The 114280-nt window shown below is 68.2% G+C and carries 102 protein-coding genes and 2 pseudogenes (2 of these 104 running past the window's edge); 51 read left to right on the top strand and 53 right to left on the bottom strand.

Annotated features, from left to right (window positions below):
* The 4 genes and pseudogenes from HBE64_RS24965 to HBE64_RS06305 all read right to left on the bottom strand — a co-directional run.
* Nucleotides 1-1105 (bottom strand): annotated as a pseudogene (locus HBE64_RS24965) (beta-ketoacyl synthase N-terminal-like domain-containing protein) (its annotated part extends 713 nt beyond the left edge of the window); the annotation flags it as partial.
* Nucleotides 1102-7662, bottom strand: a complete 6561-nt coding sequence (locus tag HBE64_RS06315; RefSeq protein WP_167099229.1) for a type I polyketide synthase — start codon at nt 7660-7662, stop codon at nt 1102-1104. The pseudogene HBE64_RS24965 and the gene HBE64_RS06315, both read right to left, overlap by 4 nt.
* A gap of 42 nt (nt 7663-7704) precedes the next feature.
* On the bottom strand, nt 7705-9315 hold the full coding sequence (locus HBE64_RS06310) for a PfaD family polyunsaturated fatty acid/polyketide biosynthesis protein (protein ID WP_167099226.1): 1611 nt from the start codon (nt 9313-9315) through the stop codon (nt 7705-7707).
* Nucleotides 9316-9501: 186 nt separating this feature from the next.
* Nucleotides 9502-9864 (bottom strand): hemophore-related protein, encoded by a 363-nt coding sequence (locus HBE64_RS06305; protein WP_167099222.1) that lies wholly within the window; start codon nt 9862-9864, stop codon nt 9502-9504.
* A 201-nt stretch (nt 9865-10065) separates the two neighbouring features.
* Here HBE64_RS06305 and HBE64_RS06300 point away from each other — a divergent pair, with 201 nt between their 5' ends.
* The 4 genes and pseudogenes from HBE64_RS06300 (at nt 10066) to HBE64_RS24615 (ending at nt 12935) form a co-directional block, all read left to right on the top strand.
* Nucleotides 10066-11241, top strand: coding sequence for a cytochrome P450 (locus HBE64_RS06300; RefSeq protein ID WP_167099219.1), 1176 nt, complete (start codon nt 10066-10068; stop codon nt 11239-11241).
* A gap of 43 nt (nt 11242-11284) precedes the next feature.
* Nucleotides 11285-11434, top strand: a complete 150-nt coding sequence (locus HBE64_RS06295) for a hypothetical protein (RefSeq protein ID WP_167099216.1) — start codon at nt 11285-11287, stop codon at nt 11432-11434.
* A 153-nt stretch (nt 11435-11587) separates the two neighbouring features.
* Nucleotides 11588-12046 (top strand): annotated as a pseudogene (locus tag HBE64_RS24620) (MFS transporter); the annotation flags it as partial.
* Nucleotides 12047-12281: 235 nt separating this feature from the next.
* The gene (locus HBE64_RS24615) at nt 12282-12935 is read left to right on the top strand and encodes an MFS transporter (protein ID WP_243841515.1); all 654 of its coding nucleotides are present in this window, start codon (nt 12282-12284) and stop codon (nt 12933-12935) included.
* Here HBE64_RS24615 and HBE64_RS06285 read toward each other — a convergent pair.
* Genes HBE64_RS06285 through HBE64_RS06275 form a run of 3 tightly spaced genes read right to left on the bottom strand, consistent with a single transcriptional unit; the run spans nt 12883 to nt 15628 of the window.
* Entirely contained in the window at nt 12883-13557 is a 675-nt protein-coding gene (locus HBE64_RS06285; protein WP_167099213.1) for a pyridoxamine 5'-phosphate oxidase family protein, read from the bottom strand. The two genes, HBE64_RS24615 and HBE64_RS06285, sit on opposite strands and share 53 nt — an antisense overlap.
* A 4-nt stretch (nt 13558-13561) precedes the next feature.
* Nucleotides 13562-14731, bottom strand: a complete 1170-nt coding sequence (locus tag HBE64_RS06280) for an alpha-hydroxy-acid oxidizing protein (RefSeq protein ID WP_167099210.1) — start codon at nt 14729-14731, stop codon at nt 13562-13564.
* A gap of 15 nt (nt 14732-14746) precedes the next feature.
* Nucleotides 14747-15628 carry an LLM class flavin-dependent oxidoreductase gene (locus HBE64_RS06275; protein WP_167108792.1) on the bottom strand — a complete coding sequence of 294 codons (882 nt, stop codon included), beginning with the start codon at nt 15626-15628 and terminating at the stop codon, nt 14747-14749.
* A 78-nt stretch (nt 15629-15706) separates the two neighbouring features.
* Between HBE64_RS06275 and HBE64_RS06270 the strand changes: the two genes are divergently transcribed.
* The gene (locus HBE64_RS06270) at nt 15707-16120 is read left to right on the top strand and encodes a VOC family protein (protein ID WP_167099207.1); all 414 of its coding nucleotides are present in this window, start codon (nt 15707-15709) and stop codon (nt 16118-16120) included.
* 7 nt (nt 16121-16127) lie between these two features.
* Here HBE64_RS06270 and HBE64_RS06265 read toward each other — a convergent pair whose 3' ends face one another.
* From HBE64_RS06265 to HBE64_RS06215, 11 genes are all read right to left on the bottom strand, one after another.
* Entirely contained in the window at nt 16128-17249 is a 1122-nt protein-coding gene (locus HBE64_RS06265; protein WP_167099205.1) for a TDT family transporter, read from the bottom strand.
* A gap of 5 nt (nt 17250-17254) precedes the next feature.
* Nucleotides 17255-17737 (bottom strand): RrF2 family transcriptional regulator, encoded by a 483-nt coding sequence (locus HBE64_RS06260; RefSeq protein WP_167099202.1) that lies wholly within the window; start codon nt 17735-17737, stop codon nt 17255-17257.
* Nucleotides 17738-17781: 44 nt separating this feature from the next.
* Nucleotides 17782-18798, bottom strand: a complete 1017-nt coding sequence (locus tag HBE64_RS06255; RefSeq protein WP_167099199.1) for a hypothetical protein — start codon at nt 18796-18798, stop codon at nt 17782-17784.
* A gap of 163 nt (nt 18799-18961) precedes the next feature.
* Nucleotides 18962-20131 carry a hypothetical protein gene (locus HBE64_RS06250; protein ID WP_167099196.1) on the bottom strand — a complete coding sequence of 390 codons (1170 nt, stop codon included), beginning with the start codon at nt 20129-20131 and terminating at the stop codon, nt 18962-18964.
* Between the two features lie 226 nt (nt 20132-20357).
* Nucleotides 20358-21398, bottom strand: a complete 1041-nt coding sequence (locus HBE64_RS06245; RefSeq protein ID WP_167099194.1) for a hypothetical protein — start codon at nt 21396-21398, stop codon at nt 20358-20360.
* Between the two features lie 394 nt (nt 21399-21792).
* The gene (locus tag HBE64_RS06240; RefSeq protein WP_167099191.1) at nt 21793-22392 is read right to left on the bottom strand and encodes a cysteine hydrolase family protein; all 600 of its coding nucleotides are present in this window, start codon (nt 22390-22392) and stop codon (nt 21793-21795) included.
* 9 nt (nt 22393-22401) lie between these two features.
* Nucleotides 22402-23130, bottom strand: coding sequence for a 3'(2'),5'-bisphosphate nucleotidase CysQ (locus HBE64_RS06235; protein ID WP_167099188.1), 729 nt, complete (start codon nt 23128-23130; stop codon nt 22402-22404).
* Nucleotides 23127-24977 carry an adenylyl-sulfate kinase gene (cysC, locus tag HBE64_RS06230; RefSeq protein WP_167099185.1) on the bottom strand — a complete coding sequence of 617 codons (1851 nt, stop codon included), beginning with the start codon at nt 24975-24977 and terminating at the stop codon, nt 23127-23129. Before cysC ends, HBE64_RS06235 begins: the two co-directional genes overlap by 4 nt.
* A complete protein-coding gene (cysD, locus tag HBE64_RS06225) occupies nt 24977-25906 on the bottom strand; it encodes a sulfate adenylyltransferase subunit CysD (protein ID WP_167099182.1) in 930 nt (309 codons plus the stop codon). The genes cysC and cysD overlap by 1 nt, the downstream gene beginning before the upstream one ends.
* 166 nt (nt 25907-26072) lie before the next feature.
* Nucleotides 26073-26591 (bottom strand): MarR family winged helix-turn-helix transcriptional regulator, encoded by a 519-nt coding sequence (locus HBE64_RS06220; RefSeq protein WP_167099179.1) that lies wholly within the window; start codon nt 26589-26591, stop codon nt 26073-26075.
* A 77-nt stretch (nt 26592-26668) separates the two neighbouring features.
* On the bottom strand, nt 26669-27160 hold the full coding sequence (locus HBE64_RS06215) for a carbonic anhydrase (RefSeq protein WP_167099176.1): 492 nt from the start codon (nt 27158-27160) through the stop codon (nt 26669-26671).
* Between the two features lie 135 nt (nt 27161-27295).
* On the opposite strand from HBE64_RS06215, the gene HBE64_RS06210 reads away from it, so the two are divergent.
* Genes HBE64_RS06210 through HBE64_RS06190 form a run of 5 tightly spaced genes read left to right on the top strand, consistent with a single transcriptional unit; the run spans nt 27296 to nt 30707 of the window.
* Complete coding sequence (locus tag HBE64_RS06210) at nt 27296-28813, top strand: YHS domain-containing protein (RefSeq protein WP_167099173.1); 1518 nt, start codon at nt 27296-27298, stop codon at nt 28811-28813.
* Nucleotides 28814-28824: 11 nt separating this feature from the next.
* Nucleotides 28825-29070, top strand: a complete 246-nt coding sequence (locus HBE64_RS06205; protein WP_167099170.1) for a toluene-4-monooxygenase system B family protein — start codon at nt 28825-28827, stop codon at nt 29068-29070.
* Nucleotides 29063-29395, top strand: a complete 333-nt coding sequence (locus HBE64_RS06200) for a Rieske 2Fe-2S domain-containing protein (protein ID WP_167099167.1) — start codon at nt 29063-29065, stop codon at nt 29393-29395. The genes HBE64_RS06205 and HBE64_RS06200 overlap by 8 nt, the downstream gene beginning before the upstream one ends.
* A complete protein-coding gene (locus HBE64_RS06195; RefSeq protein ID WP_167099164.1) occupies nt 29392-29697 on the top strand; it encodes an MmoB/DmpM family protein in 306 nt (101 codons plus the stop codon). Before HBE64_RS06200 ends, HBE64_RS06195 begins: the two co-directional genes overlap by 4 nt.
* 2 nt (nt 29698-29699) lie before the next feature.
* Complete coding sequence (locus HBE64_RS06190; protein ID WP_167099161.1) at nt 29700-30707, top strand: aromatic/alkene monooxygenase hydroxylase subunit beta; 1008 nt, start codon at nt 29700-29702, stop codon at nt 30705-30707.
* A gap of 4 nt (nt 30708-30711) precedes the next feature.
* Here HBE64_RS06190 and HBE64_RS06185 read toward each other — a convergent pair whose 3' ends face one another.
* Nucleotides 30712-30954 carry a hypothetical protein gene (locus HBE64_RS06185; protein WP_167099158.1) on the bottom strand — a complete coding sequence of 81 codons (243 nt, stop codon included), beginning with the start codon at nt 30952-30954 and terminating at the stop codon, nt 30712-30714.
* 157 nt (nt 30955-31111) lie between these two features.
* Nucleotides 31112-31987, bottom strand: a complete 876-nt coding sequence (locus HBE64_RS06180; protein WP_167099155.1) for an LLM class F420-dependent oxidoreductase — start codon at nt 31985-31987, stop codon at nt 31112-31114.
* Nucleotides 31988-32230: 243 nt separating this feature from the next.
* Here HBE64_RS06180 and HBE64_RS06175 point away from each other — a divergent pair, with 243 nt between their 5' ends.
* From HBE64_RS06175 to HBE64_RS06155, 5 genes are all read left to right on the top strand, one after another.
* Nucleotides 32231-32674, top strand: coding sequence for a MarR family winged helix-turn-helix transcriptional regulator (locus tag HBE64_RS06175; protein WP_167099152.1), 444 nt, complete (start codon nt 32231-32233; stop codon nt 32672-32674).
* A 177-nt stretch (nt 32675-32851) separates the two neighbouring features.
* A complete protein-coding gene (locus HBE64_RS06170) occupies nt 32852-33829 on the top strand; it encodes an ABC transporter permease (RefSeq protein WP_167099149.1) in 978 nt (325 codons plus the stop codon).
* Nucleotides 33826-34743: an ABC transporter permease gene (locus HBE64_RS06165; RefSeq protein ID WP_167099146.1), complete on the top strand. Its 918-nt coding sequence runs from the start codon at nt 33826-33828 to the stop codon at nt 34741-34743. Before HBE64_RS06170 ends, HBE64_RS06165 begins: the two co-directional genes overlap by 4 nt.
* Entirely contained in the window at nt 34740-36581 is a 1842-nt protein-coding gene (locus HBE64_RS06160; RefSeq protein WP_167099143.1) for an ABC transporter ATP-binding protein, read from the top strand. The genes HBE64_RS06165 and HBE64_RS06160 overlap by 4 nt, the downstream gene beginning before the upstream one ends.
* Nucleotides 36582-36648: 67 nt before the next feature.
* Nucleotides 36649-38307: an ABC transporter family substrate-binding protein gene (locus tag HBE64_RS06155; protein WP_167099140.1), complete on the top strand. Its 1659-nt coding sequence runs from the start codon at nt 36649-36651 to the stop codon at nt 38305-38307.
* Here the strand turns inward: HBE64_RS06155 and HBE64_RS06150 are convergent.
* On the bottom strand, nt 38297-39559 hold the full coding sequence (locus HBE64_RS06150; RefSeq protein WP_167099137.1) for an alpha/beta fold hydrolase: 1263 nt from the start codon (nt 39557-39559) through the stop codon (nt 38297-38299). The two genes, HBE64_RS06155 and HBE64_RS06150, sit on opposite strands and share 11 nt — an antisense overlap.
* Before the next feature lie 119 nt (nt 39560-39678).
* On the opposite strand from HBE64_RS06150, the gene HBE64_RS06145 reads away from it, so the two are divergent.
* From HBE64_RS06145 to HBE64_RS06135, 3 genes are all read left to right on the top strand, one after another.
* Nucleotides 39679-40890: an acyl-CoA dehydrogenase family protein gene (locus tag HBE64_RS06145; RefSeq protein WP_167099134.1), complete on the top strand. Its 1212-nt coding sequence runs from the start codon at nt 39679-39681 to the stop codon at nt 40888-40890.
* A gap of 71 nt (nt 40891-40961) precedes the next feature.
* Nucleotides 40962-42320 carry an LLM class flavin-dependent oxidoreductase gene (locus HBE64_RS06140; RefSeq protein ID WP_167099131.1) on the top strand — a complete coding sequence of 453 codons (1359 nt, stop codon included), beginning with the start codon at nt 40962-40964 and terminating at the stop codon, nt 42318-42320.
* Nucleotides 42321-42430: 110 nt separating this feature from the next.
* Nucleotides 42431-43795, top strand: a complete 1365-nt coding sequence (locus tag HBE64_RS06135) for a wax ester/triacylglycerol synthase domain-containing protein (RefSeq protein ID WP_167099128.1) — start codon at nt 42431-42433, stop codon at nt 43793-43795.
* Nucleotides 43796-43798: 3 nt separating this feature from the next.
* Here the strand turns inward: HBE64_RS06135 and HBE64_RS06130 are convergent, their stop codons facing one another.
* Together HBE64_RS06130 and HBE64_RS06125 are read right to left on the bottom strand one after the other, a co-directional pair.
* A complete protein-coding gene (locus HBE64_RS06130; protein ID WP_167099125.1) occupies nt 43799-46420 on the bottom strand; it encodes an ATP-binding protein in 2622 nt (873 codons plus the stop codon).
* Nucleotides 46417-47568: an exonuclease SbcCD subunit D gene (locus tag HBE64_RS06125; protein WP_167099122.1), complete on the bottom strand. Its 1152-nt coding sequence runs from the start codon at nt 47566-47568 to the stop codon at nt 46417-46419. The genes HBE64_RS06130 and HBE64_RS06125 overlap by 4 nt, the downstream gene beginning before the upstream one ends.
* Nucleotides 47569-47684: 116 nt before the next feature.
* Here HBE64_RS06125 and HBE64_RS06120 point away from each other — a divergent pair, with 116 nt between their 5' ends.
* Nucleotides 47685-48161, top strand: coding sequence for a histidine phosphatase family protein (locus tag HBE64_RS06120; RefSeq protein ID WP_167108789.1), 477 nt, complete (start codon nt 47685-47687; stop codon nt 48159-48161).
* 28 nt (nt 48162-48189) lie between these two features.
* On the opposite strand, the gene HBE64_RS06115 is transcribed toward HBE64_RS06120, so the two are convergent.
* Both HBE64_RS06115 and HBE64_RS06110 read right to left on the bottom strand, forming a co-directional pair.
* The gene (locus tag HBE64_RS06115) at nt 48190-48702 is read right to left on the bottom strand and encodes a DUF3558 domain-containing protein (protein ID WP_208300653.1); all 513 of its coding nucleotides are present in this window, start codon (nt 48700-48702) and stop codon (nt 48190-48192) included.
* Between the two features lie 41 nt (nt 48703-48743).
* Nucleotides 48744-49295 (bottom strand): DUF3558 domain-containing protein, encoded by a 552-nt coding sequence (locus HBE64_RS06110; protein WP_167099116.1) that lies wholly within the window; start codon nt 49293-49295, stop codon nt 48744-48746.
* Nucleotides 49296-49449: 154 nt separating this feature from the next.
* On the opposite strand from HBE64_RS06110, the gene HBE64_RS06105 reads away from it, so the two are divergent.
* Complete coding sequence (locus HBE64_RS06105) at nt 49450-51195, top strand: ABC transporter ATP-binding protein (RefSeq protein WP_167099113.1); 1746 nt, start codon at nt 49450-49452, stop codon at nt 51193-51195.
* Nucleotides 51196-51206: 11 nt separating this feature from the next.
* Nucleotides 51207-53096: an ABC transporter ATP-binding protein gene (locus tag HBE64_RS06100; RefSeq protein ID WP_167108786.1), complete on the top strand. Its 1890-nt coding sequence runs from the start codon at nt 51207-51209 to the stop codon at nt 53094-53096.
* Here HBE64_RS06100 and HBE64_RS06095 read toward each other — a convergent pair.
* Together HBE64_RS06095 and HBE64_RS06090 are read right to left on the bottom strand one after the other, a co-directional pair.
* Nucleotides 53093-54517, bottom strand: coding sequence for an APC family permease (locus HBE64_RS06095; protein ID WP_167099110.1), 1425 nt, complete (start codon nt 54515-54517; stop codon nt 53093-53095). The genes HBE64_RS06100 and HBE64_RS06095 overlap by 4 nt on opposite strands.
* A 35-nt stretch (nt 54518-54552) precedes the next feature.
* On the bottom strand, nt 54553-55650 hold the full coding sequence (locus HBE64_RS06090) for an alcohol dehydrogenase catalytic domain-containing protein (protein WP_167099107.1): 1098 nt from the start codon (nt 55648-55650) through the stop codon (nt 54553-54555).
* A gap of 125 nt (nt 55651-55775) precedes the next feature.
* Between HBE64_RS06090 and HBE64_RS06085 the strand changes: the two genes are divergently transcribed.
* Complete coding sequence (locus HBE64_RS06085; RefSeq protein ID WP_167099103.1) at nt 55776-57227, top strand: CdaR family transcriptional regulator; 1452 nt, start codon at nt 55776-55778, stop codon at nt 57225-57227.
* On the opposite strand, the gene HBE64_RS06080 is transcribed toward HBE64_RS06085, so the two are convergent.
* Nucleotides 57224-57781, bottom strand: a complete 558-nt coding sequence (locus tag HBE64_RS06080) for a hypothetical protein (protein WP_167099100.1) — start codon at nt 57779-57781, stop codon at nt 57224-57226. The two genes, HBE64_RS06085 and HBE64_RS06080, sit on opposite strands and share 4 nt — an antisense overlap.
* A 127-nt stretch (nt 57782-57908) precedes the next feature.
* Nucleotides 57909-59063 carry an adenylate/guanylate cyclase domain-containing protein gene (locus HBE64_RS06075; RefSeq protein ID WP_167099097.1) on the bottom strand — a complete coding sequence of 385 codons (1155 nt, stop codon included), beginning with the start codon at nt 59061-59063 and terminating at the stop codon, nt 57909-57911.
* On the opposite strand from HBE64_RS06075, the gene HBE64_RS06070 reads away from it, so the two are divergent.
* A complete protein-coding gene (locus tag HBE64_RS06070; RefSeq protein ID WP_167099094.1) occupies nt 59054-59551 on the top strand; it encodes a DNA-deoxyinosine glycosylase in 498 nt (165 codons plus the stop codon). The genes HBE64_RS06075 and HBE64_RS06070 overlap by 10 nt on opposite strands.
* On the opposite strand, the gene HBE64_RS06065 is transcribed toward HBE64_RS06070, so the two are convergent.
* Nucleotides 59546-60937, bottom strand: coding sequence for an amidase (locus HBE64_RS06065; RefSeq protein ID WP_167099091.1), 1392 nt, complete (start codon nt 60935-60937; stop codon nt 59546-59548). The two genes, HBE64_RS06070 and HBE64_RS06065, sit on opposite strands and share 6 nt — an antisense overlap.
* A gap of 54 nt (nt 60938-60991) precedes the next feature.
* Between HBE64_RS06065 and HBE64_RS06060 the strand changes: the two genes are divergently transcribed.
* From HBE64_RS06060 to HBE64_RS06050, 3 genes are read left to right on the top strand one after another with little or no spacing between them, the layout of a single operon-like run.
* Nucleotides 60992-61234 (top strand): anti-sigma factor, encoded by a 243-nt coding sequence (locus tag HBE64_RS06060; RefSeq protein WP_167099088.1) that lies wholly within the window; start codon nt 60992-60994, stop codon nt 61232-61234.
* 25 nt (nt 61235-61259) lie between these two features.
* Nucleotides 61260-61682, top strand: coding sequence for an HIT family protein (locus HBE64_RS06055; RefSeq protein WP_167099085.1), 423 nt, complete (start codon nt 61260-61262; stop codon nt 61680-61682).
* Nucleotides 61679-62119, top strand: coding sequence for a nitroreductase family deazaflavin-dependent oxidoreductase (locus tag HBE64_RS06050; protein WP_167099082.1), 441 nt, complete (start codon nt 61679-61681; stop codon nt 62117-62119). The genes HBE64_RS06055 and HBE64_RS06050 overlap by 4 nt, the downstream gene beginning before the upstream one ends.
* A 207-nt stretch (nt 62120-62326) precedes the next feature.
* Here HBE64_RS06050 and HBE64_RS06045 read toward each other — a convergent pair whose 3' ends face one another.
* Together HBE64_RS06045 and HBE64_RS06040 are read right to left on the bottom strand one after the other, a co-directional pair.
* A complete protein-coding gene (locus HBE64_RS06045; RefSeq protein WP_167099079.1) occupies nt 62327-63358 on the bottom strand; it encodes an LLM class flavin-dependent oxidoreductase in 1032 nt (343 codons plus the stop codon).
* Between the two features lie 7 nt (nt 63359-63365).
* On the bottom strand, nt 63366-64220 hold the full coding sequence (locus HBE64_RS06040; protein WP_167099076.1) for a uracil-DNA glycosylase: 855 nt from the start codon (nt 64218-64220) through the stop codon (nt 63366-63368).
* Between the two features lie 30 nt (nt 64221-64250).
* Here HBE64_RS06040 and HBE64_RS06035 point away from each other — a divergent pair, with 30 nt between their 5' ends.
* The 4 genes from HBE64_RS06035 to HBE64_RS06020 all read left to right on the top strand — a co-directional run bounded on the left by HBE64_RS06035 (nt 64251) and on the right by HBE64_RS06020 (nt 68788).
* Nucleotides 64251-65489 carry an MFS transporter gene (locus HBE64_RS06035; RefSeq protein ID WP_167099073.1) on the top strand — a complete coding sequence of 413 codons (1239 nt, stop codon included), beginning with the start codon at nt 64251-64253 and terminating at the stop codon, nt 65487-65489.
* Nucleotides 65489-66853: an FAD-binding oxidoreductase gene (locus HBE64_RS06030; RefSeq protein ID WP_167099070.1), complete on the top strand. Its 1365-nt coding sequence runs from the start codon at nt 65489-65491 to the stop codon at nt 66851-66853. The genes HBE64_RS06035 and HBE64_RS06030 overlap by 1 nt, the downstream gene beginning before the upstream one ends.
* 118 nt (nt 66854-66971) lie before the next feature.
* A complete protein-coding gene (locus tag HBE64_RS06025) occupies nt 66972-68201 on the top strand; it encodes a cytochrome P450 (protein ID WP_167099067.1) in 1230 nt (409 codons plus the stop codon).
* Nucleotides 68201-68788: a TetR/AcrR family transcriptional regulator gene (locus HBE64_RS06020; RefSeq protein WP_167099064.1), complete on the top strand. Its 588-nt coding sequence runs from the start codon at nt 68201-68203 to the stop codon at nt 68786-68788. Before HBE64_RS06025 ends, HBE64_RS06020 begins: the two co-directional genes overlap by 1 nt.
* 13 nt (nt 68789-68801) lie before the next feature.
* Here the strand turns inward: HBE64_RS06020 and HBE64_RS06015 are convergent, their stop codons facing one another.
* Together HBE64_RS06015 and HBE64_RS06010 are read right to left on the bottom strand one after the other, a co-directional pair.
* Nucleotides 68802-69671, bottom strand: a complete 870-nt coding sequence (locus HBE64_RS06015; protein WP_167099061.1) for a lysophospholipid acyltransferase family protein — start codon at nt 69669-69671, stop codon at nt 68802-68804.
* Between the two features lie 134 nt (nt 69672-69805).
* On the bottom strand, nt 69806-70384 hold the full coding sequence (locus HBE64_RS06010) for a TetR/AcrR family transcriptional regulator (RefSeq protein WP_167099058.1): 579 nt from the start codon (nt 70382-70384) through the stop codon (nt 69806-69808).
* A gap of 75 nt (nt 70385-70459) precedes the next feature.
* On the opposite strand from HBE64_RS06010, the gene HBE64_RS06005 reads away from it, so the two are divergent.
* Complete coding sequence (locus tag HBE64_RS06005; RefSeq protein ID WP_167099055.1) at nt 70460-71275, top strand: class I SAM-dependent methyltransferase; 816 nt, start codon at nt 70460-70462, stop codon at nt 71273-71275.
* On the top strand, nt 71272-72138 hold the full coding sequence (locus HBE64_RS06000) for a lysophospholipid acyltransferase family protein (protein ID WP_167099052.1): 867 nt from the start codon (nt 71272-71274) through the stop codon (nt 72136-72138). The genes HBE64_RS06005 and HBE64_RS06000 overlap by 4 nt, the downstream gene beginning before the upstream one ends.
* 16 nt (nt 72139-72154) lie before the next feature.
* Here HBE64_RS06000 and HBE64_RS24610 read toward each other — a convergent pair whose 3' ends face one another.
* Entirely contained in the window at nt 72155-72412 is a 258-nt protein-coding gene (locus tag HBE64_RS24610) for a hypothetical protein (RefSeq protein ID WP_243841513.1), read from the bottom strand.
* 10 nt (nt 72413-72422) lie between these two features.
* Here HBE64_RS24610 and HBE64_RS05995 point away from each other — a divergent pair, with 10 nt between their 5' ends.
* Both HBE64_RS05995 and HBE64_RS05990 read left to right on the top strand, forming a co-directional pair.
* Nucleotides 72423-73646, top strand: coding sequence for a glycoside hydrolase family 27 protein (locus HBE64_RS05995; RefSeq protein ID WP_243841512.1), 1224 nt, complete (start codon nt 72423-72425; stop codon nt 73644-73646).
* Entirely contained in the window at nt 73634-74230 is a 597-nt protein-coding gene (locus tag HBE64_RS05990; RefSeq protein WP_167099046.1) for a DedA family protein, read from the top strand. The genes HBE64_RS05995 and HBE64_RS05990 overlap by 13 nt, the downstream gene beginning before the upstream one ends.
* On the opposite strand, the gene HBE64_RS05985 is transcribed toward HBE64_RS05990, so the two are convergent.
* Both HBE64_RS05985 and HBE64_RS05980 read right to left on the bottom strand, forming a co-directional pair.
* The gene (locus HBE64_RS05985) at nt 74227-75363 is read right to left on the bottom strand and encodes an acyltransferase (protein ID WP_167099043.1); all 1137 of its coding nucleotides are present in this window, start codon (nt 75361-75363) and stop codon (nt 74227-74229) included. The genes HBE64_RS05990 and HBE64_RS05985 overlap by 4 nt on opposite strands.
* Nucleotides 75360-77069, bottom strand: a complete 1710-nt coding sequence (locus HBE64_RS05980; RefSeq protein WP_167099040.1) for a DEAD/DEAH box helicase — start codon at nt 77067-77069, stop codon at nt 75360-75362. The genes HBE64_RS05985 and HBE64_RS05980 overlap by 4 nt, the downstream gene beginning before the upstream one ends.
* 14 nt (nt 77070-77083) lie before the next feature.
* Here HBE64_RS05980 and HBE64_RS05975 point away from each other — a divergent pair, with 14 nt between their 5' ends.
* The 5 genes from HBE64_RS05975 (at nt 77084) to HBE64_RS05955 (ending at nt 85195) form a co-directional block, all read left to right on the top strand.
* Entirely contained in the window at nt 77084-77713 is a 630-nt protein-coding gene (locus HBE64_RS05975; protein WP_167099037.1) for an LppP/LprE family lipoprotein, read from the top strand.
* 137 nt (nt 77714-77850) lie between these two features.
* A complete protein-coding gene (locus HBE64_RS05970) occupies nt 77851-78387 on the top strand; it encodes a heme NO-binding domain-containing protein (protein ID WP_167099034.1) in 537 nt (178 codons plus the stop codon).
* An 11-nt stretch (nt 78388-78398) separates the two neighbouring features.
* Nucleotides 78399-80429, top strand: a complete 2031-nt coding sequence (locus HBE64_RS05965; protein WP_167099031.1) for a bifunctional diguanylate cyclase/phosphodiesterase — start codon at nt 78399-78401, stop codon at nt 80427-80429.
* A 30-nt stretch (nt 80430-80459) separates the two neighbouring features.
* Nucleotides 80460-83846, top strand: a complete 3387-nt coding sequence (locus HBE64_RS05960) for a TM0106 family RecB-like putative nuclease (RefSeq protein ID WP_167099028.1) — start codon at nt 80460-80462, stop codon at nt 83844-83846.
* Nucleotides 83843-85195 carry an FAD-binding oxidoreductase gene (locus HBE64_RS05955; protein WP_167099025.1) on the top strand — a complete coding sequence of 451 codons (1353 nt, stop codon included), beginning with the start codon at nt 83843-83845 and terminating at the stop codon, nt 85193-85195. The genes HBE64_RS05960 and HBE64_RS05955 overlap by 4 nt, the downstream gene beginning before the upstream one ends.
* Before the next feature lie 51 nt (nt 85196-85246).
* Here the strand turns inward: HBE64_RS05955 and HBE64_RS05950 are convergent, their stop codons facing one another.
* Complete coding sequence (locus HBE64_RS05950) at nt 85247-86056, bottom strand: thioesterase family protein (protein WP_167099022.1); 810 nt, start codon at nt 86054-86056, stop codon at nt 85247-85249.
* Nucleotides 86057-86058: 2 nt separating this feature from the next.
* Nucleotides 86059-86913, bottom strand: a complete 855-nt coding sequence (locus tag HBE64_RS05945; RefSeq protein ID WP_167099019.1) for an SMP-30/gluconolactonase/LRE family protein — start codon at nt 86911-86913, stop codon at nt 86059-86061.
* A gap of 43 nt (nt 86914-86956) precedes the next feature.
* Here HBE64_RS05945 and HBE64_RS05940 point away from each other — a divergent pair, with 43 nt between their 5' ends.
* The 5 genes from HBE64_RS05940 to HBE64_RS05920 all read left to right on the top strand — a co-directional run bounded on the left by HBE64_RS05940 (nt 86957) and on the right by HBE64_RS05920 (nt 90960).
* Nucleotides 86957-87940, top strand: coding sequence for a zinc-binding dehydrogenase (locus HBE64_RS05940; protein ID WP_243841511.1), 984 nt, complete (start codon nt 86957-86959; stop codon nt 87938-87940).
* Nucleotides 87937-88692, top strand: coding sequence for an HpcH/HpaI aldolase/citrate lyase family protein (locus HBE64_RS05935; protein ID WP_167099013.1), 756 nt, complete (start codon nt 87937-87939; stop codon nt 88690-88692). The genes HBE64_RS05940 and HBE64_RS05935 overlap by 4 nt, the downstream gene beginning before the upstream one ends.
* Nucleotides 88689-89393: an SDR family NAD(P)-dependent oxidoreductase gene (locus HBE64_RS05930; protein ID WP_167099010.1), complete on the top strand. Its 705-nt coding sequence runs from the start codon at nt 88689-88691 to the stop codon at nt 89391-89393. Before HBE64_RS05935 ends, HBE64_RS05930 begins: the two co-directional genes overlap by 4 nt.
* Nucleotides 89375-90334 (top strand): alpha/beta hydrolase, encoded by a 960-nt coding sequence (locus tag HBE64_RS05925; protein WP_243841510.1) that lies wholly within the window; start codon nt 89375-89377, stop codon nt 90332-90334. The genes HBE64_RS05930 and HBE64_RS05925 overlap by 19 nt, the downstream gene beginning before the upstream one ends.
* A gap of 62 nt (nt 90335-90396) precedes the next feature.
* Nucleotides 90397-90960, top strand: a complete 564-nt coding sequence (locus HBE64_RS05920; RefSeq protein WP_243841509.1) for a hypothetical protein — start codon at nt 90397-90399, stop codon at nt 90958-90960.
* Between the two features lie 2 nt (nt 90961-90962).
* On the opposite strand, the gene HBE64_RS05915 is transcribed toward HBE64_RS05920, so the two are convergent.
* The 3 genes from HBE64_RS05915 to HBE64_RS05905 form a co-directional block, all read right to left on the bottom strand.
* Complete coding sequence (locus HBE64_RS05915) at nt 90963-91793, bottom strand: NAD(P)-dependent oxidoreductase (RefSeq protein WP_167099007.1); 831 nt, start codon at nt 91791-91793, stop codon at nt 90963-90965.
* A gap of 91 nt (nt 91794-91884) precedes the next feature.
* Nucleotides 91885-93120, bottom strand: a complete 1236-nt coding sequence (locus HBE64_RS05910; protein ID WP_243841508.1) for a hypothetical protein — start codon at nt 93118-93120, stop codon at nt 91885-91887.
* 96 nt (nt 93121-93216) lie between these two features.
* Nucleotides 93217-95172: an MFS transporter gene (locus tag HBE64_RS05905; protein WP_243841613.1), complete on the bottom strand. Its 1956-nt coding sequence runs from the start codon at nt 95170-95172 to the stop codon at nt 93217-93219.
* A gap of 244 nt (nt 95173-95416) precedes the next feature.
* Here HBE64_RS05905 and HBE64_RS05900 point away from each other — a divergent pair, with 244 nt between their 5' ends.
* Nucleotides 95417-96520 (top strand): hypothetical protein, encoded by a 1104-nt coding sequence (locus tag HBE64_RS05900; protein WP_167099001.1) that lies wholly within the window; start codon nt 95417-95419, stop codon nt 96518-96520.
* Here HBE64_RS05900 and HBE64_RS05895 read toward each other — a convergent pair.
* Nucleotides 96517-97764: a multidrug effflux MFS transporter gene (locus HBE64_RS05895; RefSeq protein WP_167108774.1), complete on the bottom strand. Its 1248-nt coding sequence runs from the start codon at nt 97762-97764 to the stop codon at nt 96517-96519. The genes HBE64_RS05900 and HBE64_RS05895 overlap by 4 nt on opposite strands.
* A 142-nt stretch (nt 97765-97906) precedes the next feature.
* Between HBE64_RS05895 and HBE64_RS05890 the strand changes: the two genes are divergently transcribed.
* Nucleotides 97907-98662 (top strand): hypothetical protein, encoded by a 756-nt coding sequence (locus HBE64_RS05890; RefSeq protein ID WP_167098998.1) that lies wholly within the window; start codon nt 97907-97909, stop codon nt 98660-98662.
* A gap of 188 nt (nt 98663-98850) precedes the next feature.
* Nucleotides 98851-102552 (top strand): multifunctional oxoglutarate decarboxylase/oxoglutarate dehydrogenase thiamine pyrophosphate-binding subunit/dihydrolipoyllysine-residue succinyltransferase subunit, encoded by a 3702-nt coding sequence (locus HBE64_RS05885; RefSeq protein WP_167098995.1) that lies wholly within the window; start codon nt 98851-98853, stop codon nt 102550-102552.
* Nucleotides 102553-102646: 94 nt separating this feature from the next.
* On the opposite strand, the gene HBE64_RS05880 is transcribed toward HBE64_RS05885, so the two are convergent.
* Nucleotides 102647-103021, bottom strand: a complete 375-nt coding sequence (locus HBE64_RS05880) for a DUF732 domain-containing protein (RefSeq protein ID WP_167098992.1) — start codon at nt 103019-103021, stop codon at nt 102647-102649.
* A gap of 98 nt (nt 103022-103119) precedes the next feature.
* On the opposite strand from HBE64_RS05880, the gene HBE64_RS05875 reads away from it, so the two are divergent.
* On the top strand, nt 103120-103950 hold the full coding sequence (locus tag HBE64_RS05875) for an SDR family oxidoreductase (RefSeq protein ID WP_167098989.1): 831 nt from the start codon (nt 103120-103122) through the stop codon (nt 103948-103950).
* Here HBE64_RS05875 and HBE64_RS05870 read toward each other — a convergent pair whose 3' ends face one another.
* Together HBE64_RS05870 and HBE64_RS05865 are read right to left on the bottom strand one after the other, a co-directional pair.
* Nucleotides 103951-104802: a glycine betaine ABC transporter substrate-binding protein gene (locus tag HBE64_RS05870; protein ID WP_167098986.1), complete on the bottom strand. Its 852-nt coding sequence runs from the start codon at nt 104800-104802 to the stop codon at nt 103951-103953.
* Nucleotides 104799-105971: an NADP-dependent malic enzyme gene (locus HBE64_RS05865; protein ID WP_167098983.1), complete on the bottom strand. Its 1173-nt coding sequence runs from the start codon at nt 105969-105971 to the stop codon at nt 104799-104801. The genes HBE64_RS05870 and HBE64_RS05865 overlap by 4 nt, the downstream gene beginning before the upstream one ends.
* 136 nt (nt 105972-106107) lie before the next feature.
* On the opposite strand from HBE64_RS05865, the gene corA reads away from it, so the two are divergent.
* A complete protein-coding gene (corA, locus tag HBE64_RS05860; RefSeq protein ID WP_167098980.1) occupies nt 106108-107211 on the top strand; it encodes a magnesium/cobalt transporter CorA in 1104 nt (367 codons plus the stop codon).
* On the opposite strand, the gene HBE64_RS05855 is transcribed toward corA, so the two are convergent.
* The 6 genes from HBE64_RS05855 to HBE64_RS05830 all read right to left on the bottom strand — a co-directional run bounded on the left by HBE64_RS05855 (nt 107208) and on the right by HBE64_RS05830 (nt 112767).
* Entirely contained in the window at nt 107208-107801 is a 594-nt protein-coding gene (locus HBE64_RS05855) for a suppressor of fused domain protein (protein WP_167098977.1), read from the bottom strand. The two genes, corA and HBE64_RS05855, sit on opposite strands and share 4 nt — an antisense overlap.
* The gene (locus HBE64_RS05850; RefSeq protein WP_167098974.1) at nt 107802-108974 is read right to left on the bottom strand and encodes an ABC transporter ATP-binding protein; all 1173 of its coding nucleotides are present in this window, start codon (nt 108972-108974) and stop codon (nt 107802-107804) included.
* A 3-nt stretch (nt 108975-108977) separates the two neighbouring features.
* Nucleotides 108978-109802: a carbohydrate ABC transporter permease gene (locus HBE64_RS05845; protein ID WP_208300652.1), complete on the bottom strand. Its 825-nt coding sequence runs from the start codon at nt 109800-109802 to the stop codon at nt 108978-108980.
* Between the two features lie 11 nt (nt 109803-109813).
* Nucleotides 109814-110716, bottom strand: a complete 903-nt coding sequence (locus HBE64_RS05840; protein ID WP_167098968.1) for a carbohydrate ABC transporter permease — start codon at nt 110714-110716, stop codon at nt 109814-109816.
* Nucleotides 110713-112125 (bottom strand): ABC transporter substrate-binding protein, encoded by a 1413-nt coding sequence (locus HBE64_RS05835; protein WP_167098965.1) that lies wholly within the window; start codon nt 112123-112125, stop codon nt 110713-110715. Before HBE64_RS05835 ends, HBE64_RS05840 begins: the two co-directional genes overlap by 4 nt.
* A 111-nt stretch (nt 112126-112236) precedes the next feature.
* A complete protein-coding gene (locus tag HBE64_RS05830; RefSeq protein ID WP_167098963.1) occupies nt 112237-112767 on the bottom strand; it encodes a general stress protein in 531 nt (176 codons plus the stop codon).
* A gap of 167 nt (nt 112768-112934) precedes the next feature.
* Here HBE64_RS05830 and HBE64_RS05825 point away from each other — a divergent pair, with 167 nt between their 5' ends.
* Both HBE64_RS05825 and HBE64_RS05820 read left to right on the top strand, forming a co-directional pair.
* Nucleotides 112935-113189: a hypothetical protein gene (locus tag HBE64_RS05825; protein ID WP_167098959.1), complete on the top strand. Its 255-nt coding sequence runs from the start codon at nt 112935-112937 to the stop codon at nt 113187-113189.
* A 194-nt stretch (nt 113190-113383) separates the two neighbouring features.
* Nucleotides 113384-113815, top strand: a complete 432-nt coding sequence (locus HBE64_RS05820) for a DUF4190 domain-containing protein (protein ID WP_167098956.1) — start codon at nt 113384-113386, stop codon at nt 113813-113815.
* A gap of 5 nt (nt 113816-113820) precedes the next feature.
* Here HBE64_RS05820 and HBE64_RS05815 read toward each other — a convergent pair whose 3' ends face one another.
* Nucleotides 113821-114280, bottom strand: the final stretch of a protein-coding gene (locus HBE64_RS05815) for a CoA ester lyase (protein WP_167098954.1). The gene runs 497 nt beyond the window's last position; the window shows 460 of its 957 coding nt (coding positions 498-957); the start codon falls outside the window, past its right edge; it ends in the stop codon at nt 113821-113823.

The raw sequence follows: 114280 nt of genomic DNA, 5'->3' as shown, positions 1-114280 counted from the left end.
GGGCAGGCGCGATGGTGCCGGCCTGCATCGCCGAGAGCACGTTGATCAGGCTGGCCGCACCGGAGACGGTGATGGTGTGACCGAGGTTGCCCTTGAGCGCCCCGAGCCGCAGCGGCACCTCGCCGTAGGCGGCGAAGATGCTCTGCAACTCGGTGGCATCACCCAGCGGTGTGCCGGTCGCGTGGCAGTCCAGGTAGTCGATATCCGACGGGGTCAGGCCCGCCTGCTCCAGGGCGGCCGTCATCGCCCGGGTCTGCCCCCCGACCGCAGGGGCCAGGAAGCCGCTCTGGCGCCCGTCGTTGGACAGGCCGACGCCCAGGATCACCCCGAGTATCCGGTCCCCGGCCTGCTCGGCGTCCTCGAGGCGTTTAAGGGCGACCAGCGCCGCGCCTGCCGCCGGAACCAGACCGTCGGCATCGGTGTGGAACGGCCGCGACCGGCCCGAGGGGCTAAGTGCCTGCAGCGCAGTGAAACCCAGATGCAGGAACAGATCGTCGGCGCCGTTGACGCCGCCCGCGAGCATCACGTCGGCGTCGCCGTCGTGCAGCGCGTCGCAGGCGAGCTTGATCGCATACAGCGATGACGCGCACGCCGCGTCCAGCGCGAAGGCCGGTCCGGTCAGCCCCATCGCACCGGCCACCAGGTGCACCGGCAGCCCCGAGGAGAAGCGGTTGCGCGGATCGGTGTGGCCGTTCCCGTTCCAGACGCCCTCGACGAACTCGGTGTTGCCCGCCGACGGGTAGGACAGGTTACCGACGATGAGCCCGGTCCGCGGTGCTGCCGACGGAGCACCGAGAGCCTGCTGAGCGCAGTAGGCCAGCCAGTGCGAGATCGGGTCCAGGCGGTCGAAATCGGTGATCCGCGCCGCGATCGCACTGAGGTCCGGCGATACGTCGATGTAGCCACCGGTGGCCGAGGACACCCGGAGGCCGGGCTGTTCGCTGGCCAGCAGGGCCGCCGGGTCCACGCCCCGCCAGTGTTCGGGCCGGGTGGGCGTCAGCAGGCAGCGGCCGTTGAGGGTCGCGTCGTACAGCGCCTCCGGTGTGGCGGCACCGGGCAGGATGCAGCTGCGCCCGACGATGGCGACAGGTTCGAAACCACTCACGCCGTCGTGTCCGCCCCAGTGCCTGCGACGTAGAACTCGACAGCCTCGAGTTCGGCGACCAGCGTGCCGTCGGCGGTCTCCAGCGCGATGTCGAAGTCGACCCGCTTGTCGTTGACCGGCTTGGCGGCGATGCGGCAGCGCAGGCTGCCACCCTCACCGAACGGCTGATGGAAGACCGCACGCCCGATGCGCACCGGCAGGACCAGCGGCCGCCCGTGCGCACTCGCCCACAGGATGCCCAGTTGCAGGCCGCCGTCGACACTGACGGGATCGATCGCCCAGTCCCCTTCGGGCCAGCCGAGCTCGTCGAGGCCCTTCAGCGTCGCACCGGCCCCGGCGGGCCCGACCGCGTCGAGTTGCTCGATCGCGGCGAAACGGGGGCCGTGGAACAGCGGGCCGCCGTAGATCTCGCCGACACCGAACGGCCACTGCTCACCGGAGGCGTGCGGCACCGAAATGCTTGGTGCAGGCTGCGATTCGGTCTCCAGAACAGCCCGGTAGCGCTTGCGACCCTCCGGGTCCTGCACACTGACGGTGTAGGCCGACCCGGTCGGCTCGAAGTCCAGGGTCAGTGCCTGCTGCTCGCATTCGGCGAACGTGACACCGGAGAGCACCTGGAAGTCGCGGATCACCGGGGAGGCATCCGGCACCAGTCCACGCACCGCACGCAACATCGCGTCGAGCACGATCACCACCGGAACCACGACCCGGCCGCGGACCTGATGGTCGGCGAGCACCGGCAGGTTGTCGGTGGACACGTCCCAGTCCAGCCGGGCCGCACGCAGACGTCCCTCTGCTGGGGCGGCCACCACGATCGCCGTCGCCGGCGAGCGCCGCAGGGCGTGCTCGGCGAAGAAGTGCGCACCCTCGTCGATCGGGATCACGCCGACCCCGGATTCCAGGAACCGGCTCTTGAGGGTGGCGTCGACCATGCCGCCGTCCCACGGGCCCCAGCCGAAGGCACGCACCACGCACGCGTCACCGCGACGGGCCGCCTCGCGTGCCGCGATCGACTCCAACACCGCATTGGCCGCGGCGTAGGCGCACTGGCCGGGGTTACCGGCGCGGGCGGCGATGGAGGAGAACAGCGAGATGAATCGCAAATCATCCGACGCGGTCGACGCCAGCAGCGCCTCGGCCCCGAGCACCTTGGTGTTGAACACCCGCACGAACTGCTCGTCGTCGAGGTCCTCCAGGCGCCGATCGGCCAGCACGCCCGCACCGTGGACGATGCCGACGATCGGCCCGACGGTGCTGCGCACCTCGTCGAGGACGGTCCGCAGCGACTCCGTGTCGTTGATGTCAGCGGCGAAGTACCTGGCCGGGGTGCCTTGGCGCTCAGCGGCACTCAGGGTGGCGCGGACTTCGCGTTCGGCGAGTAGACGTTCGGCCTGGGCCCGGGCCTGCGGCAAGCTCAGCGCCTCGCCGCGGGAGCGTGCCGCAGCGGCCAGCGCCGTCGCGATCTCCGTGGCGGTGGTACCCGTCGGCTCGTCGGCGGCGACCTCCCGCAGTGCGGTGCGGCCCAGCAGTGCCAGGCGCAGCCCGTGCCGTGCCGCCAACGCCAGGGCGGACTGTGCGGTCACACCGCGTGCACCGCCGGTGACCACCACGACGCCGTCGGCGGGGACGCTGATGGTCTCGCCGGTGGGCTCGGCGTCGACGTCGTCGACGACGACCAGCCGGGTGCCGTCGTTGCGCAGCGCGACCTCCACACCGCTGCCGCCTGCGAGCAGTTCGGCGACGATGCGTTCGGGGTCCAGGGTTTCGATGTCGATGGCGCGCACCGAGGCGTTGGGCCACTCCCAGGCCGCGGTCTTGGCGATGCTGGCGACACCGACCGGGGTGTCCGCTTCGGCGAAGCGCGCCCCGGTGGACTGGATGGTCACGAAAAGCCTTGAGCGCGAGGAGCTCTTGGCGACACTGCGCGCGGCGTGGAATGCCCGCAGGTGCGTCTCGACGCAGTCTTGCGGCGAGCCGACGGGCCCGAGGGCCGCCAGGCTGATGACCGCGGCCGCTTCGTGCGGCACGACGTCCACAGAGCGGGCCTTGATGCCGTGGCTGATCATCACGCGTTCGAGATCCTCGGCGAAGGCCGCGTTCTCCCGGGTGATGAAGACCTCGCCGTCGCGCAGGCCCGCCATGGCGAACCCGGTCGGCGGGACTTCCCGCATGGCCGCCTCAGTGCAGTCCAGGCCACCCGCGGGCACCGTTGCCGGGGCCGAATGGTGCACGGGCGCATCGGGTTCGGAGCCACCACCGGACGTCGCGCCGGAGACCGAGTCGACGACGTCCTGCAAGGTGCGCAGGTTCGCCAGCTCGGAGGCCGGGATCTCAGGTGTGCCGGGGAACTTGGCCTGCAGTGCGGCCAGGATCTCGACCTGCTTGATCGAATCGATGCCGAGCTCGGACTCCATCTCCATGTCCAGGCCCAGCATGTCCGCGGGATAGCCCGTCTTCTCCGAGACGATCGCGAGCACAACCTCACCGGCGTCCTGGGTGGAGACCGGGGCGGCCGCGGCGGGGGCTGCGACCGGTGCGGCCGGCGCCGTGGGGGCGCTTGCACCACCGGAGGCGAAGCCGGCGATCGAGTCGACGACGTCCTGCAAGGTGCGCAGGTTTGACAACTCCGAGGCCGGAATCTCGGGAGCGCCAGGGAACTTCGCCTGCAGTGCGGCCAGGATCTCGACCTGCTTGATCGAATCGATCCCGAGCTCGGACTCCATCTCCATGTCCAGGCCCAGCATGTCCGCCGGATAGCCCGTCTTCTCCGAGACGATGCCCAGCACCACTTCACCGGCATCCACCGCGGGGGCGGCCGGGGCGGCAACCGCGGCGGGCGCAGCGGCAGCGGGAGCCGCCGAGGCGAAGTCGGCGACCGAATCCACCACATCCTGCAGGGTCCGCAGGTTCGACAACTCCGAAGCCGGAATCTCCGGAGCGCCAGGGAACTTCGCCTGCAACGCCGCCAGGATCTCGACCTGCTTGATCGAATCGATCCCGAGCTCGGACTCCATCTCCATCTCGAGCCCGAGCATGTCGGCCGGATAACCGGTCTTCTCCGAGACGATCGCCAGCACGACCTGACCGGCGTCCACCGACGGTGCCGCCGGGGCTGGCGCCGCAGGTGCCGGCGCCGGTGCCGCGGGGGCGAGTGCGGGTGCGGGCGCGGCTGCAGCGGGCGCGGCCACCGGAGCGGGCGCAACCACCGGCGCCGGCGCGGCGACCGCGGCGGGTGGCTCGGCGATGGTGTGCACCGTGTGCACCACCTGCTCAGATGCGTGGACGACCACGGGTGCGGGCGTCAGTGCCTGCTGGCCGCCGGAGCGCTCGCCGACGATCTCGGCCATCATCTGCGCCGACATCTCCAGGAATGCCTTGTGGGTGTTGGCCACCGCGCCGAGATACCGCTCGTGCTGCTGGGCGGTCTCCTGCTGGATGCGGTCGATGATGCTCCAGGCGTCGCTGGACAACGGGGCCTGGGCGGCGGCTGGGGTCGGCGTCGCGGTGCGCGGCAGAACCGGTGCGGGCGCCGGTGCCGTCTGCACCGCCGGTGCGGGTTCGGGCGCACCGTTGCGCGGCGGCACCGAAGGCGGGGCGGCCATCGTCTGGACCGCCGCTGCCGCAGGAGTCGGTGCCGGTACACCGTTGTGGGCAGCGGCCGGGGCGGGCGCGGGTGTGGCGGCCACCGGCTGCGGCACGCTCGGCTGGGGCGCGCTCACGCGAGTGCGCTTCGGCTTGATCGTGACCTTGCCGTCCAGAGGCGGATAAGGCTTTCCAACGTTGGCTCCTCCTACCAGAACCGCATGCTTGGGCGCCGGCACATGCTTGGCCGGCTCGTCGTAGTCGTCGTAGAGGGCGGCCAGGTTCAGCCGCACGCCGTCGGCGGCCAGCGCCGCCAGACCGCGATGCCAGCCACGCAGGCCACCCGCCTTGGGGTCATCGAGTGCGACCGCGAGATGCGGTGTGCCATCGAGGATCTGATCGACCAGCTTGGTCAGCACCCGGCTCGGCCCGACCTCGATGAAGCGGGTGACACCGTCGCGCGCCATCGCTTCGATCATTTCGCGGAAGCGCACCGGCTGGCGTACCTGGTCGCCGAGCTGCTCGGCGACCCCACCGGCGTAGGTCTGCGCGGTCGCATTGGCGTAGACGGGGAACTGCGCCTGGCCGAACTCCATCGTCTGGAGGTAAGCCGTCAACGGCTGGGAGGCCGCGGCCACGATCGGCGAGTGGAACGCCGACGCCACCGGCAGCCGCACCGACGTCCAGCCCGCCGCCTTCGCGGCGGATTCCGCCCAGGCGATATCGGCGGCCGGGCCGGCCAGCACCACCTGGCCGGGCGCGTTGTCGTTAGCGATCACCAGCGAAGCGGCCGCCTCCGGCTGGCTGTCCAGCAGGGCCCGGACATCGGCGGCGCTGGCGGTCACCGCCAGCATCGCGCCGTCCTGACCCTGGCCCGCCTCGGCCATCAGCACCCCGCGGGTGCGCGCGGTGTCGACGAGGCGCTGCGTGGGCAGGACGCCCGCGGCCGCCAGTGCGGTGACCTCGCCGAAGCTGTGCCCGGCCGCCGCCTCGGCGCGTACCCCGAGCGCGTCGAGCAGGGCGAGCTGGGCCAGGCTGGTGGTGGCGATCGCTGGCTGGGCGTTCTGCATGGCGGTCAGCTCGGCGCGCTGGGCATCCGAGGTGGCCGAATCGAAGGCCGGCTCGGGGAACACCACGCGGTGCAGATCGGCGAGGTCGCCGTCCAGGGAATCCCACACCGCGACGGCGGCCGGGAAGGCCAGCGCGAGGTCGGCCCCCATCCCGACGTACTGGCTGCCCTGACCCGGGAACAGGAAGGCGGTCTTGCCCTCGCGGGCGGGGCCGAATCCGACCGAGATGTTGGCGTCCTTGAGCGTGGCGGCGGTGCCGTCGGCGAGCGCCTTGTTCAGCTTGTCGGCCAGCGCCGCCAGCGCCGTCACGTCGGCGGCGACCAGACCGGCACGGGCGTTGTGCGCGGCGTCGAAGTCGCGGGCAGATTCGTAGGCGATGCGGGCCAGGCTCTCGCCGGTCCGCGCGGCGGCCGCGATGTCGGCGGCCCGCGTGGCCAGCTCGGCCCCGGAGGCGGCGCTGAGCACCACCAGTTCGCTGGGCAGGGCTCGCAGCCGCTTGGCCCGGTGCTCGCCGGTGTACTCCTCGATCGTCACGTGGAAGTTGGAGCCGCCGAAGCCGAACGAGCTGACCGCCGCCCGGCGCGGCTGGTCGCCGGGTCGCACCCACGGGCGGGTCTGCGCGTTGACGTAGAAGGGGGTTTCCTCCAAGCCCATCGCGGGGTTCGGGCGGTCCACCTTCAGCGTGCCGGGCAGCGTCGAATGCTGCAGCGACAGAATAGCTTTGATGAGGCCAGCCGCACCCGCGGCGGCTTTGGTGTGGCCGATCTGGGACTTGACCGAGCCCAGCGCGATCCGGGCCGAGGAGTCGGTGAACACCTGCTTGAGGCCAGCGAACTCGGCGACGTCACCGGCCTTGGTGGCGGTGCCGTGGGCTTCGAGGAGCTCGACGGTCTCCGGGGCGTAACCGGCGCGCTCGTACGCGCGGCGCAGCGCCTTGGCCTGACCTTCCGAGCGCGGGGCGTAGACGCTGGAGGCACGGCCGTCCGAGGACGAGCCGAGACCGCGGATCACCGCGTGGATATGGTCGCCGTCGCGCTCGGCGTCGCTGAGACGCTTGAGCGCCAGCATGCCCACACCCTCGCCGATGATGGTGCCGTCGGCGGCATCGGAGAACGGCCGGCAGTCACCCGTCGGCGAGAACGCCGGCGTCTTGGAGAAGCACATGTACATCATCACGTCGTTGAGCGCGTCGACTCCGCCGGTCAGCACCAGGTCGGACTCGTGCAGATACAGCCGGTGCAGAGCGGCCTGCAGCGCGGACAGCGAGCTGGCGCAGGCGGCGTCGACGACGAAGTTGCTGCCACCGAGGTCCAACCGGTTGGCGACCCGGCCGGCGACGACGTTGCCGAGCAGACCGGGGAAGGTGCTCTCCTGCCAGGACGGGTAGGAGTCGGCGATGTCGCCGCAGATCTCGTCGGCCTCCGCTTCGGACAGCCCGTTCTCGAGCAGCGCCTTGCGCCAGATCGGGCGCTGCATCCGCGAGCCCATCTGGACGACGAGTTCGGTGGTGGAGGCGACGCCGAGAACGATGTCGACGCGGTCGAGGTCGACCTCCACACCGGAGCGCATGGCCTCGTCGAGCACCTTGCGCGCGGCGATGAGGGCCAGCAGCTGGGCGGAGTCGGTGGACGGCAGCGCGTTGGGCGGCAAGCCGAACTTCACCGGATCGAACTGCACCGGCTCGATGAACCCGCCGCGCTTGCAGTAGGTCCGGTCGGTGGCCTTGGGATCCGGGTCGTAGTAGTCGTCGATCAGCCAGTGGGACGGCGGCACGTCCCCGATGGCGTCGCGGCCACCGGTGATGGTGCGCCAGAAACCGTCCAGTCCCGGCTCTCCCGGATAGATGGCTGTCATACCTACGACGGCGACGGGAATCGAGACGGGGTTCTGCTGCTGGTCTGTCATGACACCTTTTATCCGAGGAGATGGACGAAACGGGTGAGTGAGTTATCCGAGTGGGCGGGGACGGTAATCGAAGGCGGACGGGGGCATCTGGATGCCGGCGGTGCGCAACTGGCCGGCACGCGTGACGGTGGCGGCACCCTCGAGCAGGTTCAGCGCGATCTGACGCACAGTGCGCGCCTGCACCGGTTCCAGGAAACTGCCCCGCACCCATTCGTTGAAGCCACCCATCGCCGGGCCGCACCAGATCTGGTAGTCGGCACGCCGTTCGGTGATGCCGTCGCGGGCCCACTGCGAACCCATGAACAGATACCAGCGGAAGACCAGAGCCATCCGGTGTTTGGGGTCGGTGCGACCACGTTCGGCCTGCGCCGGGTCGCTGCGGGAGAAGAAGGCCTCGGTCTCCTGCCAGATGTCGTCGACGGTACGGCCGAGCACGGTGGTCTCGAGGTTGCGCACCTCGTCGGCGGGGGCTTCCTCGAAGGAGCCGTAGCGACGGTAGAAGTCCGACAGCCGCTGGCCGCGCTGGGCGAACATGGTGCCGCGCTTGAGCACCTGCACCGTCACACCCATCTCGAACATGTCCGAGGCCGGGGCCATTGTCACGTCGGTGGCCTCGGCCTGGGCGAGCAGGCTGCGCGCGTCGGCGGCCAGACCGCTTTCCACCGCGGACTGATTCACCGACCCGGTCAGGACGTAGGCCGCGCCTGCGGCGAACGCGGCCGCCACCGACGCCGGGGTTCCCAGCCCTCCGGCCGCGCCCACCCGGGGCAGCACCGAATATCCGTGAGCCGCGGCGATCTCGTCGCGCAGCGCGATCAGTCCGGGCAGCAAGACCGTCAGCGCACGATTGTCGGTGTGCCCGCCGGAGTCCGCCTCGGCGGTGATGTCCTCAGCGATCGGGATGCCGGCGGCGAGCTGTGCCTCCTCGGCGGTGATGCGGCCCTGGGCCACCAGGGCACTGAGCATGGCTTCGGGTGCAGGAGAGAGGAATTGCCGGGCCACCTCGTCGCGCGACACTTTGCCGAAGATGTGGCCGGCGCGCACGATCTGTCCGTCCGGTCCGCGACGAAGACCCTTCACCGCGTAGTACACGATTGCCGGGGTGAGCCTCATGAACGCCGAGGCTGAAACGTAGCGAACTCCGAGCCGATGGAACAGATCGACCGTGGCCATCTCCACGGCATCGTTGTGCAGGTTGTGGATGAGGTTCGCACCCCAGCCGCCCGAATCGGGTCCGAGCGCATCCTGGATCTCACGCACGCCCGCTTCGATGGTCGGCAGGTCCAGCCCGGCACTGCCGTAGAAGGCCATCACCCCGGCCCGCACGCCTTCGATGGTCATCCGCGGGGTGGCGATGCCGCGCGCCATCTCGCCGATCACATACGGGAAGCGGACTCCGTGGGTGGCCGTGAAGCTGCGCTCGCCGAGCCATTCGGGATAGATCGGCGGCAGGACAGCCAGCACGTCCTGGCCCATGATCTCCGGTGTGAGCAAACCCGAGTCGTCGAGCACGACGGCCCGGGGCCCGTGTGCTGACCCGACCACGGCCACTGGCCTGCGGATAGCGGCGAGTGCCTCGGCGACATCGTGCCGATCGAGCAAAGAAGTGGACGCGGCATCCGCCGGACGCGAGTTAGCCAAGGACGCACGCATGGTGACGCACTTTAACCAATTAACGTGAGCGTGAGGCCGTTTTAGAACACGTTCTTATCCCGGCCCCCCTTACCAGCCGGTAACCCTGTGAATCACGGTACCCCGTAACCAGACTTACGTGTTGCTGAAAACGCATGTCGGGGTGATTTCCGTAAGAAATCACCGACCCCGCCGCGGTGGCGCGCGTCAGTAGTTCATACAGGTGTTTGCGACTTTGGTGACCGCTGGACCGACGACCGCCGCGAGCATGGCCTCGGTCTGGGGATCCACCGTCGACTGCTGCTGGGCGATCTGCTGCTGGCGCTGATCCACCGGCAGCGCCAGGAATTGCTGCAGGTTGGCCTGCATATCCGGCCGGTAGGCGAGCTGCAGACTCAGCGACGGCGCCTGCGCCTTGAGCGCGGCGGTGACCTGTGCGTAGCTACATGGCGTAGTAGCAAGCGCGTCGGTAATCGGATCGGCTGCCGCCGTTGCGGCCAGCGCCAGTGGGACGGCGGTGATCAGGCCCGCGGCGACGACGGCACTTCGGAACCAGCGTGCAGGCGTCATCGGCACGTGACCTTCCCTATGAAAAACCTTGCGATGTGTTGGATGCGCGCCAGTTAAGCATCACAGCGAATTCTCAGGGCGGAAAATCACGCGACCGACAGATTTCTCCGCCACCAGCGAAACGAGACTGGCAGTTCCAAAAGTCTTGTCCGTGTTCTACCGTCGAGCACAGGTCCCTGACGTCGTCACCGAAGGACACACATGACCGCATCCGTACAGCTGCCATTCCGCCAGGACCATCCGCTGCGGTCGTCCGAGGAACTGAAGGCTCTGCAGGCCCGCGGTCCGATCCACAAGGTACTGACCGTGGTCGGCGACGAGGCCTGGCTCGTCACCGGGTACGCCGAAGTGCGCCGGTTGATGGACGACGACCGCCTTGGCCGCACCCATCGCGACCCCGCCAATGCGCCGCGCAGCCGGACATCGGCGCTCTTCGGCGGACCGATCGGCGACTTCGACACCGAACCCGCCGACCACGCCCGCATGCGGCAGCTGCTGCAGCCGCACTTCTCCCCCAAGCACATGCGGGAACTGCAACCCAAGCTCGAGCGGCAGTGCGCCGCCCTGCTCGACGACATGGAACGTCACGGTCCGCCCGCCGACCTGCTCACCAGCCTGGCCCAGCCGTTCCCCGTGCTGGTCATCTGCGATCTGCTCGGCGTGCCCTATTCCGACCGGGACCGCTTCCGACTCTGGGTTGAAGAAGCCGCCTTCTCCCCCGACGACGCGGTGTCGGAGAACGGCCTTGTCTCACTGTTGGGTTACGGCATGGAGCTGGTGGCGGCCAAGCGCAACGACCCGGGCGACGACGTCATCTCCCGGTTGTGCGACGAGCCGGACCTGTCCGACCTCGAGGTCGCCACGCTGGGGATGCAGCTGTTGTTCGCCGGGCACGAAACCACGGTGATGCAGATCTGGCTGCAGTCGCTGCTGCTGCTCAGCGATCGCGACCAGTGGCAGCTGCTGCTGGACTCCCCGGGGCTGATCCCCAAGGCCGTCGAGGAGCTGTTGCGAGCCGGGATGCCCGGCGGGATCGGGGTGCCCCGCTACGCGCGCGACGACATCGAAGTCGGCGCGGTGACCATCCGGGCCGGCGATCTGGTCCTGCTCGACCCCGGCTCGGCCAACCACGACCCCGCCGCCTTCCCGGACCCCTACCGGGCCGATCTGTTCCGGACCGGGGCCGCCCACGTCGGCTTCGGCTACGGCGCGCACTACTGCATCGGCGCGGCTCTGGCCCGAATGGAGCTGAAAATTGTTTTCTCCCAATTGATTCCGAGGTTTCCCCGCCTTGCACTGGCTGGTGACCTCTCGGTCATGGGCACCGGTTTCCACTCGCTGTCGCACGGCTTGGTGCCGCTTCTCGTCACCTGGTGATTCCCCGACCCACCGACCACGTCATCGGCTAGCGTGACAAACGATGGCCACCGACGACGACGACGCCCGCCGCAAGAGCTTCGAGGAGCGCGAAAGAGCGCGCCTGGAAGCCGAGCGCGGTGAGGACGTGGTGTTCCCCGAGGGCTTTCGCAAGATGTGGCGGACACTGCTCAGACCGTGGAATCGCCGCTGATCGCATACGATCTCCCCAGCCGCCGGGCTGAGGGTGCCCCTGGCCTGAGGAGAGCAAGCCGTGAGCCACCAACCCGCACCGGCTACCTCTGAGATCGATACGCTGACCCCTCGCCAGATCGCATTCCTCGTCGCGGCACTGGTTTTCGCGGTCATGTCGTTCTCGCTGAACGCCACCATGCTGGCCCCAGCGGTCCGCGACATCAACGAGACGCTGGGCCCCGGCGCGTTCGCGGCCATCTCGACACCGTTCTATCTGGCCGGGGCGATCGCCAACGTGGTATTAATCCGCTGGAGCGACTACATCGGCCGAAAGCGGGTGCTGATCGGCATTCTCGTCGTGGTGTGCATCGGCACCGTGCTGTGCCTGAGCACGTCGCTGCCCATCGTGATCGTCGGGCGATTCCTGCAGGGCACGGCGAACATCACCTACGGGTTGGCATTCCTGATTCTGCGGGCGCGAGTCAGCGGAACGACGTTCGGCCTGTGCTGCGGGGTGATGGCGTCGATCAACGGCGGCGTCGCCGGCGGTGACGCATTCCTCGGCGGAGTGATGACCGACGTGTGGGGCTACCGGTCCATCTTCGGTCTGATCCTGGTCGTCGGCGTCATTGCGCTCGCCCTGGTGTGGCGAGCCGTACCCACCGACCAGTCCGAGGACCGCAGGTCAGGCCGGATGGACTGGATCGGCGGGGCACTGATCGCGATGACAGTCGGCGGCGTCACACTGTTCCTGTCCCAACGGCGGACACGACGGCTGGAACTCCACCCCAGCCCTGGCATGGCTGGCGATCACCGCCGTCGCGTTCGTCGGACTGCTGATCTCCACGCGCCGCACCGACGACCCCGTGGTCGAGATCGCCTACATGCGCACGCGCGAAGCGTGGCCGTTGCTCGTGGTCACCGTGCTGGTGATGGGCTCGTTCATGGTGATCAACGGATTCGTCATACCCAGCTTGGCCGAGGATCCCGACTCCGGATTCGGCCTCAATGCGACGACGACGGCGCTGCTGTTCCTCACCCCGGGTGCGATCGTGCAAGTGCTCACCGCACCGCTGATCGGCCGGCTGGCGGTGCGCGTCGGGTTCGTCACGGTACTGCGGGCCGGGGTGGCAGCCTCGACCGTGCTGGTCGCGCTGATGGCGGTGTTCGCCGGCCACAAGTACGCGGTGGCGGCGCTGATGGTGATCTTCGGGTTCACCTGCTTCGCGGTGACACTGACGCCGCTGAGTTCACTGGGGGTGCTGCAGGCCTCCGAGGAGGAACCCGGTGCGCTTCCCGGTATTGCCAACGCCGCCTACGGAATTGGCTTCTCCCTGGGATTCGCCTGGGCCGGGCCCATGGTTGGCTCGGGCACGGACTCGACGTACCAGGCGGCGTTGTGGACCTGCGTCGGCATCGGCGTGATCGCCCTGGCGTTCAGTGCGGTGCTGCGGCCGACCGCGGCGTCTAGGGGATCTGCCGCCCAGGCCGGTTCGACAGCTCCCCCACCATCGCCTTGACCGAGGGCGGGATCGGGGTGTCGACGGCACAGTCCGGAGCCCGCCGTGGTTCACCGTAAACCGTTGTCAGCGGGACGATTCCGGCCCACGCCCCGGCGGCGACGTCCTCGTCGGGATCCTCGGGCCAGCCGTCGCCGATTTTCAGTGACCAGTTGTCCTGGCCGATCGCCATCCGCAACACCAGGGTCGCGGCGAGCTCCTTGCGGTTGCTGGGCCGCAACTCGGCCACCCGGCCGGGGATGAAGGTATCGGTGAGCGTCTCCAGGTAGGTCACCTTGTCCGCCTCGGGAACCACCTCGAACGTCCCGAACAGCACCGCGCTGCGGAACTGGAAGGACGATTCGAAACCACTGCGCGCCACCAGAACTCCGTCCAGTGCGGTCACCGACACCGCGGCTTGGGCGCCGTCGGCGAGCTGCCGCAACCAGGGCGAGCCGGTTGATCCGTGGATCACCAGTTCGTCGCCGATGCGGGCACATCCGATAGGAAGTATCACCGGGTGGCCCTCGCGGATCAGGGCGATGGTGGCCAGCGGGGTACTGTCGAGCAACTCGTCGAGGCGGGCACGGGAGGTGTTCTGCTTCTCCGCCAGACGGGTGACCTGTGTCGAGGGTTGCGCCATGCCCCTACTGTCGCACGGCGCGCAGCGCTTCGTGCGTCAGGTCGGCCAGCGTCGGGTAGCCGTCGATGGCCATGATCAGGTCGGCCTCGGCCAGCATGGACCGCAGCACATGCACGATCCCGTCGGTGCCCGCCAGCGCCGCGCCGTAGGCGTAGGGCCGGCCGATCCCGACGGCTTTGGCACCCAGCGCCAGCGCCTTGATGACATCGGCACCCGACCGCACGCCGGAGTCGAACAGCACGGGGACCTCACCGGCAGCGGCCACCACGTCGGGCAGGCAGTCGATGGCCGGCACCCCGCCGTTGGCCTGGCGGCCGCCGTGGTTGGAGCAGTAGATGCCGTCGACCCCGGCGTCGATGGCGCGCCGGGCGTCATCGGGATGGCAGATGCCCTTGAGGATCAGCGGCAGCTTCGTCAGCGACCGCAACCACGGTAAGTCGTTCCAGGTCAACGAGTTTCCGAACACGCTGACCCAGTGCATCACGGCGTTGCGCGGGTCGGCGTCGAGGTCGGCGTCGACCTTGGCGCGAAAGTGCGGGTCGCTGATGTAGTTGGCCAGGCACTTGCCGCGCAGTTGCGGGAAGTTGGCGGTCGCCAGGTCGCGTGGGCGCCAGCCGGGAATCCAGGTGTCCAGGGTGACCACGATGCCGGCGTAGCCGGCGGCCTCGGCGCGGTGCACGAAGCTTTCGGCGAGCTCCCGGTCGGTCGGGGTGTACAGCTGGAAAAGCCCTGGGGTGGCGCCGAATTCGGCGGCGACGTCCTCCAGCGGATCCATGGTGAGCGTGGAGACGCACAGCGGAACACCGGTGCGGGCGGCGGCCCGCGCCGCGGCGAGGTCACCGTGCTGGTCCTGGGTGCACAGCCCGATCACCCCGATGGGGGCCATGAACAGCGGGGTGGGCCAGCGTCGCCCCCATAGTTCCACCGACATGTCGCGTTCGGTGGCGCCGACCAGCATTCGCGGGATCAGGCCCCACTGGTTGAACGCGGTGGCATTGATGTTCTGGGTCCGTTCATCACCGGCCCCGCCGGCGACATAGGACCACACTGACGGCGAAAGTGCTTGCTGCGCGCGAGATTCGAGCTCGCCGAATGTCATCGGCAGGCTGGGAAGCACCCCGGTGAGGCCCTGGAAGTAGATCTCGATCTGATAGTTGCCGTAGGGCTGGGTCATCGCGGGTGCCTCGTTTCAGCCGACGTCGGAGACCAGGTCGGCCACCCGACGCAGTTGGTCGATGTCGGAGCTGGTGGGGATCAGGTGCACCTCGGTGGTGCCGATCGAGGCGAACCCCTTCAGTGTCGCGACGAGTTCCTCGTCGGTGCCGGCCCAGCCGGTGGTGGGGGCCATCGCGTCGACGTACTCGGCCGGGATCCAGTTCATGTAGTGCCGAAGGTGCTTGTGCACCTGGGTGCGCGGGGCGTCGCCGTCACCGAGCGCGAACCAGAACGAGGTCGCCAGATGGGGTTCGGGCTTGCCGGCCTGCGCCCACGCGGTGCGAGCCACGTCGAACAGCTGGTCCTGCTTGTCGAGGTCGAGGTCGAGGGTGATTCCGGCCAGTCCGTCGGCCCACGGCACGGCGCTGCGGATCGTCTTGGGTCCGATGGTGCCGACGAGCAGCCGCGGGCCGCCGTGTTGTGCGGGCCGCGGGCCGACCGGCAGCACCGACTCGGTGATCTTCTCCCCCGACCAGATCCGCTGCATCACCGCCACCCGCTCGGCCATCTCACGCATGGTCTGGGTCTTGGGGTCCGCCCCCACCGCGCGGTAGTCCTCCTCGCGGCCGCCGACGCCGATGCCCACGGTCAGCCGTCCACCGCACAGCATGTCGCCGGTGGCCAGCTGCTTGGCCAGCATCACCGGGTCGTGTAGTTGCGGCACCACCACCGTGGTGACCAACGGCACCCGGTCGGTCCACGCGGACAGTGCACCCAGCAGTGTCAGTGAGTCAGGGTTGCCGAACGCGATGCGCTCGCCCCAGCACAGCGAGGAGAACGGCCCCTCGTCGACGGCCTTGGCCCAGCGCTTCAAGATGTCTGCGTCGAGGTCCGGCTCCATCACCGGCAGCGTCATGCCAATCTGCACGTTCGCGATTCTGGCACGCCCGGCGACGGCCGCCACGCCGATCCCGGCTAGTGGCACGATGTCGGCATGGCCATCAGCACCACCGCTATTGCTCATGTGCGCCTCACGGTCACCGACATCGACCGGTCGCGACGCTTCTACGACAGCGTCTTCGGGTGGCCGGTGTACGCCGAGCTGCTGCCCGACGCAGACGCCGCCACCCGGGAACGGCTGTGGTTTCTGTTCGGCGGCATCATCTACGACATGGGCGAGGCACTGCTGGGGTTGCGCCCGGTCGGGACCGGCACCTTCGACACCGACCACGTGGGCCTGGACCACATTGCCTTCGGGGTGTCCAGCAAGGCTGACTTGGACCACGCGGCAGCGCATCTCGACGAGCTGGGGATTGCCCATGAACCGGTCAAGGACATCGGCCCTTCCTACATTCTGGAGTTTCGTGACCCCGACAACATCGCACTGGAGCTGACCGCCCGAAAGTGATCGGGGGTCAGGCGACGGGGTCCTTGCTGGCCCGCACCGGGCCGGGGTTCGGCGGCGGGCTCAGCAGGTTGCCGCGCACGCTGCCGCGGGTGGTGCGCACCGCCACCAGCAGCCACGTACACAGCAGCCCCGCATACGCCAGCGCCGCGGCGATCTTGAACGCCGGCAGCGAGGTGTGCACGGCGAGCTGGGTGGTGCCGGTGACGAAGGTGCCCACCGGGAACGTCAGGCTCCACCAGGTCAGCGCGAACGGCATTCCGCGCATCAGCGTGCGCACCGTCAGCGCGGCGGCCAGGGCGATCCACAGCACGGCGAATCCCCACACCGGCACCCCGAACAGGATCGCGAACGCGTTGAAGTTGCCGGCCAGTTCGGGGCCGACGGCCAAGCTTGCGTTGATGCCCAAAAGTCCTGCCGCCGTGATGGATTGGCCCAGCGGGCCGAGCACGATCCACAACGTGGGGACCCGTGTGGTGCCCGAGGTTCCGTAGAGCGCGAGCCTGCTCCAGATCATCGAGATGATGATGAACGCCGCCACCAGTGACAGCCCGAACAGCGCATAGCAGCCGTAGAACATGGTGGTGCGCCCGGTGCCCGGCGCCATGTGCGGTATCAGCAGCGCACCGGCGGCCGCCGAGACCATGGGCGGCACGATCGGCATCAGCCAGCCGCCGAACGCGGCGTCGGGTTCGACGTTGTGCTGGGTGAACATCAGGAACGGGATACTCACCGCGGTGAACAGACCGCCGATGGTGCCGGCGGTCCACAACACCCAGGCCAGGTCGACGGCCAGCCGTTGTCCGATCACGGCGTGGCCGGACAGCAGCGCACCGGAGCCCACTGTCATCAGCGCCATCGGCGCCGCGCCGTAGAAGTGGGCCATCTGCGGATTGCGGGCGTGGGTGCGCGCCGTGGTCGGATGCCGCAACCAGTGCCCACCCACCACCGCGAGCAGCACGGCCAGCAGCACGGCCGCGATCACCCACACCACCTCGGTGAAGACCTGCAGTCCGCGGACGTGGATAGGAAGCGTGGCCCCGGCGGTCGCCACGATGCCGGTGCCCATCACCGACGCGAACCAGTTCGGCCCGATATTGCCCAGCTTCTCGACACGGGTTTGGGTGGCCATCAGAGCTACGACACCCCGCTGTTGTGTCCGCGCCGGTTCTCCTGCTTGAGGTAGTCGCGGGCCATGGTGGCGACGTGCTCGGGAAGCGTTCCGGCGGCCACGTCGGCCAGACTGGTCTCTTCGAGCACCGAGCGCATGCTGGCCCGCAATGCGCGCCACACGTCGGTCAGCGCTTTCGTCGGCCCGGTGTAGGGCAGGTCGCCGAGACCGATGTCGCGCACGCTGGCCAGTGGGCCGTCGATACATCTCAGGACGTCGGCCACGCTGATCTCGTCGGCCGGGCGGGCCAGTTCGTAGCCGCCGTCGCGGCCGCGGTGGCTGCGGACCAGCCGATCGGTGCGCAGGGCAGACAGAATGTCGACGAGGAACTGGGCGGGAATCCCCTGGGCCCTGGCCAGGTCCTCGGTCTTGACCAGAACTCCGGTCTCGACCGAGGCCAGCTGTGTCATAGCGCGAACGGCGTACTCCGCTTTAGCCGACATGCGCATGCCGCGAATTCTGCCACCGCGGTGGTGACAATCGGCTCAGGTGCTCAGTTGGCGGCTGACGTGGCCGATTCGGCCGTGGCGTGCGGGCTCAGGGCCTTGCCGACGGCAGTCCCGAAACGATCGGCAGAGGCTCGGGCGGATTGGGCCGCCGCGGTGAGCTTGGTCCGCAGCGCCGCGGGCTTCACACCGGTGTGCGGCGGCGCCTTGTTGCCGTCGCTCAGATCGGTGGCACCGTTGGTCGCGCTCGTTGCGGCGGCAGCTTTGATGTCGGCGGCCGTGTGGCGGCGCAACCCAGTGGCGGTGGCCGGGCGGGACACCGGATCCGACGTGGCGGCACTGTCCTGCGACTGGGGCGTCGACATTGGGACGAGCCCGTTGCGCACAACGGTGTTGACTGCGTCGGCGACGATCAGCGGCGCCACGACCGGTGCCGATACCGCGGTGATGGCGGTGATCACCGCGGTCCGCAGATCCCCGTAGCCCAGAGCGGTGATCGTGTCGACGATGAGCTTGGGTTCCGCGGACACCAACGCGCTGGTGGCGACTGCGGCGACGACGACCTGCCCGCCGACGTAGCCGACATCGTCGGCCAGCGAGGTGAGCGCCTGTCGCAGTACCGGATCGATCTCGCCGGCGGACTCGGGGACCGCGGGAAGACCGGCCGGGGCCGGTCCGCTGAGCGCGCGGGCCGGCGCCACCTCGACGGGCGGGTACGGCAGCCAGGCAGCCGTCGGTGTCGGGGGCACTGCACCGGCGGAGATCGTGGTGCGCGCGTCGAAGACCTCCTCGACCGCCCGGCCACCGAGCAGGGTCGCGTGGGTGACCAGTTCGGCGAGCATCCGCTTCAGCGCACTGGCGGGGCCGGTATCGGTGGGGTCGAGGGCGATCGCGTTGATGTAGGCCTGATCCAGCGTGGTTGCCGAGGAGCTGGTGCCTGCGGAGAGTTCGACGGCGGGAACCCGGACGTCGGATTGCGGGACGGAGACGGGGTTGGCGACGACGACGGCGGCGCCGACGAGAGCCACCGCGGTGGTGACGATCGCACCGATACCCCGCCGCACTGAATCCACCACCTTGTTCCGAGACGAAGCCTTAACAATACCTGAGAGGAAACTGAGAAAGCCACTCGCCACCCGCCCTTTACTGTGGAAAGTGCTCCTTCGCGGCCTAACAGCAAGGTGCCCCTCCTTCCGGGGAAGGAGGGGCACCGTTCGGCCGGGCGAACTACGCGGCCGATTTTCCTACCGGGGCATGGTGGGCGGCACGCTTGCTGACGCCGGTGCTCTTGGCGCCGCCCTGCGCCGAGCCGGTATCCGACGAGGTCGAACCGGCGGGGCTGGAGTCGCGAGGCGTCGCGCTGTCGCCCGGCTTGGCCACATCGGTGACCGCGTTGGTGTGAGCCGGTTCGGCGGCGGCCGAAGCGCGCAGCGCCGATGCCGTCGGTGCCGTCGGCGTGGCCGCTGCCGCCGGCTGGAACGGTCCGGCCGCAGGGTTATAGGTCGGGTTGTAGAAGCTGTCGGCCAGCTGACGGGTGCCCTGGGTGACGACGGCCCGCAGGCTCGGGATCACCGGATTGCTGGGATCGGTCGTGACGACACCGGGTCCGATCGTGAGCTTCTCCAGGTAGCCCAGAGTGCCGTTGCGACCCAGGAATCCGTTGACCGCGGTGTCCCAGGCAGCCCCGAACTGACCGCTGGTCAGCTGCCCGAACGCCGTGGTCACCGTGGCGATCGCCTGGTTGACGAGGTAGGACGCCCCGCCGACCGTCACCCCGACCAGATTGCTCACCAACGTCGGGATGGCGCTGGCGACGATGCCGGCGTTCTCGATGAGATTGCTGACGATGTAGTTGGCCGAGTTCAGGGCGGAGTTGATGCCCTTCTGCAACGGCAGGACGATCTGGCTCTGGATCACTGCCAGCGCCGCGTTCGGATCGCCCGCGATCAACAGCTGGGCTGCGTCCACCAGCGCGAACGGGGTGTTCCACACCGCCTGCAGGCTCTTGTTGGCGAGGTCACCGACGCCGCGGATACCGGCCCATGCGTATCCCGACAGGTTTGTCACGACGGTCTGCGCCAGGGGCAGCGGCCAGAAAGCGAAATCGGGCAGGATGCCCTGATAGCCGGCGTAGGCGTAGTCGCCGAGGGAGGGCAATGTGTTCCACGGCGCGTCCCATGCCCCGTTATAGAAGACGTTGGTGTTGACGTCCTCGACGACCTCGGCGACGGCGTTGAACGGGTTGGTCAGCGCGGCGAGTGCGACCGAGGTGGCCTGCGCTGCGCCGTGATCCACCGAGGACAGCAGGCTGGGCTGGGTGATCGGTGTGATGGCGATCGCGGTGGCTGCGACCATTGTGACGCCGGCGGTCAGTTGCGAACGCAATGAGATGTCCATGGACAATCTTCCCCCTCGTTTTGACGATCCCGTCAGTGCCTGAACCTACCTGAGACGAGCCTGAGAAGAGGCTCGGTATTGACGTCTTGGAGTCAAATTCTTTACCGCAAATGGCACCGGATTTGCGGGACCAAGGGCCCGTACCCCAGGCAGACCCCAGAAAGAGAGGTGCCCCTCCTTCCGAAGAAGGAGGGGCACCTGTCAGCCCAGAGATTTACTCAGAGGACTAGCCGGCCGCGGCCTTGTGGGCAGCGCGCGCCGAGCCACCGGTGCTCTTGCCACCACCCGAGCCCGAGCCTTCGTTCGACCCGGCGGACGAACCACCGTTGTGGTCACCGGCGGTGGCGCTGCCACCACTGGTGCTGTCGTTGGACTTGGTGTTCACGACAGCCGGTGTCGAGGTCTCAGCAGCCGCGGCACGCAGCGAGGAGGCCGACGGAGCAGCAGAGCTGACCGCGGTCGCCGGCGGCGGTGCCGGGTTGGGCGTGGCGAGACCTGTCTTCACGGCCTGCACCACGCTCGAGACCACCGTGCGGACGCTCGGCACGAATGCCGAGATCGGAGCCGGTGCCAAAACGCCGGGCCCAATGGTCAGAGCGTTGAGAACACCCGGGATACCCGTGGGACCGAGCAGTCCGTCGACCACCGCGTTCCAGACGCCCTCGACTGGGTTCGGCGCGCTCAGCGCGGCGACGGCGTCGTTGACGATCTTCACCACGCTACCCGCCACGACCAGGCCCTGGTTGATGATGACCTGCGGCAGTGCGCTCAGGATCGGCACCAGGTTGTTGACCACCGCGGTCGCCCGGGTGATGACACCCTGCAACACGTAGTTGCCGGCCGCCAGGGCGTTCTGGCCCGCGAACTGAACCGCGGTCACCAACGTGTTGATCGCGCCCTGGATGTTGAGCGAGGCCAACTGACCTGCCGCGTTCCACACACCTTCACTCAGCGCGACGGCGCTGGTACCGAGGCCCTTGACCGACTGGTAGAGGTAGTCGGATCCGTTGAAGCCCAGCTGCCGGACGACCGGAAGCGCGTCGGTGATGATCTGCGGAATCAGACCGGAGGCCGACAGCGAGCCGCTCCACGGCGCGGGCAGCGCTACGGGTCCCGTATTCCCGAAGACGAACTGGTTGGTCAGGCCCACGCTCAAGAGCAGCTCGGTGATCGGGCTGTCAAAGCCGGCCAGCTGAACCGCGGCCGAAGCGGCCGGAGACTGGATGGCCGGCAGCGCGAGATCGTGCTGCGCAACGACGGGGGTCATCGCGATGGCGCTCGCCCCTACGACCGCGGCAGTACCCGCGATCAAGTGTGATCGAAGTGAGATTTGCATGATTTCCTCCCGTAGGTGACTGCACTGTCAATTGACAAGCTACCTGAGAAAAACCTAAGTGGAAGCCAATATTGACGTTTTTTAGGGAAATTCTTTTTGTTTCGCCAGAGCCCCAATTGTTGGTTAACTCCTTGTAAAGCGAAACAGCACATTTCACCAGGCCATCGCGCCCGTGATGCGCATCACAGCTAACAATAATGCCGGTGTCCCCAAAATTAAGGACCAAGGTCCCGGCGTCGCACGATCCGACTGGAGGTCGGTTTTCTCAGGTTTCTCGGCCGATCCGGCCGCTTCTCACAGCTGATTCACACACGCCTGAGGGCGTTCAGTCAGGGATGGCGGCGGCGTCCGGAACGACGACGGCGAACAGGTCGGCCAGCGCCGCCAAGCTCGCCGTCTGCAGCGCCTGGGCCGTCACCGGCGCACCAGTGGGGCCCGGCAGGGCGCGGGTCGCGGTGGCCGACGCGACCACGGTCGGGGCGTAGCCGAGGTTGAAGGCTCCCCTGGCGGTTGAGTTCACGCACATATGCGTCATGAAGCCGGCGATCACCACGTTCTCGGCGCCGATGGCCTTGAGCCGGTCGTCGAGGTCGGTCTCGACGAAGGAGTTGGGGTAGTTCTTCACCACCACCGGCTCGCCGTCACGCGGGGCGACCCGGTCAACGATGGCACCGCTGTGTCCGGTGATGTCGTACAGCGAGCCGGGTCCGTCGTCGTGCTGGATGTGGATGACCGGGATCCCCGCCGCCCGCGCCCGCGCCAACAGCGCCGCCGTCTCGTCGAGTGCGGCCTGCACCCCCTCGAGTTCCATCACACCTTCTGTGTAGGTGTTCTGGCAGTCGATGAGAACCAGCGTCGAGTCGGCGAGGCTCACCGGCTCCACGGGCAGGCCGGACATCGCGCGCAAGGTGGTGGGTTCAGTCATGCCGCCACGCTACTTCGTGACGGCCAGTACCGCCTCGGCGAACTCCGGCCGGCACACCACCAGGTCAGGCAACAGCGGATCCGGCCGGTTGTACAGCAGCGGTGAGCCGTCGATACGCGAAGTGTGCAACCCCGCCGCCCGGGCCACCGCGACCGGGGCCGCCGAGTCCCACTCGTACTGTCCGCCGGCGTGCACGTAGACATCGGCGCGGCCCTGCACCACGGCGGCGACCTTCGCTCCGGCCGAACCCATCTCGACCAGCGTGCCGCCGAGAGCGTCGCGCACCTGCAGCGCAACGGCGGGCGGGCGGGTCCGCGAGACCACCACCCGCGGCGACTGCGGTCCGGCGGGCGGGGCCGCGACCGTGGGGGTGGACAGGGTGACGCCCTGCGCGGGAAGCGCCACCGCACCGGCGATCAACTCACCGGCTTGCCACAGCGCGACATGGACCGCCCAGTCGTCCCGGTCGAGTTCGGAGAACTCCCGGGTGCCGTCCAGCGGGTCGACGATCCACACCCGCTCACTGCGCAGCCGCACCGGATCGTCGGCGCCTTCCTCGGACAGCACCGCGTCGGCGGGCCGCGCCTTGGCCAGCGCCTCCATCAGATAGTCGTGAGAGCGCTTGTCCCCCGCGGCTTTTCGTTCAGCACCGCTGGCCTCGGCCAACTCCGCCCGGACCGCGAGCAGCAGCTCACCGGCTTCGGTGGCCAGCTGCGCAGCCAGCTGATGATCGCTCACCGCCGAGCCTCGAGCGCCTCGATCACCTGATCGGCCAGCTCCTCGGGCCCGTAATCCGGGGTCAGCCGCAGGTCCGGGTTCTTCGGCCGCTGATACGGGCTGTCGATACCGGTGAAGTGAGTGATCTCCCCCGCACGAGCCTTGGCGTACAAGCCTTTCGGGTCGCGCTTCTCGCAGTCCTCCAGCGGGGTGTCGACGAAGATCTCCAGGAACTCCACCCCCTGGTCCGCGTGCACCTTGCGGGCCAGTTCGCGATGTTCCTCGAGCGGGCTGATCACCGGTACCAGCACCGTCAGGCCGGCATCGGCCATCAGCGTGGCGATGTGGGCGAGCCGGCGCAGGTTCTCGGCGCGGTCGGCCATCGAGAACCCGAGGTCGGCGTTGAGGCCGTGGCGCAGGTTGTCACCGTCGAGAATGTATGCGGGCCAACCATGTTCGAGCAGTTTCTGCTCCACCAGGACCGCCACCGATGACTTGCCCGAGCCGGACAGGCCGGTGAACCACAGGGTGCGGCCCTTGGTAAGCCGGTCGCCGGCGCTCACCAGCGACTGGTGGCGCACCGTGTTCGGCGACGCGGTGCGGGTCGCGACGGGTGCGGTGTCGCGGACCATGCCCGCGGCCACCGTCACGTTGTTGTCCGGGTCGATCAGGATGAACGAGCCGGTGGCCGAGTTGCGCGAGTACTCGTCGAGCAGCAGCGGCACCTGGGTACGCAAGGTGACACGGCCGAGTTCGTTGAGCTTCAACGCCGTTGCACTCTTGTCGCGGTGCAGGGTGTTGACATCAAGGCGGTAGTCCAGCGCAACCACCCGCGCCCGGGTGGTGCGGGTGGTCTGCTTGATGATGTAGTCGCGGCCCGGCTCGAGTGCGGCGTCATCAGCCATCCAGCACACCGTCGCGTCGAACTCACTGGTGACGACCGGCTGGTTCTGCGGACGTGCCAGCAGGTCACCGCGGGAGATGTCGATGTCGTCGGCCAGGCTGATCGAGACCGCCATCGGGGGGAACGCCTCGTCCACCGGACCGGTCGGACCGTCAATCGCGGTGATGGTGCTGGTTTTTCCGCTGGGCAGCACCACGATCTCGTCGCCAGGGCGGAGCACACCGCCGGCTACCGTGCCGGCATAGCTGCGATGGTCGGCGTGCTCGACGGTCTGCGGACGGATCACGTACTGCACCGGGAATCGCACGTCGACCAGGTTGCGATCGCCTGCGACGTAGACGTCCTCGAGGTGGCTCAGCAGTGGCGGGCCGTCGTACCACGGCGCCTTGTCCGACTTGGTCACCACGTTGTCGCCGTTGAGCGCCGACATCGGGATGGTGGTCACGTCCTGGATGTCCAAGCGGGCGGCGAAGGCGTGGAACTCGTCGCGGATCCACTCGAATCGTTCGCGGTCCCAGTCGATCAGGTCCATCTTGTTGACGGCGAGCACCACGTGCTGCACACCGAGCAGCGAGGCCAGGAACGCGTGCCTGCGGGACTGCTCGAGCAGGCCGTGGCGGGCGTCGACGAGCACGATCACCAGCTGGGCGGTCGAGGTTCCGGTCACCATGTTGCGGGTGTACTGGATGTGGCCCGGGGTGTCGGCGATGATGAATTTCCGCTTGGGCGTGGCGAAGTAGCGGTAAGCCACGTCGATGGTGATGCCCTGTTCGCGCTCGGAGCGCAGGCCGTCAGTCACCAAGGCGAGATCGGTGTAGTCGTTACCGCGCTCCCGCGAGGTCCGCTCGACGGCCGCGAGCTGGTCCTCCATCACAGCCTTCGAGTCGTACAGCAGACGGCCAATCAGGGTGGACTTGCCGTCGTCGACAGATCCGGCAGTGGCGATTCTCAGTAGCGTTGCCATCAGAAGTAGCCCTCCCGCTTGCGGTCTTCCATACCGGCTTCGGAAATTCGGTCGTCGGCGCGGGTGGCGCCACGTTCGGTCAGCCGCGACACCGCGGTCTCGGCGATCACGTCCTCGACGGTCGAGGCCGTCGACTCCACGCAACCGGTGCACGTCACGTCGCCCACGGTGCGGAACCGCACCGAGGTTTCGAAGACCTCTTCGCCGGCGGCCGGCTGCATGAATTCGTGGACGGCCAAAAGCATTCCGTCGCGCTGGAACACCGGTCGGGTGTGCGCGTAGTAGATCGCCGGCAGCGGGATGTCCTCGGCGCCGATGTAGGCCCAGATGTCGTACTCGGTCCAGTTCGACAGCGGGAACACCCGGATGTGCTCACCCTTGCGGTGCCGGCCGTTGTAGAGGTTCCACAGTTCGGGCCGCTGCGCCTTCGGGTCCCACTGACCCCACTCGTCGCGGAAGCTGAACACCCGCTCCTTGGCGCGGGCCTTCTCCTCGTCGCGCCGCGCCCCGCCGAAGGCGGCGTCGAACTTGTTCTCGCGGATGGCACGCAGCAGCGTGACGGTCTGCAGCGGGTTGCGTGACGGGCCGTTGTCCACGACCCGGCCGGCCTCGATGTCCTCTTCCACGCTGGCCACCACCAGTCGCACGCCGTAGTGCTCGACCAGCTGGTCGCGGGTGGAGATCACCTCGTCGAAGTTGTGGCCGGTGTCGACGTGCATCACCGGGAACGGCAGCCGGCCCGGCGCGAACGCCTTGCTGGCCAGGTGCAGCATGACGATCGAGTCCTTGCCGCCGGAGAACAGCAGCACCGGCCGTTCGAACTCGGCTGCGACCTCGCGGATGATGTGGATCGCCTCAGCTTCCAGCGACCTCAGATGGCTCAGCTCGTACTGCCCCGGCTTGGGGCGTTCGACCACCGGACTTGCCATTAGTTTCCTCGTAAAGTTGGTAGGTTTGACCAGAATTACAAAGCTAGTCGGGAATCTAGTGAGCGGAAAGTCTGAAGTCAAGGGTTCTGCGCGACTCAGCTACGCCGAGTCTGCGCACAGATCGCCCTAATCAGCTGCGAGCGCGATCTGGGCGCAGAATCGATGCCTAGCCCGCGGCGACGTGGTCGGCGCAGTCCACTCGCAGATCCGAAACAGCCATCGGGGTGTCGTAGAACAGACAGCGATAGTCGCGCGGTCCCTCCCCCACCCCGAGATGCGCGCACGTACTGCACGCCCGGCTCACCGGCAGCAGGCCCGCCTCGTGCAACTGCCCCAGCACCGTGATCAGGCTGTCCAGCAGCTGCTCGCTGTCGACCCGGTCCAGCTTCGAGGTGGCGATCTCGGCTGGTGCGGTCCAGCGATGCACCGAGGCGGCCACCTTGCGACCGGCGGCGGTCAGGATCAGCTCGTGGCTGCGCCGGTCGGACGGATCGCGCTGACGGGTGATCAAACCCTTACGGGCCAGCGTCCCGATGGCGTCACTGACCGTGGGATCGGACACGTTGAGCTCGCGGGCCAGCGTGGTGCTGCGGGCAGCCGGCGGCGGCCCGACGTACAACCAGGTGAGCACCCGCAACTGGGTGCTCGAGAGGTCGTTGGCTTCGGCCGCGCGCCGGGCCAGCACATGCAGCGCATCGCCGATGCGGTCCAGCGCCCCGACGATCTTGGAGTCGAGGCTGCGGTGGCGTTCCTCGCCGTGCCTCAGAGAACGACCTCGTTGAGCTTGCCGGTCGCGACATCGAAGACGAACCCGCGCAGCGACTCGTGCTTGGTGACGAACGGGCTGAGCTCGATACGGCGCAACGACTGGCGCACATCCTCTTCCACGTCCGGGAACGCCTCGGCCGCCCACTCCGGCTTGATGCCGGTCTCGTCCTGCAGGTCGCGCTTGAACGCGTCGTCGGTGAACGTCAGCATGCCGCAGTCGGTGTGGTGGATGAGGATGATCTCCTTGGTGCCCAGCAGCCGCTGGCTGATCGCCAGCGAGCGGATCTCGTCATCGGTGACCACCCCGCCGGCATTGCGGATCACATGCGCCTCACCGTCGTTCAGACCCAGAATCCGGTAGACGTCCAGGCGCGCATCCATGCACGCGACCACCGCGACATGCTTGCTCGGCGGCAGTGGCAGCGGACCGGTGAAGGTCTTGGCGTACTCGACGTTGTTGGCCAGGTATTCGTCGGTGACGGTCACCGGGTCCCTCCTCATTCGGGTTGCACACAACATTCCGGGTGGATCGTAGAACCGGATTCGGCTCGGCATCACCAGTGAGAATCACCGCGATTTCAATAGTTAGGATTCCTCGGCATCTGACGGAGCCTACGTCTCATGCCCAAACTTTCCCGCAGCGACTGGTACGACCTGGCTCGCGACACCAACTGGACGTTCCGCTACGTCACCGAGGAGGAGGCGTTCCCCGAGGCGCTCTCCGGCTCGCACCGCGTATCGGCCGAGGGCTGGCTCAAATGGGACGAGCCCTACAAGATCGGCTACCGCGAGTACGTCCACAACCAGGTCACCAAAGACACCACCACCTACTCACTGAAGAACGCCATCGGGCGCTCCAAGCTCTTCGATTCCCTGGACCCCGGCTGGAAGTCGGTGATCGTCGCGCACTACGGGGCGATCACCATGCCCGAGTACCTCGCCTCCATCGGTGAGGCCCGGATGGGCCGGTTCGGCCGGGCCGCCGCCTGGCGCAACACCGCGACCTTCGGCACGCTCGACGAGGTTCGGCACGGACAGATCCAGGCGTTCTTCCCCTACGGTCTGCTCGACAAGGAACCCCGGGGTGACTGGGCGCTCAAGGCATTTCACACCAACGACTGGATCGTGCTCGCGGTGCGCTATCTGTTCGACGACATGTTCGTCGCCAACGACGCCACCTCGATCGCACTGCAGCTGACGTTCACCCTCGAGACCGGGTTCACCAATCTGCAGTTCCTTGGCATGGCCGCCGATGCCATCGACGTCGGCGACCTGGAGTTCGGCGCGCTGATCTCCTCGATCCAGACCGATGAGGCCCGCCACGCCCAGCAGGGCGAGCCCACCATCAAGGTGCTCATCGAGAACGGCGAGAAGGAGTGGGGCCAGTTCCTGATCGACCACATGTTCTGGCGGTCCTGGCGGATCTTCGCGCTGCTGACCGGACTGTCGATGGACTACTACACCCCGCTGGAGAGCCGGCGGATGAGCTTCAAGGAGTTCATCGAGGACTGGGTGGTCAAGCAGTTCGCCGACCAGTTCCGCGACTTCGGCCTCGACTACCCCTGGTATTGGCAGGAATTCATCGACGAGCTGACGTGGTATCACCACGCGATCCACCTCGGGGTGTGGAACTACCGCCCGACGGTGTGGTGGAACCCCGACGCCGGGGTGTCAGCCGAGGAGCGGCTGTGGCTCGAGGAGAAGTACCCCGGCTGGAACCGCGACTTCGGCAAGCACTGGGACGTCATCACCGAGAACGTCCGCAACGGGGACATCGCCGCGACGCTGCCCGAGACACTGCCGATCACCTGCAACCTGTGCCAGCTGCCGATCGTGCGGGCTGCCGGCGTCATTCGGGGAGCACATACCGACCCCGCGCCGCTGACCCACGTCCACGACGGCCGCAAGTATCTGTTCTGCTCCGAGCCGTGCCGGTGGATCTTCACCCAGCGCCCCGAGCGCTTCGCCGGCCACCAGTCGCTGATCGACCGGGTGCTCGCCGGAGCCGTTGGACCGGCGACATCAGACACCGGTGAGATCAGCCCGCCTGACCTCGGCACGGTGCTGGAGTACTTCGGCCTGTCGCCGGAGGAACAGGGCCGCGACGCCGACGACTACGCGTGGGCCAAGAAGAGCTAGGAGGAATCGACATGGCACTTCTGCCCCTGACCGCCCTGTTCGAGGGCGACATCCTGGAACTGCTCATCCCGGTGGACGACGGCGACTCCGTGGAATCGGTGAGCCAGCAGATCGCCCACCACGTCGTCGGCCGCCGAGTAGCCCGCAGGGACGCCCCGATCCGGTTGCGGCACAACGGTTCCGTGCTGGACCCCGCACTGGCGATCGGCGCTGCCGGAGTAGCGCCGCTCGACCACGTCGAGGCCTTCTATGGGTGAGACGCTGGCCTGGACGCCGGTGGCCACCGTCGACGACCTGTGGGAAGGCGAGGTCGGCGAGTTCTACGCCGGCGATCAACCGATCCTGTTGGCGCACTTACGCACCGGCGAGATCCGCGCCTACGAGGGCACCTGCCCACACGCCGGCTTCCCACTCGGTGACGGCGAGGTCGTCGACGACGTCCTGACCTGCTCGGCGCACAGCTGGGAGTTCGACCTAACCACCGGCGACGGCGTGAACCCGCCCGGCTGCCGGCTACGCAGCTATCCGGTGCGCCGCGACGGCGACCAGATCGCGGTACTTCTGAATGGAGACAACACATGACAAGCACCGAGGTCAAGCTCGTCGGCCCGATCGTGCGCGGCTTCGACCCCGACATCGTCGACGCCCTGACCGAGGCGATCGCCGTCGACAACCCGGACGCCGAGATCACCGTCGACGACCACGCCGGCTACGTCCGGATCCACGCCCCGTGGTTCCTGCGCGTCACCCGGGCCAGCCTGGAACAGGCTGCCGGACAAGCTCTTCCGCTGGCCTCCCTGGAGCCGGCCATCGCCGGGTTCGCCGGCCGGATGCGCTACGTCGGCGACGACGAACTGCACTGGTTTCTGGAACGAGAGGACTAGCAATGACTTCCGCCGCACCCCGCCGGCTCAAGACCTGGAGCGTCGTCGGGGACACCCGCCGCAAGCCCACCGAGTACGAGGCCGTCACCGGCAACTTCCACTACCACTTCAACCGCACCCCGGCGCCGTTCGATCTCGACCCGGGCAGCGAGATCAACCAGTGGTACCTCAAACACCGCGAGGGTTCCCCGCTGCAGGCACCTGACTGGGAGGGTTTCCGCGACCCTGCCGCGCTGAACTACCGCCGCTACATCGCCCTGCAGCACGACCGGGAGGTGTACGCCGAGGGTGTGGTCGACCACTACGAGGCCCTCGACCACGACGCCAAGCTCGACCCGGCGTGGGTGGCGGTGCTTGAACGGGTTTACCTGCCGGCCCGTTTCGCCCTGCACGTCCTGCAGATCACCTCGCTATACGTGGGCCAGCTCGGACCGAGCGCCTACATCACCAACGCGGCGTTCTTCGGCGCCGCCGACGAGTTGCGGGCGCTGCAGTGGATTGCCTACCGGGCCAAGTCCCTGTCTCTGAGCCACGGCACCCAGCTGGCCAACACCGAAGCCACCCGGCGCATCTGGGAGCTCGACGAGGCCTGGCAGCCGGCCCGCGAGGTGCTGGAGCGGCTGCTGCTGGCTTACGACTGGGGTGAGGCGTTCACCGCGCTGAACCTGGTGGTCAAGCCGACGCTGGACGCCCTGCTCAAGGAGGCGTTCGTCGACCTGGCCAGCGCCAACGGGGACGGGTTGACGGCGGCACTGCTGCAGGAGTCCCGGGTGGACACCACCCGCAATCAGGCCTGGAGTGCCGCGCTGGCCCGCTATGCGCTGGCGCAGAACCCCGCCAACCGTGACGTGATCGAGGGCTGGGCGCAGGCGTGGCGCCCGCTGGCCCAGCGGGCGGTCGACGGGCTGGCAGCGACATTCGCCGATGCCCCGTCGCCGCTGGACGCCGATTCGGTGCGCAACCGGGTGAGCACGTCGATTGCTGCGTTCACCGAATCCTGGAGCGGCTGAGGCGTTACGGCGCTGCCGGGGTCGTCGCGGTGACCGGAGGCGACGCCGACGGTGCGGTCACCGTCGGCTCGACCGCCGTGGACTTGGTGGTTTCCCCGGTGGTCATCTCGGAGGTGACCGGCGAGGTGAACGTTCCGGGGTCGGACACGATGGTGCCGCCGGGCTCGGTTACCGCCATGGCCAGCGCCCCCATGGCCACGATCGCACCGCCGCCGACCACGGCGGACAGCGTTTTGATGTTGGGCATATCGACACTTCCAATCGGTCTTGGTCGGTAGTTCCACAGACCGGCTTCCCGGCCAGTCGGCTGGCAATTGGTTAACCGGGAGCTGTGCAGCCGAAACCTCGCGATACCCAGTCATGGGCTGAGCGGCAGGCCAGGGACCTGTCAACTCGACGCCCTGTCAGCCGATCGACGCCAACTTGGGGACAATCTCCTCGCCGAGTCGGGCGATGAATCCCACCGGGTCCGGATTGCCCGGCAGCGGGCCCATATTGGCCAGCCCCGCCCCCGCGGCGGCGAACTTCGCCAACTCACGCAGGAATGCCCCGGTGTCGGCGAATGGGTCGAACTGCGCACCGATACTCACGGTGGTGCTGATCTCAGCGGGGTCCCGGCCGACGGTCTCGCAATGCTTCTGCAGCACAGCGTATTTCTGCGCGAAATCCGCCGGGGTCGGCGTCAAGCTGTTCCAGATGTCACCGTGCTCGGCGACCAGCCTCAGGGTTTTCCTCTCGCCGTCGCCGCCGATCAGAATCGGGGGGCGCCGGATAGGTGGCGGTTGGCAGATAGTCTCGGCGAGCCGGTAGTGCCGGCCCTCATAAGGGCCCTCGTCGTCGCTCCACATCTGTTCACAGATCTGCAGTGTTTCTTCGAGCATCTCGAAACGCTGGGCCACCGGCGGGTACGGGACGCCCATGGCCAGATGCTCGCGCTCATACCAGGCTGCGCCGAGGCCGAGCATCGCCCTTCCCTGCGACAGGACGTCCAGTGTGGTGACGGTCTTGGCGAGGATTCCGGGGTGGCGATAGGTCACGCCGGTCACCAGAAGGCCCAGGTCGATCTGTTCGGTCTGCCCGGCCAGGAAGCCGAGCGACGTGTAGCCCTCCAGGAATGGATCTCGTGCCTGCCCGATGCCCTCCATCTGGAAGAAGTGGTCGGCCATGGTGAACATCGCCGCACCCATCTGGTCGGCGGTCCTTGCCGCGGCGGCCAACGTCGGCCCGAGCTTCTCGGGTGCTCCGGGCAGGAAGTCGATGAAGTGGATTCCTAATTGCATGATGTTCCTTTCGTGTTCGAAATGCCGTGCGATGGGATTGACTCGGCAACAACGGCTTTCGCTGGCCAGGCAAAGCGCACTGACCAATGCCGCGGACCAGCCGACCGGGATGTGCAGATCATCGGCAATCGGCATGAGTGCCCCGCTCTACCGCGGGTCGGCGGACATCGGCCATGTCCGCCCACCTCCGCACCAGTTCTTTTAGGTACCCTAAAGATATAGTCTTAAGGTACCCTAAACAATATGAGTGCGCAACCGCCGGACGATGCAGATGAGCCGACTCTCGGCGCTCAGGTGCGATCGACGGTGGCGCGGCTGTACCGACGCTTCCGCACCGAACGGCCGGAAGGAGGTCTCGGGGACGCCGCCCTGGAAGTGCTTGTCCGTCTGTACAAGTACGGACCTCAGACACTGACCCAACTCAGCACTCACGACCGGGTGGCGCCCGCATCCATGAGTCAGATCGTGAACAGGCTGACCTCGGCCGGTTACGCGATCCGCACCCCCGACCCCGATGACGGCCGAAAGATCCTGCTCCGCGTCACCGCCGAGGGCACCGAGCTTGCGGTCGCAACCCGAAACCAGCGCAATGCGTGGCTGGAGAGCCACCTCGATGAGCTGGCCCCGGCAGACCGCGCCACGATCGCCCGGGCCTGCGCCCTGCTCAACTCCATCACAGAGTCCTAGGCAATCAACGAGATTCAGCGCAGTGGAACGGTACGGAACCGGCGCAATATGTCCGCGGCGGAATCGGGCGAAGCGCTCCGAGACCGATCGCAGTCCGTGGCTAGACCACCCTTCCGGCATTTCCGACCCACCATCTCCTACCCTGTGCTGCATGCACCCTGCGGCGGACGGCGTCCGATGACGCGATTCCTGGCGCGCCGCCTGCTCAACTATCTGGTGTTGCTGGCACTGGCCTCGTTCCTGACGTTCACCCTGACCTCGCTGACGTTCGCGCCGCTCAACAGCCTGTTGCAGCGCAATCCGCGCCCGCCGCAGGCGGTCATCGACGCCAAGGCCGCCGAGCTGGACCTCGACAAGCCGATTCCGCTGCGCTACGCCCACTGGGTCGCCGGGGCGGTGCAGGGCGACTTCGGCACCACGGTCAACGGTCAGCCGGTGTCCGACGAGTTGTGGCGGCGCATCGGGGTGAGCCTGCGGTTGCTGGTGATCGGCTCGGTACTGGGCACGGTGATCGGAGTGGTGGTCGGGGCGTGGGGTGCGATCCGCCAGTACCGATTATCGGACCGCGTCATCACCTTCCTGTCGCTGCTGGTGATCAGCACGCCGACGTTCGTGATCGCCAACCTGCTTATCCTGGCGGCGCTGAACGTGAATTCCGTTCTGGGCGTTCAGCTTTTCTCCTACACCGGGGAGACCTCACCGGATGCCGTCGGCGGTCCCTGGAATCAGTTGGTCGACCGGCTGCAGCACCTGATCCTGCCCACCACCACGCTGGCGCTGGCCGCGATCGCCGGATACAGCCGCTACCAACGCAATGCGATGCTTGACGTGCTGGGTCAGGACTTCATCCGCACGGCGCGGGCCAAGGGCCTCACCCGTCGGCAGGCGTTGTTCAAGCACGGTCTGCGCACCGCCTTGATCCCGATGGCGACGCTGTTCGCCTACGGTGTCGCGGGGTTGGTCACCGGTGCGGTGTTCGTGGAGAAGATCTTCGGCTGGCACGGCATGGGTGAGTGGGTGGTGCAGGGCATCGCCACCCAGGACACCAACATCGTCGCGGCGATCACCGTATTCTCCGGCGCGGTGGTGCTGTTGGCGGGACTGCTCTCCGACGTCTTCTATGCGATCCTCGACCCGAGGGTGCGGGTGACATGACCGACACCACCGCGCAAACCGGCGTCAAGCCCGAGGAGTTCGCCTCGCGGCGCACTCTGGTCTTGCGCCGCTTCGCGCGCAACCGGCTGGCCATGGGATCCCTGGTGGTGCTGGCGCTGCTGTTCGTCGGCTGCTACGCGCTGCCGCCGCTGCTGGCGTGGTCCTACACCGATCTGGACTTCTACGCCCTGCAGTCACCGCCGAGCCCCGAGCACTGGTTCGGCACCAACGCCCTCGGCCAGGACCTGTTCGCCCAGATCCTGCGCGGTATGCAGAAGTCGATGCTGATCGGCCTGTGCGTGGCGGTGATCTCCACGGCGATCGCTGCGACGGTGGGCTCGGTCGCCGGCTACTTCGGCGGCTGGCGCGACCGGGCCCTGATGTGGTTCGTCGACCTGCTGCTGGTGGTGCCCAGTTTCATCCTCATCGCGATCATCACCCCGCGCACCAAGAACTCCGCCAATGTCGCGCTGTTGATCGTGCTGCTCGCCGGATTCAGCTGGATGGTGAGCTCACGGATGGTGCGCGGTCTGACGATGAGCCTGCGGGAGCGCGAATTCGTCCAGGCCGCGCGGTATATGGGCGTTCCGAGCTGGCGGATCATCACCCGCCACATCGTGCCCAACGTGGCCTCGATCCTGATCATCGACACCGCCCTGAACGTCGGGGTGGCCATCCTGGCCGAAACCGGTTTGAGCTTCCTGGGTTTCGGTGTCCAGCCACCGGATGTCTCGCTGGGCACCCTGATCGCCGACGGCACCAAGTCTGCCACGACGTTCCCGTGGGTGTTCCTGTTCCCCGCCGGCGTGCTGGTGCTGATCCTGGTGTGCGCCAACCTGACCGGCGACGGCCTGCGCGACGCGCTGGACCCGGGCAGTGCGAACCTGCGGCACCGGAAGAAGAAGCGGACATGACCGGGCCGCTGCTGGACGTCAGCGACCTGAGCGTGCGCTTCCCCACCGACGGCGAGGACCTCAAGGCGGTGCGCGGGCTGAGCTACCAGGTGGCCGCCGGCGAGGTGGTGGCGATGGTCGGCGAATCCGGTTCGGGCAAGTCGGCGGCGGCCATGGCCGTCATCGGGCTGCTGCCCGAGTACGCCGAGGTGTCCGGTTCGGTGCGCCTGGGCGGCCAGGAACTGCTCGGCCTGCCCGACGCCGACATGTCGCAGGTCCGTGGCAAGCGGATCGGCACCGTGTTCCAGGACCCGATGTCGGCACTGACCCCGGTCTACACCGTCGGCGACCAGATCGCCGAGGCGATCCGGGTGCACAACCCGCAGGTGTCCAAGCAGGCGGCCCGGGCGCGGGCCGTGGAGCTTCTGGAACTGGTGGGCATCGCCCAGCCTGGCCAGCGGGCCCGGGCTTTCCCGCACGAACTGTCCGGCGGGGAACGCCAGCGCGTCGTCATCGCGATCGCCATCGCCAACGACCCCGACCTGCTGATCTGCGACGAGCCCACCACCGCACTCGACGTCACCGTGCAGGCCCAGATTCTCGAGGTGCTCAAGACCGCGCGTGACGTCACCGGCGCCGGGGTGCTGATCATCACCCACGACCTGGGTGTGGTGGCCGAGTTCGCCGACCGCGCACTGGTGATGTACGCCGGGCGCGCCGTCGAGGTGGCCGACGTCGACGATCTCTACCGCGATCGTCGAATGCCCTACACCGCAGGGCTTTTGGGCTCGGTTCCGCGACTGGACGCCCCGCAGGGTTCACGGCTGGTGCCGATCCCGGGCGCTCCCCCGTCGCTGGTGCACCTGCCACCTGGGTGCCCCTTCGCCCCGCGCTGCCCGCTGGCCGTCGACGACTGCCGGGCCGCCGAGCCCGCGCTGGCCACTGTCGCCGACGGGCATTCGGCGGCCTGCATCCGCACCGAACTCGTCGAAGGCCGCAGCGCCGCCGATATCTACGGCGTGTCGACCCAGCCCGTTGCCGTCGACGACGACGCCGAACCCGAGATCGTGATCAGCGTGCGCGATCTGAGCAAGACCTATCGGCTGACCAAAGGTGTGGTGTTCCGCCGCACCATCGGCGAGGTCCGCGCGGTCGACGGGATCAGCTTCGACCTGCAGCGCGGGCGCACCGTCGGGATCGTCGGCGAATCCGGGTCGGGGAAATCGACCACGCTGCACGAGATCCTGGAACTGCACGCACCGCAGGCCGGCACCATCGAGGTGCTCGGCAACAACGTCGCCGACCTGACCACCGCCCGTCGTCGTGAGCTGCGCCGAGACCTTCAGGTGGTGTTCCAGGATCCCGTCGCCTCCCTGGACCCGCGGCTACCGGTGTTCGATCTGTTGGCGGAACCGTTGCAGGCCAACGGTTTCAATAAGAGCAGCATCGACACCCGGGTGGGCGAACTGCTGGAGATCGTCGGCCTGGGCCGCGCCGACGCCAGCCGCTACGCCCAGGAGTTCTCCGGCGGGCAGAAGCAGCGCATCGGTATCGCCCGCGCGCTGGCCTTGCAGCCCAAGATTCTGGCCCTGGATGAACCGGTGTCGGCGCTCGACGTGTCGATCCAGGCCGGCATCATCAACCTGCTGCTGGATCTGCAACGGCAGTTCCACCTGTCGTATCTGTTCGTCTCCCACGACCTGTCGGTGGTCAAGCACCTGGCCCACCGGGTGGCGGTGATGTACCGCGGCGCGATCGTCGAATACGGCGACGCCGACGACATCTTCGGCAACCCTCAGCACGAGTACACCAGGAAGTTGCTGGCCGCTATCCCGCAACCGGATCCGACTCGCCGCTAGCATCGTTTGCGTGACTCACGCGCGAACAGACTCAAAATCGCACTCGACAGGCCGGCGGAACGCGATTATGCGCCTGCTCGCGGTGGGGACGGCCCTGACATTGGTGGTCTCCGGCTGCTCGGGCGGTAAGCAAGACGTCCCGTCGGCAGGCGGCAACGCCGAGCTGGGCACCACCAGCGACATCAACCCGCAGGACCCGGCCACCCTGCGCAACGGCGGCAATCTTCGCCTGGCGCTGTCGTCGTTCCCGTCGAACTTCAACACCCTCAACATCGACGGCAACGAAGCCGACACCGGCAGCCTGCTCAAGCCCACCCTGCCCAGGGCGTTCGTCATCGCCGCCGACGGGTCGATGAAGGTCAACACCGACTACTTCACCAGCGTCGAACTCACCTCGACCAACCCGCAGGTGGTCACCTACACGATCAACCCGAAGGCGACGTGGTCGGACGGCACAGCGATCACCTGGGAGGACATCGCCTCCCAGATCAACGCCACCAGCGGCAAGGACAAGGCGTTCGCGATCGCCGCCCCCAACGGCAGTGACCGGGTCGGCTCGGTCACCCGCGGCGTCGACGACCGGCAGGCGGTCATCACCTTCGCCAAGCCGTACGCCGACTGGCGCGGCATGTTCGCCGGCAACACGATGCTCCTGCCGAAGTCGATGACCGCCAGCCCGGAGGTGTTCAACAAGGGTCAGCTCAACGGTCCCGGGCCATCGGCGGGCCCCTTCATGGTCTCCACCCTGGACCGCACCGCGCAGCGAATCGTGTTGACCCGCAACCCCAAATGGTGGGGCACCCCGCCGCTGCTCGATTCGATCACCTACCTGGTGCTCGACGATGCGGCGCGCATCCCGGCTCTGCAGAACAACACCATCGACGCCACCGGGCTCGGCTCGCTGGACGAGCTGACGATCGCGCGGCGTACTGCGGGGATCTCGGTTCGCCGCACCCCCGGATTGAGCTGGTATCACTTCACCTTCAACGGCGCGCCGGGTTCGATCTTGTCGGACAAGGCGTTACGGCTGGCCGTCGCCAAGGGCATCGACCGCCAGGCCATCGCCGACGTGACCCAGCGCGGCCTGGTCGACAAGCCGGTGCCGCTGAACAACCACATCTTCGTCGCCGGGCAGAAGGGCTACCAGGACAACAGCGCCGTGGTGGCCTACGACCCGGCGAAGGCCAAGGCCGAACTCGACGCCCTCGGCTGGAAACTCAACGGCCAATTCCGCGAGAAGGACGGCAAGCAACTGGTGATCCGCGACGTGCTCTACGACGCCCAGACCACCCGCCAGGTCGCGCTTGTCGCGCAGAACAGCCTGGCCCAGATCGGGGTGAAGCTGGAGATCGACGCCAAACCCGGCAACGGCTTCTTCACCAACTACGTCAACGTCGGCGACTTCGACATCACCCAGTTCTCCTGGGTCGGTGACGCATTCGCACTGTGCTGCCTCAACCAGATCTACACCACGGGCGCCGAGAGTAACTTCGGCAAGATCAGCAGCCCCGAGATCGACGCCAAGGTCGAGGAAGTGCTCGACGAACTCGACCCGGACAAGGCCCGTGCGCTGGCCAATGATGTCGACAAGCTGATCTTCGGCGAGGTGTTCAGCCTGCCGCTGTTCCAGTCCGCAGGCAACGTCGCGGTGCGCAGCAACCTGGCCAACTTCGGACCGGCCGGCCTCGGCGACCTGAACTACAGCGCCATCGGCTTCACGAAGTAGCGCGCGGGTCCTTACCCACCAGCTTCGGTACCACCTCGGGTAACGCCGCCTCGATCCGCGCCGCGGTCCCGATGGCCGACACCATCAGGCGCAGCGCGGGCGGTGCGGGCATCGCGTCCAGCGCTGCGGCCTCACCGAGCAGGCTGGCGGTTCGGCCGGCCGAGACCACCGATGCGATGCGCAACGCCGCGCGTTCCTTGCTGTCCAGCACGCTGTGCCCCGTGGTGGGCAGCCGGACCAGCACCGACCCCGGAATCAGGCCGGCGACCCGGTCGGCGACCTCCGGCGGTGTGGTCAGGTCCCGGCCGCCGGAGACGACGACAGTGGGCCAGCAGAATTTCGGCATCTCGGCAACGAGGTCGAATGGTTCGGCCTCGAATTCGACATCACCGGAGGCGAAGTCCCGCATCGCCAGCGCAGGGTCCAGCGGCCCGCCGTCGGGGGTGCCCGCATAGTTCAGCTCACGGTAGGCGATGCGTCCCACAAGATCGGATTCGTTGCGGTACGGCGCTTTTCGGCCGACCATCAGCTCCGCGACCCGGCCCATCCCGGACCACAGCAGCCGCCGCCCCTGCAGGAGCAGGTCGAGCTGCCGGTCCAACAGCGGCGCACCACCGAAGCCGTACACCGCCGCAGCCAGCTGGGCGGCGGTCGGGGTCATGACACCGTCGTCGACCAGCCGGCGCACCTTGCTCGCGAGGTCCCTGGTCTCGGGTTCCTCACCGTGCCACAGCACGTTGCGCAGGGCCCGGCGCACCACCTCGATATCGTCCCCGGCCAGCAGTGGTGAGTCCAGAATCATGGCGTGCACCCGGTTCGGGTGACGGACTCCGACCCCGGCGGCGATGTAGGTGCCGTAGGAGGTCCCGTAGATGATGGCGCTGTCGACCTGGGCGTCGTCGAGGGCCGCGGCGACGTCGTCGACAACCTGATCGACGGTCAGCGCCTCGGGCGGCAGGTCGGCACCGGAGTCGTCGTGGCGGGACATGCCGACACCGCGGTGCTCGATCATGATCACGTCGAGTCCCTCGGCGGCGGCACGCCTGCGCAGCCCGCGGTAGAGCGCGATCGAGGCCGCACCCGGCCCACCAGGGATGATGACGACCGGATGCTTGGTCTTGCGGCCGGTGCGCACGTAGTAGAGGTCGAACTCCTCGGTTCCGGCCGGTGTCACCGGGCGGCGAACCGGTCGCACCCCCGGCAGTGCGGCGAGTTTCTCGTGGGCACGGCGGCGCTTCTCGTTGAGCGTCATCCGTGGCGGCCTCGCATGCCTCGATTCTGCCTTGCCGCGCTGGGTAATGGAATGCGCGGTTCGGTTCGGGGTGATCCAAAGCAGTGCCCCACCGCCTGCCCCGTCGGTACAACGGGGACATGACCACAGTCGAACCCCTCAACCGCCTGCTACCCGGAACCCCGGAGTTCACCGCATTGCTCGCCAACATCCGGTCCGGCGCCAAAGACCGAGATCTCAATGACGAGAATCCTTTTGACCAAGTCGATGCACTGAAGAGCGCCGGATTCGGCACACTGCGCCTGCCCGCTGAGCTCGGCGGCGCGGATTTTACTGTGCGTCAATTATTTTCCACGATCATCGACGTCGCCGCAGCCGATCCCATTGTGGCGCATATCTTCCGGACACACTTCTGGTTCGTCGAGGAGCGGCTGCGGACTCTCCCTGATCCAAGGTCGCGGCAATGGCTGGCCAAGGTCGCCGAGGGCAAGATCTTCGGCAACGCGTTCAGCGAGAAGGGGACCAACGCCGTCGGAAGCCTGGTGTTCAACACCCGGCTGTTGCCGATCCCCGGCGGCTTCCGGCTGACCGGCGAGAAGTACTACAGCACCGGCACGCTGTTTGCCGACTACCTGACCGTGGCTGCCACTACCGATCACGACTCGGTGGCCACCGTCGTCATTCCTGCCGATCGCGAGGGCGTGCGACTGGTCGACGATTGGGACGGATTCGGGCAGCGCCGCACCGGGACCGGCACGACGATCCTGAACAGCGTCGACGTGTCACCCGACGAAGTGCTGTCGGACTCCCCGTACGACGCCGAACCGCAGCCCACCGTGCAGTACGCCTCGTTGCAGCTCTACATCCACGCAGTGGTGGCCGGCGTGCTGCAGACCGTGGTGGACGACGGCGTGGAGCTGTTGCGGTCGCGGACCCGCAGCTTCAGCCACGCCCTGGCCGAGGCGCCGGTGGATGATCCGCTCTATCAGCGGCTGCTCGGCGAGCTGGCCAGCACGGCCTACGTCGCGCGAGCGGCGGTGCTCGACGCGGCCGCGGCCATCGAGGCGGCCACCGACTCCGAGCGCGACGGGGTGCCCGACGCCGACCTGGCGACCGAGGCACAGCTGAAGGTGGCCAAGGTCAAGGTGCACCTCGACGACGTCGCCCCGGTGGCGGCCACCCGGCTGCTGGAACTCGGCGGAGCCAGCGCGGCGAGCCGTCAGCGCAACCTCGACCGGCATTGGCGCAACGTTCGCACCATCACGCTGCACAACCCGGTGGCCTACAAGGCGAGGGTGATCGGCCAGAACCTGTTGCACGGCACGCCTGTGCCCGCCAACGCCTACTTCTGACAGGGATTTCGGCGCGGTTGTCGTCGCCTGACGGCGACAACCGCGCCGAAATCGCACGAGAGGACACGACCATGACCCGGCAACTGCACCTGGGCGGATTTCAGATCGCCTCCCAGGTCACCCACTCCCACGCCGCCTGGCGGCATCCCGCCAGCGACCCGGCATTCCTGACCCCGGAGTACTACCACCGGATCGGGCGGATCCTCGAGCGCGGCAAGTTCGACTTCCTGTTCTTCGCCGACCTGCTCGCGGCGCCGGTGCGCTACGGCGACGGTATCGCCGAGCCGCTGCGCCGCGGCACCCAGGCGACCGCCACGCTCGACCCGTCCATCGTGGCCGCCAGCATCGCCGCCGTCACCACCAAGCTGGGACTGGCAATCACCAAGTCCGCCACCTACTTTCACCCCTACGAGCTGGCCCGCATCTTCGCCAGCCTCGACCACATCACCCGCGGCCGGGTGGCGTGGAACATCGTGACGTCGCTGACGCAGAGCGAGGCGCAGAACTTCGGCCACGACAACCACCTCGACCACGAGTTCCGCTATGAGCGGGCCGACGAGTTTGTCCGCACGACCCTGGAGCTGTGGTCGAGCTGGGAGCCCGACGCGCTGGTGCTCGACAAGCAGTCCGGGGTGTTCGCCGACCCGGAGCGGATCCGGCACGTCGACCATGACGGCACCTACTTCCGCACCCGCGGACCGCTCAACGTCCCGCATTCGCCGCAGGGCCGCCCGGTGCTGATCCAGGCCGGCTCGTCGAATACCGGCAGGGACTTCGCGGCGCGGTGGGCCGAGGCGATCTTCGAGATCGACCCGACACCGGAGGGCAGACGCGCCTACTACGACGACATCAAGTCTCGTGCGGTGAACTTCGGCCGCAACCCCGACACGGTGCTGATCTTCCCGGCGTTCATCCCGTTCATCGGCGAGACCGAGTCGATCGCGCGGGAGAAGCAGGCCTTCCACAACGAGCTGGCCGATCCGATCTCCGGACTGATCACCCTGTCGGTGCACACCGACCACGACTTCTCCGGCTACGACCTCGACGCCCCGGTCGAGGACGTCCAAGTCAGTGGAACCCAAGGGCTTTTCGACGCGGTGCGCCGGGTGGCCAACCGGGACAGCCTGACATTGCGCGACGTCGGCGCCTGGTACGCCCAGGGGGTGCTGCTGCCGCAGTTCGTCGGCACCGCCGAGCAGGTGGCAGACCAGATCGAGGAGTCATTCCTGGCCGGGGAGGCCGACGGGTTCATGGTGTCCTCGGCTTCGACGCCGGGCACCTTCAACGACTTCGTCGACGCGGTGGTGCCGGTGCTGCAGCGCAGGGGCCTGTTCCGCACTGAGTACACCGGGACGACGCTGCGCGACCACCTCGGGCTGGGCACGGCCGACGAGTCGAACGTCGGCCGACGGTTGCAGGCCGCCGGCTGACGTCGGTGCCCGCGCCATCGGGCACCTTCGTTAGGGGACAAAGTCCCGAGTTGCCTGCGTGATCTTCTGCGCGGTGTGACCGCCGTCGTACGTTTGTGGCGGAGCACACAATGACTGAATTCATGCGCAGTACCGACGCGTTCACGTGGTCGATGGAGTCCGACCCGCGGCTGAGATCCACCGTGGTGACGGTGATCCTCCTCGACCGGTCACCGGATTGGGATCTGGTCAGGGAGCGGTTCGACATCGTCAGCCGCAACCTGCCGATGTTCCGCCAGCGGGTGGTCGAAACCTTGCCGCCGGCGCCCCCGCGATGGGAATGGGCACCGGACTTCGATCTGGATTTCCACATGCGCAGGGTGTCGGCGCCGCAACCCGGCAACCTCGACGGCGTGCTGGAGATGGCGCGGCTGGCCGCGATGGACGACTTCGACCGGGCCAGGCCGATGTGGAAGGCCACCCTGATCGACGGGCTCGACGACGGCGGGGCGGCGGTGTTGTGCAAGTTCCACCACGCCCTGACCGACGGCGTCGGTGGCGTGCAGATCGCGATGACGCTGTTCGACCTCACCGAGGAGCCGCGCGCCATCGACTCGGTGCCCGACGAGCCGGTGTGGACCTCGCCGCAGCTGCTGGAGGGATACCGCGACGCCGTGCGCTACGACGCCGGCCTCCTCGGCAAGGCGGTCACCGAGACCGTGAAAACCGTTCCCCGCTTGGTGTTCAACACGATTCGGCGTCCGCTGCAGACCGCCGCCGCGGCGAGCGAACTGGCTGCCTCGGTGTACCGCACCGTGCGCCCGGTGACCGAGACCGGCTCCGCACTGATGAAGGACCGCACCCTGGTGCGCAAACTCGGTGTCCACGAGGTGTCGCTGCCGGCACTGCGTGAAGCCGCCCACCGCAGCGGCGGCTCGCTGAACGACGCCTTCGTGGCCGGGGTGGCCGGTGGGCTGCGCCGCTACCACGAAAAGCACGGTGTGCCGGTGGGTGAGCTGCACCTGACGATGCCGATCAGCCTGCGCACCGAGGACGACGGCATGGGCGGCAACCGAATCGGGTTGATGCGCTTCGACATTCCGGCCGGGGTGGCCGACCCGGCGCAGCGGATCAGCGAGATCCGCGAGCGCACGGTGAAGGTACGCACCGAGAAGTCGTTGCCCTACACCCAGCTGATCGCCGGTGCACTGAACCTGATGCCGCGCTGGTACATCGGTTCGGTGCTGCGCCACGTGGACTTCCTGTGCAGCGACGTTCCGGGCGTTCCGGTGCAGGTGTACCTCGGCGGAGCGAAGGTGCGCATGCAGTACGCGTTCGGCCCGACCGTCGGCTCGGCGGTCAACGTGACGCTGCTGACCTACGTCGACACCTGCTCGCTGGGAATCGACGTCGACACCGGCGCGATCCCGGACTTCGAGGAGTTCGCCGACTGCCTGGTCGCAGGCTTCGACGAGGTGCTGGCGCTGAGCGACTGACGCTCAAGCACTCAGTTCGATGAGGTGTGCCTCTTGCACGCCGAGATAGCGCGCCGGCGTGCATGTCAGCACGATGACCTGCCCGTGGTTGCCGACGGTGTCGAACACCGCGCCCATCTTCGTCAGCCGCTGCGGATCGGTGAACCCGAGTGCGTCGTCGATGATCACCGGCACGGTGTCCTCCTTGGCCACCAGCGCGGCGCCGGCCAGCCGGGCCAGTATGCCTAGCTGCTCCTTGGCGCCGCCGGACAGCGAGTCGTAGGGCACCGTGCAGCCGTCGAGCGTGCGGTTGCAGATCCGCAGGGCGCTGTCGACCTCGACTTCGAACGTCGGGCCGAAGACGGGCTTACCGAGCCGCTCGATCTCCTTACGGAACGGTTCGACGTACCGCTGGCGGGTGTCGTCGCGGTGCCGCGTCATCACCGACCGCAATAGATGTGCCGACCGGGCCCGCTGCGAGACCCGGTCATGCTCGGCGCGGGCGTGCTGCAGCGCGGCCTGCGCGGCGTCGAGGCTGCCTTGGCGGCCTTCGCTGCCGATGACGCCGAGTTCGACGGTGAGATCGTTCAGCGCGCGCGCGATCTCGTCGGTGTCGCGCTGCAGTGTCGCTGCCGCACTGCCCGCCGCGGCCTGCTCGGCCGCAACGGCCGCCGGGTCGGCTGCCGCATAGCGTTCGGTCAGCTGCGCGGCCGCGGCCTCCGCCAACCGCTTGGCCTCGGCATCGGCGGCGGCCTGCGCGGCCACCTCGTCGTCGCCGGTCGCTGCCCGCAGTCCGGCCAGCCGCTCGCCCAACGTGCCCAGCTCCGCGGCGGCGTCGGCGGCCTTTGCCGTGAGAACAGTTGCGGCAGTGGACTTCGCGACCCGCTGAGCCTGGGCTTCGGCAGCGACCCGCGCATCGGTACCGGCTTGCACCCTCGCCGTAGCCAGGGCTTGCTCGGCAGCGGTGAGCGCAGCATGTGCGGTGTCGCGGTCGACGGCAACCGTCGGATCAAACCCGGCCCGCAAGCTAGCCAGCCGGCACCGCAGCTGCTCGACGTCCTCCCCGCCAAGCAGAGCGCTCACCGTGGCCGACGCCTGATCGCGGCTGCTGATCAACTCGCGGCGGCACCGGTCGATATTGCGGGCGCCGTCCAGATCAGTGGCACCGCCCTGCTGCAGAGCTTCAGCGAGGAGCCCTTGCGCGGCAACGACTTTCTCCTGGATTCCGGCGGTGGTCGCACCCGGGTCGACGCGGATGCTGAGCAGGCCGGGCAGCTCGACGGTGGTCGCGGCGGACACCGGCGGCGTCCAGCGCTGCCCCGCGGCGAGCCGCACCACCTCGCCGTCGACGGTCAGTTCCAGCTCGGCAGCCGCGGTGAACTCGACGGTGGTGGCAGTCGAGGCAAGCTGGGCCTCGCAGCGCTGCACCAGAGCCGCCGCCGACTCGATATCGGCCATTACCTCGACGGTCAGCGTGATGCGGGCGAGCTGTGCGTCGATCTGGCCGAGTTCGGCTTGCGCACTGTCGATCCGGGCGATCTGGGCGGCGAGCCGATCGGCCTGCTCGCGGCCGGCCAGCGTGGCCACCACCCGCTGCGCCGTCTCCAGCAAGGCCTGTGCCGCGTCCACCTCGGCTGCTGACGCCGCCGCTGCGGCAGCAGCGATCTCGGCGGCCTCGCGTGCCGTCGCCGCGGCGTCGAGCGCAGCGGCCACCTCGGCGTCCAGCTCAGCGATCCGCGCGGCGCGGGCCTCGACCTCGCTGCACAACCGGGATCGCTCGGCCTGCGCCGCCGCCGACGCCGCACTGGTGGCGGCTGCCGCCCTGGCGACCAGGGTGGCGTTGTCGAGTTGGGTCCGCAGTTCAGTCAGTGCCGCGGCCGCGGCGTCGGCGACCGCGCAGCGCTGCGTGACGGCGTCCCGCTGGCCCGAGAGGGCTGCCAGCTGTTCGGCCAACTCGGCGTGACGGGCCACCCGCTCGTCGACCTCGGCCATCGCCGCCGCACAGCGGGCCACCTCATCGTTGGCGGCCTTCAATTGGCCGATGGCAGAACCCCATTCACCGGTCGGCTTGCCGGTCGCGGTGAAGTACCGGGCGTATTCGGCATCGATGCGTTCGATGAGCAGCGAGTCGGCCCCTGACGCGTCCGGGGTGTCGGTCGCATCGCCGGCGGCCACATCCAGTGCCCGCGACAGCGCGTCACACCCGGACAAATCCACCGCCGCCGTCGACCCGGCCTGCAACACCCGCTGGGCGTGCCACAGCTCGGTATCCACTGTCTCGGCCAGCATCGCCAGCACCCGGTCGTGTGCCTCGTCACCGGTGAGCTGTTCGCGGCGCGGCTCGAGGATGGTCAACTCGGTCTTGGGCCGCTTGTGGAAGCACTTGGTGTAGACGAATCGGTATGGGCCCGTGCTGATCTCGGCTGACACCTCGGAGCCGACATCGGCGTGGGTGGGCTTGACCTGCTTGACGTCCTTCTTGGTCGAACGGTCCTTGGACTCCAACAGCAGATCGAGCGCCTCGATCATTGAAGTCTTGCCGATCTCGTTGGCGCCGCAGACCACGACGACACCGTGGTCGGGAAAGTCGATCTCGCGGTGGGTGATTCCGCGATAGTTGGTCAGGACGAGCCGATGCAGTTTCATGCCGCCGTCCCCCCGGCCAGCCGCAGCAGCAGCCCCAGCGCGCCCTGGGCGTCCTGGGCCGCCTCCCCGCTGTCGCCGCGGGCGGTGTCGAGCAGCTCGCCGAGCGCCGCCGCGGCGAACCCGCCGATGCCGAGGTCGTCGAACTCGCCGTCGGCCGGCATCACCGCGAGGTCGGTGTGGCGGTCCCAGGTGCCCAGATAGGCGAACAGCCGGGAGTACTTGTCGAGGCAGGCGTCCAGCGCCGCCCGGTCGGTGACCGTGAGCGTGCCGGTCAGCCCGAGCTGGACCACCGTGCGGTCCTTGTCGGCCATCAGGTCCAGATTGAGGTCCAGGTCCGCGATGTCGCGGCTGTCATTGACCGGCCGGTGCAGCGTCAGAAACCGCCAGCGCCCGACGTCGCGGGTCTGCACCGAGACGGGATGGGCCGGATCGCTCTCGTCGACGTCGACCACCAGCACGTGACCGGGGTCGGCTTCGACGTGGTCGTAGTTGGTGACCTCCGGTGACCCGGAGTACCAGACCCGTCCGCTGTCCCCGACACAGGTGCGAGAGTGCTTGTCCCCCAACGCCACATAGTGGACGGCACCGCGCTCGATGGCGTCGGCCAGACCGGCCATCCGAATCAGCGACACCCGGGTGGGGTCCGGGTCGAGAATGTCTACGCCGCCGTGGGCGACGACCACCCGGGTGGTTCCGTCGGCGGGCACGTCGGCCAGCACCGCGCCGACGAGGTCGGTGGTCGGCGACTTCGAGCGCCACGGCGCGACGACGAGTTGCACACCGGGACGCACGTCCCACAGCCCGGCCCGGTCGAGAACCACGACGTTGTCCGGACGTTCGGCGGTGAACAGCGCACTGGTGTAGACCGAGGACGCGTCGAGCGGGTCGTGGTTGCCGGGCAGCAGATACACCGGCACACCGATGGCGCGCATGGCTTCCAGTGACTGGCTGATCACCTTCGGGGCAAGTTGGTTGTGCTCGAACACGTCACCGGCGACGACAACGAACTCCGCGCCCGTCTCCCGCGCCAGTGCGCCGAGGCCGGCCACCGCGTCCCGCCGGGCAGCCGAATAACGCGGCTGGGCCTCCCCCTCCAGGAAGTGCCGCGTCATGCCGAGCTGCCAGTCGGCGGTGTGCAGGAATCGCATGGGCCGCAGTGTATGGCGGCCCGCCGACAAGTCCCGGGACCTCGACCGGCATGTGCGACGTGGGTTGTCCGACACCCAGCTAGCCTGTCTGCGTGAACACCCGAACGCTGGTCGTCATGCGCCACGCCAAGTCGGATTACCCCACCGGCGTCGTCGACCATCAGCGGCCGCTGGCCCCGCGCGGCATCCGGGAGGCCGGGCTGGCAGGCGACTGGCTGCGCGCCAACGTTCCGCCGATCGAGCTGGTGCTGTGCTCATCGGCGACCAGGACCCGCCAGACCCTCGACCGCACCGGCATCACTGCACCCGTGGAGTATTCCGACCGGCTCTACGGCGCCACCCCGGGCACCATGATCGAGGAGATCAACGGCGTGCCCGATGAGGTGAGCACACTGCTGGTCGTCGGCCACGAACCGACCGTCTCGCAGGTGGCGCTCGGCCTGGCCGACCCGCAGGACTCCGATCACGACGCCGCCGCGCAGATCTCGATGAAGTTCCCCACCTCGGGCATCGCCGTTATGCGCGTGCCGGTCAGCTGGTCAGCGCTGGAGCTCAGCAGCGCCGGGCTGGTGACCTTCCACATTCCCCGTTAGATGGTCTTCGCGCAAGCGCTCATCCCCGTTAGGAGTTGGTGGCGAGCGTCAGCTCCATCAGCTTGATCGCCTGGCCGCACGCGTCGATACCCGGCGCCTGCGGGTTGACCCACCAGCCGACCACACCGGCGGCGTCACTGGCCACACCGCAACCCCCATTGGGGTCGCTGGTGCGCATCACGATCGACTGCACGCCGGCAATCGCGCGGCTTTCCACCTGGTACTTGAGGAATCCGGCGACCTGGCGCTCGTTGTCCAGGCTGCCCTGCTCGTACCAGAACCGGGTGATGTCGACCAGACCAGCCGGGTTTGCGGCCTGCCAGCGGCACACCGCACCGACGAAGGTGCTCTGGATGTCCAGCGGGTCGGCACCGACGGTCTTGGCCAGGATGTCGGTGGTCAGGACGTCGCATTCCTTGAGAAGGTTGGGGTACTGCTGCGCGGAGTTGTCGTTGCGGTCGACCGGGCCGGACCCGGACTTGGCCGCCGTGCCGTCGACGGTGCGGGCGCACCCGGTCACCACGCCCAGGGCCGAGACCATCACCACGGCGGCGGCGACCGGACGGCGCCAGCGTGCCCCGCTCATTTGCCGTTCACAATCGTCTGCCGGGTGAGTTCCTTGGCGACGTCGCAGGCCGGCGGGAACGGCTTCTCGGCGAAGCTGACCGACCACTCGATGAAGTCGTCGTTGAACTGAATACCGATCTCGCACAGGTTGTCCCCCAGAGTCGGGTCAGTGCCAACCGCGATGAACCCGCCGTGGCCCTCGATGTTGATGTCCTCGACGCTGGTGCGCGACAGTTCCTCGGTCTTGCGTTCGCGCCCGATGGGGCTGCCGCGATACCAGGTGAAGGAGAAGTGCGGGCCGAGGATGCCGCCGCCGGCCAGCCACTGGCAGCCGACCGAGTTCTTCGCGGTGTTGACCAAGCCGGTGACCCGGGTCTGCTCGGCGATCGTCTGATCGGTGATGCCGCCACACTCGGGGAACATCGGGCCGTGCTTGGCGTTGGCCGGCGACGGCGCGGACGGCGCCGACGACTGCGGCCCTGGTCCGCTGGAGTCCGACGAGCATCCGCTCACCGCGGTCGCCGCGACGGCCAGCGCCGCTACGGCCAGTTTGCGCGCCGCTGTCATGCGCACCTGCTGCGTGTCACAGCATGCACTGTAGCGGGCACCCCCGCACGCAACCACCGACAGGCCGCTTGACCTGCCGGTTTATCGCCGAGTCGGGCGTTGCCCGCTGACACGGTTCCGACACCGCGCCGAGCCGGTATGCGACAGTAACGAGATGCTTCTGGCGCTGCTGAGACAGTATGTCCGGCCGTACCGGTGGCTGGTGGCGGCCGTCATGGCGTTGCAGATCATCAGCACGCTGGCGTCGCTGTATCTGCCGACGATCAATGCCGCGATCATCGACGACGGCGTCACCAAAGGCGACACCGCCCTGATCACCCGGCTCGGCTTGCTGATGCTGGCGGTGACCGGACTACAGGGTGTGTGCGCGGTCGGCGCGGTGTACTTCGGGTCGCGCACCGGGATGGGCTTCGGGCGCGACCTGCGTTCGGCGATGTTCCATCACGTAACCACGTTCTCTGAGCGCGAGACGTCCCGCTTCGGCGCGGCGACACTGCTGACCCGGACCACCAACGACGTCCAGCAGATCCAGGTGCTCGTCCAGATGACCGCCACGGTGCTGGTGACCGCGCCGATCATGTGTGTCGGCGGCATCGTCATGGCGATCCACCAGGATGCCGGGCTGTCCTGGCTGCTGCTGGTCAGCGTGCCAGTGCTGGCCGTGTCGAACTACTGGGTGGTCTCGCACATGCTGCCGATCTTCCGCAGCATGCAGCGCCTGATCGATGGCATCAACCGGGTGATGCGCGAACAGCTCTCCGGTATCCGGGTGATCCGGGCGTTCGCCCGCGAGCCGTTTGAGCGGGAGCGCTTCGCGGTGGCCAACGCAGCGGTGTCCGACACCGCACTGGCCGCCGGGCGCTGGCAGGCGCTGATGCTGCCGCTGACCACGCTCACGATCAACATCTCCAGCGTCGCGCTGATCTGGTTCGGCGGTCTGCGCATCGACGCCGGGCAGATGCAGGTGGGCTCGCTGATCGCGTTTCTGTCCTATTTCATGCAGATCCTGATGGCCGTGCTGATGGCCACCCTGCTGCTGCTGATCCTGCCCCGCGCCTCGGTGTGCGCCGAGCGGATCGCCGAGGTGCTGGGCACCGAGGCGGCGATCACCAACCCGCTGCTGGCGATTCATCCCACCGGCGGGGTCCGCGGCGAGGTGGTCCTCGACGGTGCTATGTTCAGCTATCCGGGTGCCGAACGCCCTGTGCTCGAAGATGTTTCGCTGACCGCACACGCCGGGACGACGACGGCCATCGTGGGCTGCACCGGGTCGGGCAAGTCGACGCTCATCGCCCTGATCTGCCGGCTCTACGACGTGACCGGCGGCGCGGTCGCCGTCGACGGCATCGACGTCCGCGACTACGACACCGAGGAACTCTGGTCTGCGGTGGGGCTGGTGCCCCAGCGCGGCTACCTGTTCTCCGGCACGGTCGCCGAGAACCTGCGTTACGGCAAAGCCGACGCGACAGAGGATGACATGTGGGCGGCGCTGCGGGTGGCGGCCGCCGACGACTTCGTGGCCGCCCACCCCGACGGGCTGGGCATGCGGGTGGCCCAGGGCGGTATCAACTTCTCCGGCGGTCAGCGCCAGCGGCTGGCGATCGCGCGGGCGGTGATCCGCAGGCCGGCCATCTACCTGTTCGACGACGCCTTCTCCGCCCTGGACGTGCACACCGATGCCCGGGTGCGCGCCGCGCTACAGGAGGTGTCGGCAGGCTCGACGGTGATCATTGTCTCGCAACGGATTTCGACCGTGATGCATGCCGATCACATCGTCGTCCTCGACGGAGGCCGGGTGGTCGGCGCAGGCACCCACGACACCCTGCTCACCGACTGCCCCACCTACGCCGAGTTCGCCGACTCCCAGTCACTCGGCGCGGGCGTCGGAGGCGGTTCGTGACCGGGCCGGGGATGCGCGGCGGCGGAATGCGCATGCTCAGCCAGGACCCCCGCCAGGCCCGCTCCCGCGACTTCAAGGGCTCGGCACTGCGTCTGCTCGCCCGGCTGACACCACAGCGCTGGCCGGCGGTGGCCGTCATCGTGCTTACGATCGGTGGCATCGCGTTGGGCGTGGCAGGCCCGCGCATCCTCGGGCACGCCACCGACCTGTTGTTCAACGGGGTGATCGGCCGCCAGTTGCCGGCCGGCATCACCAAGGAGCAGGCCATCGCCGCGGCCAGGGCCCGCGGTGACACCACGTTCGCCGACCTGCTGTCGGGCACCAACGTGGTGCCGGGTCAAGGTGTGGACTTCGACGCGGTCGGTCGGACGCTGCTGTTGGCGTTGGCCCTGTATGTCGTTGCCGCGCTGTTTGTCTGGGTGCAGGCCCGGCTGCTCAACGTGATCGTGCAGCGCACGGTGCGGGCACTGCGCGCCGACGTGGAAGCCAAGATCCACCGGTTGCCGTTGTCCTACTTCGACTCCCGCCAACGCGGTGAACTGCTGAGCCGGGTCACCAACGACGTCGACAACATCCAGCAGTCGGTGTCGATGACCATCAGCCAGCTGCTCACCTCGGTGCTCACGGTGTTCGCGGTGCTGGCCATGATGCTGACCATCTCGCCGCTACTGACGCTGATCACCGTGACGACGGTTCCGTTGTCGCTGTGGGTGACTCGCGCGATCGCCCGCCGCTCGCAGCGGATGTTCATCGCCCAGTGGACCAACACCGGCCGGCTCAACGCCCACATCGAGGAGACCTACAGCGGCTTCACCGTGGTGAAGACGTTCGGGCATCGCGCCGCGGCGCAGGAGAAGTTCCGCGAGTGCAACGACGACGTCTACGACGCCAGCTTCGGCGCCCAGTTCTTCTCCGGGCTGGTGTCACCGGCGACGACGTTCGTCGGCAACCTGAGTTACGTCGCCGTCGCCGTCGTCGGCGGTTACCAGGTGGCCACCGGCCAGATCACGCTGGGCAGCATCCAGGCGTTCATCCAGTACGTCCGCCAGTTCAACCAGCCGCTGACCCAGGTCGCCGGGATGTACAACACCCTGCAGTCCGGGGTGGCCAGCGCCGAGCGGGTCTTCGACTTTCTCGACGAACCGGAGGAAACCCCCGATGCGGCAAGGACATTGCCGCCCAGCGTCGGACGCGTCGAGTTCGAGCACGTCTGGTTCGGCTACCGCGACGACACCCCGGTGATCGAGGACCTGTCGCTGGTCGCCGAGCCGGGCAGCACCGTGGCCATCGTCGGGCCGACCGGGGCGGGAAAGACCACGCTGGTGAACCTGCTGATGCGGTTCTACGACGTCGACTCCGGACGGATCCTGGTCGACGGCGTCGACATCACCGGCGTGAGCCGGGATTCGCTGCGGTCCCGGATCGGGATGGTGTTGCAGGACACCTGGTTGTTCGGGGGCACGATCGCCGAGAACATCGCCTACGGCCGCCCGGATGCCGGCGAGGACGAGGTCATCGAGGCGGCCCGCGCGGCCTACGTCGACCGCTTCGTGCGGACACTCCCGGACGGCTACGCCACCCGGGTCAGCGACGACGGCGGCAATATCAGCGCCGGCGAGAAACAGCTGATCACGATCGCCCGGGCGTTCCTGGCCCGCCCGCAGCTGCTGATCCTGGACGAGGCGACCAGTTCGGTGGACACCCGCACCGAGCTGCTGGTACAGCGGGCGATGATCGAACTGCGCAGGGAGCGAACGAGTTTCATCATCGCGCACCGGCTCTCGACGATCCGCGACGCCGACCTGATCCTGGTGATGCAGGCCGGCCGGATCGTCGAGCGCGGCACCCACGCCGAGCTGCTGGCCCGGCGGGGTGCCTACTACGCGATGACGCAGGCCTAGCCGACGCCTTCGAGGATGTCGGTCTCGGTTCGGCCGATGCGGTCGACGATCTCGGGGCGAGTGCGTTTGATGTGACCAAACCACACCAGCGCGATCGCCACCGTGGCCAGGAACAGGTACGGAATCACGTTGAGCGGGAAGGCAGGAACCGGGTAGACGTTGGCGAAGAAGGTGTAGGCCATCGCCACCACGGCTACCACCGCCGCGGTCCACACCATGCGGTTGGGGATGCCCGCGCGCTTGGTGTAGGCCACACAGGCTATGGCGACCAGGGCATAGGCCACCATGTAGCCGTAGGTTCCGTAGGTGTCCACCCAGACCACGATGTTCATCGGCGCGACGCCGACGACCAGCAAGATGATGTCCAGCAGGATGGCCGACGGTCCGGCCACAAGCAGCACTCGGTGCGGGGTCAGATGCATTTCATGGGTGCGGCCGAACCGCTCGGCGACCACGCCCTCCTTGCCCATCACGTAGACGATCCGGCCCACCACGTTCAGCGGCGCGACCACGACCGCGAAGAACGACGCACCGACGCCGAAGGTCAGAATCGGCGTGAACCACCCCGGCATGCCGATCTTGACGGCGATGTCCTGCAACGGACTTGCGCTGCTGGCCAGCCCGTCATGCAGCAGCGCGATCTGGGTGTAGGCGGCGAAGACGTAGAGCACGCCGACGACGATCGCGCTCCAGATGATGGCGCGGGGAATGGCGGTGTAGGGATTGCGGGCCTCGCGGCCCAGCGCGTCGGCCGAGGAGAACCCGACGAAGCCGAGGATGCCCAGCACCATACCGACCGCGACGCCCTGCACCGGAACCCCGGTCAGTGAGAACTGCGCGGGATCCCACGCTGCCGGGCCCGCCCACACCAGGGCCAACACGAGAAGGATGGTGATGATCGTGACCGAGATCAGCTCCAGCACCAGCGAGACGCGCGCGGACAGCCTGATTCCCCGGATGGTGAACAGAGTGGCCAAGCCGCCCAACACGATTGCGAGCGCGATGTGCCAGCCCAGCCCCTGGGCGGGCACCCCGATCAACGTCAGGAAGTCACTGGCGTAGGACACCGCTCCACCGAGTGAGCCGGCGGCGATCCCCCAGCAGCCGATCAGCAGCGACACTCCGGCCAGGTAGGCCCCGAACGGGCCCAGCCCTTTGGCGACATAGGTGTACAAGGATCCGGCCGACGCATTGCGTCGGGCGAAGACCACCACGCAGTAGCCGACGGCCAGGATCACCACTGTGGCCAGCGCGAAGGACAGCACGGTGCCGTTACCGGCGCTGAGGTAGATCGCTGCGGCGGTGAAGGCGATGACCGCACTCGGCGCGATGTTGGCGATCGCCTGTGCGGCAAGCTCAGGACCTGACATCACCCCCCGGCGCAGTCCGGCATCGGTCGGTGTCACAGTGGTGTTTGACATGGTGAGGCTCCAAATATGTTCGGGTTCAGACTGATTCAGGGGATGAGCAAGGTGCGGAGCGCCTCACCGGAGGCCAGGTCGTCGAAGGCTTCGGCCGCCTCGGCCAGCGGACGCCGGGCCCAGACCAGCGGATCGAGTTTGAGCTGCCCGTCCATGTAGCGGTCGACCAGTGCCGGGATGTCGATCGACGGGCGCACGGACCCGTAGTTCGACCCGAGGATGCGCTGGTCGGCCTCGGCCAGCACCAGGGGCTCGAACGACGCCCTCGCGCCGGTCGGCGGCAGGCCGACGATCACCGCGGCGCCACCCAGCCCGAGCATCCGGATGGCCTGCTCGGTGGTGGAGGTGTTGCCGAAGGCATCGAAGGCGTAGTCGACTCCGTCAGGCACCAGGGCCAGGAGTTGCTCCACGGCGTCACCACGGGAGGCGTCGATGCGATCGGTGGCGCCGAACTGCATGGCCAGCGCGGTCTTGTCGGGCATCACGTCGATCGCGACGATCCGTTCGGCCCCCGCGAGTTTGGCGCCCTGAACCACGTTGAGGCCCACGCCGCCACAGCCGATCACCGCCACGGTGGCCCCCGGCTCGACCGCGGCGGTGTTCAGCACCGCACCGACTCCGGTTGCGACCGCGCACCCCACGACCGCGATCACGTCCAGTGGCGCGTCATCGCGAACTTTGACCGCACCGGAGGCCGGAACGACGACTTCTTCGGCGAACGACGAGACGCCCAGGTAGTGGTGCAGGTGCTCGCCGTCGCGGGACAGCCGCGACGTGCCGTCGAAGAGAACCCCCTTGGGCGCGACGACGGTCGCGACTTTCTGGCACCGCGCCTCGTGCCCGGAGCGGCAGTAGCGGCACTCACCGCACGGCGGCACCCAGGAGAGCACCACATGGTCGCCGACTGCCAGCGAGGTGACGCCCTCCCCCAGCTCGACGACGATCCCCGAGCCCTCATGGCCCATCACCAACGGAGCCGGGGCATCCCACTCCCCGCGCTTGACATGCAGGTCGGAGTGGCAGACACCCGCCGCAGCGATCTTGACGCGAACCTCACCGGCTTTGGGCCCGGCGAGTTCGACGTCGACGTGCTCGATGGGCGTGTTCTGGTCCCGAAAGACAATGGCTTTCACTTCAGATTCCTCGCGGCAGACGGCGTAGCTCGAACGCACCGAATGCTAGGGAGCCGATCATCGATTCGTCACTGTGAAAATGTGTGGATTCGAGATCTTGATTCACCACTTCGTACACTCAGGCCATGGCGTATGACGTGCGGACCGTCGCGGCCTCCCTCGGATCCGAACTGGCTCTCGGTGACGTCGACGCCGGCGTCACGGTCAACGATGTGGTGCCGCTGGACAAGCTGGTGGTGGCCAGCCAGCCCGGCTTCGCCAACACCGTCGTCGGCAGCCCCGACGCCTTTGCCGAAGCACTGGCCGACGGTGCCCGCGCATCGCACCTGACAACCTGCGTTGCGGTAGTCGCCGGAGCCCCGGCCGGGCCCGATCTCAAAGCGCATCTGGCCGACAACGGCATCACCACGATCTACGCACCGGACCACGGTGTCGAGCTCGCCCTCCTCACCGTCGCGGCCCGGATCGCCGCCGACCAGGCAGCCGAAGACCGCCGTGTCACGACCGGGACCAAAGTGCTGACCCAGGTCGCTCGCCGCGGCGGCGTGGTGGCAGTGGTCGCCGAGATGGCGCACCGAATCGACGGCTGGGCTGTGCTACTCGATGCGCGCGGCGAGGTCATCACCACTGCGGGCGCGGGCAGCCTGCACGTGCGCGACGCTGTCGCTGTTGCGCTGCGCCGTCCGGTCCGAGTACGCCACACCGGCCTTCAGGTCCATCCGGTCGGGCAGGGCGAGGACATCAGCGCCTACCTTGTGATCGGTGCGCGCGGACCGACCAGCCGCAGTCGGGACCTGGCCTCCCAAGCGGCGGCACTGCTGGATCTGCTGTTGCGCACCGCCGACAATCCAGCTACCGAGCGCCTCGGCAGGGAGGTGATGCTGACGACGTTGCTACGCGGCGGACAGGAAGCATCCGCACTGCTGCGACGCTGGGGCGTTCACGAGACATCGCTGACAGCGTTTGCCGTGGCATCACGATCACGAACCATCGATCCCGAAGCGCTCGCGATCCGCTGGCTAGACGATCTGGGCGCCGCCCACGTGCTCGCGAAGCTGGACTCCCACGTGCTGGGGTTCATTCGCGACGATCGCGCGCAGGACCTGGCCGGGATCGTGCAACAGCTGAGCACCGACAGCCGGATGCCCCTTCGCCTCGGTCTGGGCTCTCCGGCCAAAACTCAGCTACTGGCGCGGTCCGCCGCTGAAGCCACGAAGGCGCTGGACGTCGCGGTGGTCGATGCGCGCCCCGTGGTCTGGTACCAGTCGCTGGCGACGGTGAGCTACGTGCTCGACCATCTCGACGACGGCTCGACGGCTCGCATCGCCGCCGTCCTCGACCCACTTCGAGACGAGCATGGCCGCCACGGCGAGCTGCTGCGCACGCTCGAGATCTATCTGGCCGAGCACGGCGTCTGGGGAGCGACCGCCACCCGGCTGGGCGTGCACCGCCAAACCCTGGCCAGTCGAATCCGTCGCGTCGAGGAACTCACGGACCTGTCCATGGCCAATCCCGACGACCGCACCACAGCGTGGCTGGCGATTCGCGCGCTGCAGACCACCGACGCGCAGGCTTAGAGCCCGGGGCCCTCGGCTCGCAGCTCGTCGACCTCGGCCATCGCCGAGCGCAGCTTGGACAGCCACTCCTCGGCGTGCTCACCGACCAGCCGCACACTCCACGCCAGGGCATCCGAGCGTGAGCGTGCCACGCCGGCGTCGACGAGGGTATCGAGCACCTGCCGCTCGGGTTGCTTGAGCCGGGTCATCACCGGAACGGCTATGTGGGTGAACAGGATTCGCTCGCCGCCGGCCTCGACACCCCAAGACACCTTGCGGCCGTACTTGTCCTGAGCCTGGTCAGCGATCCGCATGCGTTCGGCGCGGGTGTCCTCCCGGAAACGTGATGCCCGGCCGGAGGCGCGGGCCTCGGATTCGGGTGCCTCGGCGGGCTCGGGCAGCCGGCCGACGACGGTGATCTCTTCGCGGTCGACGACCACGGTCGGGTCGCCGGCGAACCAGGTGTCGGGCAGCCGCCCGGCGAACCATTCGGCGGCGTCGGTGGCGTCGGGTTGATCGGCCTGCTGCCAGCCGCCGGGACGGCCGGGGCGGCGATGTGTGTGCTGATGCTTCATAAATTACATGATTACAGTGTTGCACTAGCTGCGCCACTGTTTCACTGCAAGCGAACTCGGCGTCCACTGTGGGCCCTATGTACGGAAAACGACCCGGGGGCGTACATAGCCCCCACAGTCGGCGCAGCTACCCGCCAGCGCGCCGTGCGCGGAACAGCTTGACCTCGTCCTTGATGCCCTTGAGCCGACGCGCCTTGGCGAACGACCAGGTGAACGCGGCGTCGTCGCCGATCTGCTCGCGGGCCGCCTCGGCCAGCAGCACCGAACCGGGCCGGGCCGCCGAGGTCACCCGGCTGGCCAGGTTCACCGGGCTGCCGAACCAGTCACCGGCCCGGCTCACCGCCGGTCCGTAGGCGATCCCCACCCGAAGTTGCGGCAGATCCTCGTCGGCCTCGATGACGTCGCTGAGGCTGAGCATGGCGTGCAGCAGTGCCGTCGCATCCTTGGACACCAGCATCACCGCGTCACCGATGGTCTTGATGAACCGCACCGGCGGGATCGCCACCTCACGGGCCGCGTCGGCGAGTTTGTTGGCCAGTTGTTCGAGCTCCTCGGGTGGCACGGTCTCGCCGAGGCGGGTGAAGCCGACCAGATCGCCGAAGGCCACCGCCACCAGCCGGGCACCCGGCAGCGGCGCACCGGCCGCCCGTTCGTTGGCGTTGACCGCCTCGGTCTCCAGCGCGTGCCGCAGCTGCAGCATCAGCATGTCCTGGATCATCGGGCCCAGCAGCGGTGCCATCTCCCCCACCAGCGCCTGCGCCGAGCGGGCGATCTCCAGCTCACTGGCGCCGGGATGCATGACGGCGGCCAGCGCGGTCGTGCGCATGACCTCGGCGGCGTGCGAAAGCCCGTCGGCCAGAACACGAACCACCGTCAGCATCAGATCCGGGTCGATACCGCGGTCGATGAACCGTTTGATGTGCACGGCAGTGGCGCCGTCGAGCCGCATGAACACCGCGGCGTCGGGGTCTTCGACATACGGCAGTCCACTGGCCCGTTGGAAGCGGGTCAGCACGTCTACGTCCAGACCGGTCTGCTCGGCGATCTCGCGCGCCGACACGTAGGTGCCGTCGTCGCCGAGTGCGCGCCGCGCCGGCAGCAGCATCGGTGCGAACGACGCCCGAATCTCCTCAGCGGTGATGCCCTGCTCGAGCAGCCACGGGATCAGTTCGGCCCGTTCGGTGCGGACGTCGCCGGCCAAGCCGTCGAGCAGACCGGACGCTTCGATGTCGCCGTCATCGCTCACCGGTCCAACGTATACGGTCGGATGCGATGTCTTCATCGCCGCTACTGGTGGGACTGGCACCCATCGCCGACGCCCAAGCCCGTGTGCTGGTGCTCGGCAACATGCCCAGTGCGATGTCGCTGGCCGCCGGGCAGTATTACGGCAACCCGCGAAATGCGTTCTGGCCCATCACCGCCGAGCTGTTCGGCTTCACCGCCGGGGATCCCTACGACCAGCGCACAGCAGCCCTGCGCCGCAACGCAATCGCGGTGTGGGATGTACTCAAGCACTGCCGCCGCGTCGGCAGCCTGGACTCGGCCGTGGAGCCGGACAGCATGGTGGCCAACGACTTCGCCGCCTTCTTCGCCACCCACCCGGGTATCGGGCGGGTGTACTTCAACGGTGCTGCCGCCGAAGCCAACTTCGCCAGGCTGGTCAGCGTCGCACCCGACGTCGACTACGTACGGCTGCCGTCGACGAGTCCCGCCCACACCATGCGCTACGCCGACAAGCTCACCGCGTGGCGGGTGATCGCCGGGTCATGACACCGGCGGCCGCCGGTTGGCCCAGGGCCGGGCCTTCTCGATCTGGCGGCTCAGCGACAGCAGCGTGGCCTCGTCGGACGGGCGGCCGACCAACTGCACCGACACCGGAATGCCTTCGCCGTCAAGGCCCCACGGGACCACGGCAGCGGGCTGGCCGGTCGCGTTGAAGATCGCATGGAAGGGCACCCGGGAGGCCACCAGTGCGAGCGTTGCGACCCCGCCGCGGTGCTGGTACTGCCCGATGCGCGACGGGCCGGTCGCCGTGCCCGGGGTGATCAGCACGTCGACGTCGTCGAAGATCGAGCCCACCCGGGCCGCCAGCGTCGCTTCGGCAGCGCGGATTTTCGCGATCTGCTGATCGGAGACCAGACTGCCGAGGCGGGCCAGTGCCCTGGTTCGCGGCTCGAGGCGTTCCGGATGCGGCAACTGCTGCACGTCGTCGTAGATGCCGCGCCACATCCGGGGCAGCACGTGGCCGTACACCGCCCAGGCCGGGTAGTCCGGGTCGCGCCAGATGACCTCGTGGCCAAGATCGCGCAGCAGCGCCTCGACACCGTCGAGCGCCTTCTGCTGAGCCCGTCCCACCCGGCCCACCATCGTCGGAGGGATCCTGGCGCTCAACGCAATTCGCAGCCTCCTCGGTTTGCGCGCCGCCGCGGCCACGAACCCGCCGCGCGGGGCGCGCTGGGTGTTCGTCACATCGAGGAACAGCGCGGCGTCCTCGACGGTGCGGGTGATCGGCCCGTTGACGCTCAGGCCCTGCCAGGCGTCGGTGTGCGGGTCGATGGGGACCCGGTCGCGCTGCGGTTTGAGCCCGAACAGCCCGCACCACGTCGACGGGATGCGGATCGACCCGGCGCCGTCGGAGCCCAGCGCCATCGGTGCCAGCCCGGCGGCCACCGCCGCACCGCTGCCGCCGCTGCTGCCACCCGGCGCGCGGGCCAGATCCCACGGGTTGTGGGTGGAGCCGAACGCGACCGTCTCGGTGAACGGCCACAGCATCATCTCCGGAACCGAAGTCTTGCCCAGGATCACCGCGCCCGCGGCGCGCAGCCGCCGCACGACCTCGGCGTCCTCGGTCGGCGGCAGGCCGTGGGCGCTGCTGCCGTAACAGGTGAACTCGTCGGCGACGTCGACGTCGTCCTTGATCGCGATCGGCACACCGAGCAGGGGCAGCCGCTCGCCGGCGTCGAGGCGCTGCTGGGCGGCCGCGGCTTCCCTGCGGGCGCGCTCGGCGAGCACCACCCGGTAGGCGCGGACCTCGCGGTCGACCCTGGCGATCCGGTCGAGGTAGAGGTCCAGCAGCGCGGGAGCCGTGATCGTGCCGGCGACCAGCATGCGGGCCTGCTCCGCGGCGCCGGCGAACGCGATGTCGGTGAGGTCCACGCCCGGCAGCGTATCGCCGTAACGGAACGGGCCCCGACCGACACTGCCCTTGTGATGCCGAAACCGTCGCTGATGACCTGCTCAGCACTCGTGGAGCTGCTGAGCGACTACTACTCGGGCTCGCTGGACGCTGCGACCGCCGCCCGGGTACGTCTGCATCTGCTGACCTGCCGGGGCTGTCGCGGCTACCTCGCCCAGCTGCGGGCGACGGTGGCGACGGTGGGCCGGATCCGCGCCGACGACCTCGACCCGGAGTTCCGCGCCCTGCTGGTGGAGGCCTTCCGCGACTGGCGGTGAGCCGGCCACCCGCTACGGTGGCGGAATGTCATGTGTGTTCTGCGAGATCGTCGCCGGCACCGCGCCGGCCATCCGCGTCTACGAGGACAACGACCATCTGGGCTTCCTGGACATCCGCCCGTTCACCCGCGGCCACACCCTGGTGGTGCCCAAACGGCACACCGTCGACCTGACCGACACCCCGGCCGAGACACTGGCCGGTCTGTTGGCGGTGGGCCAGCGCATCGCGCAGGCGACGCGGGTGTCGGGGCTGGGCGCCACCGGCAACAACATCGCCATCAACGACGGCAAGTCGGCGATGCAGACGGTGTTCCACATTCACCTGCACGTGATTCCGCGGCGCGACGGCGACAAGCTGTCCTTCGCCAAGGGCATGCTGCTGCGCCGCGACCCCGATCGCGAGACCACCGGCCGAATCCTGCGCGAAGCTCTGGAGTTGATCCCATGACCTCAGCGGTCGACAAGTTCATGCTGAAGTTCCTCAAGGTGCACGACGGCCTGTACAAGCGCAGCGGCGGGTGGATCGGCCACCGGTTGCCGTTCGCCCCGCTGATGCTGCTGCTGCACACCGTGGGCGCGAAAACCGGCCAGCCGCGGTCGAATTCGCTGGCCTACTACCGTGACGGCGGCGACTACCTGATCGTGGCCTCCAACGGCGGCGCACCGAAGAACCCGGCCTGGTATCACAACCTGCGGGCCCAGCCGAACGTGGAGATCAACCTCGGGCCGCGCCGGGTGCCCGTCACCGCGCACGTGGTGCTGCCGGAGGATCCGGACTATGCCCGGCTGTGGAAGATCTGCGACGACGACAACGGCGGGCGCTACAGCGCCTACCAAAAGCTGACGACGCGACCGATCCCGGTCGTGCGGCTCACAACGAGCTGATCGCCGCCGGAGGCGGCATGGTTGGTGCCCGCCTATGAGCGACTCGCGTGCCGCCCCCCGCGGTGTTTCGAGTGCGGTTGGCCTCGGCGAGATTGAACCTGCGCAGGAAAAGTTCGAGTGGACGTCTGCGTGACGTCAATCTCGGCGCATGAAGGTGCGGACAGTCGCTTGTAGGCGGGCATGTGGGCACAGCTGAGGCCAAAGCCCTTAGAACAGCTCCTTGGCGAGCAGCTCCAGCGTCGCCTCGCGGTCCGGCGCGGTGCCCGGATCGGTGCCGCGATGCGCCGAGGCGACCGGGTTGACCATCACCTCGTCGACATCGAACTCCGCGGCCACCGCACGTATTTGATCGGCCGCCTCGGCCGGTGAGCCGACGACGGCCTTGGCGCGACCGGCCGCGATGACGGCCTCGGCCTGCGGGTGCATCGACACCGCCGCAGCATCCTCGACCAGATCGAGTGGACCCAGCGGCTGCCCGGTGCGCAACCGCGCCATCATCTGCAGGTTCGGCAACAGCAGCGCCTCGGCTTCCGCGCTCGTCGGCGCGACCACCGCGTTGACCGTCATGAACGTCACCGGCTCGGCTGCGACCGCCGACGGCCGGAACTCGCTGCGGTAGATCCCCAGCGCCTCCGCGGTGCCGGCACCCGAAAAGTGGTGGGCGAACACATACGGCAGCCCCTTGGCCGCCGCCAGCCGAGCCGAATACATCGACGAGCCGAGCAGCCACAGCCTCGGCTCGCTGACCGCACCCGGGGTGGCCTTGAGGATGTAGTCCTGGCCGCGGATCGGGATCCGGACCCCCGTCGCCGACATCAGGGCGGCGACCTCGTCGACATACTGCGGGAAGTTCTCGACATCGGAATCGTCGCGGGTGCCGCGCAGCAGGATCGAGGTCACCGGGTCACTGCCCGGCGCCCGCCCAAGGCCCAAGTCGATACGGCCCGGCGCGGCGGCCTCCAGCAGCGCGAACTGCTCGGCGACTGCCAGCGGCGCGTGGTTGGGCAGCATCACCCCGCCCGAGCCCAGCCGCAACTGCGTGGTCTGCGCGGCCAGGTAGGCGATCAGCACCGGCGGGCTCGTCGCCGCGACCGCCGGCATGTTGTGATGCTCGGCCAGCCAGAACCGGGTGAAGCCGAGCCGGTCGGCGGTCTGCGCCAGCCGCACCGTGGCCGCCAGCGCATCGGTGGTGCTCTGATCGGTGCGCACGGGAACAAGGTCGAGAACAGAAAGCCGCATAGTTACCTCAACACCTCGGTTGGCGAGGTGCTTCCCCGCCGGCCAGACCCGCTCTGTGGCGGGCGTCGGTGAGCACGTCGTCGAGCATCGCCGGTGTGAGCCGACCGGTGAACATGTTCTGCTGGCTGGGGTGATAGCACCCGATCAGCTGCAGGCCCGACGACAGCTCCGCAACTGCGCCGTGGCCGAACTTCGGCTTGGCCGCGCCGGGCAGGTCGTCGGCCAGCAGTCGCAGCGCCGCCTGCCACGCGAACCCACCGAGAGCCACCACGACACGGACCGACGGCGCGACCAGTCGCCACTCGGCGTCCAGCCACGGCTGGCACGTGGTGCGTTCCTGCGGGCTGGGCGCATTCCCCGGCGGCGCGCAGCGCACCGCGGCCAGCACACGAATGTCCTTGGTGCCCAAGCCGTCTGCGGCGTCGACACTGATCGGCGAGTTCACCAGCTCCGCCCGGTGCAACGCGGCGAACAGCTGATCGCCCGAGCGGTCGCCGGTGAACACCCGGCCGGTGCGGTTGCCGCCATGGGCCGCCGGCGCCAGGCCCAGCACCACGATCCGCGGCGTCGTCGACCCCCAGCCGGTGATCGGCCGACCCCAGTACGGCTCGAGGGCGAAGGAGCGGCGCTTCGTCACCGCCACCTCCTCGCGCCAGGCCACCAGGCGCGGGCAGGCCCGGCACACGCTGACCAGCGCGTCGAGCTCGCCGACGTCACCCACCTTCGCGGCCAGGGCGGCCACCCGACGAGGAGTCGTCGCGACCGGCGTCTCGGGGACCGCCGGGTCCCCGGGCCAGCCCGACCCGGGCGGAACGGGGGACTCGAACGGCACTCCGGTTCGGGGATGAGCGTGCGCGGTCACCCGTCTACTGTGCCCGCTTAAGCTTCGCCGGTGAGCACCAAGCGCATCCCCGCGCTTCTGATCCTGTCCTCGGCCTTTCTGGCCGCAGGCGCCAACGGCATCTCGATGGTGGCGTTCCCGTGGCTGGTGCTGCAGCGAACCGGCAGCGCGGTCGACGCCTCGATCGTCGCCGGGGCCGCGACCCTGCCGCTGCTGGTCGCCACCCTGATCGCCGGGACCGCCGTCGACTTCCTGGGCCGGCGCCGGGTCGCGATGCTCTCCGATGCCCTTTCGGCGGCGTCGGTCGCCGCCATCCCGGTGCTGGCGATGACGCTGGGGATCGGGTCGCTGACCACGGTCGTGCTCGCCGGGCTGGCCGCGCTGGGCTCACTTTTCGACCCGGCCGGAATGACGGCGCGGCAGTCGATGCTGCCCGAGGCCGCCGAGCGCGCCGGGTGGACGCTGGACCACACCAACAGCGTCTACGAGGCGGTGTTCAACCTGGCCTATATCACCGGACCGGGTGTCGGCGGTCTGCTGATCGCCACCCTGGGCGGGGTCGACACGATGTGGGTCACCGCCGCGGCGTTCGGGTTGTCGATCCTGGCGATGGCCGTGCTTCGCCTCGAGGGAGCGGGCCGGCCCGCCCGCGAGAAGCGGCCCGACGGGGTGGTGTCCGGCATGGTCGAAGGGCTGAAGTTCGTGTGGCACAACCGGGTGCTGCGCACCCTGGGCCTCATCGACCTGGCCGTCACCGGGATGTACCTGCCGATGGAAAGCGTGCTGTTCCCCAAGTACTTCACCGACCGCAACGAGCCGGCGCAGCTGGGCTGGGTGCTGATGGCGCTGTCCATCGGCGGTCTGATCGGCGCGCTGAGTTGGACGGTGCTGTCCCGGGTGGCCAGCAAGCGCACCACAGTCCTGATCGCGGTGCTGACGTTCGGGGTGGCGGTCCTGGTGATCGCGTTCCTGCCGCCGCTGCCGGTGATCCTGTCCTTCGCGGCGCTGACCGGTCTGGTGTACGGGCCGATCGGGCCGATCTACAACTCGGTGATGCAGACGCGGACACCGCCGAACATGCGCGGGCGGGTGGTCGGGGTGATGACGTCGATGGCCTATGCGGCCGGGCCGCTGGGCTTCATGCTCGCGGGCCCACTGGTCGACGCATTCGGCCTCAAGGTCACGTTCCTGGTGCTGGCGGTGCCGATCCTCCTGATCGGACTGACCTGCCCGTGGGTGCCTGCGCTGCGCGAACTCGACGCCAAGCCGGACGAACCTAGGATGGCCTGATGGCTAGCCCACTGGCGGATCTGGCCGCCGAACTCCCCGACGGCGTGGTCGTCACCGACCCCGACATCCTGGCCTCCTACCGCCACGACCGCGCCGCGGACCCGTCCGCCGGGACGCCGCTGGCCGTGGTGCGCCCTACTCGCACCGAGGAAGTGCAGACGGTGCTGCGCTGGGCCAGCGCCCACCGGATCGCCGTGGTGCCGCGTGGGGCAGGCACCGGACTCTCCGGTGGCGCCACCGCGCTCGACGGCGGCATCGTGCTGTCGACGGAGAAGATGCGCGACATCACCGTCGACCCGATCACCCGTACGGCGGTGGTGCAGCCCGGCCTGCTCAACGGCGAGGTGAAGAAGGCCGTCGCCGAGCACGGGCTGTGGTACCCGCCGGACCCGTCGTCGTATGAGATCTGCAGCATCGGCGGCAACATCGCCACCAACGCTGGCGGCCTGTGCTGCGTAAAGTACGGCGTCACAACCGATTACGTGCTGGGCATGCAGGTGGTGCTGGCCGACGGCACCGCCGTGCGCCTGGGCGGCCCGAGACTCAAGGACGTCGCGGGGCTGTCGCTGACCAAGTTGTTCGTCGGCAGCGAGGGCACTTTGGGTGTGGTCACCGAGGTCACCTTGCGGCTGCTGCCCCCGCAGCACCCGGCGTGCACCGTGGTGGCGACGTTCGACTCGGTGGAGGCCGCCGCCGACGCCGTCGTGACGATCACCGGCAAAATCAGGCCCTCGATGCTGGAGTTCATGGACTCGGTGGCCATCAACGCTGTCGAGGACAAACTGCGCATGGGCTTGGACCGCACGGCCGCGGCGATGATGGTGGCCGCCTCCGACGACCGCGGCCCCGCCGGCGCCGAGGACGCCGAGTACATGGCCCGGGTGTTCACCGAAGCCGGTGCCACCGAATGCTTTTCGACGTCCGACCCGGCCGAGGGTGAGGCGTTCGTTGCCGCCCGCCGCTTCGCCATTCCCGCGGTGGAGGCCAAGGGGCCGCTGCTGCTCGAGGATGTCGGCGTACCGTTGCCCGCACTGGCCGAACTGGTCAGCGGGGTGGCCAAGATCGCGGCCGATCGTGACCTGACGATCTCGGTGATCGCCCATGCCGGTGACGGCAACACCCACCCGCTGATCGTCTACAACCCCAGCGACGCGGCGATGACCCAGCGTGCACACCTCGCCTTCGGCGAGATCATGGACCTCGCGGTGTCACTGGGCGGCACCATCACCGGTGAGCACGGGGTGGGGCGGCTGAAAAAGCCTTGGCTGGCAGGACAACTCGGCCCCGAGGCGATGGAGCTGAACCGCCGGATCAAGGCCGCCCTGGACCCGCAGAACATCCTGAACCCGGGTGCGGTGGTCTAAACATCTCGTGCGCCGACAGTAACGCCACGGCGGATATCGGGCCGAATTCCCGCCGTGGCGTTACTGTCGCGACCCGACCAGCCTTGACACACCGTGCGAGGTGTCGTAATCATAAGACATGACCGCTGTTGTGTCTCACGAGGCGGATGCGCGCTTCGCACTGGCCACCGCCCAGACCTGGGCCGACCCGTGGCCCATGTACCGCGCCCTGCGTGACCACGACCCGGTGCACCACGTCGCCGGCCACAACCCGGGCCAGGACTACTGGGTGCTCTCCCGCCACGACGACGTCTGGGCGGCGGCCCGCGACCACCAGACCTTCTCCTCGGCACAGGGCCTCACCGTCACCTACGGTGAACTGGAACTGATTGGACTGCAAGATAATCCGCCGATGGTGATGCAGGACCCCCCGGTGCACACCGAGTTCCGCAAGCTGGTGTCGCGCGGGTTCACCCCCCGGCAGGTAGAGGCCGTCGAACCCGCGGTGCGGCAGTTCGTCGTCGACCGCATCGAGCGGCTGCGCGCGGCGGGCAGCGGTGACATCGTCGCTGACTTGTTCAAACCGCTGCCGTCGATGGTCGTCGCGCACTACCTCGGCGTTCCCGAAGAGGATCGCGACCAGTTCGACGGCTGGACCGAGGCCATCGTGGCAGCCAACGCCGCCGGACTGGATACGCTCGGCTCGGTCGGCGACGCCGTCGGCTCGATGATGGGCTACTTCACCGAGCTGATCGACCGGCGCAGGCGCGATCCCGGCGACGACACGGTCTCGCATCTGGTGGCCGCCGGCGTGGGCGCCGACGGCGACATCGCCGGCACCCTGTCGGTGCTGGCCTTCACTTTCACGATGGTCACCGGCGGCAACGACACCACCACCGGGCTGCTCGGCGGCGCCGTTCAGCTCCTGCACCAACGGCCCGACCAGCGCCGGCTGCTCGTCGAGCACCCCGACCTCATCGCCGACGCCGTCGAGGAGTTCCTGCGACTGACCTCCCCGGTGCAGGGCCTGGCCCGCACGCTCACCCGCGACGTCGAACTGCACGGCAGGACCATCGCCGCCGGCCGCAAGGTGCTGCTGCTGTACGGCTCGGCCAACCGCGACGAGCGCCAATACGGCGACGACGCAGGCGAACTCGACGTGCAACGCCGGCCGCGCAACATCCTGACGTTCAGCCACGGCGCTCACCATTGCCTGGGTGCGGCGGCCGCGCGCATGCAGGCCCGTGTGGCCCTGACCGAACTGCTGGCCCGCTGCCCGGACTACCAGATCGACACCGACGGCGTGGTGTGGGCCGGCGGCAGCTACGTGCGCCGCCCGCTGTCGGTCCCGTTCCGGGCGGCCCCCTGATGGCCGGCAGGGACTGGCTGGCCTCCCGTCGCGCCGAGGTCGCCACCGACCGCATTCTCGACGCTGCCGGCGAGCTGTTCGCCGAAGCCGACGTCTCGGCAGTCGGCATGAACGAGATCGCCCGCGCCGCAGGATGTTCCAGGGCGACGCTGTACCGGTACTTCGAGAACCGGGAGGCACTGCACACCGCCTACGTGCACCGCGAGGCCTACCGGCTCTACCAACAGATCAGCGAGCTGATCGACGGGATAGTCGACCCGCGAGAGCGGCTGCTGGCGGGCCTGACCACCTCGATGCGGCTGGTCCGTGAAAGTCCGGCCCTGTCTTCGTGGTTCGCCACCAACGACTCGCCCATCGGCGCGGAGATGGCCGAGCAATCCGAGGTCATCCAGGCGCTCAGTTCGGCGTTTCTGCTCTCGCTGGGGCCCGACGATCCCGACGTCGTCCATCGGCGTGCCCGCTGGCTGGTCCGGGTGCTCACCTCACTGCTGATCTTCCCCGGCCACGACCCCGCCGACGAGTGCGCCATGCTCGAGGATTTCGTCGTTCCGCTGGTGTGCCCCAGCGAAACCCACGCCGACGGCTGAAGTCGCCGACCGGCTACCCGGCCGGTGGCATGACCGCCGACGGCCAGGCCCATGGGGCAAGGTGCCGGAACGGGTCGGTGCTCCGAATCTTCTGCAAATCAGCCAGATCCGCCTCCAGAGACGACTTGGCCATGTCCCGGACCTTGGCCACCCAATCCTCCTCTGAGGCCCCGTCGGGCATCGTCGTCTCGATGGGCTGAGAGAACCGCGCGTAGAGGCGCTGCGGCCGGGGCACCAGCGTCGGTCCGATTCCGCGCATCAACTGGATGGTCATATCCTGGCGTGCGCCGGTCAGCTCGGCCACCGCCTTGTTCAGCCGGCCCCACCATCCGTGCCTGGAGGTGAGGATCTTGTAGACGTCGTCACCACCGACTACCGCGGCAGTGACGATCGGGTAGTTGTTTTCCACGGCGAGCCGGGCGAAGCCCGCGCGGTCACCCCACAACAAGGTGTACAGCTCGTCCTTGCCCTTGCTGATTTCGCGTGCGCCGCCGGGGAATACCAGGATCGGCTCATTGGCGCGCATGAGCTCACGAGTCCCGTCCGGCGTGCCAATGATCGCGCCGGCGGCCTCGAGCACATCGGCTTGCAGGCCCTTCATTCGTCCGAAATGCCGGTCCGTCAGCGGGCGCACCTTGTGGCCGATCTGTCGGTACACCTCGTAGGGAACCAGCAGGATCTCTGTCGATGCGAAGGCAGTGTGGTTGCCCACCAACAGGAATCGTCCGTCGGCGGGTAGGTTCTCCAGCCCCTCCACGTAGGGCTTGTAGATCGGCCGGACATATTCCCACCGTCTGGCGAGTTCGAGTATCCAGCGCTCGAGCCGCTCGATTCGGCCGCCCGCCGTTGAGGAGCCCACTGAATCTTCGGTCTTGTCCGGCACGTTGTCACCTTTCGTCGATGGGGTTTGGTTCAGAATCCGGGAGGTATACCCACCTTCCCGAATGAAACTGTGCGTGAGCTCTGTGTAGCTCAGTCGCGAACTGTGGAGTCCGGCAACGCTTCCCGGCGCTATTGCTATGTCGACCCACTGCCGCTGGGTGTGACGATCCTGGTGGCGGCCTCGACGGCGGCAGCGCGGCGAGCCGCAACGACCGCGTCGTCCTGTGTTTCATCCTGCAGCGGCCCATGCGCCCACGCCATGCCAATGCCGAAGAGGATGACCAGCAATTCCATTGGCTCCCAACGGGGATCCACATGACCAGCGGCCTGAGCGACCTCGATTGCGCGCACTTCACGTCCGGGAATGTCGAAACCGCTGGAACTGGGCTCATCCAGCCATACGCCCTCCAACCGGGCCCAGGTGATCATGCGCAAATGCTCGGGGTGCTCGCGGGCAAGGTCGTAGATCTCACCCGCGAATTCGGGAACCGCGTCCGATCGCAAGGTCACCTTGGTGAAGAACTCGGCCCCATCGGTGGCCACCACCAGACGAAACAACGACTCCTTGTCTCCGAAATGCGCATAGAGACGCTCCTTGCTGGCACTTGCGGCGCTGGCGATTCGATCGATCCGGGCGCCGGCCAACCCGTACATCGCGAACTCGGCGCGGGCGGCCGCCAGGATCTCGCCGCGCAGCTCGATGGCAGTTCTCATAGGGAAATCATAACCAAACGAACTGATTCGTTCGTTAGATTGGTGAAGAAGAGTTCACGGAGATCAGGAGTGAGCATGACCGACACGCGCAGATTCCCCTCGGCGGTGGCGTCGATGCCGCGGGGCGGCACCGACGCCGGCTGGCTTGATCGACGACTGCAGACCGACGCCCTGGAGTACACCGATCGCGATGACGTGCCAGCTGAGCTCAAACAGCGCGTCATCACGGGCCTGGATGCCATCGGCGCCCGCAGTGGTCAACACGAGCAACATGCCAGACTGGCGCTGGACGTGATCGGCGATATCGCCAACCCACGGATCCTTGAGATCGGCGCAGGTCACGGCAGGCTCTCCGAGCAGATCCTGGAGCTCCACCCCACCGCGACCGTCACCGTCAGCGATGTCGACCCGAAGTCGGTGAGCAACATCGCTGCCGGCCCCCTCGGCTCACATCCACGGGCACGAACCCAGGTCGTTGACGCCACCGCCATCGACGCCGAGGACGGCTCCTACGACCTGGTGGTGTTCGCACTTGCTTTCCACCACCTGCCGCCCGACACGGCCAGGCAGGCGATTGCCGAGGCCACCCGTGTCGCAGACCGCTTTCTGGTCATCGACCTGGAACGCGGCTCACCACTGCAGATGATCCTCACCTCACTGGTGATGGCGCCGGCGGCCCTGGCGCTCATGCCGCGCCCGTCGGTGTGGCCGGTCATGCACGACGGCTTCATCAGCGGACTGCGCGCGTACTCCCGTTCCGCGTTCGTCGAGCTCGGCGAGGCCGCCGATCCGGATATGCAGACCGAGTTCCTTCCACCACCGCCAGGCCCGCGCTTCATTCCCCCACCCGTGGGCGTCGTCTACTCACGAGCCGGAAAGCGCGAATCATGACCAACCCAACCAGTCCGACGCGAATCACCGAACAGCCGCCGCGCGTGCGAGCGCTCCGGCAGGCGCTCGGGTCACTCAGCGATGCCGTCGGCCCCACCGTCGATCTCCTCAATCCCTACGTCGAAGGCACTGAAAACCTGCCGAACGACGGTCGCTGCCTGCTGGTGGGCAATCACACCCAGGGCGGTATGGAGGTGGTTCTGATCTCGCATTTCGTCCGCCGCGCCATCGGAACCCAGGTACGCCCACTGGCCGAACGGGGCATAGGCAGTATCCGCGGGCTGTTCGGAGACGTGGCCGCCGCCTACGGCGCCGTCGTCGGCTCACCCGAGAACGCGCTGGAGTTGATGCGACAGGACCAGACCATCCTGGTGTTCCCGGGCGGCGGGCGTGAGATCGCCAAGTTCAAGGGCGAGGAGAACACCTTCAACTGGCGGGGGCGCTCCGGCTTCGCACGGGTGGCCATCGCCGGCGACTATCCCATCGTGCCCGTGGGTCTCGTCGGCAGCGACGAGATGTACCACAGCTTGCTTTCTCGCGACAGCAGATGGGGTCGGCTGAGTCTGGCAGCGAGCGAAAAGCTCACCGGCCGTGTGGATACGGCGATGCCGCTGATACGCGGGATCGGTCCCACCCTCATCCCCCGCCCGCAACGGATGTACCTACGCTTCGGCGCGCCCGTCGACACCGCCAAGCCGGCAGGCGTGTCCGACGACGACTGGGTTGCGACCGTCAAGCAGACGACGCAGACTGCGCTCGAGACGGTACTTTCCGATCTGCTGAAGATCCGCGCTGACGACCCTTATCGGTCGCTGAACCCGTTGGCCTGGCGTCACGCCGCACATCCAGCATCTCCGGAATAGCAGGAACACCGGACGTCTATTCCGCGGAGACCTTCTCCGACAGCGCTGTCGGGAACGGTCTGGCAGTCGGCGGCATCGCCGGAACCGTCACCAGGCTTCCCGTCATCGAATACAGGAGATCGAAGTTGCGCCGCCTACTGCTCATGGTCAGTGCCGCGTCAGCCGCCGTCCTCGCGGCATGCGCGCCGACCACCACCACCACCGCCATCCGTATCGCGCCGCCGATGCCTCCCCCGATGGGGTGGAACTCGTGGAACTCCGGCATGGAGCTCAATGAGCACACGGTGCGACACACCATCGATGCCATGGTGTCTTCAGGTATGCGTGACGCCGGGTACCAGTACATCAACCTCGATGCCGGCTGGGCCGCCCCGTTTCGAACGCCGGAAGGTGACCTGATCGCCGATCCGTTCCGCTTCCCGAACGGCGTCAAGCCGCTGGTGGACTATGCACACGCCCGGGGGCTCAAGTTCGGCCTGTACAACAGTCCCTTCAACCAGACCTGCGGACAGGATCCACGAATCGGCAGCGTGGGTCACGAAAAGCGTGATGCCGCAACGTTCGCGAGCTGGGGGATCGACTACCTCAAATACGACTGGTGCCGCGAGGAGGCCGACCACGACGAGCAGGTCCGGGTGTTCGCCGCGATGGGCGAGGCGCTCAGAGACAGCGGACGACACATCATCTACAGCATCAACCCCAACAGCTCCGACGATCCCACTGCCGGCGGCCGACTGGACTGGTGGGGCATCGCCGACTTGGTGCGCACGTCCGGGGACCTGGTGCCGGTGTGGCGAAATGCACTCCCACCGCAGGGTCCGGACGACCCCTTCGCCAGCGGCATCTTCAAGGGTATTCCCGATCAATTCCAAAGCGCAGCAACGGCTCCCGCCAGAGGCGGCTATCGTGGCGATCCGGACATGCTGGTGGTCGGACTGAGCTGGAGCGAGTTCTTCCTCAACCATGCAGATCTGTTGAGCCAAGCCGTTCAGTCCCGTCTGGCGACTCCTGAACAACTCGCCCAGTTCGCGCCGGTACTTGCCAACCCGCGGAGCGTGCAGTGGATCGCGACCGCCCAGCCCAGCCTGACCGACGACGAGCAGCGCAGTCATTTCTCCCTGTGGGCGATGCTGGCCGCACCGCTCATCGCCGGGAACGATCTGCGGTCGATGTCGACGACCACGCTGTCGATCCTGAGTAACCGCGAGGTGATCGCCGTCGACCAGGATCCGCTGTTCATTCGGGCCCATGCGATCGGAGACGATCGACGTATCTGGGCCAAACCGATGGCCGATGGATCGGTGACCGTCGCGTTGTTCAACGCCGCCGATGCCATCGCCGACCTCTCGGCGACGACGGACGACGTAGGACTGCCGGCCGCACCGTGTTACACCGCGCGTGACCTGTGGGCTCACACAAGCGAGACAGTGACGGGCACGCTGGAAGCGAAATCACTGTCACCCCATGCGGTTCGGCTACTACGGGTAAGCGTCGGATGTTCCCACTAGACCATCTCCCCCAGCTTCCCAGCGGGCCGCTGTTCTACCTGATTCTGCTCGCGGTCGTTGTCGGCTCCTCGGTTCCGGTTGTCTCCGTGGTGGTTGCGGCCGAACCAGTGCTGATGGCCGTGCTGCTTCTCCCCGCAGACGGGCACTTGTCAATCCCGGCGATGCTTGCCGTCACGGTCGGCGGAGCTGTGCTCGGCGATGTCCTCGCCTATCTCCTCGGGCGGAACCTGGGTCCAAAACTGTTGGGAAACAAATTCGTCCGCCGTTCGCGTAAGCATGTGCATGGTGCGCACCGCCGAGTGCAACGTCGCGGGGTGCTGGGCGCGCTCGTGGCGCAGCGCTGGGTGCCGCCGGCCAGAGGCTTTGTGCCTGCACTTCTGGGCACTGCACGCCACCCCTTCGGCCCATTCGTGATCAGCTCCGCAGTCGCCGCCACGCTCTGGGCAGTCGTCGTGATCGTCGGGATCCACTTAGGCGGACCGACACTGGTGGTTGCCATTCCGGCGGTGATGACAGCTGTGATGGCGATCCAGTTGGCGCGGCGCTTTGTCGCCCGGATACGACCGCCGGCCGCTGCCGGCTAGGTGCGCACCCGGGTGAACCGGTGCAGCAGCCACGCCACCGGGATCGTAAGGACCAGCGTCACGACGAACAACACCGGCGCCGAACCGGTGTAGACCGGCCAGTGCAACACGTTGACCATCGCGATCTCCATCACGATCAGGTGCACCAGGAAGATCTCGTAGGAGATCTCGCCCAGCCACACCATCGGCCGGGTGGCCAGCACCCGCGCATACCAACCCCGGTTGCCCAGCGCCAGCGGCGCGACCACCAGCGTCGCGATCACGGCATAGAACCCGGTCTTCGCCAACGCCTCGGCCAGCCCGGTCGGCGAGGTCGTCGCCTCACCGGCGATCGGTGTCGAGACGATCAGGTAGCAGATCACCGCCAGCGGCACCGCCACGAAGCCGTACGTGCGAATCCCTATGACCCCCAACACCGCAAGCAGCATGCCGCCCACGAACCAGGCCAGATAGCCCGGCAGCCACAGCCGGGCACCATCGGGCAGGAAGTGCGTCGTATGCACCAGTACCATCCACGCCGGGCTGACCAACGCCAGCGCGGCCAAACCGGTCAGCAGCAACCACGGCCGCCACCGCCGTCGGCACAGCACCGCCAGCAACAGGTAGGCCAGGATCGGCAGCGCCACATAGAACGCCACCTCCACCGCGAGGCTCCACATCTGCGTAAGTCCTTGGTGCAGATAGGAGAACATGTAGTTGTCGGTGTAGATCTGGGTCAGCGTCAGGTTGCGGAACAGCCCCATCCAGTTGTGCCCGGGATTGGGCCCGGCCGAGCGGAAGTGGTAGATCAGGAACGCCACCACAACGGTGACGGCATAGGCGGGCATGATCCGCCGCACCCGGTGCCAGGCGTAGCGCCCCACCGACGGCGAGTCGGTCCCGTCGGCGGCGGCCCGCACCCACGGGCCGAACAGCAAGAAACCGGACAGCACGAAGAAGATCGGCACACCGATCTCCATCCGCGAATACACCAGGCCCACAAAGCCGTGGGTGTACTTGCCGGTGGTGTAGGCCGCGTGGGTGCCCAGCACCAGCAGTGCGGCAACCGCGCGCACACCGGTGAGCGAGGCCACCCTGTCCACCGTGGAGACCGCCTCGAGTCCGCCCTGGTCGACCTCGCGGGACGCGGTCATTGGTTCTTGCGCCGGGGCTTCCCGCCGGAGGGACGCGAGTCGTAGGACGGCCTGCCGCGATCAGGCTTCAAATCGATCAGCACACCCGAGATCCGAGTGTTCTCAAGGGCTTTCAGTGTCGCCTTGGAGAGATTTGCGGGTAGCTCCACCAACGAGTGATCGACCTTGATGGTGATGTGGCCGAAGTCGCTGCGATGCAGACCGCCCTCGTTGGCGATCGCACCCACGATCGAGCCGGGACCGACCTTGTGCCGCTTGCCCACCTCGATGCGGTAGGTGGCCAGGTCGTCGCGGGTCCGGCGCGGGGCGCGTTCGCGCTCCTCGCGCTCCGGGCGTTCCTTGCGCTTCTCCGGCGGCGGCTCGGTCATCAGGAACTCCGCGCCGTCGCGCGACTGCAAGGCCAGCGCCGCGGCGATGTCGGCCATCGGCACGTCGTGGTCGCGCTCGTAGTCCTCGATCAGCCGGCGGAACATGTCGAAGCCGGGCGCGTTGAGTGCCTCGGTGATCGAGTCCTGGAACTTCGCGACCCGCTGGGCGTTGACGTCGTCGACGCTGGGCAACTGGTCTTCGGTAACCGGCTGGCGGGTGACCTTCTCGATCGACTTCAGCAGGTGGCGTTCCCGCGGCGAGACGAACAGCAGCGCAGTACCGGATCGCCCGGCCCGCCCGGTGCGCCCGATCCGGTGCACATACGACTCCGGATCGTGCGGGATGTCGTAGTTCAGCACATGCGAAATGCGTTCGACGTCAAGGCCTCTGGCCGCGACGTCGGTGGCCACCAGGATGTCGATCGATCCGCTCTTGAGCGCGGCGATGGTCCGCTCGCGAAGCGCCTGCGGGATGTCGCCGTTGATGGCTGAGGCGGCGAACCCGCGGGCTCGCAGCTTCTCGGCGACCTCCTCGGTGGCCTGCTTGGTCCGGACGAACACGATCATCGCCTCGAAGGGCTCCACCTCGAGCACCCGGGTCAACGCATCCATCTTGCGGTTCCCGGCCACCTGGATGTAGCGCTGGGTGATGTTCTCGGCCGTGGCGGTCTTGGACTTGACCGCGACCGTGACCGCGTCGTGCAGATATTTGGAGGTGATCTTGCGGATCGCCGGCGGCATGGTCGCCGAGAACAAGGCGACCTGCTTGTACTCCGGGGTATCGGCCAGGATCCGCTCGACGTCCTCGGCGAAACCCATCTGCAGCATCTCGTCGGCCTCGTCGAGCACCAGGTAGTCCAGGTGCGACAGGTCCAGGCTGCCCTTCTCGAGGTGGTCGATGACGCGCCCGGGCGTTCCGACGACGACCTGCGCGCCGCGCTTGAGGCCGGCCAGCTGCGGGACGTAGGAGGAGCCGCCGTAGATCGGCAGCACGTTGATGTTCCGGTGCGCGCCGTAGCGGCTGAACGCCTCCGCGACCTGCAGGGCCAGCTCACGCGTCGGGGCCAGCACCAGCGCCTGGGTGACGCGGCTGGTCGGGTCGATCTTGGACAGGATCGGGATGGCGAACGCCGCCGTCTTGCCGGTTCCGGTCTGCGCCAAACCGACGACGTCGGAGCCGGCCAGCAGCGCAGGGATGGTGGCCGCCTGGATGGCCGAGGGCGTCTCATAGCCGACGTCGGAGACGGCCTGCAGGACAGCGGGGTGAATCTGCAGGTCGGCGAAGGTCTGTGGGGAGCTAACGGCGGCGTCGGGTCCGGCGTCTTCCGGGAGTGTCATTGACCTGCAGTCTAATGCCCGAGCGCGCCGTAACCCGCTTCTGGCAGCGCAGGCCGGTACCGTCGGCGGATGTGTGGCATCGGTTGACGGTAGCTACGGCGACCCTGTCGCTGGCCGCGGCGCTGGCCGGCTGCGGCTCCGGCGACTCGACGGTGGCCAAGACTCCGCAGCCCTCGCAGACCTCGTCGGCCACCTCGGCGGCACCGCCGCCGTCCAGCTCAGCGGCCCCGCCGCCGTCGTCGTCAGCGCCTGCTGCTCCCCCGCCGCCGGACCCGTGTGCGGTCGATCTGGCCGCCCTCGCGATCGCCCAAGCGGTCTCCGAGCTGCCGCGCGACCCACGTAGCGGTCAGGGCTGGAACCCCGAGCCGATCGCCGGGAACTTCAACGAGTGCGCGCAGCTTTCCGCGGTGATCGTCAAGGCGAACACGAATGCCCAAAACCCCACCACCCGCGCGGTGATGTTCCACCTCGGCAAGTACATCCCCACCGGGGTGCCCGACACGTTCGGCTTCAACGCCGTCGACACCACGCAGAGCACCGGTGACACCGTCGCGCTGGTGTACCTCAACCCGCTCGGCCTGCAGAGCGTGGTGAAGTTCCGCTGGAACGGCAACGGCGTCGAACTCATCGGCAACACCGGCTAGCCGCCCAGCACTCATCGAAGTCCGACCATTTGCCGGTTTTTACTGGGCATTCGGCGCAGTCCAATAACTGTGGCAAACACTTGTGATGGCGTAGATTGCCTATCGGGTGAGGGGAAGAGCCAGGCATTGGAGGTGTCATGAAGGGCGTCATCTTCAATTTGCTGGAAGAGGTCGTGTCCGCCAGTTACGGCGACAAAACCTGGGACGATTTGCTCGACGCCGCCGACGTCGACGGTATTTACACTTCGCTGGGAAGCTACGACGACGCTGATATGGTCCGGTTGGTGTCCGCCGCCGGGGATGCGTTGTCCCTCCCGGACGAGGATGTGTTGCGCTGGTTCGGCCGGCACGCCATCCCCAACATGGTCACGCGCTGGCCGGACTACTTCAGCGCACACGAGCACACCGTGCCGTTTCTGCGCAGCCTCAATGACGTCATCCACCCCGAAGTACGCAAGCTCTACGCCGGGGCCTACTGCCCCCACTTCGACTTCAGCTCCCCCGACGACGGGTCGCTGCTGATCGGCTACCGCTCACCGCGCAGGCTGTGCAGCCTGGCCCACGGCTTCATCCTCGGAGCCGGCGACCACTACGGCGAGTCCGCGACCGTCGAGCACCTGGAATGCATGCACGACGGCGCCGACCGCTGTCTGGTCGCGGTCGCGGTGACGTAGGGACACAGCTGATGGACAACCGGGGAACGACCGATCTGGCGGCACTGGCCGCCGAGAACGCGCGGCTGCGCCGCCGGCTCAAACGGGAAGCCAGGATCCGGCACGAGGCCGAGGACATCGCCGAACAGGGTCTGCGCGAGCTCTACCAGAAGCAGCGCGAACTCGAATTCCTCTCGCAGATCACGATCATGGCCAACCAGGGCGGCTCGGCTCAGGAGGTGCTGAAGTCGGCGCTGGAGTACGTGTGCCGGTTCACCGGCTGGTCTGCCGGACACGCCTACATCGTCGCCGGGGACGGCCCGACCCGGCGCATGTGGCCGTCCAACATCTGGTACACCACCCCGGGCCTGGACATCTCGGACTTCCAATACGCCACGGCCGGAGCGATTTTCGCCGAAGACGAGGGGCTGGCCGGCCGGGTGTGGGCATCGGCGGCACCGGTGTGGCTCGACGACCTGATGACCGCCCTGTTCACCCGGCGCGAGGCCGCGCTGCACTGCGGGCTGCGTGCCGGTTTCGCCGTCCCGCTGCTCATCGGGCCGAACGTCGTCGCCGCGCTGGAGTTCTTCGGGCCCAACCCGATGCCGGAGGATCCGGTGCTGACCCGGATGATCCGCCAAGCGGGCACCCAGCTGGGCCGCGTCATCGAACGCGACCGGGCAAACGACCGGTTGCACGACGCCTCGCATGACGCCCTGACCGGGCTGCCCAACCGGCTGCACTTCCTGCGCGAGGTCGACGAGGCCTTCCGCGAGTTCTCCCTGGACCGCCGGGCGGGTTTCTGCGTGATGTTCATCGACCTCGAGCGGTTCAAAATGGTCAACGACAGCCTGGGGCATGCGGCCGGGGATGCCCTGATCACCCAGGTGGCTGCCCGGCTGATGGCCTCGGTCCGAGCGCGGGACTTAGCCGGCGGCGCCACCGAGTTCACACCCGGAATGCTGCTGGCCCGAATGGGCGGCGACGAGTTCACGATCCTGGTACGCGGAGTCGACACCATGGGCGACGCCGTCGCGATCGCCGACCGGATCCACGCCGTCCTGAGCCACCCCTTCCGCGTCGAGGGGCACGAGGTGGTCACCAGCGCGAGCATCGGCATCGCAATGAGCACAGCGGAGCACCGCTCCGCCGACGAACTGGTGCGGCACGCTGATATGGCCATGTACGAAGCGAAGTTGCGCGGCAAGAGCCGGACGGAACTCTACGACGACACGATGCAGACCTCGGCGACCCGCCGCCTCGACCTGCACGCCGAACTGCGTGCGGCGGTGCGCGACGAAGCCTTCGAACTGCACTACCAGCCGGTCGTATCGCTGGCCGGTGACGAGATCGTCGGAGTCGAAGCCCTCGTGCGGTGGCGGACGTCGCCGACCGAGCTGCGCTACCCGGACGAGTTCATCCGGGCTGCCGAGGAAACCGGCCTGATCGTCCCGCTGGGCATGTGGGTGCTGCGGCAGGCGTGCCTGGCCGTGCGCCGCTGGAATGCCTGCCGCCCCGGCCAGCCGCCGCTGACCGTCAGTGTGAATCTCTCGCCACGCCAGTTCGCCCAGCCTGACCTTGTCGACCAGGTGAGCGCGATCCTCGCCGAGACCGGTGTACGGCCGGCGCAGCTGCGCCTGGAGATCACCGAGACGATGACGATGGACGATGCGGAGTACGCAGAGGACGTGCTGAACCGGTTGCGCAGGTTGGGAATCCAACTGAGCATGGACGACTTCGGCACCGGGTTTTCCTGCCTGAGCTACCTGCACCGGTTCCCGCTGCAGGTGCTCAAGATCGACCGCTCCTTCATCTCCCGGATGGAGAGCAATATGGAGAGCCTGCAGATCGTCAAGACCATCGTGGTGCTGGCCCGCAGCCTCGACATGGAAGTGATCGCCGAAGGCGCGGAGAACTCCGAAGAGGTCGCCAGGCTGCGTTCGCTGGGCTGCAACTTCTGTCAGGGCAACTATTTCTCGCCGCCCCTGCCTGCCAACGAACTCGAGGCCCTGCTGGTCGCGCGTCAGAAGCCGGCCGTCGCGGCGGTCGCCGCGCACCCCTGAGCTGTCGGGTCCCCCGCCTAGAGTGGGGCTGTGTTCGTCATCGACGGCAGTGTCGTCTACAGCGCATCCGATCTCGCCGCGGCCGCAAGATGCGAGTATGCGCTGCTGCGCTCCTTCGACGCGAAACTCGGACGCGGCCCGAAGGTCTCGTCGGCCGACGAGCTGCTGGCCCGCACGGCCGCCCTCGGTGACGATCACGAACACCGCCATCTTCGCGAGTTGCGGGAGCGTGCCGACGTCGCCGTGATCGGTCGGCCCGCCTACTCGCTGGCCGGGCTGACCGCGGCCGCCGACGCCACCCGCCGCGCGGTCGAGCGCCGCGCGGCGGTCATCTATCAGGCGGCGATGTTCGACGGCCGATTCGTCGGGTTCGCCGACTTCCTGGTGCTCGACGGCGACCGCTACCGGCTGCGCGACACCAAGCTGGCCCGTTCGGTCAAGGTCGAGGCGCTGCTGCAGCTGGCCGCCTACGCCGAGACGCTGGCCGCCGACGGGGTTCCGGTGCACGACGAGGTGCAGCTGGTTCTCGGCGACCAGACGACCATGACCTACCGGGTCGACGAGCTTCTTCCGGTGTATCGCTCCCGGCGCGCCGAGCTGCAGGACCTGCTGGACCGCCATTACGCGGGCGGCGCGGCCGTCAGCTGGGAGGACGACACCATCCGGGCCTGTATGCGCTGCCCGGAATGCGAGGACAAGGTGCGCGCCCACGACGACCTGCTGCTGGTCGCGGGCATCCGGGTGAGCCAGCGGGCCCGCCTGATCGACGCCGGGATCACCACCATGACCGAGCTGGCCGCCCACGAGGGGCCGGTGCCGGATCTGCCCGCCCGCACCGTGCAGGCGCTGTGCAGTCAGGCCCGCCTGCAGATCGCACCCCGCGACGGTAAGCCGCCGTTCGAGGTCGTCGACGCTCAGCCGTTGATGCTGCTGCCCGACCACGACAAGGGCGATCTGTTCTTCGACTTCGAGGGCGATCCGCTGTGGACTGCCGATGGGCGCGACTGGGGCCTGGAGTACATGTTCGGTGTGCTCAGCGCCCAGGACGAGTTCCAGCCGTTGTGGGCGCATGACCGCGCCGCCGAACGCAAGGCCCTGCGCGACTTTCTGACCCTGGTACGCAAGCGGCGCAAGCGTTTTCCCAAGATGCACATCTACCACTACGCGGCCTACGAGAAGACCGCGCTGCTGCGGCTGGCCGGCCGGTACGGCGAGGGTGAGGACGAAGTCGACGAGCTGCTGCGCAACGGCGTGCTGGTCGATCTGTATCCCTTGGTGCGCAAGAGCATTCGGGTCGGCACCGGCAACTACAGCCTCAAGTCGCTGGAGCCGCTGTACATGGGTGCGCAGCTGCGCACCGGTGACGTCACCACCGCGACGGATTCGATCACGATGTATGCCCGCTACTGCGAGCTGCTCGCCGAGGACCGCGCCGACGAGGCCGCCAACGTGCTCAAGGAGATCGAGGACTACAACCACTACGACTGCCGGTCCACCCGGATGCTGCGAGACTGGTTGCTGCGGCGCGCATTCGAATCCGGTGTACCCCCGCTGGGGCCGCAGAGCGTGCGCGAGGGCGCACAGGTCGAGGTCCACGACGACGTCGCCAAGAAGCTGGCACGCTTCGTCGGTGACGATGTCTCGGCCCGCAGCCCCGAACAGCGGGCGGTCGCGATGATCGCCGCCGCCCGCGGCTACCACCGCCGCGAGGACAAGCCGTTCTGGTGGGGCCATTTCGACCGGTTGAACAGTCCCGTCGACGAATGGTCCGACACCACAGGTGTTTTCCTCGTCGACGAGCCTGAGATCGACACCGACTGGCACACGCCTCCGCGGGCCCGTAAGCCGCAGCGCCGCCTGCGGCTGACCGGGTCGATGGCCGCGGGTGAACTCAGCAGCGACATGTATGCGCTCTACGATCCGCCGACACCGGCGGGCCTGTCCGACGATCCGGAACGCCGCGCCTACGCTCCGGTGACCGTCCTGGAGTGCGACGACCCGGCCGCGCCCACCGAGGTGCTCGTCAGGGAACGAGAACCCAAGCACGGCGGCCCCTATGAGCGCCTCCCGTTCGCACTCACCCCGGGTGCGCCGTTTGCGACCAAGGCATTGCGCGAGTCGATCGACGCCACCGCCGCGCAGATCGCCGACGGCCTGCCCGTGCTGCCGCAGTCGGCGGTCGTCGACATCCTGCTGCGCCGCCCGCCCCGCACCGGTGGGGCGCTGCCGCGCACCGGCGACTGCGTCGCCGACATCACCGCCGCACTGCGGTCGCTGGACTGCTCCTACATCGCGGTGCACGGCCCGCCGGGCACCGGCAAGACCCACACCGCAGCCCGGGTGATCGCCGCCCTGGTCAACGACCAGCACTGGCGCGTCGGGGTCGTCGCACAGTCACATGCCGTGGTGGAGAACCTGTTTCGCGACATCATCGGCGCCGGCGTCGACCCGGCCGTCGTCGCCAAGAAGCACAGCGGTACCGGGCCGTGGACCGATATCGACGAGGCTGCCTACCCGGCGTTCATCGCCGACAACGCCGGTTGCGTGATCGGCGGTACGGCGTGGGATTTCGCCAACCGCAACCGGGTGCCGGCGGGAGCACTCGACCTGCTGGTGATCGAGGAGGCCGGCCAGTTCTGTCTGGCCAACACCATCGCCGTGGCCGCCTCGGCGACCAGCCTGCTGCTGCTCGGCGATCCACAGCAGCTGCCGCAGGTCAGCCAGGGCACCCATCCCGAGCCGGTCGACGCCTCGGCGCTGGGCTGGCTGGTCGACGGCAGGCACACGCTGCCCGAGAAGCTCGGCTACTTCCTGGACCGCTCGTACCGGATGCACCCGTCGGTGTGTGCCGCCGTGTCGCGGCTGAGCTACGACGGGCGGCTGCACTCGGTCGAGGAGACGACGGCCGCACGCCGACTCGACGGCATCGAGCCCGGCGTGCACGTGCTGTCCATCGACCACGACGGCAACTCGACCGACAGCCGCGAGGAGGCCGAGGCGATCGTCGCCGAGATCACCCGGCTGCTCGGCGCAGCGTGGACCGACGAGAGCGGCACCCGGCCACTGACCGCCGCCGACGTGCTGGTGGTCACCCCCTACAACGCGCAGGTGGTGCTGCTGCGCCACCTACTCGACCAGGCCGGGCTGGGCGATGTGCAGGCAGGCACCGTCGACAAGTTCCAGGGCCGGCAGGCCCCGCTGGTGTTCGTGTCGCTGGTGGCGTCGTCAATCGCCGATGTGCCGCGCGGAATCTCGTTCCTGCTCAACCGCAATCGGCTCAATGTCGCGGTGAGCCGGGCCAAGTACGCCGCGGTGATCGTCCGCTCGGCGATGCTGACCGAGTACCTGCCGTCGACACCGGCGGGATTGGTGGAGTTGGGGGCGTTCCTGGCGATGTGTGATAGACCCTCGCCATGAGCTCTACGCTGACACAGCGGCTGCAGGCCATCGTGGGCAGCGCGCAGGTCGTCACCGACACCGACGTGCTCGACGGCCGCAGCGTCGACTACACCGGGCGCTACCGGGGGCAGGCCAGCGCCCTGGTGCGGCCCGGCTCGGCCGACGAGGTGGCCGCGGTGTTGCGGGAATGCCGCGACGCCGGGGTGCCGGTGACCGTGCAGGGCGGTCGGACCTCCCTGGTGGCGGGCACCGTGCCCGAGCACGACGACGTACTGCTGTCCACGGAACGCCTGACCGAGATCGGCGAGGTCGACGTGACCGACCGCCGCGTCCGGGTGGGCTCCGGGGTGACGCTGGCCGGTGTGCAGCGCGCTGCCGCGGCGGCGGGCCTGCTGTTCGGGGTGGACCTCGCGGCCCGCGACTCGGCCACGGTGGGCGGGATGGCCTCGACGAATGCCGGCGGCCTGCGGACCGTGCGCTACGGGAACATGGGCGAACAGGTCATCGGCCTGGACGTCGCGCTACCGGACGGTTCGGTGGTGCACCGGCACAGCCAGGTGCGCGCCGACAACACCGGCTACGACCTGGCGGCGCTGTTCGTCGGCGCCGAGGGCACGCTGGGAGTCATCACCGCACTGGACCTTCGCCTGCATCCGGTTCCCGCACACCGGGTCACGGCGGTGTGCGGGTTCGCCGACCTTGAGGCATTGGTGGCCACCGGCCGGGCGCTGCGCGACACCGAGTCCGTCGCGGCGCTGGAGATGCTCGACGCGCAGGCGGCCGTACTGGCCGCCGAACACTTCGACGTGCCGGTGCCGGTCGAGGGCGACTGGCTGCTGCTGGTCGAACTGGCAGGCGAGATCGACCTGACCGAGCGGCTGGCCGACGCGCTCGAGGACGCCGATCTGGCCGACGAGCCCGCCGTCGGCATCGACGCGGGCTCCCAGCAGCGGCTGTGGCAGGTCCGCGAGTCGACGGCTGAGATCGTCGGTCTATTCGGGCCGCCGCTGAAATTCGATGTCTCGCTGCCACTTTCGGCCGTCCCGGCGTTCGCGGCCGACTCCGCGGCACTGGTCGCCGAGCTTGCCCCGCAGGCCATCCCGATCCTCTTCGGCCACATCGGCGAGGGCAACCTGCACCTCAACGTGCTGCGCTGCGACGCCGAGCAGGAGAGCCATCTCTACGCCGCGATGATGAAACTCATTGCCGCCCATGGCGGTAACGTCAGCTCGGAGCACGGCATCGGCAGCCGCAAACGGGCCTACCTCGGGATGTCGCGCGAACCTGCCGACATCGCCGCGATGCGCACCATCAAGGCCGCCTTCGACCCGACCGGGTATCTGAACCCGGCGGTGCTGTTCGACTGATCGGCGACAGTAACCTCACGGCGGTAAAACGCGGGTTCTGCCGCCGTGAGGTTACTGTCGAGGCCGCACCAGAACCGACTGCTGAATACTGCCGACAGCCCCGCTGTCATCGAACAAGGTGCCCACGGTGGTACCGACGCCGTCCGGGCCGTATCTGGTCTCCGAACGGATCCCGACCCACTCCCCGGCCGGCACCCGGTGCACGTGCACCGCGAGATCGGTATTGAGGAAGGTGTACTTGGTGATGTCGATCTTCGAGCCGATTCCGTTGGCGCAGTCGGCAATCGCGAACAGCCGCTGCATCGGCGACATCTCCTCACCGTGCACGAGATCCACCCGTGGCCGCAGCCACGACTCCCCCGGCCCGGGCGCGAGCGGCTTGGTCAGCCACAGCCATTCGGTGCTGTGCACGTAGTTCGGGTCGAACTTCTCGGCCAGGTTGCGGTTGACGCCCGCCTCCCGCGGCGCCAGCGGCAGCACCGGCGCGCTGAGCAGGTCCTCGGTGGGCACCGTCTGGAATCGCCAGCCGCTGGCCCGAGCGACCGGCCGGGGCACCCCGTCAGGGCCCTGCCCGAACATCACCGCGCTGACCAACTCGATCTGCTTGCCGCCCCGTTCGATCGCGGCGCTGACCCACAGATCACCGTCGGCAGGCACCCCGCCCAGCAGGTCGACCACCACCCGGCTCAGCCGGGTGTCGTCGCGCTGCGCGCAGTGCTCCATGGCCCGCACCAACAACGCCGACACCGGCCCGCCGTGCTGAATGTGCGACGACCACGTACTGCGGACCATGTCGGTGGCCCGGAACTTCTCCCCTCGCGGATCGGCGGGGTCGACGAGTTCGTAGTAGCTGTCGGTCATGCTCACCTTTCGATTGCGGGGAAGCCCGCCCCTGCGACCTCGACCCGGACGGTCTGAACGTGCGACGTCCGCGTTCCTGCCATCCGCGCCGGGTACGCGTCGGCACTCGACAACAGGAACAGCGTGCGGCGATCCGTTCCGCCGAGCATGCAGGCGATCGCGGCCCGCTCCCCGATGTCGATCCGGTCGGTGACGCTACCGCCGGCCACTACCCGCTGGAACTGGTGGGCGAGCGTCATCGACGTCCACACCCCGCCGTCGGCGTCCAGTGCGATCCCGTCCGGCGGACCGTCGAGTCCGTCGGCGAAGACCCGGCGCCCGGACAAGTCGCCGTAACCGTCGATGCCGAAACAGCTCAGCCGTCGGCCGGTCGACTCGGCCACGATCAGGGTGGCGCCATCGGGCGTGACCGCCATGCCGTTGGGGAAATCGAGGTCAGCGGCGACGACTCGCACCGAATCGTCCGGGTCGAGCCGAACGATCACGCCATGCTCGCGGGCTTGGGAGCCCACATAGGCCCGGCCGCGGCCGTCGACGACCATGTCACCGAGGCTCGCCGGCGTCGCCGCCGACAGGTCGGCCACCTCGGTGACCGTCTCCCCGTCGTAGCCCAGGATCACCCGGGCTTCGGCCGAGGCGATCAGCAGGGTTCCGTCAGGCCGGAACCCCAAGCCGGACGGGGCGTGACCGGGCAGCGCGACCGTGGTCACCGAGCCGTCGAAGCTGACGGTGTGCACCGCTTCGCCGAGCATGTCCGAGAACCACAGCAATCCCTCGAACCAGCGCGGACCCTCACCGAAGCAGAACCCTTCGGCCAGTAGGGTTGTCCGGACCGGTTCCGACTCGAGGACACTCATGGCGCGCCTTTACAAAACATCGCACGAGTGTCACGCTGCTGGCGTGCCATTGTCAACGTGGTGTTATCGCCTCGTCGCGCCGTACACCTTCGAGAAGGTCACCCTCCCCGCACCGGATCCCGACACGCTTCGCGACGGCCAGGTGCTGCTGAAGTTCCTGGCAGCCGGCGTCTGCGGCAGCGACCTGCCGGGCTTCAAAGGCGTCCAGGGCCGACTGCCCGGCGACACCGGAGCGCTGGCCGCCGAAATGGCCGGCTTCCCGATTCACGAGATCGCCGGCGAGGTGATCGCCTCCGCCCACCCGCGCCACCAGGTCGGTGACCTGGTGGTCGGCTGGGCCTCCGGCTTCGACGGTCTGATGGAGTACGTCGTGTCCGACGGCGACGGGCTGGCCCCCTACGACAGCGCCCTGTCCCCCGCCCACGCCGTCGGCCTGCAGCCACTGGCCTGCATCCTCTACGCCGTCGAACAACTCCCGTCGCTGGCCGGCAAGCATGTCGCCGTGATCGGGCAGGGCTCCATCGGGCTGCTGTTCTCCTACGTGGCCAAGGCGTTCGGCGCCGCACGGGTCACCGGTGTCGACCCGATCTACCGCGACGACATCGGCGCGAAGTTCGGCGTGGACACCGTGGTCCGGTCCACCAGCGACCGGTGGGTGACGCACCTGTCGCCCCACGACCGGCCCGACGTGGTCATCGAAGCGGTTGGCCATCAGGTCGCCACCCTGAACAACGCGGTGCAGGCCGCGGCGTTCGGCGGCACCGTGTTCTACTTCGGCGTGCCCGACGACGACAGCTACCCGATCAGCATGCGCACCATGCTGCGCAACAACCTGACCCTGAAATCGGGTGTCACGCTGGATCGTCGACGCGTGCTCGACGCCGCCGACGCGTTCGCCCGCGCGCACCCCGATCTGCTCGGCATGTACGTCACCCACACCTTCGGTGTCGACGAGGTCCAGGACGCCTTCGAATTCGCCTGCCGCCCAACGCCAGGACGGGTCAAGATCGCGATCGTGGACTCATGACCGGCAGCAGGCTGCAGCACGCGCTGGCCGCCAAGGCGCAGGTGTGGGGCGGCTGGATCACCGGGCCCTCGTTTCTCGGGCCGAGCGAATTCGCCGGCGCCGGTTATGACTACATCGGATTCGATCTGCAGCACGGCTATCTCGACGACGCCGACGTGGCGGTGATGCTGCGCCGCATCGAGCACGTGCCGATCGCCACGGCCGTCCGGCTGCCCTCGGCCGACCCCGCACCGATCGGCCGGGTGCTCGACGCCGGGGCCGACGCGATCATCGTCGCGATGGTCGACACCCCGCAGCAGGCCGCCGACGCGGTCGCGGCCACCCGCTACGCCCCCGCCGGGGTGCGCAGCTACGGGCCGCTGCGGGCCGACATCGGCCGCGACCCAGCCGCCCTGCAGGATCGGGTCAGTGTGTTCGCGATGATCGAGACCACCCGCGGCCTCGACGCCGTCGCCGAGATCTGCTCGGTGCCCGGCCTTTCCGGCGTCTACGTCGGACCCGCCGACCTGGCCATCTCGTTGGGCGTCGGCGTGGCGGGCGCCACCGCGAACCCGGCAGTGCGCGATGCGATGGCCCGGGTACAGCAGGCAGCGCTCACCGCGAACGTCGTGGCGGGTGTGCACGCCGGAGATGGGAAGACCGGAAAGGAACTGGCCGCGTTGGGCTTTCAGATGATCACTCTTGCCGCCGAATCACAGGCGCTCCGGCGGGGAGCCGCCGCCCATCTCGACGACGCCGCGGGGCCACGGTGAGCCGGGTAGCGCTGGTCACCGGAGCGGCCCGGGGGCAGGGCGCGGCGATCGTCACCCGGCTGCGGGCCGACGGGTTCCTGGTGGCCGCCGCCGACCGCCTCGAGGTCACCGCCGAGGACCCCGACGTACTGGCCGTCGAGCTGGACGTGACCTCCGAACAGCAGTGGGCTGCCGCAGTCGCCGGGGTGGTCGAGCGTTTCGGCGGGCTCGACGTCCTGGTCAACAATGCCGGTGCGCTGCACCGCGCCCCGCTGGGCGAGGAGACCGCGCAGGGTTTCGAACGTGCCTGGCGGATCAACACTTTGGGGCCTTTCCTGGGCATCACCGCATGCCTTGACCACCTGCGCCGCGCCGAGGGTGCGGCTGTGGTCAACACCTGCAGCACCGGTGCCATCCGGCCGTTCCCGTTCCACGCCGCCTACGGGTCGTCGAAATGGGCGCTTCGCGGCCTGACCCAGATCGCCGCCGCGGAACTGGCCCGCGACGGTATCCGGGTCAACTCGGTGTTCCCCGGCCCGATCGAGACGCCGATGCTCGACGAGACCGCCCGCGACCGCCTGGCCGCCCGCGCCTACAGCGGCCGGCTGGGAAAACCGGCCGAGGTCGCCGACGCGGTGGCGTTCCTGGTCTCCGACGCGGCGTCGTTCATCACCGGATCCGAACTCGTCGTCGACGGTGGTCAGTGCCTGCAGATCGGCTGACCTCACACGCCGACCCCGAGATCGTCCGCAGGCTCGATCCCGCACTGCACCCGTTCGCCGCCGCCCGCACCGACTTGTCGTTGGACACCCTTGCCGCCGTGCGGGATTCACTGAACCAGCGCCGACGTGAGTCGGTCGCAGCCGTCGGCACCGTCGGTGTGCAGATCGCCGAGGCCACCGTTGAGCGCGAGGGCGCGCCGCCGGTCACCGTGCGCATCTACCGCGGCGCGCCGGCACCGTCCCCGGCGGTGATCTATTGCCACTCGGGCGCGTTCGTCCTCGGCAACCTCGACACCGACCACCGCCAGTGCGTCGAGCTCGCCCGCCGCAGCGGCTGCACGGTGCTGTCGGTGGACTACCGCCTGGCCCCCGAGCACCCGTTTCCGGCCGCCCTCGACGATGCCATGGCGGTCCTGCACTGGGCATGGACCCAGGCGGCCGGGCTGGGCCTGGACCGCGACCGGCTGGCCGTCGCGGGAAGCAGCGCAGGCGGGGCACTGGCCGCGGGGCTGGCGCAGCGCGCCGCCGAGCACGTCGTACCGATCGTCGGCGCCGTGTTGCATCAGCCGGTGCTCGACGACCGGCCCACCCCCGCCAAGGCGGAGTTCTGCACCACCCCCGGCTTCGACGGACCCGCCGCCACACTGATGTGGCGGCACTACCTCGGCGACCACCCACCGACCGGCGCAGCAGTGCCGGCGCGTAACCCCCGATTGAGCGGCGCACCAAGCACATTCATCACCTGCTCCGAGCTCGACCCGCTGCGCGACGAAGCACTGGACTACGCCCGCGAGCTGATGCGCGCCGGCGTCCGCACCGATGTGCACCTCTTCGGCGCGACCTGCCACGGATTCGACTCCCTGTGCCCGCAATGGTCGGTCACCGAGGAGCTCTTCGACATGCAAGCCGCGGCCCTGCGGCGCTTCTTTGCGCTATCCTGACCTTTACAGAATGGCGCTGAAGTGTCACGCTGTTGGCGTGTGCGCCGATCGATGGAGGGTCCATGAGAGCTGACGTGTTCGGCATCGACGAGGGCGTCGCGACCCGCGGCCAGCGGGCACCCCGATGCGCCCGCTACGAACTCGATGTCCTAGGCACCGATGTCGCCGATGTCGTGACAGGCGCAGGCGGCTGGCTGTTCGACCGGGTGATGGCGGGCTGGGAGGTCACCGTCGCGGTGCCCGACGGTGTGGACGCGGCTCCGCTGCGGATTCTGGGCGTGCGGACCGCGGCAGCGGAGTCGCTGTGCGGCGACAGGCCGCCAAGTCGAGCGCTCGCCGTGTCGGGGCCGCTGTGCGATGCCGACGACGGTGTCCGCGAGGCGGTGGGGGCCGCGCTACGGTCGTCGCGCAGCGAGGTCACCCTTTGGGGTGCACCCTGGGTTCCCGCCCTGGGCAGCCGCGGGGCGGCGGTTCGCCACGAATTGAGCTCGGCGGCAAGAATGTTCAAGGCACAGGCCTTATCCGCAGCCGGCGCCGGCGCCACCGTCGTGGCCCCGTTCGAGACGTTCTTCAGTCACGGCCGGCCGGTGCGCACCGACTACCCCGACCTGCTGCCGGTCAGCTGAACTTAGCGGTCGACGAAGATATCGACGATCGGGTTGTCCCCGCCGCCATAGGCCGACAGATCCTCGATACCCGCAGCGCGCAGCACATCGGAGTCGATCAGGCAGGCGCCGTTGACCTCCGCACCCGGCGAGGTCAGGATCTCGACGGCGGCGTCGGCCATGATCTGCGGGCTGCGCGACGACGCCATCGCCTTCTCGAAGTCGGGCGAGTTGGCCACCGCCGAGGTGGCGATGTAGGTCTCCGGCCACAGGCAGCTGAATCCGATTCCGGTGCCGGCATATTCGGCGGCCCAGCCCATCGACAGCAGCGTCATGCCGTACTTCGACAGCGTGTAGGCCGGGTGGGCGCCAAGCCAGTGCGGGTTGAGGTTCAGCGGCGGCGCGATGGTGACCACATGTGCGTTCGGCGATCTGCGCAGGTGCGGCAGGCAGGCCTTGGTCAGCAGGAACGTGCCGCGGATGTTGATCTGCTGCATCAGGTCGAACTTCTTGGCTGACAGCGACTCTGAGGGGTCGGTGGCGATGGCGCTGGCGTTGTTGATGCAGATGTCAACCCCTCCGAAGTGCTCGACCGCCGCCTCGACAGCACGCGTGACATCGTCCTCGCTGCGCACATCGCCCACGACTGCAACGGCTTTCCCGCCGGCAGCCTCGATCTCGGCTGCGGCGGTGTACACCGTCCCGGGCAGCTTTGGGTGCGGCTCGGCCGTCTTGGCGAGCAGCACGACGTTGGCGCCGTGGCGGGCCGCGCCCTGCGCGATCGCCAAGCCAATACCGCGGCTGCCGCCCGATACCACCAGAGTACGGTCGGTCAACGCGCGTTTCTGGCCCATCGTTCTCCTCGCTGGAAACGTTGTTCTCTTTTCTGGCGAGCATAATCCTTGCCCGGGAAGAACGAGCACGCGGGTGCCGGCCCGCACATGCTCAGGAATCCGCACTCCGGTAGAGCATCGACTGGCTGACCGATCCCCCGTTGACCGGTGGGCCGAGCAGAACGGTCGACGTGTTCGTCGCCGGGTCGAAGCTCACCAGCGACGTGGTTCCGCGGCAGTTCTTCTGATCGCGCAGGACCAGGCGGCCGTTGGTCGCGCCGGTCACGACCGCGCCGGCGGCCACGTCGGGAACCTGCACGCGGGTGGTGTGTCCGTCGGAGGTCAGCCGGGAGAGGAAGCGATCGCAGCCCGCGCCCAGCGACTGCAGGAACACACCGCTCGGCAGCTTCCAGGCGTCCACGTCGCCGAGATCGCCCTTGAAGGCCGGGTCGTCGCCCTGCCCGGAGTTGACCGCGGTGAGCGCGGTTGGTGCACCGCCGTCCAGGGGCACCTCCCACAACTGGTTGGCCGAACCCTTCTCAGCGACGCACTGGGCCAGAAGTGTCTGCGGCGTCCACCATTTCACCGGCTTGCACACGGCTTCGGGCATCGGGGCCGCCAGCCGCCGGATCACCGTGCCGTCGTTACCCAGCACGACGAGGCTGTTGTCGGTCCTGGGCACGAGCTCGTTTCCGAGGTTCGCCGTGCCAAGGACGAGTTGCGTGCCGTCGGGCGACGCCGCGTATTCGCCACTGAACGGCCCCGCCCCACCGAGATCCTCGGTCGGGTACGCCAGCTGCGGATTGCCCTGCAGGTCAATCCTTTTCAGGGTGCCCGGCTTCTTGCCGTTGAACTCCGTCGACACCAGCAGCGCCAAACCGTCCGGACGGGTGTAGCGCGGGTAACCGGACAGCGCGACGGCGCTCTGCGCACCGGTGCGCAGGTCCACCGAGATCGCCGACGACGGCGTGACCGCCGCCGGGGCGAAGAGCGCGTGACTGCCGTCGCCGGACCAGTCGACAAGCTCGACGTCGGTGCCCCGTTCCAAGGTGGTGATCGCGTAGCGGTCTGCCGCCGGATCCACCAAATACAATGTCGCACCGGCATTCTGCTCCGGACTCCACTGCGCCAGCGTCCAGCCCGGCCCGACCTGCGGCCACGGCACGTCCGTGAGCGAACCGTCGGCGCCGGGGCCGGTCGCCGTGGCGGCCGTGGGGGTCGGGGCGGCGACCGTCGACGGCGTGCCCGGTGACGTCTCGGCGGTGGGGCGGCCGCCCGACGCGCAGCCGGCCATACCGGCCGTCGCGAGCACCGCGACACCGACTCGGAGATTGTCAAAGTGGTTCATGCTGGCGCTCTTTTCGATCCTCGGGCGTGCACCCGTGCGACCAGCAGTCAGGCTAGCGGCACGCAGGCGCACGCAACCGGGAAATTGACAGACGCGTCAGTCGCGCAGGGAGTGGCGCCCGTAGGACTCGGCGTCGCCGGAGTCTTCGCGGAAATGCCGTGCGCGGGGCGCTTCACCGGCGTCCCTGAGGCGATGCCGCGACAGCGGCTCCGGTTCTGAGTTCGCAGCGGCCTCCGGCACCGTCCACAGCGGGAAGTCCTCGGCGATCGTCGCCGGCTCGTCATCGTCGGCGAACACCTCGGCGAAGGTCGGGCGCACGCTGTCCAGCGGCGCGAAGTGGTCCTCGTCAACATGAAAGCCATTGTGGGCGAAGCCGATCGGCTCGACGACCGGCACGTGCAGCGGCTCGACCGGACGTCGCCACACGATCTGCTCGGTCTCGTCGTCGACCACCTCGGGCACGTCGGTGAAGATCGGTTCCCGGTCGACCTCGTACTCGATGTAGTCGTCATCGTCGTAGTAGGCCGGGATCCGGTCGGTCACCTCGTCGGCACCCGAGCGGCTCGGGCCGGCGATCCGCCGGGGCGCCCCACCGAGCATGAACAGGGCCGCGATGATCCCGAACAGCGCCACGAACGCCGGCAGCAGAGTCGACTGCGACAGCGCCGCCGCGAACGGCTCGTGCAGGAACGACGGCAGCTTGAGCACCGCCAGCTCGCCCGGCGGGGCACCGGCGGGAGCCGCAGGCAACTCGTCGTTGATCCGGGCCGCCATCAGTGCGGCCATCCCCGCGCTGCCCAGCACCGAGCCGACCTGCCTCGTCGCGTTGTAGACCCCGGAGCCCGCGCCGGCCAGCCGCGGCGGCAGGTTACGGGTCGCGGTGGTGGCCAGCGGCGCCCAGATGAACGCCATACCCACCCCCATCGCGGCCAGCGGCAACACCAGCCGCCAGATCGGGGTCGACGGCGTCATCTCGATCGACAGCCAGGTCAACGCGATCGCCACCACCGAGAACCCGAACCCGATGATCGGACGCGGATGGGTGTTGTCCACGATGCGGCCGACAAGGGGCGCCAGCACACCGCTGGTCACCGCCATCGGCGCGACCAGCAGCGCCGAGCGGGTGGGCGTCAGCCCGCACACCACCTGGGCGTAGAACATCACCGGCAGCACCATCGCGGTGACCACGAAACCGATAACGGCCACACCGAGGTTCGACAGGCTGAAGTCGCGGTCGGCGAAGATCTCCAGCGGTATCAGCGGATCGTTGCGGTTGATCGACTGCCAGTAGACGAACGCGGCGAAGAAGCCGATTCCCGCCACGATGACCGCCCAGATCCAGGCCGCCCAGTGGTGGCTCTGGCCCTCCTGAAGGCCGAACACCACCAGGAACATCCCGAGCCCGGACAGTGCCACCCCGAGCAGGTCGAAGTGCTGTTTGTTGGTCGGCAACGTGGGCACCAGCCACACCGCCAGGGCCAGTCCGATCAGGCCGACCGGCACGTTGACGAAGAAGATCCACTCCCAGCCGAGGTGGTCGACGATCACCCCGCCGGCCAGCGGGCCGACCAGGGTGGCCACCCCTGCGGTGGCACCCCAGACGCTCATCGCCACGCCGCGGCGCTGCGCCGGGAAGATGCGGGTGATGGTCGACAACGTCTGCGGCGTCAACAACGCCGCACCCAGACCTTGAACCGCGCGTGCGGTGATCAGCGTGTCGATCGACCCGGACAGGCCGCACCACAGCGACGACACCGTGAACAGGGCCAGACCGACCAGATAGAGGTTCTTCGGTCCGTAGCGGTCACCGAGTCGTCCGGCCAGCAGCAGCGGCACCGCGTAGGCCAGCAGGTAGGAGCTGGTCACCCAGATGACGGTGTCGTAGTCGGTGATCTCCAGCGCGTCCATGATGCTGGGGTTCGCGACCGCCACGATCGTCGAGTCGACCAGGATCATGAAGAAGCCGACCATCATGGCCCACAGCGCGTTCCACGGATTGACCGGTGCACCGGGCGGGTCGGCCAAGTCCACGTCCGGCTGGCGGCCGGCCATGCTCCTGGTCATCTCCACACCTCGTTTCGGCTGCGCGCGACGGATCGAGCCATTGGCTGACGTCATCGTCGTTGCAGGGTCTCTTCGCCAGAAAACCAACTGCGATGCCCGATCGAGACTATCGACCGCCGCTGTGGCTACGCCACGGCGGTACTCGCGCGTAGGTTGGAGAAGGACAGCTGTCGGGGGATCTGGTCCCCGTGGAGAACCGACACAGGACCGCCAAAACAGCTGAGGAGACACCATGCTTTCGGAACGCTTTCGCCCGCTCGTGGATGCGAAAGGCCCTTTCGTATCGCTCTATTTCGACGACTCGCATGACACCCGGGACGCCGCAGCCCAACTCGACGCGCGGCTGCGCGATGTGCGTAAGCATCTCGAGGAGCACTCCGTCGACACGTCGGTGATCGAGGCCATTGACGCCGCGGTGCGCGGTGCACACCCGCCGGTTGGCCGCAGCGGCCGCGCCGTGATCGCCGCGGGCGGTGCGATCGTCACCGACGAGCATCTGATCCGGCCGCCGACCGCCACGATCCTGCGGGTGTCGGAACTGCCCTATCTGGTCCCGATCGTCGAGCACGGCCTGCTGCACACGAACTATCTGGTGGTCTCCGTCGACCACATCGGTGCCGACATCACCGTGCACAGCGCGGGCCGGGTGAGCAACGAGACCGTGCACGGCGACGGCCACCCGGTGCACAAGGCCAAGTCGGCCGAGCACGAATTCGGCGGCGCACAGCCGCGGGTCGACGAGGCCGTCCGCAACAACATCCGCGCCGTCGCCGACCGCGTCACGCACCTGTTCGACGACACCGACGCCGAGCTGGTGTTCATCGAGGGTGAGGCCGGCGCGCGCGCCGAGCTGGCCTCGGCCCTGCCCGAGCGGGCCGCTGACAAGGTGGTGCAGCTGCAGGGCGGGGGCCGCGCCGCCGGCACCGACCAGGCCGAGGTGCACCACGAGATCGGTCAGGAGTTCCTCAAGCGACGGCTGGCCACCATCGACGACGCCGCCCAGCGCTTCGCGGCCGGCCAAGGTACCGGGCTGGCCGTGGCGGGTCTGGCCGACGTGACGGCCGCACTGCGCGACGGCGCCGTGGAGACCTTGATCATCGGCGAGATCGGCGACGCCACCGTAGTCGCCGACACCGATCTGGCGATGGTGGCACCGGACGCCGACACGCTGTCGGGCCTCGGCGGTGCACCCGAGCGCACCCTGCGCGCCGACGAGGCACTGCCGCTGCTGGCGGTGGCGACCGGCGCGGCGCTGGTGCGCGTCGACGAGCGGCTGGACCCGGCCGACGGGGTGGCCGCCGTGCTGCGCTACGCCGAGAACAGCTCGGCGGGCTAAGCCTCGGCCCGCGCGGGGCCGCCGCCGGCGACGAGCAGCGCCAGCAGGGCGATCGACACACCGGCGGTCATCACCACCGCCAGCGCGATCTCGTCGTTGCCCAGCAGACCGACCACCGGCGCGATCACCGCGCCCACGCCGAACTGCGCGGCACCCAGCAGCGCGGCGGCGGTGCCCGCGGCATCGGGGTGGCGGGACAGCGCCACGGCAGGGGCGTTGGGGATGACGAAGCCGAGCATGCCCAGCACGGTCCACACCGGCACCACGAACCCGGCCAGGCCGCCGGTGTGGGTGGCCGCCAGGGCGATGAACACACCCCCGGCCAGCGCGGCGGCCACCAGCGCGGTGACCATGATGCGCTGCGGGGTGAAGCGGCGCAGCAGCACCACGTTGAACTGCGTGGCGCCGATGAGCGCGATCGCGCCCGCACCGAAGATCAGCGCGAAGCTCTGCTGATCGAGGCCGTGCCGACCCAGCAGCACGAAGGGCGCCGCCGAGATGTAGGCGAACAGACCGGACATACCGAGCGCCCCGACCAGAACCAGGATCACGAACCGCAGATCGCGGAACAGCTCGGCGTAGGTGGCCAGGATCGAGCGCAGCGCCAGGGGGCGACGGTGTGACGGCGGGAGCGTCTCGGGCAGCGCCAGCACCGCCATCGCGAGCAGTCCCCCGGCCAACACGATCAGCGCCGCGAACACCCAATGCCAGCTGGCGTGCAGGAGCACCGCGGCACCGAGAGACGGGGCCAGCACGGGGGCCACCCCGAGCACCAGCATCAGCCGGGACATGACGGTGGCCGCCACCGAGTCGGTGAACAGATCGCCCACCACCGCCACGGCAACCACCATCGCCGCGGCCGCACCCATGCCCTGCAGCCCGCGGGCGATACCGAGCACCGCCATGTTCGGGGCCAGCAGGCACATCAGGGAGGCCAGCATGTGCACGACGATTCCGGCGATCAGCGGCCGGCGCCTGCCCAGTGAGTCCGACAGCGGGCCGACGATGAGCTGCCCGAGCGCCAGGCCGGCCAGCGTGCCCGTCAGCGTCAGCTGCGCCACCGACGACGACACCCCGAGTTCCTGGGCGATCCGCGGCAAGGCGGGCAGGTACATGTCGATGGTCAGCGGTCCCAGTGCCACCAGCGCACCCAGGATCACGATCATCCGGGTCCGGCTCGGCACCGCCGGAGATGCGGCGGCGGGCGACTTGCGCGTCGTGGTCACTGTCCGGGATGTTGCCATGCTCATCGACAGCGCCGCCTTCTGAGTATTTGTTCCTCCTGCACCGATCCACCCCCGTGGTGACGGGGATCACTGCAGGGCACGTTTCGGGCGTCCTCGTTCGTTAGCCTGGAGGTCACGCCACAACGAGGAAGGCACCCGCATGAAACTCCGCCGACGGGGCACGTCACCGGAGAACCTGCCGGCCACGATCGACGACGATCCGGCGATGTCAGCTCGGGTGCTGTCCCAGATCCTCGAGCGCGGTACCCGGGCGCAGGCGCCTGCGGTCAAGGCGTACGTCGCGCGGCTTCGCCGACTCAATCCCGCGGCCACCCCCGCCGAGATCGTCACCAAGCTGGAGAAGCGCTACCTGGCCGGGGTGATGGCCAGCGGCGCCGCGGTCGGCTCAGCCGCCGCGTTCCCGGGGATCGGAACGCTGGCAGCCCTGTCGGCGGTGGCCGGCGAGACGCTGGTGTTCCTGGAGGCCACGGCGGTCTTCGTGCTGGCCGTCGCCGAGGTGCACGGCATCCCGCTCGAGGAGCGGGAGCGGCGCCAGGCGCTGGTGCTGGCCGTCCTCGTCGGCGAGGACAGCAAGGGCGCGATCGCCGAGCTGGTCGGCCCGGGCCGGACCAACGGCGCGTGGCTGGCCGAGGGCGCCGAGATGCTGCCGCTGCCGCTGGTGTCGCAGCTCAATACCCGTCTGATGCGCTATTTCGTCAAGCGCTTCACCATCAAGCGCAGCGCGATGGCACTGGGCAAGATGCTTCCGGTCGGCATCGGCGCCGCGGTGGGCGGCGGCGGGAACCGGCTGATGGGCAAGAAGATCGTCGGCAACGCCCGCATCGCGTTCGGGCCGGCCCCGGCGCGCTGGCCGGTGACCCTGCATCTGCTGCCCGCGGTGGCCGACGAAAGGTAGCCGGCAGGTAACCGTTCGCCGACGAAGTCGCACCGGTTGCCGCGCCGCCTTCGGGCATGACCCTGACGTGCTTCGGGAACACCGAAGACGCGTTAGCCTTTTAGGCGACGTTGAGTCGGGCACACCAGTGGGGCGAACCGTCGGAGCACGGCTTGCCCGGACGACAGGAATCGAGGCGAGTAACTGCCGTGAGCAGTACGAGTTCACCATTCGGCCAGAACGAGTGGCTGGTCGAGGAGATGTACCGCAAGTTCCGCGACGACCCCTCCTCGGTCGACCCGAGCTGGCACGAGTTCCTCGTCGACTACAGCCCGGAACCCACGACCGAGTCGACCGGTAACGGCAAGGCTGCTGCGCCAGCCCCGGCCGCGCCGCCGACACCCGCTCCGGCCGCTGCACCCGCCCCCACGCCGGCCGCGGCACCCGCGCCGGCAGCCACGGCACCGGAGAAGCCGGCCGCACCCAAGCCGGCCGGACCCGCGGTGGCCTCCGACGCCGAGACACAAGTGCTGCGCGGCGCGGCCGCGGCCGTGGTCAAGAACATGAACACCTCGCTGGAGATCCCGACCGCGACCAGCGTGCGGGCCATCCCGGCCAAGTTGATGATCGACAACCGCATCGTCGTCAACAATCACCTCAAACGCACCCGCGGCGGCAAGGTCTCCTTCACCCACCTGCTGGGCTACGCCATCGTGCAGGCGGTCAAGAAGTTCCCCAACATGAACCGGCACTACGCCGAGATCGACGGCAAGCCCAACGCCATCACCCCGGCGCACACCAATCTGGGCCTGGCCATCGACCTGCAGGGTAAGGATGGCAAGCGCTCGCTGGTCGTCGCGGCGATCAAGAACTGCGAGACCATGCGGTTCGGCCAGTTCATCGCCGCCTACGAGGACATCGTGCGGCGCGCCCGCGACGGCAAGCTCACCGCCGAGGACTTCGCCGGTGTGACGATCTCGCTGACCAACCCCGGCACCATCGGGACCGTGCACTCGGTGCCGCGGTTGATGTCGGGTCAGGGCGCCATCATTGGCGCAGGCGCCATGGAGTACCCGGCGGAATTCCAGGGCGCCAGCGAGGAACGGATCGCCGAAATCGGGATCGGCAAGCTGATCACGCTGACCTCGACCTACGACCACCGCATCATCCAGGGCGCGGAGTCCGGCGACTTCCTGCGCACCATCCACGAACTGCTGCTCTCCGACGACTTCTACGACGAGATCTTCTTCGAACTCGGCATCCCGTACGAGCCGGTGCGCTGGCACACCGACAACCCCGACCCGATCGTCGACAAGAACGCCCGGGTGCTGGAGCTGATCGCCGCCTACCGCAACCGCGGCCACCTGATGGCCGACATCGACCCACTGCGGCTGGACAAGACCCGGTTCCGCAGCCACCCCGACCTCGACGTCAACACCCACGGGCTGACCCTGTGGGACCTCGACCGGGTGTTCAAGGTCGAAGGCTTCGCGGGCAAGGAAACCAAGAAGCTGCGCGACGTGCTCGGCCTGCTGCGCGACGCGTACTGCCGGCACATCGGCGTGGAGTACACCCACATCCTCGAACCCGAGCAGCAGAAGTGGCTGCAGGAGCGCATCGAGGTCAAACACGACAAGCCGACAGTGGCTCAGCAGAAGTACATCCTGAGCAAGCTCAACGCCGCCGAGGCGTTCGAGACGTTCCTGCAGACGAAATATGTTGGACAGAAGCGTTTCTCGCTGGAAGGCGCAGAGACCGTCATCCCGATGATGGACGCGGTGATCGACCAGGCCGCCGAGCATGCGCTCGACGAGGTCGTCATCGGCATGCCGCACCGCGGCCGGCTCAACGTCCTGGCCAACATCGTCGGCAAGCCCTACTCGCAGATCTTCAGCGAGTTCGAGGGCAACCTGAATCCGTCGCAGGCGCACGGCTCCGGTGACGTCAAGTACCACCTCGGTGCCACCGGCAACTACATCCAGATGTTCGGCGACAACGACATTCAGGTGTCGCTCACCGCCAACCCGTCACACCTGGAAGCCGTCGACCCGGTACTCGAGGGTCTGGTGCGCGCCAAGCAGGACCTGCTCGAAGAGCAGTCCGCCGGCGACGCCGAGAACTCCAAGGCGTTCACGGTGATGCCGCTGATGCTGCACGGCGACGCCGCGTTCGCCGGGCAGGGCGTGGTCGCCGAGACCCTGAACCTGGCGCTGCTGCGGGGCTACCGCACCGGCGGCACGATCCACATTGTCGTCAACAACCAGATCGGGTTCACCACCTCGCCGCACGATTCGCGCTCCAGCGAGTACTGCACCGACGTCGCGAAAATGATTGGCGCGCCGATCTTCCACGTCAACGGCGACGACCCCGAGGCCTGTGTGTGGGTGTCGCGGCTGGCCGTCGACTTCCGGCAGAAGTTCAAGAAGGACGTCATCATCGACATGCTGTGCTACCGCCGCCGCGGGCACAACGAGGGTGACGACCCGTCGATGACCCAGCCCTACATGTACGACGTGATCGACACCAAGCGCGGTGTCCGCAAGACCTACACCGAGGCCCTGATCGGCCGTGGCGACATCTCGATGAAAGAGGCCGAGGACGCGCTGCGCGACTACCAGGGTCAGCTCGAGCGGGTCTTCAACGAGGTCCGCGAGCTGGAGAAGGTCGATATCGAGCCCAGCGAGTCGGTGGAAGCCGACCAGATGATCCCGCGCGGGATGACCACGGCGGTGGACAAGTCGCTGCTGGCCCGCATCGGCGATGCGCATCTGGCCTTCCCCGAAGGCTTTTCGGTGCATCCCCGGGTCAAACCGGTGCTGGAGAAGCGTCGCGAGATGGCCTACGAGGGCAAGGTGGACTGGGCGTTCGCCGAGCTGCTGGCGCTGGGCACCTTCCTGGCCGAGGGCAAGCTGATCCGGATGTCCGGCCAGGACACCCGGCGCGGTACCTTCACCCAGCGCCACGCGGTGGTGATCGACCGCAAGACCGGCGAGGAGTTCACCCCGCTGGACCTGCTGACCATCAACCCGGACGGCACGCCCACCGGCGGCCGGTTGCTGATCTACGACTCGGCGCTCTCGGAGTACGCCGCCGTGGGCTTCGAATACGGCTATTCCGTGGGTAATCCGGACGCATTGGTGTTGTGGGAGGCGCAGTTCGGCGATTTCGTCAACGGCGCGCAGTCGATCATCGACGAGTTCATCAGCTCCGGTGAGGCCAAGTGGGGGCAGCTGTCCGACGTGGTGCTGCTGCTGCCGCACGGTCACGAGGGCCAGGGTCCCGATCACACCTCGGGCCGGATCGAGCGGTTCCTGCAGCTGTGGGCCGAAGGGTCGATGACGATCGCGATGCCCTCGACGCCGGCGAACTACTTCCATCTGCTGCGTAGGCACGGCCTCGACGGGGTGCACCGGCCGCTGATCGTGTTCACGCCGAAGTCGATGCTGCGCAACAAGGCCGCAGTCAGCGATATCCGCGACTTCACCGAGCAGAAGTTCCGCTCGATCATGGAGGAGCCGACCTACACCGACGGTGACGGCGACCGCAGCAAGGTCACCCGGATCCTGTTGACCAGCGGCAAGATCTACTACGAGCTGGCCGCCCGCAAGGAGAAGGACAAGCGCGAGGACGTCGCGATCGTGCGCGTCGAGCAGCTGGCGCCGCTGCCCAAGCGCCGGTTGTCCAACACCTTGGACTCCTATCCAAACGCCCAGCAGTTCTTCTGGGTGCAGGAGGAGCCGGCCAACCAGGGTGCCTGGCCGACATTCGGCCTGACCTTGCCGGAGTTGTTGCCCGAGAAGCTGACCGGGATCAAGCGGATCTCACGACGCGCCATGTCGGCGCCGTCGTCGGGTTCGTCGAAGGTGCATGCCGTCGAGCAGCAGGAGATCATCGACGAGGCGTTCGCCTAAGGCGCTTCCCTAGGACGCCCGCGGGTGTGCGGTTTCATCCGCAACACGCCGCGGCCGGCGTATGAGGACGCACACTCGCGGCGAAGGTCGCGCGCTAGAAGCCGAGGTTGTTCAGGAACGGCAGTGGGATGGGCGAGGTGCCGTTGGCCAGATCCTGCACCGCACGCGGGCAGAAGAACGACACCGCGATGCCGGTGAACATGGTGGCCGGGCCGAGCGGGCGGCCGATCTGGTCGGCCACGGTGGACGCGATATCGGCGGTGTTCTGGCTGCGCTGGGCCAGCAGCGGGCAGATCGACTGACCCAGGGCCACCGCCTGCCCGGGATCGATGTTGTCGATGCCGGCGGCGCTCAGCGCGCCCAGGAAGTCGTCGGTCGTGGTGTCGGCGTGCGCGGGCGCGGCGAACGCGGCGGCACCGGCGATCAGGCCGGCAGCTACCCCGGCGGTCGTCATACGGCGGAACCTCATGCACACAGCATCGCTGATCGGCATCCCGCCGTTACCGGCGGTCCGGGTACCCGCTAACGTGGGCCGCGTTCGACACACGTCAAACAAGAGGAGCACTCATGCAGGGGTTCGCGGGGAAGGTAGCCGTGGTGACCGGCGCCGGTTCGGGTATCGGCCAGGCACTCGCCGTTGAGCTGGGCCGATCGGGCGCCAGCGTAGCGATCTGCGATATCGACACCGACGGTCTGGCCGTCACCGAAGAGCGCCTCAAGGCCATCGGTGTGAACGTCAAGGCCGACCGCCTCAACGTCACCGAGCGGGAGGCGTTCAGCGCCTACGCCGACGGCGTCAAGCAGCATTTCGGCAAGGTCAACCAGGTGTACAACAACGCCGGCATCGCGTTCTCCGGTGACGTCGAGATCAGCCAGTTCAAGGACATCGAACGGGTGATGGACGTCGACTTCTGGGGTGTCGTCAACGGCACCAAGGTGTTCCTGCCCTACCTGATCGAATCCGGCGACGGCCACGTCATCAACATCTCCAGCATCTTCGGGCTGTTCTCGGTGCCCGGCCAGGCCGCCTACAACTCGGCGAAGTTCGCGGTGCGCGGCTTCACCGAAGCGCTGCGCCAGGAGATGATCCTGGCCAAGCATCCGGTGAAGGTGACCACCGTGCACCCCGGCGGCATCAAGACCGCGATTGCCCGCAACGCCACCACCGCCGAGGGTCTCGACAAGAACGCACTGGCCGAGGCATTCGACACCAAGCTGGCGCGGACCTCCCCCGAGCGCGCCGCCCAGATCATCCTCGACGGCGTCGCCAAGAACCGGGCCCGCGTACTCGTCGGCACCGACGCCAAGATCCTCGATGCCATCGTGCGGGTCACCGGCTCGGGCTACCAGCGGTTGTTCTCCGCGGTGCTGCCCCGGCTCTCGCCGCCGACGCGCTAGCTAGCGCCCCAGCGGATTTGCCGAGAGCCACGCCTCGGCCACCGACTTCGGAACGCCGCCCTCGGCGACCTGCCTGCGCATGTCTGCCAGCGCTCCGGTGTCGAGTACCCCGGCGACCTCGTTGATCGCCCGCAGCTGCTGCCTGTCGAGTTCGTTGCGCCGGTAGAGCGGCACGATGTTCTCGGCCTGCACCAGCATGGGCTTGCGGTCGGCCAGTACCGCGACGTCACTGGGCACACCGGCGTCGGCGGTGCCGGTCCACGCCGCAGTGACCGTCCCGTTGCGCAGCGCCGCGAACATGGCTGCGGCGTCGGGGAATTCGCGTGCCGGTGGCAGCGTGCAGGTGCCGACCGACGTCGGCAGCCCGCGGACCCCGGCCACCGCAGCGAGCGTCAGCCCCGCGCAGTGCTGGACTACGGCGGTGAGGTCGCGGCTGCCCCACGCCGTGGCGGTGGCATCGGTGACGGCCAGGGCCGGCTTGTCCTCGGCGGAGGTGGTGTAGTCACCGGCGGCCAGACCCTCCGGCAAAGCGCCGAGCAGCGCCCGGTACACCTGGGCGTCCGAGCGTGCCGCCGAGCCGGGCGCGAACGTCTGCAACAGCCGCCCGGTGAAGCCCGGGGCGATGTTGACCGCACCGGAATCCAACGCCGCCAACGGATCGTCGACGACCTCGACGTGTGCGCCGGTCCCGTAGAAGCGCAGCGCGGCGGCATACACCTGGGCCAGCAGGTTGGCCTGCGGATCGGCCGTGGCGCCCACCGCCAGCGACGGACCCGGCGGTGCGCTACCGCAGGCGGCCAGCAGCAGGGCCAGCAGCACCAGCGCAAGCCGCCGAAAGATTTTCGCGCTCAATCCGTTTCGGACGCTGCACCCACGGCGGCCGCGACGGCGGGCCCGACGCGCGGATCCAGCGGGCTCGGCACGATGTAGTCGGGTGCCAGGTCATCCCCGACGACGGAGAAGATCGCCTCGGCGGCAGCCACTTTCATCTTCTCGGTGATGCGGCGTGCTCCGGCGTCCAGCGCCCCGCGGAACACGCCGGGGAACGCGAGGACATTGTTGATCTGGTTCGGGAAATCGCTTCGCCCGGTCGCCACGATCGCGGCGTACTTCTTGGCGACCTCGGGATGGATCTCGGGGTCGGGGTTGGACATCGCGAACACGATGCCGCCCGGCGCCATCGTGGCGATCAGTTCCTCGGGCACCACGCCGGCGGACACACCCATGAACACGTCCGCACCGGCGAGCGCCTCGACCATGCCACCGGACAGCGCCGCCGGGTTCGTCCGCTCGGCCAACTCGGCCTTGAACGGGTTGAGGTCATCGCGCCCGCTGTGCACGATGCCCTGGGAGTCCAGCACGGTGATGTGGCTGATCCCGCTGGCCAGCAGAATGTTGGCACACGCGATGCCGGCGGCTCCCGCTCCCGAGATCACCACCTTCAGCGCGGTCATATCCCGGTCGAGCACCTTGGCCGCGCCCATCAGGGCGGCCAACACCACGATCGCGGTGCCGTGCTGGTCGTCGTGCATGACGGGGCAGTCCAGCGCCTCGATCAGCCGCCGCTCGATCTCGAAACAACGCGGCGCCGAGATGTCCTCGAGGTTGACCGCGCCGAAGGTCGGGCGCAGCCGGATCACGGTCTCGACGATCTCGTCGGGGTCCTTGGTGTCGAGCACGATCGGGATGGAGTCAAGCCCGCCGAAGGTCTTGAACAGCGCGGCCTTGCCCTCCATCACCGGCAACGACGCCGCCGGGCCGATGTCACCGAGGCCGAGCACCGCGGTGCCGTCGCTGATGACCGCCACCAGGCGATTGGCCCAGGTGTAGCGGGCGGCCAGGGTGTGGTCGGCGGCGATCGCGCGGCTCACCTGTGCCACACCCGGGGTGTAGGCGATCGACAGTGCACGCTGGGTGTCCAGCGGGGACTTCAGCTCGACGGACAGCTTGCCGCCCACGTGAGCGGCAAAGATTTCCTCGTCATCGATGACGAGTCGGGGGGTAGGCACCGTTTCGGTCACGGCGTCAGGGTACTCGCCCCACCGTGGGCGAAGAATGGGGTTCGACGTCATCGAACAACGCCCGCGGAGCTACTGGCGCGTACGATTTCTGCTCGGGCCCACCTGGGCCGTACCGCGCATGAGGGGAGGCCCGATCATGGCATCGTTCCGAGCCCGACCACCCTCGCTACTCGGGGTGACACGTACCCGCCCGGCGGAGGTCGACGCCAAGCGAATCCACGTCCCGGTCGCCCGGGCCACCGTCGACTGCGCCATCTACGTCGACGGCGAGCGCCTACCGGGCAAGTACACCCACGCCGCCGCTCTGGAGAAGGTGCACCAGCTCGAGGCCGAGGGACAGAAGGCGTTCGTGTGGATCGGGCTGCACGAACCCGACGAGTTCCAGATGCAGTCGGTGGCCGAGGTGTTCGGACTGCACCCACTCGCGGTCGAGGACGCGGTGCACGCCCACCAGCGGCCGAAGGTCGAACGCTACGACGACACCTTGTTCCTGGTGCTCAAGACCGTCATCTACGTCCCACACGAGTCGGTGGCGCTGGCCCGCGAGATCGTCGAGACCGGCGAGATCATGGTGTTCGTCGGCGGCGACTTCGTGGTGACGGTGCGCCATGGCGACCACACCGGCCTGGCCGGGCTGCGTAAGCGGCTGGAAGCCGAACACCAGCAGCTCGCGCTGGGCCCCTACGGGGTGATGCACGCGATCGCCGATCACGTGGTCGACACCTACCGCGAAGTCAGCGAGTTGATGGAGTGCGATATCGACGCCATCGAGTCCGAAACCTTCTCGCCGTTGACCAAGACCGACATCGAGCCGATCTACATGCTCAAGCGTGAGGTCGTCGAATTGCGCAGGGCGGTATCACCTCTCACCGTCGCGCTGGCGCGCTTCAGCACCGACTACAAGGACCTGATGACCAAGGAGCTGCTGCGCTACATGCGCGACGTCCTGGACCATCAGAGCCAGGCCGCCGACCGGATCGCCAGCTACGACGAAATGCTGTCATCTCTGGTGCAGGCCGCGCTGGCCAAGGTCGGTATGCAGCAGAACACCGACATGCGCAAGATCACCGCGTGGGCGGCCATGGCCGCGGTGCCGACGATGATCGCCGGCATCTACGGCATGAACTTCGACAACATGCCCGAATTGCATTGGGCGTGGGGCTATCCCATGGTGGTGCTGGTGATGGTCGGCATCTGTAGCTTCCTGTACCGCAACTTCCGCCGCAACCACTGGCTCTAGCTCGGTGCGGACGCCCGCCGCATCGGGTCCAGCACGTCGACACCATCGTCGGCCCAGGCTTGGCGCATCGCCGCGGCGCCCTTGAGCCGCACCCACGCCGCCTCCGTCGCGGTGATCGGCACGGCCGAGAGGAACGCCACCGGATCCAGCGGCGCCGCCAGCTCAAGGTCGGCGATCGGGGATGCGCCGAGCAGCACCGCGGTGAACGGGGCGCCATCCCACAGCGCCGACGACAGATCGATCAGCGCGTCGGCGACCAGCACCACACCTTCGACGGCCGGCGTCGCGGCCACCACCGCCAGGCTGCGGGCCAGGCCGGGCGTGGGCACCGTTGCCCGCAAGCTCATCACGACCTCGGCCCGCGGCCCGCGCAACGGATCGGCGGCAAGGTCGGACGGGTCGGCCATCGGGTGGCGCGAACAGCCCAGCGACACATAGTGAGCCACCCCGTCGGCGGGCCCGAACCGCAGCACCTCGATGCGTTCCACACCGAGGAACGTCACGCTCGCCGAGTCCGGATCGGACTCGATACCGATGCCTGCGAAATGACCGCGAACGTGTTCGCGGACCTGCGGTAGCGGTGAGCTCACTTATGCCCGGGGCGCGATGTTGAGGTTGACTCCGCTGTCGGCGTCGAAGATGTGCAGCTTGCCGGTATCCAGCGCCAGCTCGACCGTCTGCCCGGCAGTCGCCTTCGACTCGGCGGAAAGCCTTGCCACGAATTCGTTTTCGCCGGCACCGGACTCGGCGGCCAGTTCGGCGAGCTGGGTCGAGCGGGCGCCGTCACCGGAGGTGGCGAAGTAGACGTACTTGTCGGCCCCCAGTGATTCGACGAGGTCGACCTTCGTCTCGAAGGTCAGCGCCCGGATGCGTTCGTAGGCGTCGATCAGCGAGGCGTCCTCGATGTGCTCCGGGCGCACACCGACGATCACATTGGCCGGGGTGGGATGGCTGCGCACGACGTCGAGCACCTCCGGCGCCAGCGTCACCTCACCGAACGGCAGGTTGACCCCCACCTGGGTGAGCGTGGCCGGGAAGAAGTTCATCGCTGGTGAGCCGATGAATCCGGCCACGAACAGATTGGCCGGCCTCTCGTAGAGCTCCTCGGGAGTACCGATCTGCTGGGCTTCACCGGCACGCAGCACCACGACGCGGTCACCGAGCGTCATCGCCTCGGTCTGGTCGTGGGTGACGTAGACGGTGGTGGTGCCCAGCCGGTTTTGCAGCCGGGCGATCTCGCCGCGCATCTGGACCCGCAGCTTGGCGTCGAGGTTGCTCAGCGGCTCGTCCATCAGGAATGCCTTGGGATTGCGCACGATCGCGCGGCCCATCGCCACCCGCTGGCGCTGACCGCCGGACAGCTGCGCGGGCTTGCGGTCCAAAAAGTCGGTCAGGTCAAGAATTTTCGCGGTCTCGTCGACTTTCTGCGCGATCTCGGCCTTCTTCAGCTTGGCTAGCGTCAGCGGGAACGCGATGTTCTGGCGGACCGTCATGTGCGGATACAGCGCGTAGGACTGGAACACCATGGCGATGTCCCGCTCACGCGGCGCCTTCTCGTTGACCCGCTGCCCGCCGATCCGCAGCTCACCGGAGCTGATGTCCTCCAGCCCGGCAATCATGTTCAGCGTGGTCGACTTTCCGCAGCCCGACGGTCCGACCAGGATCACGAACTCGCCGTCAGCGATCGTCAGGCTCAGATCTTTCACGGCGACCGAACCGTCGGGATAGCTCTTGTTCACCCGGTCCAAGACGATCTCAGCCATCCCCTACCCCTTCACCGCACCGGAGGTCAGTCCGGCAACAATCCGTCGTTGGAAGATCAGAACAAACACGATGATCGGGATCGTGATCACCATCGCCCCGGCGGCAATCGACCCCGTCGGCTCCTCGAATTGCGAACTGCCGGTGAAGTTCGCAATCGCGACCGGAGCGGTGATCGCGGCATCGGTCGCCGTCAGCGACAGCGCCAGCAACAGGTCGTTCCAGGCGAAGATGAACACCAGGATCGCCGCGGTGACGATGCCCGGTGCGGCCAGCGGCGCGATCACCCGGCGAAACGCCTGAGCCGGGGTGGCGCCGTCCATCTTGGCGGCCTTCTCCAGATCCCAGGGGATCTCCCGGAAGAACGCCGAGAGGGTGTAGATGGCCAGCGGCAGCGCGAACGTGATGTAGGGGATGATCAGGCCGGGCCAGGTGTCGAACAGGCCGAGGCGGCGTTCGATGTTGAACAGCGGTGTGACAAGCGAGATCTGGGGGAACATCGCAATCAGCAGGGCGGCGCCGATCAGTGCCTTCTTGCCGGGGAAGTCCAGCCGCGCCACCGCGTAGGCCGCCATTCCGCCCACCACGACGGCGATGACGGTTGTGATCAGGCCGATGCCGATCGAGTTGACCAGAGCCGAGCTGAACACGTTGCCGGTGAAGATCGCCTTGTAGTTGTCGAAGGTGATCTGCGACGGAATGAGCTTGCCGTCCTTGACCGTCGAGGTGGGCTTGAGTGACAGGCTCAGAATCCACAGCACCGGGAACAGCGCGTAGACGACCACGAGGACGTCGATGATGGCCCACGTCGCGGCGCGCCGCGGTGTGATTCGCTCGCTCATCACCGCACCTCGTTGTCCGTGCCGGGCGCAGATGCACCGAAGAGCTTGATGTAGATGAACGCGATGAGGGCCACCGACAGGAAGACCAGCACGCTGATCGCCGAACCCAGCCCGAGGTTGAACGCCTTGAACAGGTTGTCGTACCCCAGGATCGACACCGACGCGGTGTCGTTGGCGCCGCCGGTCAGCACGTAGATGTTGTCGAAGATGCGGAACGCGTCAAGTGTGCGGAATAGCAACGCCACCAGGATGGCCGGCTTGATCAGCGGCAGCGTCACTTTGACCAGCCGCTTCCACGGCCCGGCGCCGTCGACCTGGGCGGCGCGCAACAGATCCTCGGGCACCAGGGCCAGACCGGCAAGCAGCAGCAGCGCCATGAACGGCGTGGTCTTCCACACCTCGGCCAAGATGATGACGGCCAGCGACGGAAGCTGTTGTGTCAGTGGCGCACTGCCGTCGGGCAGCAGGTTGGCCAGATAGCCGGTTCCCGGCGTCCAGGCGTAGTACCAGCTGTAGGACGCGGCGACGGTGACGATGCCGTACGGGATGAGGATCGCGGTGCGCACGACGCCCTTGCCGAAGATGGTGCGGTGCATGACAAGTGCCAGCGCCATACCGAGCACGAACTCGATGGCCACCGAGATCACCGTGATCGCCAGGGTGATGACGAACGCCGTCCACCAGTACCTGTCGGTGAGGATGGTCTGGTAGTTCTCGAACCCGACGAATTTGGTGTCGGCCGGGCTGGCGAGGTTGTAGCGCTGCAGGCTCAGCCACACCGCGTAGCCGATCGGGTAGGCGGTCACCGCGAGCATCAGGATCACCGCAGGCGCGATCAGCAGATAGGCCAGGCGGCGCTGCGAGCGGCGGTCATCGCTGCGGGCGGTGCGGGCGGCGGTCATGGGATCAGGCCCTTGCCGTCGATGGCCTTCTGCACCTGCACGGTGAGTTCATCGGCGGTCTTCTCCGGGTCGATCCCGGTGATGGGGGCCAACGTGGCCGAGATACGGGTGGAGACCGCCTGGTAGTTCGGCGTGGCCGGGCGCACCGCGGCGGTGGTGAGCTGATCGCGGATGATCGCGTACTGCGGATACTTCTTCTGGAAGTCCGGATCGGAGTACAGCGAGGTGCGCACCGCGGGCAGACCGCCCTCGATCGAGGTGTACTTCTGGTTGTCCAGATTACGGATGCAGCGGATCGCCTCGAAGGACTCGGCGGGGTGCCGGGTGGTCTTGGCGACTGCGATGTTCAGCCCGCCCAGGGTGACCCGGGTCGGCTGACCGGGGATCACTCCGGGATACGGCGCGAACCCGAACACCTCTTTGGATGCGTCGAACGCGACGTTGAACTGGTCGTCGGTCGGCGTGAACGTGCCCGCGTCGTTGACGCTTCCGGCCAGTTCCGGCTTCTCGTTGAGCGGCAGGAACGGCACGCCACCCTTGACCGCGTTCTCGAGCATCGAGGCGAACACGAAGGGCCAGTTGACTTCCAGTGCCGCCTTGCCCTGCTCGAGGGCGAGCCGCGCGGTGCCCTCGTCGGTCTGGGTGACCGACGGGTCGGCGCCGGGCGCGGTCGCGACCGCCTTGATGATCTGCAGTGCCTTCACCGTCGCCGCGCGGTGTTCCGGGGTGTCGGTGAGCGTCACATGTTTACCGTCGTCGGAAAGCACCTGTCCCCCAGCGCTTTCCAGCAACGTGTTGAACCAGACGACCAGGCCTTCGTATTGCTTGGCCTGCACCGCGATCCAGCTCGGCTTGCCCTCGGCATGCAGGCGGGTGGCCTCGGCCACCATGGCATCCCAGGTGTCCGGCGGCGGCGCAACCAGATCGGCTCGGTACCAGAGCAATTGGGTGTTCGTGGTGACCGGTGCGGCATAGAGCTTGCCCTGCCATTTGGCGGTCTCGAGCGGACCGGGCAAGGTGTCGGCGGCTGCGTCGGCCTCGGCCTGGCCTGCCGGGTCGTCGGACAGCGGCAGTGCCCAGCCGGCTTCGGCGAACTCGGCGGTCCACACCACATCGAGCGCCATCAGATCCAGCGTGCGGTCGTTGCCGGTCAACCGCCGCGCCAGCTGCAAACGCTGGTCGTCGGCACCCTTGGGCAGGCTGCGCTGTTCGATACGGAAGCGGCCGCCCAGTTCCTCGTTGCACCGCTTGGCCACCGCGGTGAAGGTAGCGGTCTCGCTGGCCGGTGTGTAGAGGCTGACCACCAGACCGTCGTCACCGGAACCACATGCCGACACCAGTGACGCGGTTGTCAGCGCGGCTATCGCGGCGGCGCCCACCCGCCGAGCGCGTGCGCCAGGGCTTGCCACGACACCGCCTCCCGTCCGTCTACGGCGGGGATAGTCCCGCGGGCAAACCGTAGAACCCCAGGTGCGTGATGTGCAACACTTCTCGCCGCATGCGGCGCAATCGTGACCCCGCTAGATCGTCAAGCGCGCCAGCAGGTCCCGAGCCTTCTCGGCGTTGGCGGGGTCGCAGAGCACGTCGTAGCGCCCCGCGACCAACTGCATGGTCGAGCTGAAGTCCCTTGTGCCGCGGGCCATCGCGTAGGGCACCGCCGAGGTGATCAACCCGAAGATCACACCGGCGACCACACCGGTGATCAGCGACGCCCACGGGTTGGGGCTGAAGAAACCCAGCACCAGACCGATGAAAATACCGAGCCACGCGCCGGTGATGACGCCGCCGCCGAGCACCTTGGGCCACGTCAGCCGACCGGTGACGCGCTCCACCTGCATCAGGTCGACGCCGACGATCGTCACCTGCTGGACCGGGAACTGCTGGTCGGACAGATAGTCGACAGCCTTCTGCGCCTCGGCGTAGGTGGGATAGGAGCCGATCGGCCAGCCTTTCGGCGGCGTCGGCAAACCGACGGGACCGCGGCGGGTGCCCGCCGCCGCGCCTGCAGGGGTCACGCCAGGATTCTGTCCGGGCGAGAAGGGGCTGGTCATGAGTCCTCATTCTCCTGTCATGCGGGTGGTCTGTCACGTGGTGCGGCCGCAGACGCCGGAACGCCCACTAGCTGTTCAACGACGTGCGGCCGGCGATGGTGCCCGCCAGGGTCGACACCCCGGCGAGCCAGCCACGCGCGACCAGCACATACGCTAGGTTGAACAGCATGACAGCTTCCGGTGGCGACTCCGGCGAAAAGCCGCAGAACCTGGGCGAACAGGGCCTCTCCGAAGGCGCCTACGAGGCCCCGCCCATCGAACAGACCCCGGCTCCGTCGGGTTTCGACGCCCCGTCCGCACCGCCGGTGCCGCCGGCCTACACCGGCTACGAGGCTCCGGGCGGCTACCCGCCGCCGAGCTATCCGCCGCCGGATTACCCGCCAGTGGCTGACACAGCTAACACAGTGGGTGCGTCAGCGTAGTGTGCTGTTGTGTTGACTGATACGGGAGCAGCCTAGAACTCCACTCTCCACGTCGTCGGAAGGGTCAGATGTGTTTAAGAGACCGAAGCAGACCCGTCAGGGTGGCCACGGTCTGGCCATCGCCGGGATCGTCGTCGGCGTCGCGTCGTTGATCATCAGCATGATCTGGGGCATCTACGCCCTCCGCTGACCCGATGACCAACCCAACTTTTTCCGGCGATACACCGGACCCGTACGCCCCGGTGGACTATCCGGCGAACTACCCGCCGCTGCCGCCGCCGGTGTATCCCCCGCCGTACCCACCTCCCGGCGCCTACCCCTACCCGCCCTATGCCGGCGACCCGTACGACCCATACCGGCCGCTCAAACCGCCCGGCACCAACGGCAAAGCCATCGCCGCACTGGTGTGCTCACTGGCCGGGCTGGCGTTGTGCGGACTGCCCTCGGTAGCCGGGGTGATCCTGGGCATCGTGGCGATGCGGGAAACCAAGCGCACCGGACAGGACGGCTTCGGCCTCGCCGTCGCCGGAGTGGCGATCGGCTCGGCGATCGTGGCCCTCGTGCTGCTCTACATCGTCTTCATGGTGTTCGTCATCGCCAGCAGCAGCACCTACACGAACTATTAGGCCTATCAGGTCGGCGGGGTGAACCGCTCGCCCTGACGCGTCATCCCGGCCGCGCGGCCCTTCCCGGCGATCACCAACGCCATCTTGCGGCTGGCCTCGTCGAGCATCTCGTCACCGAGCATCACCGCCCCGCGGCCACCGCCCGCCTTCGAGGTGTGCCACTCATAGGCCTCGAGGATGAGCTCAGCGTGGTCGTACTCCTGCTGGCGCGGCGAGAAGATCTCGTTGCCCGCCGCGATCTGGTCAGGATGCAGCACCCACTTGCCGTCGTAGCCCAGCGCGGCCGAACGGCCGGCCACCCGGCGGAACGCCTCGACGTCACGCACCTTCAGATACGGCCCGTCGACCGCGGCCACCCCGTGCGCCCGCGCGGCGATGAGGATCGTCATCAAGATGTGGTGGTAGGCGTCGCCGACGTCGTAGCCCTCCGGCTGCTCCCCGACCACCAACGTACGCATGTTGAGG

Origin of the sequence: Mycobacterium sp. DL592 (assembly GCF_011694515.1) — a bacterium.
In the GTDB taxonomy this organism is placed as follows: Bacteria; Actinomycetota; Actinomycetes; order Mycobacteriales; family Mycobacteriaceae; genus Mycobacterium.
The sequence above is the reverse complement of the archived record's forward strand: the minus strand, read 5'-3'. Positions and strand labels throughout refer to the sequence as shown.

Excerpts from the sequence above, each read along its gene's own strand:
- HBE64_RS05825 (WP_167098959.1), top strand. The coding sequence starts at position 112,935 with ATGACAGCTTCCGGTGGCGACTCCGGCGAAAAGCCGCAGAACCTGGGC.
- HBE64_RS05965 (WP_167099031.1), top strand. The coding sequence starts at position 78,399 with ATGGACAACCGGGGAACGACCGATCTGGCGGCACTGGCCGCCGAGAAC.
- HBE64_RS06190 (WP_167099161.1), top strand. The coding sequence starts at position 29,700 with ATGACTTCCGCCGCACCCCGCCGGCTCAAGACCTGGAGCGTCGTCGGG.
- HBE64_RS06110 (WP_167099116.1), bottom strand. The coding sequence starts at position 49,295 with ATGACAGCGGCGCGCAAACTGGCCGTAGCGGCGCTGGCCGTCGCGGCG.
- HBE64_RS05840 (WP_167098968.1), bottom strand. The coding sequence starts at position 110,716 with ATGACCGCCGCCCGCACCGCCCGCAGCGATGACCGCCGCTCGCAGCGC.
- HBE64_RS05980 (WP_167099040.1), bottom strand. The coding sequence starts at position 77,069 with ATGACACTCCCGGAAGACGCCGGACCCGACGCCGCCGTTAGCTCCCCA.
- HBE64_RS06315 (WP_167099229.1), bottom strand. The coding sequence starts at position 7,662 with ATGACAGACCAGCAGCAGAACCCCGTCTCGATTCCCGTCGCCGTCGTA.
- HBE64_RS06285 (WP_167099213.1), bottom strand. The coding sequence starts at position 13,557 with ATGGCGCAACCCTCGACACAGGTCACCCGTCTGGCGGAGAAGCAGAAC.
- HBE64_RS06250 (WP_167099196.1), bottom strand. The coding sequence starts at position 20,131 with ATGGACATCTCATTGCGTTCGCAACTGACCGCCGGCGTCACAATGGTC.
- HBE64_RS06125 (WP_167099122.1), bottom strand. The coding sequence starts at position 47,568 with ATGCGATTCCTGCACACCGCCGACTGGCAGCTCGGCATGACGCGGCAC.
- HBE64_RS06200 (WP_167099167.1), top strand. The coding sequence starts at position 29,063 with ATGGGTGAGACGCTGGCCTGGACGCCGGTGGCCACCGTCGACGACCTG.
- HBE64_RS05955 (WP_167099025.1), top strand. The coding sequence starts at position 83,843 with ATGAGCTCTACGCTGACACAGCGGCTGCAGGCCATCGTGGGCAGCGCG.
- HBE64_RS06070 (WP_167099094.1), top strand. The coding sequence starts at position 59,054 with ATGTCTTCATCGCCGCTACTGGTGGGACTGGCACCCATCGCCGACGCC.
- HBE64_RS06100 (WP_167108786.1), top strand. The coding sequence starts at position 51,207 with ATGCGCGGCGGCGGAATGCGCATGCTCAGCCAGGACCCCCGCCAGGCC.
- HBE64_RS06010 (WP_167099058.1), bottom strand. The coding sequence starts at position 70,384 with ATGAGAACTGCCATCGAGCTGCGCGGCGAGATCCTGGCGGCCGCCCGC.
- HBE64_RS06280 (WP_167099210.1), bottom strand. The coding sequence starts at position 14,731 with ATGACCCAGCCCTACGGCAACTATCAGATCGAGATCTACTTCCAGGGC.
- HBE64_RS06050 (WP_167099082.1), top strand. The coding sequence starts at position 61,679 with ATGACCTCAGCGGTCGACAAGTTCATGCTGAAGTTCCTCAAGGTGCAC.
- HBE64_RS05950 (WP_167099022.1), bottom strand. The coding sequence starts at position 86,056 with ATGACCGACAGCTACTACGAACTCGTCGACCCCGCCGATCCGCGAGGG.
- HBE64_RS06300 (WP_167099219.1), top strand. The coding sequence starts at position 10,066 with ATGACCGCATCCGTACAGCTGCCATTCCGCCAGGACCATCCGCTGCGG.
- HBE64_RS06180 (WP_167099155.1), bottom strand. The coding sequence starts at position 31,987 with ATGCAATTAGGAATCCACTTCATCGACTTCCTGCCCGGAGCACCCGAG.
- HBE64_RS06025 (WP_167099067.1), top strand. The coding sequence starts at position 66,972 with ATGACCGCTGTTGTGTCTCACGAGGCGGATGCGCGCTTCGCACTGGCC.
- HBE64_RS06265 (WP_167099205.1), bottom strand. The coding sequence starts at position 17,249 with ATGGCCACCCAAACCCGTGTCGAGAAGCTGGGCAATATCGGGCCGAAC.
- HBE64_RS05890 (WP_167098998.1), top strand. The coding sequence starts at position 97,907 with ATGAAACTCCGCCGACGGGGCACGTCACCGGAGAACCTGCCGGCCACG.
- HBE64_RS06240 (WP_167099191.1), bottom strand. The coding sequence starts at position 22,392 with ATGACTGAACCCACCACCTTGCGCGCGATGTCCGGCCTGCCCGTGGAG.
- cysC (WP_167099185.1), bottom strand. The coding sequence starts at position 24,977 with ATGGCAACGCTACTGAGAATCGCCACTGCCGGATCTGTCGACGACGGC.
- HBE64_RS06305 (WP_167099222.1), bottom strand. The coding sequence starts at position 9,864 with ATGACGCCTGCACGCTGGTTCCGAAGTGCCGTCGTCGCCGCGGGCCTG.
- HBE64_RS06175 (WP_167099152.1), top strand. The coding sequence starts at position 32,231 with ATGAGTGCGCAACCGCCGGACGATGCAGATGAGCCGACTCTCGGCGCT.
- HBE64_RS06075 (WP_167099097.1), bottom strand. The coding sequence starts at position 59,063 with ATGAAGACATCGCATCCGACCGTATACGTTGGACCGGTGAGCGATGAC.
- HBE64_RS05915 (WP_167099007.1), bottom strand. The coding sequence starts at position 91,793 with ATGGGCCAGAAACGCGCGTTGACCGACCGTACTCTGGTGGTATCGGGC.
- cysD (WP_167099182.1), bottom strand. The coding sequence starts at position 25,906 with ATGGCAAGTCCGGTGGTCGAACGCCCCAAGCCGGGGCAGTACGAGCTG.
- HBE64_RS06145 (WP_167099134.1), top strand. The coding sequence starts at position 39,679 with ATGACCACAGTCGAACCCCTCAACCGCCTGCTACCCGGAACCCCGGAG.
- HBE64_RS06055 (WP_167099085.1), top strand. The coding sequence starts at position 61,260 with ATGTCATGTGTGTTCTGCGAGATCGTCGCCGGCACCGCGCCGGCCATC.
- HBE64_RS05850 (WP_167098974.1), bottom strand. The coding sequence starts at position 108,974 with ATGGCTGAGATCGTCTTGGACCGGGTGAACAAGAGCTATCCCGACGGT.
- HBE64_RS06155 (WP_167099140.1), top strand. The coding sequence starts at position 36,649 with ATGCGCCTGCTCGCGGTGGGGACGGCCCTGACATTGGTGGTCTCCGGC.
- HBE64_RS06170 (WP_167099149.1), top strand. The coding sequence starts at position 32,852 with ATGACGCGATTCCTGGCGCGCCGCCTGCTCAACTATCTGGTGTTGCTG.
- HBE64_RS06270 (WP_167099207.1), top strand. The coding sequence starts at position 15,707 with ATGGCCATCAGCACCACCGCTATTGCTCATGTGCGCCTCACGGTCACC.
- HBE64_RS05900 (WP_167099001.1), top strand. The coding sequence starts at position 95,417 with ATGCTTTCGGAACGCTTTCGCCCGCTCGTGGATGCGAAAGGCCCTTTC.
- HBE64_RS06120 (WP_167108789.1), top strand. The coding sequence starts at position 47,685 with ATGCGCCACGCCAAGTCGGATTACCCCACCGGCGTCGTCGACCATCAG.
- HBE64_RS05945 (WP_167099019.1), bottom strand. The coding sequence starts at position 86,913 with ATGAGTGTCCTCGAGTCGGAACCGGTCCGGACAACCCTACTGGCCGAA.
- HBE64_RS06045 (WP_167099079.1), bottom strand. The coding sequence starts at position 63,358 with ATGCGGCTTTCTGTTCTCGACCTTGTTCCCGTGCGCACCGATCAGAGC.
- HBE64_RS06150 (WP_167099137.1), bottom strand. The coding sequence starts at position 39,559 with ATGACGCTCAACGAGAAGCGCCGCCGTGCCCACGAGAAACTCGCCGCA.
- HBE64_RS06085 (WP_167099103.1), top strand. The coding sequence starts at position 55,776 with ATGGCGTATGACGTGCGGACCGTCGCGGCCTCCCTCGGATCCGAACTG.
- HBE64_RS06020 (WP_167099064.1), top strand. The coding sequence starts at position 68,201 with ATGGCCGGCAGGGACTGGCTGGCCTCCCGTCGCGCCGAGGTCGCCACC.
- HBE64_RS06260 (WP_167099202.1), bottom strand. The coding sequence starts at position 17,737 with ATGCGCATGTCGGCTAAAGCGGAGTACGCCGTTCGCGCTATGACACAG.
- HBE64_RS06115 (WP_208300653.1), bottom strand. The coding sequence starts at position 48,702 with ATGGTCTCGGCCCTGGGCGTGGTGACCGGGTGCGCCCGCACCGTCGAC.
- HBE64_RS06030 (WP_167099070.1), top strand. The coding sequence starts at position 65,489 with ATGGCTAGCCCACTGGCGGATCTGGCCGCCGAACTCCCCGACGGCGTG.
- HBE64_RS05975 (WP_167099037.1), top strand. The coding sequence starts at position 77,084 with ATGCCCGAGCGCGCCGTAACCCGCTTCTGGCAGCGCAGGCCGGTACCG.
- HBE64_RS06005 (WP_167099055.1), top strand. The coding sequence starts at position 70,460 with ATGACCGACACGCGCAGATTCCCCTCGGCGGTGGCGTCGATGCCGCGG.
- HBE64_RS06310 (WP_167099226.1), bottom strand. The coding sequence starts at position 9,315 with ATGCGTGCGTCCTTGGCTAACTCGCGTCCGGCGGATGCCGCGTCCACT.
- HBE64_RS06165 (WP_167099146.1), top strand. The coding sequence starts at position 33,826 with ATGACCGACACCACCGCGCAAACCGGCGTCAAGCCCGAGGAGTTCGCC.
- HBE64_RS06295 (WP_167099216.1), top strand. The coding sequence starts at position 11,285 with ATGGCCACCGACGACGACGACGCCCGCCGCAAGAGCTTCGAGGAGCGC.
- HBE64_RS05990 (WP_167099046.1), top strand. The coding sequence starts at position 73,634 with ATGTTCCCACTAGACCATCTCCCCCAGCTTCCCAGCGGGCCGCTGTTC.
- HBE64_RS06245 (WP_167099194.1), bottom strand. The coding sequence starts at position 21,398 with ATGACCCCCGTCGTTGCGCAGCACGATCTCGCGCTGCCGGCCATCCAG.
- HBE64_RS06275 (WP_167108792.1), bottom strand. The coding sequence starts at position 15,628 with ATGACGCTGCCGGTGATGGAGCCGGACCTCGACGCAGACATCTTGAAG.
- HBE64_RS06160 (WP_167099143.1), top strand. The coding sequence starts at position 34,740 with ATGACCGGGCCGCTGCTGGACGTCAGCGACCTGAGCGTGCGCTTCCCC.
- HBE64_RS06130 (WP_167099125.1), bottom strand. The coding sequence starts at position 46,420 with ATGAAACTGCATCGGCTCGTCCTGACCAACTATCGCGGAATCACCCAC.
- HBE64_RS06185 (WP_167099158.1), bottom strand. The coding sequence starts at position 30,954 with ATGCCCAACATCAAAACGCTGTCCGCCGTGGTCGGCGGCGGTGCGATC.
- HBE64_RS05875 (WP_167098989.1), top strand. The coding sequence starts at position 103,120 with ATGCAGGGGTTCGCGGGGAAGGTAGCCGTGGTGACCGGCGCCGGTTCG.
- HBE64_RS06140 (WP_167099131.1), top strand. The coding sequence starts at position 40,962 with ATGACCCGGCAACTGCACCTGGGCGGATTTCAGATCGCCTCCCAGGTC.
- HBE64_RS06080 (WP_167099100.1), bottom strand. The coding sequence starts at position 57,781 with ATGAAGCATCAGCACACACATCGCCGCCCCGGCCGTCCCGGCGGCTGG.
- HBE64_RS06195 (WP_167099164.1), top strand. The coding sequence starts at position 29,392 with ATGACAAGCACCGAGGTCAAGCTCGTCGGCCCGATCGTGCGCGGCTTC.
- HBE64_RS06105 (WP_167099113.1), top strand. The coding sequence starts at position 49,450 with ATGCTTCTGGCGCTGCTGAGACAGTATGTCCGGCCGTACCGGTGGCTG.
- HBE64_RS05985 (WP_167099043.1), bottom strand. The coding sequence starts at position 75,363 with ATGACCGCGTCCCGCGAGGTCGACCAGGGCGGACTCGAGGCGGTCTCC.
- HBE64_RS05910 (WP_243841508.1), bottom strand. The coding sequence starts at position 93,120 with ATGAACCACTTTGACAATCTCCGAGTCGGTGTCGCGGTGCTCGCGACG.
- HBE64_RS05970 (WP_167099034.1), top strand. The coding sequence starts at position 77,851 with ATGAAGGGCGTCATCTTCAATTTGCTGGAAGAGGTCGTGTCCGCCAGT.
- HBE64_RS06060 (WP_167099088.1), top strand. The coding sequence starts at position 60,992 with ATGCCGAAACCGTCGCTGATGACCTGCTCAGCACTCGTGGAGCTGCTG.
- HBE64_RS06000 (WP_167099052.1), top strand. The coding sequence starts at position 71,272 with ATGACCAACCCAACCAGTCCGACGCGAATCACCGAACAGCCGCCGCGC.
- HBE64_RS05830 (WP_167098963.1), bottom strand. The coding sequence starts at position 112,767 with ATGACCAGCCCCTTCTCGCCCGGACAGAATCCTGGCGTGACCCCTGCA.
- HBE64_RS06135 (WP_167099128.1), top strand. The coding sequence starts at position 42,431 with ATGACTGAATTCATGCGCAGTACCGACGCGTTCACGTGGTCGATGGAG.
- HBE64_RS06210 (WP_167099173.1), top strand. The coding sequence starts at position 27,296 with ATGCCCAAACTTTCCCGCAGCGACTGGTACGACCTGGCTCGCGACACC.
- HBE64_RS06095 (WP_167099110.1), bottom strand. The coding sequence starts at position 54,517 with ATGTCAAACACCACTGTGACACCGACCGATGCCGGACTGCGCCGGGGG.
- HBE64_RS05905 (WP_243841613.1), bottom strand. The coding sequence starts at position 95,172 with ATGGCCGGCCGCCAGCCGGACGTGGACTTGGCCGACCCGCCCGGTGCA.
- HBE64_RS05920 (WP_243841509.1), top strand. The coding sequence starts at position 90,397 with ATGAGAGCTGACGTGTTCGGCATCGACGAGGGCGTCGCGACCCGCGGC.
- HBE64_RS06205 (WP_167099170.1), top strand. The coding sequence starts at position 28,825 with ATGGCACTTCTGCCCCTGACCGCCCTGTTCGAGGGCGACATCCTGGAA.
- HBE64_RS05935 (WP_167099013.1), top strand. The coding sequence starts at position 87,937 with ATGACCGGCAGCAGGCTGCAGCACGCGCTGGCCGCCAAGGCGCAGGTG.
- HBE64_RS05895 (WP_167108774.1), bottom strand. The coding sequence starts at position 97,764 with ATGGCAACATCCCGGACAGTGACCACGACGCGCAAGTCGCCCGCCGCC.
- corA (WP_167098980.1), top strand. The coding sequence starts at position 106,108 with ATGGCATCGTTCCGAGCCCGACCACCCTCGCTACTCGGGGTGACACGT.
- HBE64_RS05820 (WP_167098956.1), top strand. The coding sequence starts at position 113,384 with ATGACCAACCCAACTTTTTCCGGCGATACACCGGACCCGTACGCCCCG.
- HBE64_RS05880 (WP_167098992.1), bottom strand. The coding sequence starts at position 103,021 with ATGAGGTTCCGCCGTATGACGACCGCCGGGGTAGCTGCCGGCCTGATC.